The 115343-nt window shown below is 38.9% G+C and carries 118 protein-coding genes, 1 pseudogene, 1 riboswitch and 1 other annotated feature (2 of these 121 cut by a window edge); of the genes and pseudogenes, 110 read left to right on the top strand and 9 right to left on the bottom strand.

All coding sequences use genetic code 11. The features are described 5' to 3' along the window. Positions 1-1141: the 3' portion of an ATP-binding protein gene (locus ACH0CI_RS02670; protein ID WP_335707634.1), read on the top strand. 632 nt of this gene lie to the left of the window's left edge; the window shows 1141 of its 1773 coding nt (coding positions 633-1773); the start codon falls outside the window, past its left edge; it ends in the stop codon at positions 1139-1141. Positions 1142-1312: 171 nt separating this feature from the next. Beyond that, positions 1313-2002, top strand: a complete 690-nt coding sequence (locus ACH0CI_RS02675; protein WP_048019799.1) for a peptidoglycan DD-metalloendopeptidase family protein — start codon at positions 1313-1315, stop codon at positions 2000-2002. Positions 2003-2033: 31 nt separating this feature from the next. On the opposite strand, the gene serA is transcribed toward ACH0CI_RS02675, so the two are convergent. After that, complete coding sequence (gene serA / locus ACH0CI_RS02680; protein ID WP_045292938.1) at positions 2034-3608, bottom strand: phosphoglycerate dehydrogenase; 1575 nt, start codon at positions 3606-3608, stop codon at positions 2034-2036. Positions 3609-3907: 299 nt separating this feature from the next. Beyond that, a riboswitch (FMN riboswitch) is annotated at positions 3908-4051 on the top strand. Positions 4052-4205: 154 nt separating this feature from the next. On the opposite strand from serA, the gene ACH0CI_RS02685 reads away from it, so the two are divergent. Then, positions 4206-4781, top strand: a complete 576-nt coding sequence (locus ACH0CI_RS02685; RefSeq protein WP_028411530.1) for an ECF transporter S component — start codon at positions 4206-4208, stop codon at positions 4779-4781. Between the two features lie 81 nt (positions 4782-4862). On the opposite strand, the gene ACH0CI_RS02690 is transcribed toward ACH0CI_RS02685, so the two are convergent. Then, positions 4863-5111, bottom strand: a complete 249-nt coding sequence (locus ACH0CI_RS02690) for a ferredoxin (RefSeq protein WP_013059046.1) — start codon at positions 5109-5111, stop codon at positions 4863-4865. A 257-nt stretch (positions 5112-5368) separates the two neighbouring features. On the opposite strand from ACH0CI_RS02690, the gene ACH0CI_RS02695 reads away from it, so the two are divergent. From ACH0CI_RS02695 to ACH0CI_RS02740, 10 genes are all read left to right on the top strand, one after another. Then, the gene (locus ACH0CI_RS02695; protein ID WP_154973115.1) at positions 5369-6418 is read left to right on the top strand and encodes a YpbB family protein; all 1050 of its coding nucleotides are present in this window, start codon (positions 5369-5371) and stop codon (positions 6416-6418) included. A gap of 23 nt (positions 6419-6441) precedes the next feature. Continuing rightward, positions 6442-7959: a RecQ family ATP-dependent DNA helicase gene (locus ACH0CI_RS02700; RefSeq protein WP_325074956.1), complete on the top strand. Its 1518-nt coding sequence runs from the start codon at positions 6442-6444 to the stop codon at positions 7957-7959. Then, positions 7959-8564 carry a CPBP family intramembrane glutamic endopeptidase gene (locus tag ACH0CI_RS02705; RefSeq protein ID WP_406900840.1) on the top strand — a complete coding sequence of 202 codons (606 nt, stop codon included), beginning with the start codon at positions 7959-7961 and terminating at the stop codon, positions 8562-8564. Before ACH0CI_RS02700 ends, ACH0CI_RS02705 begins: the two co-directional genes overlap by 1 nt. Before the next feature lie 88 nt (positions 8565-8652). After that, positions 8653-9108, top strand: coding sequence for a DUF2663 family protein (locus ACH0CI_RS02710; RefSeq protein WP_047749869.1), 456 nt, complete (start codon positions 8653-8655; stop codon positions 9106-9108). A gap of 54 nt (positions 9109-9162) precedes the next feature. Continuing rightward, positions 9163-9537, top strand: coding sequence for a hypothetical protein (locus tag ACH0CI_RS02715; RefSeq protein ID WP_406900841.1), 375 nt, complete (start codon positions 9163-9165; stop codon positions 9535-9537). A 20-nt stretch (positions 9538-9557) separates the two neighbouring features. Beyond that, positions 9558-10325 carry a metallophosphoesterase gene (locus tag ACH0CI_RS02720; RefSeq protein ID WP_406900842.1) on the top strand — a complete coding sequence of 256 codons (768 nt, stop codon included), beginning with the start codon at positions 9558-9560 and terminating at the stop codon, positions 10323-10325. 107 nt (positions 10326-10432) lie between these two features. Then, positions 10433-11344: a MerR family transcriptional regulator gene (locus tag ACH0CI_RS02725; protein WP_028411523.1), complete on the top strand. Its 912-nt coding sequence runs from the start codon at positions 10433-10435 to the stop codon at positions 11342-11344. Between the two features lie 127 nt (positions 11345-11471). After that, positions 11472-12074, top strand: coding sequence for a genetic competence negative regulator (locus ACH0CI_RS02730; RefSeq protein ID WP_025750420.1), 603 nt, complete (start codon positions 11472-11474; stop codon positions 12072-12074). Between the two features lie 357 nt (positions 12075-12431). Beyond that, positions 12432-13697: a Glu/Leu/Phe/Val family dehydrogenase gene (locus ACH0CI_RS02735; RefSeq protein ID WP_370506064.1), complete on the top strand. Its 1266-nt coding sequence runs from the start codon at positions 12432-12434 to the stop codon at positions 13695-13697. Between the two features lie 133 nt (positions 13698-13830). Continuing rightward, entirely contained in the window at positions 13831-14802 is a 972-nt protein-coding gene (locus tag ACH0CI_RS02740; protein ID WP_098626945.1) for a YpdA family putative bacillithiol disulfide reductase, read from the top strand. A gap of 19 nt (positions 14803-14821) precedes the next feature. Here ACH0CI_RS02740 and ACH0CI_RS02745 read toward each other — a convergent pair whose 3' ends face one another. Beyond that, complete coding sequence (locus tag ACH0CI_RS02745) at positions 14822-15793, bottom strand: asparaginase (protein WP_406900844.1); 972 nt, start codon at positions 15791-15793, stop codon at positions 14822-14824. A gap of 198 nt (positions 15794-15991) precedes the next feature. Between ACH0CI_RS02745 and prsW the strand changes: the two genes are divergently transcribed. From prsW to ACH0CI_RS02795, 10 genes are all read left to right on the top strand, one after another. Beyond that, a complete protein-coding gene (gene prsW / locus ACH0CI_RS02750; RefSeq protein ID WP_028411520.1) occupies positions 15992-16642 on the top strand; it encodes a glutamic-type intramembrane protease PrsW in 651 nt (216 codons plus the stop codon). A 145-nt stretch (positions 16643-16787) separates the two neighbouring features. Next, entirely contained in the window at positions 16788-17720 is a 933-nt protein-coding gene (gene sleB / locus ACH0CI_RS02755) for a spore cortex-lytic enzyme (RefSeq protein ID WP_406900845.1), read from the top strand. Between the two features lie 17 nt (positions 17721-17737). Then, positions 17738-19087, top strand: a complete 1350-nt coding sequence (gene ypeB / locus ACH0CI_RS02760) for a germination protein YpeB (RefSeq protein ID WP_406900846.1) — start codon at positions 17738-17740, stop codon at positions 19085-19087. Positions 19088-19240: 153 nt separating this feature from the next. Further along, a complete protein-coding gene (locus tag ACH0CI_RS02765) occupies positions 19241-19906 on the top strand; it encodes a flagellar brake protein (RefSeq protein WP_406900847.1) in 666 nt (221 codons plus the stop codon). A 68-nt stretch (positions 19907-19974) separates the two neighbouring features. Further along, positions 19975-20151, top strand: a complete 177-nt coding sequence (locus ACH0CI_RS02770) for a YpfB family protein (protein WP_013059030.1) — start codon at positions 19975-19977, stop codon at positions 20149-20151. Between the two features lie 162 nt (positions 20152-20313). After that, positions 20314-20988, top strand: a complete 675-nt coding sequence (gene cmk, locus ACH0CI_RS02775) for a (d)CMP kinase (RefSeq protein WP_406900848.1) — start codon at positions 20314-20316, stop codon at positions 20986-20988. After that, on the top strand, positions 20985-21572 hold the full coding sequence (locus ACH0CI_RS02780; RefSeq protein WP_033579748.1) for a lysophospholipid acyltransferase family protein: 588 nt from the start codon (positions 20985-20987) through the stop codon (positions 21570-21572). The genes cmk and ACH0CI_RS02780 overlap by 4 nt, the downstream gene beginning before the upstream one ends. A gap of 162 nt (positions 21573-21734) precedes the next feature. Next, on the top strand, positions 21735-22871 hold the full coding sequence (gene rpsA / locus ACH0CI_RS02785; RefSeq protein WP_028410732.1) for a 30S ribosomal protein S1: 1137 nt from the start codon (positions 21735-21737) through the stop codon (positions 22869-22871). A 16-nt stretch (positions 22872-22887) separates the two neighbouring features. Then, positions 22888-23937 carry a type 2 isopentenyl-diphosphate Delta-isomerase gene (gene fni, locus ACH0CI_RS02790; protein ID WP_028411515.1) on the top strand — a complete coding sequence of 350 codons (1050 nt, stop codon included), beginning with the start codon at positions 22888-22890 and terminating at the stop codon, positions 23935-23937. 179 nt (positions 23938-24116) lie between these two features. After that, a complete protein-coding gene (locus tag ACH0CI_RS02795) occupies positions 24117-25331 on the top strand; it encodes an MFS transporter (RefSeq protein WP_028411514.1) in 1215 nt (404 codons plus the stop codon). 30 nt (positions 25332-25361) lie between these two features. On the opposite strand, the gene ACH0CI_RS02800 is transcribed toward ACH0CI_RS02795, so the two are convergent. Further along, positions 25362-25499: a YpzI family protein gene (locus tag ACH0CI_RS02800; RefSeq protein WP_013059024.1), complete on the bottom strand. Its 138-nt coding sequence runs from the start codon at positions 25497-25499 to the stop codon at positions 25362-25364. Between the two features lie 120 nt (positions 25500-25619). Between ACH0CI_RS02800 and ACH0CI_RS02805 the strand changes: the two genes are divergently transcribed. The 36 genes from ACH0CI_RS02805 (at position 25620) to ACH0CI_RS02980 (ending at position 57574) form a co-directional block, all read left to right on the top strand. Then, positions 25620-26225 (top strand): YphA family membrane protein, encoded by a 606-nt coding sequence (locus ACH0CI_RS02805; RefSeq protein WP_310877797.1) that lies wholly within the window; start codon positions 25620-25622, stop codon positions 26223-26225. A 297-nt stretch (positions 26226-26522) separates the two neighbouring features. Further along, entirely contained in the window at positions 26523-27833 is a 1311-nt protein-coding gene (der, locus tag ACH0CI_RS02810; RefSeq protein WP_014458340.1) for a ribosome biogenesis GTPase Der, read from the top strand. 17 nt (positions 27834-27850) lie between these two features. After that, a complete protein-coding gene (locus tag ACH0CI_RS02815; RefSeq protein WP_406900849.1) occupies positions 27851-28882 on the top strand; it encodes an NAD(P)H-dependent glycerol-3-phosphate dehydrogenase in 1032 nt (343 codons plus the stop codon). 314 nt (positions 28883-29196) lie between these two features. Continuing rightward, positions 29197-29400: a DUF2768 domain-containing protein gene (locus ACH0CI_RS02820; RefSeq protein WP_047749873.1), complete on the top strand. Its 204-nt coding sequence runs from the start codon at positions 29197-29199 to the stop codon at positions 29398-29400. Between the two features lie 24 nt (positions 29401-29424). Continuing rightward, positions 29425-30147 carry a hypothetical protein gene (locus tag ACH0CI_RS02825; RefSeq protein ID WP_028411510.1) on the top strand — a complete coding sequence of 241 codons (723 nt, stop codon included), beginning with the start codon at positions 29425-29427 and terminating at the stop codon, positions 30145-30147. Between the two features lie 229 nt (positions 30148-30376). Next, positions 30377-31855, top strand: coding sequence for a stage IV sporulation protein A (gene spoIVA, locus ACH0CI_RS02830; protein WP_013059017.1), 1479 nt, complete (start codon positions 30377-30379; stop codon positions 31853-31855). A 373-nt stretch (positions 31856-32228) separates the two neighbouring features. Further along, on the top strand, positions 32229-32501 hold the full coding sequence (locus ACH0CI_RS02835; RefSeq protein ID WP_013059016.1) for an HU family DNA-binding protein: 273 nt from the start codon (positions 32229-32231) through the stop codon (positions 32499-32501). Between the two features lie 148 nt (positions 32502-32649). Continuing rightward, positions 32650-33216: a GTP cyclohydrolase I FolE gene (gene folE, locus ACH0CI_RS02840; protein WP_013059015.1), complete on the top strand. Its 567-nt coding sequence runs from the start codon at positions 32650-32652 to the stop codon at positions 33214-33216. A gap of 25 nt (positions 33217-33241) precedes the next feature. Continuing rightward, the gene (gene mtrB / locus ACH0CI_RS02845; protein WP_028411509.1) at positions 33242-33472 is read left to right on the top strand and encodes a trp RNA-binding attenuation protein MtrB; all 231 of its coding nucleotides are present in this window, start codon (positions 33242-33244) and stop codon (positions 33470-33472) included. A gap of 281 nt (positions 33473-33753) precedes the next feature. Then, a complete protein-coding gene (locus tag ACH0CI_RS02850; RefSeq protein WP_230624662.1) occupies positions 33754-34545 on the top strand; it encodes a heptaprenyl diphosphate synthase component 1 in 792 nt (263 codons plus the stop codon). Positions 34546-34549: 4 nt separating this feature from the next. Further along, a complete protein-coding gene (locus ACH0CI_RS02855; RefSeq protein WP_013059012.1) occupies positions 34550-35254 on the top strand; it encodes a demethylmenaquinone methyltransferase in 705 nt (234 codons plus the stop codon). An 81-nt stretch (positions 35255-35335) separates the two neighbouring features. Beyond that, on the top strand, positions 35336-36301 hold the full coding sequence (gene hepT / locus ACH0CI_RS02860) for a heptaprenyl diphosphate synthase component II (protein ID WP_335707368.1): 966 nt from the start codon (positions 35336-35338) through the stop codon (positions 36299-36301). Between the two features lie 115 nt (positions 36302-36416). Continuing rightward, on the top strand, positions 36417-36866 hold the full coding sequence (ndk, locus tag ACH0CI_RS02865; protein ID WP_013059010.1) for a nucleoside-diphosphate kinase: 450 nt from the start codon (positions 36417-36419) through the stop codon (positions 36864-36866). Positions 36867-37077: 211 nt separating this feature from the next. Beyond that, positions 37078-37860 carry a CheR family methyltransferase gene (locus tag ACH0CI_RS02870; protein ID WP_335707369.1) on the top strand — a complete coding sequence of 261 codons (783 nt, stop codon included), beginning with the start codon at positions 37078-37080 and terminating at the stop codon, positions 37858-37860. A gap of 134 nt (positions 37861-37994) precedes the next feature. Continuing rightward, positions 37995-39167 (top strand): chorismate synthase, encoded by a 1173-nt coding sequence (gene aroC / locus ACH0CI_RS02875; RefSeq protein ID WP_028411505.1) that lies wholly within the window; start codon positions 37995-37997, stop codon positions 39165-39167. Then, positions 39167-40249 carry a 3-dehydroquinate synthase gene (gene aroB / locus ACH0CI_RS02880; RefSeq protein WP_028411504.1) on the top strand — a complete coding sequence of 361 codons (1083 nt, stop codon included), beginning with the start codon at positions 39167-39169 and terminating at the stop codon, positions 40247-40249. Before aroC ends, aroB begins: the two co-directional genes overlap by 1 nt. A 283-nt stretch (positions 40250-40532) precedes the next feature. After that, positions 40533-42047, top strand: a complete 1515-nt coding sequence (gene trpE, locus ACH0CI_RS02885) for an anthranilate synthase component I (protein ID WP_406900850.1) — start codon at positions 40533-40535, stop codon at positions 42045-42047. Beyond that, complete coding sequence (gene trpD, locus ACH0CI_RS02890; protein WP_028411502.1) at positions 42040-43065, top strand: anthranilate phosphoribosyltransferase; 1026 nt, start codon at positions 42040-42042, stop codon at positions 43063-43065. Before trpE ends, trpD begins: the two co-directional genes overlap by 8 nt. Beyond that, positions 43055-43822: an indole-3-glycerol phosphate synthase TrpC gene (gene trpC, locus ACH0CI_RS02895; protein ID WP_406900851.1), complete on the top strand. Its 768-nt coding sequence runs from the start codon at positions 43055-43057 to the stop codon at positions 43820-43822. Before trpD ends, trpC begins: the two co-directional genes overlap by 11 nt. Then, the gene (locus ACH0CI_RS02900) at positions 43812-44438 is read left to right on the top strand and encodes a phosphoribosylanthranilate isomerase (protein ID WP_406900852.1); all 627 of its coding nucleotides are present in this window, start codon (positions 43812-43814) and stop codon (positions 44436-44438) included. Before trpC ends, ACH0CI_RS02900 begins: the two co-directional genes overlap by 11 nt. Beyond that, positions 44435-45649, top strand: a complete 1215-nt coding sequence (trpB, locus tag ACH0CI_RS02905) for a tryptophan synthase subunit beta (protein WP_045292887.1) — start codon at positions 44435-44437, stop codon at positions 45647-45649. The genes ACH0CI_RS02900 and trpB overlap by 4 nt, the downstream gene beginning before the upstream one ends. Then, entirely contained in the window at positions 45636-46451 is an 816-nt protein-coding gene (gene trpA, locus ACH0CI_RS02910) for a tryptophan synthase subunit alpha (protein WP_013084883.1), read from the top strand. The genes trpB and trpA overlap by 14 nt, the downstream gene beginning before the upstream one ends. 4 nt (positions 46452-46455) lie before the next feature. Continuing rightward, complete coding sequence (gene hisC / locus ACH0CI_RS02915; protein WP_048019815.1) at positions 46456-47559, top strand: histidinol-phosphate transaminase; 1104 nt, start codon at positions 46456-46458, stop codon at positions 47557-47559. Between the two features lie 72 nt (positions 47560-47631). Further along, positions 47632-48732: a prephenate dehydrogenase gene (locus ACH0CI_RS02920; RefSeq protein ID WP_028411498.1), complete on the top strand. Its 1101-nt coding sequence runs from the start codon at positions 47632-47634 to the stop codon at positions 48730-48732. Between the two features lie 21 nt (positions 48733-48753). Continuing rightward, positions 48754-50043, top strand: a complete 1290-nt coding sequence (aroA, locus tag ACH0CI_RS02925; protein ID WP_047749880.1) for a 3-phosphoshikimate 1-carboxyvinyltransferase — start codon at positions 48754-48756, stop codon at positions 50041-50043. Positions 50044-50341: 298 nt separating this feature from the next. Further along, entirely contained in the window at positions 50342-51604 is a 1263-nt protein-coding gene (locus ACH0CI_RS02930; protein ID WP_205689540.1) for a tetratricopeptide repeat protein, read from the top strand. Positions 51605-51701: 97 nt separating this feature from the next. Then, positions 51702-52247 (top strand): ReoY family proteolytic degradation factor, encoded by a 546-nt coding sequence (locus ACH0CI_RS02935; protein WP_013058996.1) that lies wholly within the window; start codon positions 51702-51704, stop codon positions 52245-52247. A 117-nt stretch (positions 52248-52364) separates the two neighbouring features. Further along, entirely contained in the window at positions 52365-52823 is a 459-nt protein-coding gene (locus tag ACH0CI_RS02940; protein WP_028411494.1) for a YpiF family protein, read from the top strand. A 204-nt stretch (positions 52824-53027) separates the two neighbouring features. After that, positions 53028-53528, top strand: coding sequence for a QcrA and Rieske domain-containing protein (locus ACH0CI_RS02945; protein ID WP_013058993.1), 501 nt, complete (start codon positions 53028-53030; stop codon positions 53526-53528). A 3-nt stretch (positions 53529-53531) separates the two neighbouring features. Beyond that, positions 53532-54206: a menaquinol-cytochrome c reductase cytochrome b subunit gene (gene qcrB / locus ACH0CI_RS02950; protein ID WP_013058992.1), complete on the top strand. Its 675-nt coding sequence runs from the start codon at positions 53532-53534 to the stop codon at positions 54204-54206. Between the two features lie 110 nt (positions 54207-54316). Next, a complete protein-coding gene (locus tag ACH0CI_RS02955) occupies positions 54317-55084 on the top strand; it encodes a menaquinol-cytochrome c reductase cytochrome b/c subunit (RefSeq protein ID WP_028411493.1) in 768 nt (255 codons plus the stop codon). Positions 55085-55218: 134 nt separating this feature from the next. After that, the gene (lhaT, locus tag ACH0CI_RS02960) at positions 55219-55806 is read left to right on the top strand and encodes a lipoprotein heptaprenylglyceryl N-acetyltransferase LhaT (RefSeq protein ID WP_406900853.1); all 588 of its coding nucleotides are present in this window, start codon (positions 55219-55221) and stop codon (positions 55804-55806) included. An 82-nt stretch (positions 55807-55888) separates the two neighbouring features. Further along, positions 55889-56299: a YlbD family protein gene (gene ylbD, locus ACH0CI_RS02965; protein ID WP_013058989.1), complete on the top strand. Its 411-nt coding sequence runs from the start codon at positions 55889-55891 to the stop codon at positions 56297-56299. 5 nt (positions 56300-56304) lie between these two features. Beyond that, entirely contained in the window at positions 56305-56541 is a 237-nt protein-coding gene (locus ACH0CI_RS02970) for a YlbE-like family protein (protein WP_013058988.1), read from the top strand. A gap of 99 nt (positions 56542-56640) precedes the next feature. Beyond that, positions 56641-57027, top strand: a complete 387-nt coding sequence (locus ACH0CI_RS02975) for a carbohydrate-binding protein (protein ID WP_071270905.1) — start codon at positions 56641-56643, stop codon at positions 57025-57027. A gap of 100 nt (positions 57028-57127) precedes the next feature. Beyond that, on the top strand, positions 57128-57574 hold the full coding sequence (locus ACH0CI_RS02980; RefSeq protein WP_028411490.1) for a YlbF/YmcA family competence regulator: 447 nt from the start codon (positions 57128-57130) through the stop codon (positions 57572-57574). Between the two features lie 5 nt (positions 57575-57579). On the opposite strand, the gene ACH0CI_RS02985 is transcribed toward ACH0CI_RS02980, so the two are convergent. Next, positions 57580-57894 (bottom strand): hypothetical protein, encoded by a 315-nt coding sequence (locus ACH0CI_RS02985; protein ID WP_033579757.1) that lies wholly within the window; start codon positions 57892-57894, stop codon positions 57580-57582. A 77-nt stretch (positions 57895-57971) separates the two neighbouring features. Here ACH0CI_RS02985 and ACH0CI_RS02990 point away from each other — a divergent pair, with 77 nt between their 5' ends. Then, on the top strand, positions 57972-58247 hold the full coding sequence (locus tag ACH0CI_RS02990) for a YlbG family protein (protein WP_013058985.1): 276 nt from the start codon (positions 57972-57974) through the stop codon (positions 58245-58247). Positions 58248-58321: 74 nt separating this feature from the next. Here the strand turns inward: ACH0CI_RS02990 and ACH0CI_RS02995 are convergent, their stop codons facing one another. Further along, positions 58322-58708, bottom strand: a complete 387-nt coding sequence (locus ACH0CI_RS02995) for a DUF7147 family protein (protein WP_335707374.1) — start codon at positions 58706-58708, stop codon at positions 58322-58324. Between the two features lie 589 nt (positions 58709-59297). Here ACH0CI_RS02995 and rsmD point away from each other — a divergent pair. Then, complete coding sequence (gene rsmD / locus ACH0CI_RS03000) at positions 59298-59867, top strand: 16S rRNA (guanine(966)-N(2))-methyltransferase RsmD (protein WP_013084870.1); 570 nt, start codon at positions 59298-59300, stop codon at positions 59865-59867. Between the two features lie 35 nt (positions 59868-59902). After that, complete coding sequence (coaD, locus tag ACH0CI_RS03005) at positions 59903-60397, top strand: pantetheine-phosphate adenylyltransferase (protein WP_013058982.1); 495 nt, start codon at positions 59903-59905, stop codon at positions 60395-60397. Between the two features lie 58 nt (positions 60398-60455). Here the strand turns inward: coaD and ylbJ are convergent, their stop codons facing one another. Beyond that, the gene (gene ylbJ, locus ACH0CI_RS03010; protein WP_033579758.1) at positions 60456-61664 is read right to left on the bottom strand and encodes a sporulation integral membrane protein YlbJ; all 1209 of its coding nucleotides are present in this window, start codon (positions 61662-61664) and stop codon (positions 60456-60458) included. Positions 61665-62130: 466 nt separating this feature from the next. On the opposite strand from ylbJ, the gene ACH0CI_RS03015 reads away from it, so the two are divergent. Continuing rightward, on the top strand, positions 62131-62928 hold the full coding sequence (locus ACH0CI_RS03015) for a patatin-like phospholipase family protein (RefSeq protein WP_028411486.1): 798 nt from the start codon (positions 62131-62133) through the stop codon (positions 62926-62928). After that, positions 62918-63934, top strand: a complete 1017-nt coding sequence (locus tag ACH0CI_RS03020) for a SepM family pheromone-processing serine protease (protein WP_335707223.1) — start codon at positions 62918-62920, stop codon at positions 63932-63934. The genes ACH0CI_RS03015 and ACH0CI_RS03020 overlap by 11 nt, the downstream gene beginning before the upstream one ends. 27 nt (positions 63935-63961) lie before the next feature. Here ACH0CI_RS03020 and ACH0CI_RS03025 read toward each other — a convergent pair whose 3' ends face one another. After that, the gene (locus ACH0CI_RS03025; RefSeq protein ID WP_406900854.1) at positions 63962-65161 is read right to left on the bottom strand and encodes a nucleotidyltransferase; all 1200 of its coding nucleotides are present in this window, start codon (positions 65159-65161) and stop codon (positions 63962-63964) included. Positions 65162-65340: 179 nt separating this feature from the next. Here ACH0CI_RS03025 and ACH0CI_RS03030 point away from each other — a divergent pair, with 179 nt between their 5' ends. From ACH0CI_RS03030 to ACH0CI_RS03045, 4 genes and pseudogenes are all read left to right on the top strand, one after another. Then, entirely contained in the window at positions 65341-65859 is a 519-nt protein-coding gene (locus tag ACH0CI_RS03030; protein ID WP_014458367.1) for a YceD family protein, read from the top strand. Between the two features lie 65 nt (positions 65860-65924). After that, complete coding sequence (gene rpmF / locus ACH0CI_RS03035; RefSeq protein ID WP_013058976.1) at positions 65925-66098, top strand: 50S ribosomal protein L32; 174 nt, start codon at positions 65925-65927, stop codon at positions 66096-66098. Positions 66099-66267: 169 nt separating this feature from the next. Then, positions 66268-67034: pseudogene (locus ACH0CI_RS03040) on the top strand (enoyl-CoA hydratase/isomerase family protein). 178 nt (positions 67035-67212) lie between these two features. Continuing rightward, on the top strand, positions 67213-67815 hold the full coding sequence (locus tag ACH0CI_RS03045; protein WP_028411482.1) for an RsfA family transcriptional regulator: 603 nt from the start codon (positions 67213-67215) through the stop codon (positions 67813-67815). Positions 67816-67896: 81 nt separating this feature from the next. On the opposite strand, the gene ACH0CI_RS03050 is transcribed toward ACH0CI_RS03045, so the two are convergent. Continuing rightward, the gene (locus ACH0CI_RS03050; RefSeq protein WP_013058973.1) at positions 67897-68367 is read right to left on the bottom strand and encodes an N-acetyltransferase; all 471 of its coding nucleotides are present in this window, start codon (positions 68365-68367) and stop codon (positions 67897-67899) included. 313 nt (positions 68368-68680) lie between these two features. Here ACH0CI_RS03050 and ACH0CI_RS03055 point away from each other — a divergent pair, with 313 nt between their 5' ends. The 42 genes from ACH0CI_RS03055 to pyrE all read left to right on the top strand — a co-directional run. Next, positions 68681-70033: an acetyl-CoA carboxylase biotin carboxylase subunit gene (locus ACH0CI_RS03055; RefSeq protein ID WP_335707227.1), complete on the top strand. Its 1353-nt coding sequence runs from the start codon at positions 68681-68683 to the stop codon at positions 70031-70033. Then, positions 70030-70242 (top strand): biotin/lipoyl-containing protein, encoded by a 213-nt coding sequence (locus ACH0CI_RS03060; protein WP_033579761.1) that lies wholly within the window; start codon positions 70030-70032, stop codon positions 70240-70242. Before ACH0CI_RS03055 ends, ACH0CI_RS03060 begins: the two co-directional genes overlap by 4 nt. 19 nt (positions 70243-70261) lie before the next feature. Then, the gene (locus ACH0CI_RS03065) at positions 70262-71803 is read left to right on the top strand and encodes an acyl-CoA carboxylase subunit beta (protein WP_049166164.1); all 1542 of its coding nucleotides are present in this window, start codon (positions 70262-70264) and stop codon (positions 71801-71803) included. 158 nt (positions 71804-71961) lie between these two features. Beyond that, complete coding sequence (locus tag ACH0CI_RS03070; protein ID WP_034265299.1) at positions 71962-72843, top strand: 2-dehydropantoate 2-reductase; 882 nt, start codon at positions 71962-71964, stop codon at positions 72841-72843. A gap of 1 nt (position 72844) precedes the next feature. Continuing rightward, complete coding sequence (locus ACH0CI_RS03075) at positions 72845-73228, top strand: DUF3397 domain-containing protein (protein ID WP_013058968.1); 384 nt, start codon at positions 72845-72847, stop codon at positions 73226-73228. 90 nt (positions 73229-73318) lie between these two features. Then, on the top strand, positions 73319-74944 hold the full coding sequence (bshC, locus tag ACH0CI_RS03080) for a bacillithiol biosynthesis cysteine-adding enzyme BshC (RefSeq protein ID WP_406900855.1): 1626 nt from the start codon (positions 73319-73321) through the stop codon (positions 74942-74944). A gap of 334 nt (positions 74945-75278) precedes the next feature. Then, positions 75279-76214 (top strand): 16S rRNA (cytosine(1402)-N(4))-methyltransferase RsmH, encoded by a 936-nt coding sequence (gene rsmH, locus ACH0CI_RS03085; protein ID WP_028411477.1) that lies wholly within the window; start codon positions 75279-75281, stop codon positions 76212-76214. A 33-nt stretch (positions 76215-76247) separates the two neighbouring features. Then, the gene (gene ftsL / locus ACH0CI_RS03090) at positions 76248-76607 is read left to right on the top strand and encodes a cell division protein FtsL (protein ID WP_028410764.1); all 360 of its coding nucleotides are present in this window, start codon (positions 76248-76250) and stop codon (positions 76605-76607) included. A 5-nt stretch (positions 76608-76612) separates the two neighbouring features. Continuing rightward, positions 76613-78871: a penicillin-binding protein gene (locus tag ACH0CI_RS03095; RefSeq protein WP_028411476.1), complete on the top strand. Its 2259-nt coding sequence runs from the start codon at positions 76613-76615 to the stop codon at positions 78869-78871. A 69-nt stretch (positions 78872-78940) separates the two neighbouring features. After that, complete coding sequence (locus ACH0CI_RS03100) at positions 78941-80857, top strand: stage V sporulation protein D (protein ID WP_013084856.1); 1917 nt, start codon at positions 78941-78943, stop codon at positions 80855-80857. Positions 80858-81068: 211 nt separating this feature from the next. After that, complete coding sequence (locus ACH0CI_RS03105) at positions 81069-82532, top strand: UDP-N-acetylmuramoyl-L-alanyl-D-glutamate--2,6-diaminopimelate ligase (protein WP_028411475.1); 1464 nt, start codon at positions 81069-81071, stop codon at positions 82530-82532. Between the two features lie 61 nt (positions 82533-82593). Beyond that, positions 82594-83568, top strand: coding sequence for a phospho-N-acetylmuramoyl-pentapeptide-transferase (gene mraY / locus ACH0CI_RS03110; protein WP_013058961.1), 975 nt, complete (start codon positions 82594-82596; stop codon positions 83566-83568). After that, positions 83569-84918: a UDP-N-acetylmuramoyl-L-alanine--D-glutamate ligase gene (murD, locus tag ACH0CI_RS03115; RefSeq protein ID WP_028411474.1), complete on the top strand. Its 1350-nt coding sequence runs from the start codon at positions 83569-83571 to the stop codon at positions 84916-84918. Between the two features lie 61 nt (positions 84919-84979). After that, positions 84980-86080 (top strand): stage V sporulation protein E, encoded by a 1101-nt coding sequence (spoVE, locus tag ACH0CI_RS03120; protein ID WP_013058959.1) that lies wholly within the window; start codon positions 84980-84982, stop codon positions 86078-86080. 540 nt (positions 86081-86620) lie between these two features. Continuing rightward, positions 86621-87526 carry a UDP-N-acetylmuramate dehydrogenase gene (murB, locus tag ACH0CI_RS03125; RefSeq protein ID WP_335706597.1) on the top strand — a complete coding sequence of 302 codons (906 nt, stop codon included), beginning with the start codon at positions 86621-86623 and terminating at the stop codon, positions 87524-87526. Positions 87527-87679: 153 nt separating this feature from the next. Further along, positions 87680-88438 carry a cell division protein FtsQ/DivIB gene (locus ACH0CI_RS03130; RefSeq protein ID WP_406900856.1) on the top strand — a complete coding sequence of 253 codons (759 nt, stop codon included), beginning with the start codon at positions 87680-87682 and terminating at the stop codon, positions 88436-88438. Positions 88439-88863: 425 nt separating this feature from the next. Next, positions 88864-90159: a cell division protein FtsA gene (ftsA, locus tag ACH0CI_RS03135; protein ID WP_013058956.1), complete on the top strand. Its 1296-nt coding sequence runs from the start codon at positions 88864-88866 to the stop codon at positions 90157-90159. Positions 90160-90200: 41 nt separating this feature from the next. After that, positions 90201-91358, top strand: coding sequence for a cell division protein FtsZ (gene ftsZ / locus ACH0CI_RS03140; RefSeq protein WP_013058955.1), 1158 nt, complete (start codon positions 90201-90203; stop codon positions 91356-91358). 276 nt (positions 91359-91634) lie between these two features. Next, a complete protein-coding gene (spoIIGA, locus tag ACH0CI_RS03145) occupies positions 91635-92558 on the top strand; it encodes a sigma-E processing peptidase SpoIIGA (RefSeq protein WP_335706599.1) in 924 nt (307 codons plus the stop codon). Between the two features lie 30 nt (positions 92559-92588). Further along, complete coding sequence (gene sigE / locus ACH0CI_RS03150; RefSeq protein ID WP_013058953.1) at positions 92589-93308, top strand: RNA polymerase sporulation sigma factor SigE; 720 nt, start codon at positions 92589-92591, stop codon at positions 93306-93308. A 148-nt stretch (positions 93309-93456) separates the two neighbouring features. Further along, positions 93457-94236 carry an RNA polymerase sporulation sigma factor SigG gene (gene sigG, locus ACH0CI_RS03155; RefSeq protein WP_013058952.1) on the top strand — a complete coding sequence of 260 codons (780 nt, stop codon included), beginning with the start codon at positions 93457-93459 and terminating at the stop codon, positions 94234-94236. Positions 94237-94581: 345 nt separating this feature from the next. Further along, positions 94582-94836 carry a YlmC/YmxH family sporulation protein gene (locus ACH0CI_RS03160; RefSeq protein ID WP_013058951.1) on the top strand — a complete coding sequence of 85 codons (255 nt, stop codon included), beginning with the start codon at positions 94582-94584 and terminating at the stop codon, positions 94834-94836. Positions 94837-94910: 74 nt separating this feature from the next. Continuing rightward, positions 94911-95732 carry a peptidoglycan editing factor PgeF gene (gene pgeF, locus ACH0CI_RS03165; protein ID WP_028411472.1) on the top strand — a complete coding sequence of 274 codons (822 nt, stop codon included), beginning with the start codon at positions 94911-94913 and terminating at the stop codon, positions 95730-95732. Positions 95733-95739: 7 nt separating this feature from the next. Continuing rightward, positions 95740-96423: a YggS family pyridoxal phosphate-dependent enzyme gene (locus ACH0CI_RS03170; RefSeq protein ID WP_028411471.1), complete on the top strand. Its 684-nt coding sequence runs from the start codon at positions 95740-95742 to the stop codon at positions 96421-96423. Positions 96424-96439: 16 nt separating this feature from the next. Next, positions 96440-96904 carry a cell division protein SepF gene (locus ACH0CI_RS03175; RefSeq protein ID WP_028411470.1) on the top strand — a complete coding sequence of 155 codons (465 nt, stop codon included), beginning with the start codon at positions 96440-96442 and terminating at the stop codon, positions 96902-96904. A 3-nt stretch (positions 96905-96907) separates the two neighbouring features. Further along, positions 96908-97177, top strand: a complete 270-nt coding sequence (locus tag ACH0CI_RS03180; protein ID WP_406900858.1) for a YggT family protein — start codon at positions 96908-96910, stop codon at positions 97175-97177. Positions 97178-97227: 50 nt separating this feature from the next. Next, positions 97228-98010, top strand: a complete 783-nt coding sequence (locus tag ACH0CI_RS03185) for a YlmH family RNA-binding protein (protein ID WP_335706601.1) — start codon at positions 97228-97230, stop codon at positions 98008-98010. Positions 98011-98094: 84 nt separating this feature from the next. Next, complete coding sequence (locus ACH0CI_RS03190; protein WP_013058945.1) at positions 98095-98589, top strand: DivIVA domain-containing protein; 495 nt, start codon at positions 98095-98097, stop codon at positions 98587-98589. A gap of 69 nt (positions 98590-98658) precedes the next feature. Then, positions 98659-98879: a binding site (T-box leader), on the top strand. A gap of 71 nt (positions 98880-98950) precedes the next feature. Then, the gene (gene ileS / locus ACH0CI_RS03195) at positions 98951-101716 is read left to right on the top strand and encodes an isoleucine--tRNA ligase (RefSeq protein ID WP_406900859.1); all 2766 of its coding nucleotides are present in this window, start codon (positions 98951-98953) and stop codon (positions 101714-101716) included. A 170-nt stretch (positions 101717-101886) separates the two neighbouring features. Further along, positions 101887-102174, top strand: a complete 288-nt coding sequence (locus tag ACH0CI_RS03200) for a conjugal transfer protein TraR (protein WP_028411468.1) — start codon at positions 101887-101889, stop codon at positions 102172-102174. Between the two features lie 80 nt (positions 102175-102254). Further along, positions 102255-102722 (top strand): signal peptidase II, encoded by a 468-nt coding sequence (gene lspA, locus ACH0CI_RS03205; RefSeq protein ID WP_013084844.1) that lies wholly within the window; start codon positions 102255-102257, stop codon positions 102720-102722. After that, positions 102719-103633 (top strand): RluA family pseudouridine synthase, encoded by a 915-nt coding sequence (locus ACH0CI_RS03210; protein ID WP_013058941.1) that lies wholly within the window; start codon positions 102719-102721, stop codon positions 103631-103633. Before lspA ends, ACH0CI_RS03210 begins: the two co-directional genes overlap by 4 nt. A gap of 191 nt (positions 103634-103824) precedes the next feature. Beyond that, positions 103825-104367, top strand: a complete 543-nt coding sequence (gene pyrR / locus ACH0CI_RS03215) for a bifunctional pyr operon transcriptional regulator/uracil phosphoribosyltransferase PyrR (protein WP_013058940.1) — start codon at positions 103825-103827, stop codon at positions 104365-104367. Between the two features lie 156 nt (positions 104368-104523). Next, positions 104524-105831, top strand: coding sequence for a uracil-xanthine permease family protein (locus ACH0CI_RS03220; protein ID WP_025750364.1), 1308 nt, complete (start codon positions 104524-104526; stop codon positions 105829-105831). Positions 105832-105979: 148 nt separating this feature from the next. Further along, positions 105980-106918, top strand: a complete 939-nt coding sequence (locus tag ACH0CI_RS03225) for an aspartate carbamoyltransferase catalytic subunit (RefSeq protein ID WP_013058938.1) — start codon at positions 105980-105982, stop codon at positions 106916-106918. Beyond that, positions 106881-108170, top strand: a complete 1290-nt coding sequence (locus ACH0CI_RS03230; RefSeq protein WP_406900860.1) for a dihydroorotase — start codon at positions 106881-106883, stop codon at positions 108168-108170. The genes ACH0CI_RS03225 and ACH0CI_RS03230 overlap by 38 nt, the downstream gene beginning before the upstream one ends. Then, the gene (locus tag ACH0CI_RS03235) at positions 108155-109240 is read left to right on the top strand and encodes a carbamoyl phosphate synthase small subunit (protein WP_025750361.1); all 1086 of its coding nucleotides are present in this window, start codon (positions 108155-108157) and stop codon (positions 109238-109240) included. Before ACH0CI_RS03230 ends, ACH0CI_RS03235 begins: the two co-directional genes overlap by 16 nt. Then, positions 109240-112452, top strand: a complete 3213-nt coding sequence (gene carB, locus ACH0CI_RS03240) for a carbamoyl-phosphate synthase large subunit (protein WP_014458390.1) — start codon at positions 109240-109242, stop codon at positions 112450-112452. Before ACH0CI_RS03235 ends, carB begins: the two co-directional genes overlap by 1 nt. Further along, positions 112449-113222, top strand: a complete 774-nt coding sequence (locus ACH0CI_RS03245; RefSeq protein ID WP_034265289.1) for a dihydroorotate dehydrogenase electron transfer subunit — start codon at positions 112449-112451, stop codon at positions 113220-113222. The genes carB and ACH0CI_RS03245 overlap by 4 nt, the downstream gene beginning before the upstream one ends. Continuing rightward, positions 113219-114160, top strand: a complete 942-nt coding sequence (locus tag ACH0CI_RS03250) for a dihydroorotate dehydrogenase (RefSeq protein WP_013058933.1) — start codon at positions 113219-113221, stop codon at positions 114158-114160. Before ACH0CI_RS03245 ends, ACH0CI_RS03250 begins: the two co-directional genes overlap by 4 nt. Further along, positions 114132-114854, top strand: a complete 723-nt coding sequence (gene pyrF / locus ACH0CI_RS03255; protein WP_028411462.1) for an orotidine-5'-phosphate decarboxylase — start codon at positions 114132-114134, stop codon at positions 114852-114854. Before ACH0CI_RS03250 ends, pyrF begins: the two co-directional genes overlap by 29 nt. Then, a protein-coding gene (gene pyrE, locus ACH0CI_RS03260) for an orotate phosphoribosyltransferase (RefSeq protein ID WP_406900861.1) crosses the window boundary here: on the top strand, positions 114851-115343 show its 5' portion. It continues 146 nt past the right edge of the window; 493 of the gene's 639 nt are visible here — the first part of the coding sequence; it begins with the start codon at positions 114851-114853; its stop codon lies off the right edge, out of view. The genes pyrF and pyrE overlap by 4 nt, the downstream gene beginning before the upstream one ends.

Here is a 115343-nt window from a genome sequence, read left to right on the forward strand (position 1 = left end):
AGTAACCAAAGGGAACTTTGATACAAAAGTACCTATTTTAACTCACGATGAAATTGGAGAGTTAGCGATTGCTTTTAATCAAATGGGCAGGCAGTTAAAGTTTAATCTCAATGCGCTCAATCAGGAAAAAGAACAGCTTTCAAGTATTTTAAGCAGTATGGCAGACGGTGTTATTACGTTTAGTAGAGACGGATCGATTTTAATTACCAATCCCCCAGCGGAGCATTTTCTTCAGACTTGGTATTACGAGCAGGATGTGAACAACCAGCAGGTGCCTGAGCTTCCAGCAAACGTCGTGCATTTGTTTCAAACGGTAGTAGAGACTGAAACGGAGCGAAGTGCAGAGTTGAAAATTCAAGGGAAAACGTGGGTCATTTTAATGTCACCGCTCTATAATCAAACGAAAATCCGCGGTGCTGTAGCTGTACTGCGAGATATGTCTGAAGAGCGTAAACTTGATAAATCAAGAAAAGATTTTATTGCAAACGTGTCTCATGAATTGCGTACACCTATTTCTATGCTTCAAGGTTATAGTGAAGCTATTATTGACGATATTGCAAGTACGGATGAAGAAAAGAAAGAAATTGCACAGGTGATTTATGATGAATCACTCCGTATGGGCCGGCTTGTAAATGAACTTTTAGATTTAGCGCGAATGGAAGCGGGACATGTGCAGCTTCACTTAGAATCTGTAGCAATGGTTGAATTTACAGAACGTGTTTTGCGCAAGTTTCAAGGGTTAGCTAAAGAAAAACATATTAAACTGTCTCTTAATGGAAAAATAGAAGATGAATTTGAAGCGATGATTGATTCAGACCGTATGGAACAAGTGCTGACAAACTTAATTGATAATGCCATTCGTCATACGGATGACTACGGAGAAGTAAAGCTGCATCTTGATAAAAATCAATCCGAAATCCATCTTTCTGTTCAAGATACGGGAGCAGGGATTCCAAAAGAAGATCTTCCGTTTGTATTTGAGCGATTTTATAAAGCTGATAAAGCCAGAACGAGAGGAAAGTCAGGAACTGGTCTTGGGCTTGCGATCGCTAAAAATATCGTGGAGGCACACCAAGGGATTATTGCGGTTGAAAGTGAATTAAATGAAGGAACAACTTTCTTTATCAAACTGCCAAAGTAAACACATGCTAAATAACAGTTTGTCTTCGGCTGAAATAATAAGAATAGCAAAGAGATGTGATTCATTGGAGAATCACATCTCTTTATTTTTTCTATAAACAAGTCTAAAAGAGAAGGAATTGGCATATAGTATGTTTTGTGTGCAATGATCTACATAGGAGGTTCTTTCTTCATGATTGACGTGTTAAGAAGAATATTGGTTGTATTAGTGATGGGATTATGTATAGGTCTTTTATTTTTGGGCGGGCAAATGGTAAAGGCAGAAGAGAAGCAGTGGGAGTGGCCGGTTGAAGGAGTCTTAACTGATATATTTGGTTCTCGTCACGCCAAACACTTTGGAATCGATATAGCAGCACCTGTTGGTACACAGGTGTATGCTGTTGCAAAAGGAGTGGTGAGCCGCTCTTATTATTCAAATACATACGGGCAAGTTGTTTTTATCAAACAAACGAATGGATACGAAACGGTCTATGCTCATCTAGAGAAACGACTTGTTGCAGAAGGAAATTCTGTAGCCCCAGGTCAAAACATTGGATGGGTTGGCAATACAGGACGATCTTCAGGTGCACATTTGCATTTTGAAGTTCATCAAGGAAGTTGGAATCCGGATAAAACCAATGCGGTAAACCCACTCGCCAAATTGGACAAGCAAAAACTATCGGCATACGTAAAAAACGATTTAGCTGCCACGGTTTTTCAGCAGTTACATCAGGCTTCTGATAACTGTATTCTTATCCATCAAGGAGATACATTATCTGAACTTGCGGCCAAATATGAAGTTGATGTGGAGCAGCTAAGAAAGTGGAATCATTTAGAGAACACCGCTTTAAATGCAGGACAAGTGTTAAAAATAAGTCCATAAAAAAAGAGCCGCTAAGGCTCTTTTTTCAATGTCACAACTCAATGCGCTGTATGGTCACAATTTCGCTTGTTTGTTTTAATGAATTGATGACAGAATCATCTAAAAGTTTATCAAACGTGAGCATCATAATGGCTTCTCCGCCTTTTTGCTTACGGCCCACTTGCATGGTAGCAATGTTAATACGTAAATCTCCAAGTACTTTCCCTACATTTCCAATAACTCCGGGCTGATCACTGTGACGGATATAAAGAAGATGTCCTTCTGGATAAAAATCAATATCAAACGAATCAATATTAACAATTCGAGGTCCATATCCTGCTATATAAGTGCCCGTAATCGTAAATGTACGCTGTTCGCCTGTTACTGTAACGTCAATTATATTAGAATATCCTTGCGTATCTTCCGATGTTTTTTCACCAAATGTAATTCCTCGTTCTTTGGCAATCATAGAAGCATTGACTTCGTTAACAGGTGAGTCAATACGATGGGTTAAAAAGCCTGATAACAAGCTCCGTGTAATATAAGTGGTTTCTAAATCCGTCACTGTACCTCCGTAGGAGATCGAGATATGCTGAACGGGTTCTCGCATGCATTGAGATAAAATAGCTCCCATTTGTTTAGTAAGGCTCGTAAACGGCTGAATTTTTTCAAAAACTTCTTTAGAAAGCGTTGGTAAATTAATGGATGAACTTACAGGATTACCTTCTAGAAAACGCAGAACGTCATGTGCCACGTCTTCAGCAACGTTAAGCTGGGCTTCTTTTGTAGAAGCTCCTAAATGGGGAGTTGTAATAACTTGATCAAAATGTAACAAAGGGTTATCAATCGGCGGTTCAACTTCAAATACGTCAATAGCTGCACCTTGAACATGGCCAATTTCTAAATAATGAACTAAGGCTTTTTCATCAATGATCCCGCCGCGTGCGCAGTTTAATAAAAATACACCCTTCTTTGTTTTGGCTAATGTTTCATGATTGAGCAATCCCTTGGTTTCTTTCGTAAGCGGAGTGTGTACGGTAATTACATCCGCTGCTGCTAGTAATTCATCCAGGGATAATAGTTCTACGCCTAGCTTTTCAGCTCGGGAAGAGGTTAAAAAAGGATCGTAAACGTGAACGCTCATATTGAAGGCTTTTGCGCGTTTAGCAAGCTCTGAGCCAATTCGTCCAAATCCGATAATGCCCAGGTGTTTGCGATTAAGCTCTGTTCCAACAAATGCTGAGCGGTTCCATTCGCGCGCTTTTACTGAAGCATTTCCTTGGGGGATATGCCGAAACAAGCTAGCCATCATAGCAAATGTATGTTCCGCCGTTGAAATGGTATTTCCGTTCGGCGCGTTAATAACGACAACCCCTCGTTTGGTTGAGGCTTCAATATCAATATTATCGACACCTACTCCAGCGCGAGCAACAATTTTTAAATTCGGCATTTTTGCCAGCAAATCCTCTGTAACCGTCGTAGCACTCCGTACTAAAAGCGCATCGTACGTATGCAAATCATTCTCAACTTCTTCAACTTTTTTTCGCGTAAGATTCACATGAGGAGCTTCAAGTAGTGGAGCAAGACCTTCATTGCTAATTGAATCAGCTACTAATACGTTATACATGACGTGAACATCTCCCTTGGATTTTACTATCATCAAATATTTGATAATTTACCATGTTAAAAAAATTCTGTCAATTATATTTTTTAAACTTTACAATTAGTTATCAAATACACAATTGTAAACGTAAAATTGAAACTATAAATATGTCATAATGCTGTTGGTTATGCACTTATTTCCTTATTTTACATATAAAACAGTAATGAAGTTTATAAAAGACATCAATTTAATAGGAATTAAAAAAACTTCTTTATTTACTTTTAATTCGAGATAACATATAATAAATTCATAATTAAATATTGGTCTATCTTCGGGGCAGGGTGAAATTCCCGACCGGCGGTAAAAAAACAAATTGTTTTGAGCCCGCGAGCTTATATGTAATACATACGAGCAGATTTGGTGAAATTCCAAAGCCGACAGTACAGTCTGGATGGGAGAAGGTGGAGGTTCAGCGTTCAAAACCTAATGTGATGAACGTTTATTAAATATGCCTGCCATGTCTCCTCTCAACGAATCATTTGTTGAGAGGTTTTTGCGTGGGGATATGAAGTTGAACCTTTCTTCTTTGAAGAGTGGATCACAAAGAAGGAGAGAGGCAAGATGCAACAAAGTAAGAAAACTCAAAAGCTGGTTATACTAGGAATGTTAAGCAGTATTGCTTACATTTTAATGATGATTAATTTTCCGATTCCTGGATTACCTCCGTTTTTAACAATTGATTTTAGCGAAATTCCTGCACTCGTAGCAGCACTTGTATTTGGACCTATGGCTGCTGTTATAGTAGAAGGAATAAAAAATTTATTGAATTATTTAATTCAAGGAAGTGCTACAGGGGTTCCGGTTGGTCAAGTGGCGAACTTTGTAGCTGGTTTACTGTTCGTTCTTCCTGTATCATATATGTTCCGTCGATTTAAAACAGCTAAAGGCGTAACGATAGGTTTGGTTACGGGTACGGTTGTAATGACGGTACTCATGGCTGTCTTAAATTATTATGTCTTTTTACCAGCGTATACAATCTTCTTACAATCGCCAGAAATGTCTAGTGAACAAGCGCGTCAATATATCGTTGCAGGTATTTTGCCGTTTAACTTAATAAAAGGAGCAGCAACAGGGGTTATTTTTGTCTTATTGTTTTCAAAAATGAAGCAATGGATCACGCGCCGCGTTGCTGTTTAATTCAATCGCTCTCCCGGGGAGAGCGATTTTTATATATAAAAAAACCTGCAGCATGTACTATACTACAGGTTTGTTCAATACTTATTCGAATTTATTAGCATCGCCTTCGAATTTTTCATCCGCTACGCGAATTGAATCCGTAGGGCAGCCTTCCATTGCATCCATCATATCATCTTCTAGATCTTCTGGAATTTCTACTACACCTTGGTTATCATCTAATGTTACGAATGCAATACCTTCATCATCATAATCATAAATGTCTGGTGCTGCTGCTCCGCAAGCGCCGCATGCGATGCAAGTATCTTTATCAACAATTGTATATTTTGGCATAACAAGACCTCCTGTAAAGTGTTCGAAAATTTCTCATTATATAATCTCTTCGCGAATCAAGAGTGAAATTTCTCCTTATTCATTGTAAAATGATTTATAAAACTTTTCAATAGAAAAGTCACTGAGAATGCTTATCAAATCAAGGTTTCTTCACTTATCCAAACGTTTTGATACATAAAGGAAAGAGCTAAAAAGCCTTTATCTCACATGCTATTGGTCACTTTTGGTACAATGAATGAGAAAGGAAGTTGACACCTTTGAATTATATTCAAGTTAGCATTTTATTTTGTATAAAACAGTTAAAAGGTGAGCGAACCGCCTATGGTATTTATCATTTATTAACAGGTAAAAAGTCAGCGCAAACAATTCAAGACGGAAAAATTTTTGGAATCTCTTTTCTTTTTCAGTCATTTTTTTACTTAGATAAACGGTCTTTTGAAACCTGCGTTGCATATTTAAAAGAACAGCAGTATATCGAAGAAACTGAAAATCAAAAGTATGTGATGACAGATAAGGGACGAACACGCCTTGAAGATGAACTGACGGCTCGGCCCTTTCATCCAGCTTTAGACGGATGGAAATTCGCAAGCAGTACTCAATTATTTTTAGCAAGAATCACTTTGTTCATTCAGACCTTATCAAACCTACAGTATTTTCAAAAAGGGTTTTTACCCATTTCCAAAAATCCTGAGGTCATTCAATGGGTCAAAACGTATATTATGTCTCAAAAGCAAACGCGTCAAGAGTTAGCCGCCGAGCTATTCAAAGAGCTCCGAACGTGCTTGAAAGATTGTACGGAACGGGATGCGTCTCTTTTTGTTTTGCAACTGACTGGATACGAAAGAGTAGGCTTTACAAAAAATCAGTTAGCATATCAATATGAACTCGATGAGCATTATGTGCATATTCAACTTTTAGGGGTTATTCATCATATCATTGAAAAAGTGAGTCAAAATAATGAAAGCTTTCATGTACTTTCTTCTTTTTTGCATGATCTATATTTAGAATTGCCTTTGACAAGCTCGACGTTAAAAACGTATAGCTGGCTTCAAAAAGGAAAGACGCTTGAAGAAATTGCTTATATAAGGCGTTTAAAAGAAAGTACAATTGAAGATCATATTGCAGAATTAGCTCTGTTTGTTCCATCTTTTTCAATCGATGCATACGTATCGCCTAAGCAGCAGGAAGAAATTATCTCGGCTTTTGAAAGTTTGCGTACAAATAAATTAAAGGCGATAAAGGAAGAAGTAAAAGACGACGTTACCTATTTTCAGATTCGTCTCGTATTAGCAAAACATTTTACCTGATACTAAAAAAAGTGGTGTTTGATGTGAAGATAGAACAACTTCTACAGAAACAATTTGGCTATAGCCAATTTCGACTAGGACAAAAAGAGATTATTCAAGATATTTTAACAGGTCATAATGTGTTAGCGGTTCTTCCTACAGGAACAGGGAAATCACTGTGCTATCAGCTCCCCGCTTATGTGTTGAACCGACCGGTGCTGATTGTATCTCCTTTAATTTCACTGATGGAAGATCAAGTTCAACAACTAAAGGCAAGTGGAGAAAAGAGAGTTATTGCCTTAAATAGTTTCCTACAACAAGAAGAAAAAAGACGGGCGCTAAAAGATTTAGCTTTTTATCGTTTTATTTATGCATCTCCTGAAATTTTGCAAAACGCTGTTGTGGTAGAAGCATTAAAACAGGCAAAGGTAGGCCTTTTCGTTGTGGACGAGGCGCACTGTATTTCTCAGTGGGGACATGATTTCCGTTTGGATTATCTTCAGTTAGGAGATATATGGAAGGAACTTGGCAGTCCGCTATGTCTGGCACTAACAGGAACTGCGACTAAGGAAGTAGTAGAAGATATTAAGCGCTACTTATCGCTGCCTGCTGTCAACGAGCACATCTATTCCATGAATCGAAGTAATATTGCGATGAAAGTTGATTTTGTTGCAAGTATTGAAGAGAAAAAAGAGAAGTTGCTGATGTACGTTAGTGAACTGCAAAGTCCAGGAATTATCTATTGTTCCAGCCGATCTTGGACAGAAGCATTAACACAGCTTCTAAAGGAAAATGGGATACAGCGAGTGCAGTATTACCATGGGGGAATGGAACCGAATGAAAGAATGCTTGTTCAACAGCAATTTTTAGAAAACCAGCTTGATATCATTTGCTGCACAAGTGCATTTGGAATGGGGGTTAATAAATCGAATGTTCGCTTTGTTATTCATTTTCATACACCTACGCAGCTAGAAGCATACGTACAGGAAATTGGAAGAAGTGGACGCGATCAGCAAAACAGTATTGCGATTTTACTTTATGCTGAAGGAGACGATGATTTTGCTCATTCTTTACTTGAAATTGAGCTTCCTTCTTCAGATATCATCTTATACTGCCTGTCGTATTTACGAAATCATGATCAGGCCATTCCTTTAAAACAAGTAGAGTCTCATTTTCTTTATACAGTGGGTATTCAAGAAACACATTGGCGATTTATTCGTTATTATTTGTACAGAGAAAATGTAGTGGAAAATGAACATGTTGAACCTAGGAAAATCCCTGAATCGCTGCATGAAACGATTGTTGCAGCTGTAAATAAACGTCTTCGAAACAAACATGACAAGTATCGTGCGATGAAGGAGTTTATTGAGGCAAAAGAATGCCGTCGTCAGGTGCTGCTTGGCTATTTCAATGAGCTGGGAAAATCAGAGCTTCAGAATTGTTGCGATTGCTGCGGATTGGATTTAGAAGCCTATAAAAAAACAAATGGTGAGCAAGAGCAATGGACATTTCAAGGCTGGGAATTAGAATTAGCTCGTTTGCTTCGTCAAGGAGAGATATAATGGCAAAGTCACAGCAAGAGCTTATTTCATCCATGACGGATGCAGAGCTGGTTAAAAATTTATATGTAACGCAGCTGCTCATCTGCTTTATTGCTTTAGGCATCGGTTTTTTCACATTTGATTCGTGGCATTCCTTTTTACAGTTTTTTGAGCTGGATTGGGCTTCTATTTTATTGTACGGGGGAGGTACAGCTCTCTTGGTAGTAGGAGGAGATATGCTTCTAATGAAATGTGTACCCGAGCATTTATATGATGACGGAGGGATTAATGAACGTTTATTTGCTAATCGTTCCATTCCTCATCTAGCCCTTATTTGCCTAATCGTTGCATGTTCAGAAGAAATATTATTTCGAGGGGTTATACAAGTTCAGTTTGGCCTTTTTTGGGCGAGTATCGTATTTGCATTCGTTCACATTCGATATTTAAAAAAGTGGTTTCTATTTATTTCGGTTGTGGTTTTAAGCTTTTTAATAGGGTTGCTGTTTTGGTGGACTGAAAATTTGTATGTCACGATTTTTACTCATTTTCTCATTGATTTTTTATTAGGCCTGCAGATACGAAAGTCAAAAGGGAAATCTTCACAGTCAGAAGAACTCATGCAGTAAAGGTTAAGGAAACAGCCATTATTTTCAGTGTTATCCACATAATCTTTTATATTCACTCATATGTTGTACTAGCATACGAGGGGGTGGAATGTTGGAAAACAAGTTGATAGACTTTGAAAGCGATGAAACACTTCAATATATATTAGCGAGCGTTATCAAAAGAAAAGAGACGGTTAATAAGCTGAAAGCTAAAGAGAAAAGATGGAAGCTTTTGTTTTTAGCCAGCTTAACGGCTGTTATTAGCTACTTTTTTTTCATATTTCAAAGCGGTTTTTTTACGACGTTTAGCGAATTTTTCTCATTTTTGTTAGGTAACATAGGGCATTTGATGTTTCTATTGCTCACCGTCTCCCTTTATTTTTATACTGTACAGCTGCAGAAAAAAAGCGAGAAAGCGGAAAAGACTTTTCAAGACTTGCGCTGTGAGATTATTAAAAGAAGCAAAGAGCTATGGGCGACGCCTGAAACATGGGAGAACCGAAAAGAAACGTTCCGCTGGATGCAGTCCACTTATGGAATTAATTTATATCATGAAAATAAATAGAATCGCATGAAAAAGCCTCTTTTTACATAGAAGTTTAGTGAAGGGGGTTTTTTTGTGAGAGATTGGTTTAACTTGCTGGCTGCGTGGTTATGCAGTTATTATATCAGCAGTTTAACGGCTGTAGGCTCAAAAGCTTCGTTAACCTATTTACTTATTCAAATGATTTTACATCCGTTAGATGTGTTTTGTATTATAATCTTATTTTTCACGGCTCTTTTTTGTCTGTCGGCAGCAGTTCGTAAAGTGTTCCTGCAAAGTCGGTTGTTTCTAAAAGGCTATAAGGTAAAATGGCATGAATATCTTGTTTCATGTCTATGTGTGATAGGAATTTTATCGTTAAGTACAGTTGCCCTTTATCAAGTAGTAGGTTTGTTAACAATTGCGACAATTTATGCCCTTTCTTCTTTAACAGAAACACACCGTGTATAAAATGAAAAGAAGGAGAATATATGGTTATTTCTTTAATTATTTTAGCGTCAGGCATAGGCCTGCTGATTTTTATGTTTTCGGAAGCCCATCGTACATATGTAGAAGAAAGAACGATTCATTTATCAACATTTCCCGGAAATCAGCAGCCTTTACGCCTGTTTTTTATATCGGATGTACATAAGCGAACAGTTTCGTCGAAGCTGTTGGAAAAAATACCTGGTGAAGTAGATTTTGTGATCATAGGCGGTGACTTACTAGAAGGAGGAGTACCTTTATTGCGTGCTCGTCAAAATATTCAAAAGCTTAAAACGCTTGGACCGGTCTATTTTGTATGGGGAAATAATGATTACGAAGTAAGTCAAGTGCAATTGAAGCAGATGCTTAAGGATGAGGGAGTTATTACCCTTAAAAACGAGCATGTCTCTGCAGTTTCTAAACATGGTACTACATGCAATTTTGCGGGAGTAGATGATTTATCCGAAGGTGAGATGGATCTAAAGCGAGCTGTTTCTTCCATTGAACCTGACCAGCTTACCATTCTTCTAAGCCACAATCCTGATGTTATCTATTATGTAGATGAAGAATCAAAAGTAGATTTAATTTTGAGCGGACATACACACGGAGGACAGATACGCTTATTTAATTTTGGTATGTATGAATTAGGAGGGCTGAAAGAGAAAAGACAGATTCCTCTTTTTGTTAGTAATGGATATGGTACAACCTCCCTGCCTCTCCGTTTACAAGCTAGAGCACAAACGCATTATATCACTTTAAAAAGGAAAGAATAGCCTTGAACAAACTCTTTACATAGCATATACAAATTTTACACACAGGATAACTTATCCTATAATTCAATTAATAGAAACAGTTCACGAAGAGTAGTTGGAGGTTACGTATGGCTCACGAAGGGAAGTATAATATTAAAGCCATCTCAAATATGGTCGGGATCCAGCCGGGAACTTTGCGTGCATGGGAACGACGCTATCAAATTTTAAATCCTGTCCGCAATGAATCGGGGCATCGGTTATATACAGAGGAAGATTTGCGGAAATTAAAATGGCTCACGGAAAAAGTGAGCGGAGGTTTTACGATTAGTCAAGCGGTTTCGTTATTAGAAACGGAAAGTAGTACAGTAGGAGCGTTTGAAGAAGAAGGAGAAGTAGATTCCCCTCAGAAAATTAGGGATGAGCTGTTAACGATGCTTCTATCTTTTGAAGAAGGAAAAGCACAGGATTTAATTAATCATGCGTTTAGCCTGTATTCGGTAGAAAAAGTGGTTATTGATATTTTGGGTTCTCTACTCGTGACGGTTGGAGATATGTGGGAAAAAGGGCAAATCACAAGTGCTCATGAGCATTATACGACTCAAGTATTAAAAACGCGTATCAGCATGATTTTTTATTCGCTGCCTTCAAATGGCTTATTGCCTAAAGCGATTGCTGTATGTGGGCCTAATGAGACACATGAAGTTGGACTTCTAGTCTTTACGCTATTTTTACGCCGTAAAGGGTTTGAGGTTATTTATTTAGGAAGCAGCATTGAAGATAAAGATGTTGAGCTAATTGTTAAAGAAGTAGACCCAACGTTTTTATTTATGTCATGCACAATGATGGAAAATGCCGAGAAAACACTGAATTTGACGAACCAAATGATAAAGAAATTCCCGCATCTTAAAGTAGGATTAGGCGGTTATGTGTTTGATGGTTTAGATAGCAAAAGAAAAGGCGAGGCTCAGCCGTTTATTTTAGGAAATACAAAAGAAGAGTGGAACAGCTGGCTAACAAAAAAATTAGCAGAAATTGATTGAGAATAGCTTGTCTTTCCTTTCATAAACCTGTAAACTCGTAAGTAAACATCACGAACCGTTTTCCAAAAAATACATATACTGCATTATCGAACCATGTGGTTATGAGTGCAAGCGGGGAGGGACGCTAATGAGGCTTGAACGATTAAACTATAATAAGCTAAAAGTTTTTTTGACCTACGATGATTTAAAAGAAAGAGGGTTAACAAAAGAAGATCTATGGACAGATACATTCAAAGTAAAACAGCTCTTTCGTGAGATGATAGAGCAAGCTTCTCAAGAACTGAACTTTGAACCTACAAATTCTCTTTCGGTAGAAGTTTTTTCACTTCAAGCACAGGGAATGGTTGTATTTGTGACAAAGCAGTATGAAGAAGAAACCAGCTACGGTGAGTTCGATGAAGACGAGTTCGAGGACTTCATTGAAATGCAGGTCATGCTAGATGAAAGCGAAGACATGTTTTTTGAGTTTGATTCATTTGAAGATGTCATTCAGCTGACCAAGCGCATGTCAAACTTTTACGATACGGATAGCGTGCTCTATTCATTCGAAAAACGTTTTTACGTGCTGTTGGATTATCACATGCTGTCACCGGCTGAAGTTGGGAATATGATTGCGGTTTTGGCGGAGTATGGAAATCCCTCTACAATTACAAAGCACCGCGTAAATGAATATGGAAAAATATTAGTAGAAAAGAGAGCTCTGGAGTATATTAACTCTGTCTTTTCTTAACTGTTTAATTGAAATAATTACACCCGTGAAGGATAAAGCACTTTTATTAAAATAAGAGTGGCTGCACTTTCAGCTTGTACAAAGTTGTTGAAAGTGCTCTTTATCACCGGGTGTTTTTTATTTTTTTAAGACGATTAACGCATACTAGGAAAGAGGCAGACTTAAAACATTGTAGCATACCTTGTAAAGTTATTGGAAGCGTTTTCTTAGAAGAACACAAAAAATACTAAAAGTTCGATATTTTCCTTTGCAATGTAAAACTAAGGGTGTATACTATGTCATGAAAGAAGCACCATTCAATTAAAAACGAATAATTTTCGATACATTTTAGGAGGTTTACAGATGGTAGCCGACAAGATGCAAGACAGTAAAAATAGTCAAGAAGAGAAGCATGATGTTTTAAAATCTACACAAACAGTGATACATAAAGCGTTAGAAAAACTAGGCTATCCTGATGAAGTGTATGAACTATTAAAAGAGCCATTACGAATGATGACAGTAAAAATTCCTGTTCGTATGGATGACGGATCAGTTAAGATTTTTACAGGTCACCGAGCGCAGCATAACGATGCAGTTGGTCCTACGAAAGGTGGAATTCGTTTTCACCCAAACGTAACTGAAAAAGAAGTAAAAGCTCTATCTATATGGATGAGTTTAAAATGTGGAATCGTTGACCTTCCTTACGGTGGAGGAAAAGGTGGAATTGTTTGTGATCCTCGAAATATGTCTTTTGGAGAATTAGAGCGTTTAAGCCGCGGATATGTTCGTGCGATTAGCCAAATTGTTGGACCAACAAAGGATATTCCAGCGCCGGATGTGTTTACAAATTCACAAATTATGGCTTGGATGATGGATGAATACAGCCGGATTGATGAATTTAACTCGCCTGGCTTTATTACTGGAAAGCCCCTTGTCTTAGGTGGTTCGCACGGCCGTGAAACAGCGACTGCAAAAGGAGTAACTATTTGTATTCGTGAAGCAGCGAAAAAACGAGGCATTGAATTACAAGGTGCACGGGTAGTAGTACAAGGATTTGGAAATGCAGGAAGCTTTTTAGCTAAGTTCATGCATGACGCTGGTGCTAAAATTGTAGGGATATCTGATGCATACGGAGCGCTGCATGATCCTAATGGTTTAGACATTGATTATTTATTAGATCGACGCGATAGCTTTGGTACAGTAACGAAATTATTCAATAATACTATCAGCAACAAAGAGCTGCTTGAACTTGACTGTGACATCCTAGTTCCAGCTGCGATTGAAAATCAAATTACAGAAGAAAATGCCCATAACATTCAAGCGAGTATTGTGGTGGAAGCAGCAAATGGACCAACAACTCTTGAAGCAACGCGCATCTTGTCAGAGAGAGGGATTTTATTAGTTCCAGACGTTTTGGCAAGTGCGGGCGGTGTAACAGTCTCTTATTTTGAATGGGTGCAAAATAACCAAGGTTATTATTGGACGGAAGAAGAAGTAGAAGAAAAGCTTGAAAAAGTAATGGTGAAATCATTTAATAACATCTACGAAACTTCTACAACTCGAAAAGTCGACATGCGTCTAGCTGCTTATATGATAGGCGTAAGAAAAATGGCAGAAGGCTCTCGCTTCAGAGGCTGGATTTAAAAACAGAACAGCAGAACAGCAGAACAATTGCGTAAATAGAAAAAATCTCCTATCATTAATGAGGAGATTTTTTTGTTTTACACTGCGTTAAAATAAAAAAAAAGGTGCGTTTACAACTGAAGGAGTGACAGGCATGAAGAAAGAAAAAGTAATTATTGTTGGCGGAGGACCATGCGGGCTTTCAGCAGCTATTGAGCTTCAACATACAGGTATTGATGCCCTTGTAATTGAAAAAGGCAATATTGTGAATGCAATTTATAACTATCCGACCCATCAAACGTTTTTTAGTTCAAGTGAAAAACTAGAAATTGGGGATGTCCCTTTTATTACCGAAAATCGTAAGCCTGTGCGCAACCAAGCTCTTGCTTACTACCGAGAAGTGGTGAAGCGCAAGCAAGTTCGAATTCAGCCGTTTGAACGTGTCTTGCAAGTAGACAAACAAGCGGAAAACCAAATTATTGTCACAACATCCAAAGAGACATATGAAGCGGAGAATGTCATTATAGCTACGGGCTATTACGATCATCCTAATTATATGAATGTTCCTGGTGAAGATTTATCAAAGGTATTTCATTATTTCAAAGAAGCGCATCCGTATTTTGATAAAGATGTAGTCGTTATAGGCGGAAAAAACTCTAGCGTCGATGCAGCTCTGGAATTGGTGAAGTGTGATGCAAGGGTGACGGTTATTTATCGTGGCTCAGATTACTCGCCTAGCGTAAAACCTTGGATATTGCCTGAATTTGAAGCGCTGGTTCGAAATGGAACGATTGGGATGCATTTTAACGCTCATGTAACAAAGATAACGGATGAAACGGTAACATATGAGCAGGAAGGGAAAGAATTTACGATTAGTAACGATTTCGTTTTTGCCATGACTGGCTATCACCCTGATCACTCGTTTTTAACAAAAATGGGTGTGGAATTAGATGATGAAACAGGCCGCCCTTCTTTTAACGAAGAGACGATGGAAACAAACGTGGAAGGAATTTATATCGCTGGTGTGATTGCTGCAGGAAACAATGCTAATGAGATTTTTATTGAAAATGGACGTTTTCATGGGAAATCAATCGCTTCTCATATTATCAACAAAAACAACGCATAGGCTTCTATGCGTTGTTTTACTAATGATTAAATAGCTGCTGCAGCTCATCATGATTCGCTGTTACTTGGAGAGCAACCAACAGTTTAATGCGTGCTTTAGGACCATTTAAGCCATTTGAAAAAATAACGCCCATCTCTTTTAACAGCTTGCCACCGCCTTCATACCCATATACATCTTGAGCAATTCCATTAAAACAGCGAGAAACGAGCACGATGGGTATCTTTCGCTTCAAAAGCAATTGAATTCCTGGAATGGTGAGGGGAGGCAGATTTCCTTGACCGAGGGCTTCAATTACAAGTCCGTCAACATTTATTGAAGCCACTGCTTGAAATAAATGGTCGTCCATTCCTGCATAAGCTTTTAATAAAGTGATTTGTTTATCTATTTGATTAACAGGATAAAATTCATGTTCTGTAGGCATGTGGTGAAAAGATACGCCGCGTTTTGTGATTAATCCTATTGGCCCGTACTGAGGGCTTTGAAATGTCGCCACGTTGCTTGTGTGGGTCTTGGTCACATTTTCAGCGGTATGAATTTCATCGTTCATCACAACTAAGACACCTTTTCCTTTTGCCCCGTCACTAATAGCCACCCGAACCGCAGATATAAAATTATAAGGACCGTCTGAACCGATTTCATTGCTTGATCTCATAGCTCCAGTTAAGACAATTGGAATATCTGTATGCACTGTTAAATCTAAAAAATAAGCGGTTTCTTCCAGCGTGTCCGTGCCGTGGGTTAACACGACTGCATCAATTTTGCCTTCATTAATTTTATCACGTATTGTTTTTGAAAGTATAAGCATTTCCTTAGGAGTAATGTGAGGAGAAGGCAGATGAAATGCTTCTTCTACGATTACATTGGCCATACCTGAAACAGATGATGTTGAGCGATGAAGCGGGTTTTGAATATCTGGTGCTACCGCTCCAGTTGCCATGTCTTCTTTCATCGAGATTGTGCCGCCGGTGTGAAGAATATAAACAGTTTTCATAGAGAGCTCCTTTCAATTTTTCGTATAAGTATGATACATTTTTTGGTATACTTGTTTAAGGTCTTTGTTAGGCTTTGTAAATCGACAGCAAGTTATGTGAGCATTTACATATAAAGATAAGGACATTATAGACGGAGATTTTCATCCTAAAGATAACATGTTACTATTAAAAAAAATAGAGGAGATGAGGCGCTATTTATGTTGGCGATTGTATCTGCAGGCATTGCGCCAGGATTGGCATTGTTAAGTTTTTTTTATTTGAAAGATGAATATGAAACTGAGCCTATTTCAATGGTATTAAAAACATTTATTTTTGGAGCAATGCTTGTTTTGCCAATTATGTTTATTCAATATGTATTTGGTGAAGAACACGTTTTTCAATCACCTTTTCTTGAAGCATTTTTTACGACAAGCTTTTTAGAAGAATTTTTCAAATGGTTCATTTTATATTTCACGATTTATCAGCATGTGGAATTTGATGAGCATTACGATGGAATTGTTTACGGGGCAGCTGTTTCCTTAGGTTTTGCTACCGTTGAAAATATTTTATATTTATTTGCAAATGGTTTAGAATCAGCGCTAGGAAGAGCCATTTTACCCGTATCTAGTCATGCTTTATTCGGCGTCATTATGGGGTATTATTTAGGGAAAGCAAAGTTTTCTGAAGGAAAGGAAAAAACGAAGTGGACGCTGTATTCCGTATTTGCGCCGCTCATTTTACATGGAACATATGATTATATTTTAAAAACAATGGATCATTGGGTATTTATTATTATTCCATTTATGATTTATTTATGGTGGCTGGCATTAAGAAAAGTAAAAAAGGCCAAACAGCCATCGATTGTCTAGGCTCAGCTTGTAAATCTTTTTTGAGAGATTTACAAGCTGAGTTTTTTCATTTCGGTAAATTTTGCGCATCTTGTATAAAAAAACAACCTTTACAAAAAATACTCCTATCATCTTATCAGTTACATACGATGTAGGAGGTTTTGTCATGTTATCATTTCGATGTTTTAAAAAGTATGCATGTCTCATATGCATATGTTCATTTATTGCAGCGTCCGTTGTGAGTCCAAAGGCCGCTCACGCGTTTTCAAATCAAGTCATTCAACACGGAGCAGTTGGAGATGACGTTATTGAGCTGCAGTCGAGACTTCAGTATTTAGGTTATTATAACGGGAAAATTGACGGTGTATTTGGATGGAGCACATACTGGGCACTGCGCAATTTTCAATATGAATTTGGCATTAAAAAGATTGACGGTTTAGCAGGCTGGCAAACAAAGATTAAATTAGCTAACGCAACAAAATATCACGAAAGCTATGTGAAAAATCAAATTAGAAAAGGCAATAAGTTTACGCACTATGGCGGTAAGCCTCTTGATCAGCAGTCTAAAGGAAGCGGTAGCAGTGGAAAAAGCAGCGGGAACAATGGTCAGCAAAAAGCACAAAGCGGATCTTCTCAAGCAAAAAAACCTGCCAGTCAGCCGCAGCGTAATACGTCTAAAGGAAATTCTGAACAACAGAAAGAACAAGCACAAAAGCCAACAGCGGTGAATGTACCGAGCGGGTTTTCACAAAATGATATTCAGCTTATGGCAAATGCTGTGCATGGTGAAGCACGGGGTGAACCATATAATGGCCAAGTAGCCGTAGCGGCCGTTATTTTAAACCGAGTTAACAGTCCGTCATTTCCAAATACAGTCGCTGGAGTTATTTTTGAACCGCGTGCATTTACTGCCGTAGCAGATGGGCAAATTTGGCTTGAACCCAATCCAACATCTAAAAAAGCGGTTATGGATGCGATTAACGGATGGGATCCTACTGGGAATGCTATTTATTACTTTAATCCGGATACAGCAACAAGCGCATGGATTTGGTCACGTCCTCAAATTAAGCAAATCGGGAAACACATTTTCTGTCGATAAAGAGAGGTGAAGGAAACATGATTCGAACAATTTTAATTGTATTATTAGCTATTGGTGTTGTAGGTGTAGGGTATTGGGGGTACAGCGAACATCAAGAAAAAGATGCTGTGCTGCTTCAAGCGGAGAATACGTATCAACGAGCATTTCATGATTTGTCATATCAGCTAGATTTATTAAATGATAAAATCGGTGGCACGCTTGCCATGAGTTCGAGAGATCAGCTTTCGCCCGCGCTTGCAGAAGTATGGCGTTTAACTTCTGAAGCTCATAACAACGTAGGACAGCTGCCTTTATCGCTTTTACCGTTCAATAAAACAGAAGAGTTTCTTTCAGATGTTGGGGACTTTACGTACAAAGTGGCGGTAAGGGATTTAAGCAAATCCCCCTTAACAGATAAAGAGTATAAAACGTTAAATTCGCTTTATGATCAGTCAGCCGAAATTCAAAATGAAATGCGCCAAGTACAGCATCTAGTCATTGATAATAACTTGCGCTGGATGGATGTTGAGCTAGCTCTAGCCACAAAAGAAAAGCAAGGGGACAATACGATTATTGACGGATTAAAAACCGTTGAAAAAAGTATGGATTCTTTTGCTGAAACAGATTTAGGCGTTATGAATGCAACGAATGAACAGGAAAAAAACGCTTTTCATCAATTAAAAGGTAGAGAAGTTAGTGAAGATGTTGCCAAACAAGTGGCGCGTTCGTTTTTGAATTTAAAAGGAAATGAACAAATTCATATTGTAAAGAGCGGAAAAGATGCCGATTATGAGGTGTACAGCTTAACCATTACAGATCCAAAGACTAAACAAGAGACGTATATGGATATTACCCAAAAAGGTGGATATCCGCTTTGGGTGCTCGAAGATCGAGATATTAAAAAACAAAATATTAGTTTAAACGATGCTATGAACAAAGCGACTAAGTTTTTAAAAGATCATCGTTTTGAAAGCCTAGTGATGGCTGAAAGCGCTCAATACGATAACATGGGAGTCTTTACATTCGTAGAGCAAACGGAAAGTGGAGTTCGGATTTATCCGGATTCAGTTAAAATGAAAATGTCTTTAGAAGATGGATCTGTGATTGGCTTCTCAGCTAAAGACTTCTTATTAAAACATCGTACAAGAGATATTCCAAAACCTAAAATTTCGAAAGAACAGGCAAAAACCAAGCTAAACTCGAATGTAAAAGTGATGGAAGACCGCTTGGCAATTATTACAAATGATTTAAACGAAGAAGTGCTATGCTATGAGTTTTTAGGGACAATTAAAAATGATACGTATCGTATTTTTATCAATGCCGATACGGGTTTTGAAGAGAAAGTCGAAAAACTGCAAAACTCAGAACCTTTATATGATGAAGTATAAAGCTGAGAAACCGGTGTCTATAGACACCGGTTTTTTTGTGTTGTATAAGTTTTTTGAGTCTAAATGACTAATTTTTATTTACAAAATAAATATATTTGACTATGTTTAAATAAAGGGAAAAAGTGTATATAGTGGAACTGAAGGAGAGAGAAGATGATAAAAGCGGGAATGAGGTTGACGTTAGGGAGCGGGCACAGAGAGTCTACCTTACAACAAACGTATCGATGTAAGGTAGTTGAGTTTACGGAAGACGTGATTTATATTAGCTATCCGCTAAATGAAGAAACGCAGCGAAGTGCTTTTTTACTAAAAGGTACAAAATTGCTGGCTACGTTTATTGGATATAATCAAAATGTATATACCTTTCCAACTGAAGTAACAGGACGCGAAATAAAAGGCATGCCTGTTGTAAAACTCTTTTACCCGGGCGATAAAAAGTTAAAGTCCATCCAAAGAAGAAATTTTTTCCGTGTGCCGCTTACAGTGAAGGCGGTGATAAAAAGTGAACAAGAACAGCAGGCCGTAATGGAAATCATGACTAAAAACATCAGTGCAGGTGGAGTAGCCGGCTCCTTCCATCATTCGCTGCTTTTTAATGAGAAAGATTCCGTTGTTGTACGATTAAGTCTTCCTAATCGTGAGGGAACTTTGCAGCATCTTGAATTAAAAGGGGAAGTTGTACGAATTACCGCCCCGACTTCCTGTAAAGTAGGTCAGCTATCTATTAAATTTATGGACATGGAAAAACAAACGAAAGAAATGATGATTCGTTATACCTTAAAGCGTCAGCTCGACCTAAGGAGAAAAGGTCTTCTTTAGCGTATAAAAAAAACTTCTCTTTCCTAAACTGTAAGCAAAGGTATCACTTCTTACAAAAGGAGAAAAAGATGAATCGAATAGAACGAATTTTAATTAAATTAGTGGTTATTCAATTTGTGTTTTTAATAATTGCCCAATGTATTTTACTATCTAGCAGTCACAGTACATATTTCTCAAAGGTCATTCAGTATGAGGGAGTTAGCAAAAATAATTTTAATAAAATTATTGAAACATTCGACCAGTAGTCGGACGTATGGTAGAATAACTAGGAAAGAAACATGCAGTGAACACCAGGCAGGAGAAGACCCCCTGCTCTTTTTTTCGTTTATAAACGTTTCATATAAAATGGCTCATTGTATAAAAGATGAAAGTGGTTTGTTCCTGTTTTGAAATTAAGGGAGGCACTTATGAAAAAACAAATTTCAATCGCGATTGACGGCCCTGCAGCTGCTGGGAAAAGTACAGTGGCAAAGATTATAGCAGAAACCTTATCATATATTTATGTTGATACAGGAGCGATGTATCGTGCTCTAACGTATCAAGCGCAGAAAAACCAGGTAGATTTGCAAAATGAAGAAGAGCTATTGCATTTGCTTAACGAAACAGTAATCGATTTAAAACCGTCTGAATCTGGACAGATAGTCATTTTAAATGGACAGGATGTTACAAGTGAAATTCGTTCCGCAGAAGTAACTAACTCTGTATCCATCGTCGCGAAACATCGTGCAGTTCGTGAAGAGATGGTAGCGAGACAGCAGAGTCTTGCTAAAGATGGAGGCGTTGTAATGGATGGACGTGATATCGGTACACACGTGCTTCCTCAGGCAGAAGTTAAAATCTTTTTATTAGCGTCTGTGGATGAAAGAGCACAGCGACGCCATGATGAAAACATAAAAAAAGGTTTTGAATCAAATTTAGAGCGTTTAAAAGAAGAAATTGCCCGCAGAGACAAGCTGGATTCTGAGCGTGAAGTAGCACCTCTTAAAAAAGCTGAAGATGCAATTGAAATCGATACAACTTCCTTATCGATTGAAGGAGTTGTAGAAAAAATACTTTCTATTACAAACGAAAGGATTGGATGATTTTGAGCTTTTATATGTTTGCACGTGGCATTGTAAAAGGTATTTTAACACCAGTTTATCGTTATGAAGTAATCGGTGCAGAAAATATCCCTTCAGAAGGCGGAGTTTTGCTTTGTTCAAATCATATTGACAACTTAGATCCGCCTACGGTAGGTGTGACATGTCCAAGGCCTATTTCGTTTATGGCAAAAGCAGAGCTGTTTAAAGCACCTTTTCTGAAGACGGTTCTGCCAAAGTTAGAAACGTTCCCTGTAAAGCGGGGGATGGCAGATCGTGAAGCTTTGCGCCAAGGGTTAAAGATTTTAAAAGAAGGAAAAGTGCTTGGATTATTTCCAGAAGGAACAAGAAGTAAAGATGGAAAATTAGGAAAAGGAATGGCTGGAGTAGGCTTTTTTGCTTTGCGTTCAAAAGCAGCTGTTGTTCCTTGTGCTGTTATTGGTCCATATAAGCGTTTTGCAAGGTTAAAAGTAGTGTACGGACCGCCAATTCAGATGGATGAACTTCGTGAACGAAAGGCATCAGCCGAGGAAGTAACCGAAGTTATTATGAAAAGCATTGGTGAATTAATTGAAAAATATCAATAGTTTGTAACCTTATGACTTGACAAAAGATTCTATTTATTAGAAGTTAGTAACAAAGAGAGTTTTTTCTATACAGAGCTATATACAATAATGATGAGCTAAAAGAGTGAAGAACTCTTACAAGGGAATACATATTGTAGATGGATATTGGAGGAGGAAAAGACGATGACAGAAGATATGAATCAAGTAGAGGTAACGTCATTAGAAGTAGGAGAAACAGTAAAAGGTACTATTACAAAAGTAGAAGAAAAGCAAGTGTATGTAGATGTGCCTAACAGCAAACTAGACGGTATTATTCCAATTAGTGAATTAGCGAGCTTACATATTGAAAAAGCAGGGGATGTAATCCAAGAAGGTGCCGAAGTCGAAGCGAAAGTAATTAAAGTGGAAGACGATGTGCTTGTGTTATCTAAACGGGCTGTAGATGCTGAAAAAGCATGGGACGGTTTAGAAGCAAAACTTTCTTCAGGTGAAGTGTTTGAAGCGGTAGTCAAAGAAATTGTCAAAGGCGGATTAGTAGTAGATATTGGTGTAAGAGGGTTCATTCCAGCTTCTCTTGTTGAAACTCATTTCGTTGATGATTTCGCAGAATATCAAGATCAAACTCTTACAGTCAAAGTAGTGGAATTAGATAAAGAAAAAAATCGCGTGATCCTTTCGCATCGTGCAGTTGTAGAAGAAGAACTTGTACAACAAAAAGAAAATGTTCTTGAGTCATTAAAAGAAGGTCAGGTTTTAGAAGGAACCGTTCAGCGCTTAACAGACTTTGGTGCGTTTGTAGATGTAGGCGGAGTAGATGGGCTAGTGCATATCTCTCAGCTTTCACATACGCGTGTAGAAAAGCCTTCAGACGTAGTAGCTGAGGGAGATACTGTGAAAGTCAAAGTATTATCTGTTGACAAATCAACGGGTCGTGTTTCATTATCTATTAAAGATACGTTAGAAGGTCCATGGTCCAACATTTCTACGAAGCTTCGCCAAGGTGATGTAGTAGATGGAACTGTTAAAAGACTTGTATCTTTTGGAGCTTTTGTGGAAGTTCTACCTGGAGTAGAAGGACTTGTACACATTTCTCAAATTTCACATAAGCATATCGGGACACCGCATGAAGTGCTTTCTGAAGGCGAAAAAGTGACGGTAAAAGTACTTGATGTGAATGAACAAGAACGACGCGTTTCGTTAAGCATTCGTGACCTTGAGGAAGAAGAGCAAGAAGATTACGGTGACTATGAATTACAAGAAGAGTCAAAAGGCTTCCAATTAGGTGATATGATTGGGGATCAATTAAAAAAATTAAGATAAGTAATGGTGATGATTTGTGAGCAGAGCAAAACGTAAAATTGATCACATTCATCATGCGATTCAAACGGGACAGCATCGGCTGCACGGGCTAGATGATATTCGCTTCGTTCATAATAGCTTACCAAATACAGGCGTGCACGATGTTCATATTGATACAAAAATTGGCGAACTTTTGTTAAGTTCGCCAATTTTTATAAATGCTATGACGGGTGGAGGCGGACAAGAAACGGAACGGATTAACCGTTCGTTTGCTCAAATTGCTCATCATGGTCAATTAGCAATGGCCGTTGGATCGCAGATGGCTGCGATTAAAGATGAAAAGGAAGAACAATCATACAGAGTAGTGCGTCAAGAAAACCCTAACGGAATTATTTTTGCCAACCTAGGCAGTGAAGCTACAGTTGAACAAGCTAAAAAAGCGGTTGATATGCTTGAAGCAAATGGACTTCAAATTCATTTAAATGTTATACAAGAACTGGTCATGCCAGAGGGAGATCGTGATTTTACCGATGCATTACGTCGTATTGAACGAATTGTCCGAGAAGTAACCGTTCCTGTAATTGTCAAAGAAGTAGGTTTTGGGATGAGCGCTCAAGCAGTGCAAAAACTTAAAGATGTCGGTGTTGAAATCGTTGATATTGGTGGGTACGGTGGTACCAATTTTTCGAAAATCGAAAATGAAAGACGAGCAAAACATTTTCACTTCTTTAATGATTGGGGAATTTCCACAGCAGCTTCTTTAGCGGAAGTATCTCAGCACGTAGAAGGTATATCCATTATTGGTTCAGGAGGTATTCAAACCTCTATGGATGTTGCTAAGTCCATTGCGTTAGGAGCTTCTGCAACGGGAATGGCAGGATATTTTCTATCCATTTTAATGAAGTCTGGTTTAGAAGCAGTCGTAGAAGAGATAGCCGAGCTGCATGAGGAGTTAACGTTTATCATGGCTGCATTAGGAGCAACTTCTATTGCTAAGCTTCAGCAAATGCCTCTAGTTATTACAGGGGATACCCATAGCTGGCTGACTCAGCGAAATGTATCTATAGAAACATTTAATAACAGATGATAAAAAAGCAAGCAGTTAACTGCTTGCTTTTTTATTTCCTTAGAAGATGAATGATCGCGTTTTCATTAAAAAAAACAAAAAATATTGGCAGAAGAAGTGACAAAAAGCATGAAATCCCAAACGTTAGCCACTTATAATAAGTTAAATAAACAGAAAAATCAGAAAAAAGAGGTGGCGTAATGAAAAAGGGACATCCTATATTTACAATTTTTCTTTTCTTTTTAGGCTGGGTTTTCATGTATGCAGATCGTAATATTTTATCTCCAGTTATGGGAGATATCGGTGCGCAGTGGGATCTTAATAAAGCTGAACTTGGTCTAATGTCTACCGTATTTTTTGCAGCGTATGCAGCTATGCAGATTCCAACGGGTTTTTTGGCAGATCGATTTGGTCGCGTTAAGATCTTAGTGGCTGGATACATTTTGTTTGGAGTTGCCACATTCTTTACAGGACTTACGACTACTTTCGGTATGTTCTTGCTCATGCGGGCGCTGACAGGACTTGGAGAAGGAACGTATTATGGTTCACAATACGGAATTTCTTCAAGCATCACGTCTGAACGATACCGAGGTCTAGTGTCTGCGCTCATCAATAGTGGAATGGCTTTTGGTATATCGCTTGGTTTTATCGGTTCTACATACATTACATATACGTTAGAAAAAGACTGGCAGTTTACTTTTTACTTATTTGCTATTCCGACTATAGTAATAGCTATTTTAATAGCTTTCTTTGTAAAAGATAAGCAAAGGGATCAAGAAAAAAATTCGCTAAATAAAGAAACAAAGCAGTCGCTAAAAGTATTATTTACAAAAAATCATATTTTCGTATACATTTTAATCTTCTGCTCTCTTTACGGATTTTTTGGGATGCTGACGTGGCTTCCTTATTATTTGCAGCACTCGCGCGGCTTAGAAGGGTCTCAAACAGGCATCATAGCATCTTTAGTACCGTGGGCGTCTATTCCAGGAGCAATCTTCTTTGGATATATATCGGATCGAATTGCAAATAAAAAAGCATTAATTGTGAGTTTGTCAGTAGCGGGCGCTTTATGTCAATTTTTTATTCCCTATACAGAGAGTTATTCTTGGCTATTAATCGGCTTAATTGTGTACGGTCTGATAGGGAAATTAGCATTAGATCCGATTTTAATTTCGTATATGGCGGATATTACTCCCTCTTCCATGTACTCTAAAGTGTACGGTTTTTTTAACTTCAGCGGCATGCTGTCATCGATCTTTGCACCTTACATTACCGGATATTTTGCAGATAAACTTGGAAGTATGGAATTCGGATTTTATTTGTCAGGAGCACTATTGTTAGTGGGAGGAGTTCTCTTTTTGTTTACAGGAAAGAAAGAACGTTCCTATCCTGTTTCACATCCAGTTTTAAAATAAAAAATGCGCTGACTTAGTCAGCGCATTTTTTTATTTATGCTCATTTAACTCGCGCGCTTCTTCAGGACTTTGCAAGCTAGTTGCTCCCGGATAGTGAAGTCCTTGATCACGGTCAGATTCAACTCGTTTTGATTCCTTTAATTTTTTCTCTTGACGATCTTTTCCCATTTTATATTCCCTCCTTTTTTCTGATAGGTTGTCCAAAATAAGCGGTTCTATTCTAAAACTCCGATTAAGTTTTCCAAAATTGATACATACTGATGACAGATAGGGGAGGTGCCATATTCAGTGGACGGAATTTTCTTTTATTGGCTTTCGTGGATGGGATGGATTGTTGCGACTTTTCTTATGCCCAAAACAGCTAGGCGTTGGAAGGTAGCAGCCATTATATTAATCAGTATACTCCTAAGCGGAATGAACATGCATATGACTCAGTTTTCATGTAGCTACACCGCTTTGTTTTTAGTGGGAGTAGCGTGTGTGTATGCTTCAGGCTACAGCCGATTTCAGCAGTTATATTATGTTATTGTATGCGGCATTATAATAATTGCCTATGCTGGTTTTTGTTTACTTGAGCTCTATGATCCTGTCTGGATTTTTATTGATCGTAAGTGGATTTTGACTGGACTTATCTTATATATTTGCTTTATGGTGGTTAAAGATGCTGAAAAAAGATTCGCAGCAATCATTTTAGGTGTAGTTGGAGGAGACTTTTTATACGCAGTTGTCATTCGGGATATCGCATCTTATGAAATAGGGTCTCTTCGTACACTCGACGTTTTAGCCACAGCAGTAGGAGCGATGTTTATTTGGGAGATGCTGGTTTATTTCTCTGCTTATTTAGATTTGTACGTGCTGAAGTCTCACAGGCAAAAGCAAAGTACTTACAAATAGAAGAAGAGATTTCGTAAAATTATATTGTTGTTACCGGTGATTTTTGATAAAATTGTTTGATTGAAAGAGTAATGCTTATTCAGCGGATAGGCAGTTAATCAGTTCAGTATAAGAAAGAGCTGATAAAAATCCTGCTTTATCGCTTATGATCGATTAGTAGAGGTCATGCCACGCTGCATGGCCTCAATTTTTGAAAAACGAATGATCTTATTTATTTGTACATGTAGATAAATACCTTTAGTCGATTAAAGACTGGTTGCCGATACATAAAAAAGATCAAGGAAAGGGAAGAATCGTATGCCAAAACCAATTATTGCGATTGTTGGTCGTCCCAACGTAGGAAAATCAACAATTTTCAACCGAATTGTAGGAGAGCGAGTATCTATTGTAGAAGATATTCCGGGTGTAACTCGTGATCGTATCTATAGTTCAGGTGAGTGGCTGAATTTGGACTTTAACATTATTGATACTGGCGGTATTGATATTGGAGATGAGCCATTTTTAGAACAGATCAAACAGCAGGCAGAAATTGCAATTGATGAAGCGGACGTAATCATTTTTCTAGTGAATGGACGCGATGGAATTACTGCAGCTGATGAAGAAGTGGCGAAAATTTTATACAAATCCAAAAAGCCCGTCGTCCTAGCCGTTAATAAAGTAGATAATCCTGAAATGAGAGAATTAATCTATGATTTCTACGCACTAGGATATGGAGAACCGTTCCCAATCTCAGGAACGCATGGTTTAGGTTTAGGTGACCTGTTAGACGAGGCAGCTAAGCATTTTCCAAAAGAAAAAGACGAAGACTACGGAGAAGAAGTCATTAAATTTTCATTGATTGGTCGTCCTAACGTAGGGAAATCTTCATTAGTTAATGCTCTTCTAGGTGAAGATCGTGTTATTGTCAGTGATCTCGCCGGCACGACACGCGATGCCATCGATACGAAGTTTACAAAAGAAGATCAAGAATATGTTGTTATTGATACAGCTGGAATGAGAAAGCGTGGAAAAGTGTACGAGAGTACTGAAAAATACAGCGTACTTCGCGCATTAAAGGCAATTGAACGCTCAGACGTTGTCTTAATTGTATTAAATGCTGAAGAGGGTATTATTGAACAAGATAAGAAAATTGCTGGCTATGCACAAGAAGCTGGAAAAGCTGTTGTCATCGTAGTGAACAAATGGGATACAGTAGAAAAAGATGAAAAAACAATGAAAAAATTTGAAGAAAATATACGCGAGCATTTTCAGTTCTTAACATATGCTCCAATTGTATTCCTTTCAGCTAAAACGAAAAAACGTACGCATACGCTATTGCCAATGATTGATCTTGCAAGCGAAAGCCATGCGGTACGTGTAGAAACAAGCATCTTAAACGATGTAATTATGGATGCAGTAGCAATGAACCCTACGCCTACTCATAACGGCAACCGCTTAAAAATCTATTACACAACTCAAGTAGCAATCAAGCCGCCAACTTTTGTTGTGTTTGTAAATGATCCTGAGCTAATGCATTTTTCATATAAACGTTTCTTAGAAAATAAGCTTCGTGAAGCTTTTGGATTCGAAGGAACTCCAATTAAAATTATTGCAAGACCAAGAAAATAACAGAGGATGTGATCGGCGTGGAAAGAATAGCTGTACTAGGAGCAGGGAGTTGGGGAACTGCATTAGCTTTCGTATTGGCGGAAAATGGACACGATGTTCGCATTTGGGGACATAGACAACAAGTCATTGATCAAATCAACGAGAAGCATCAGAATGAAAAATATCTGCCTGGTGTAGAGCTTCCTCATCAGATTAAAGGTTTTACGTCATTAGAAAAGGCAATAGAGGGTGTTGAAACCCTTATTTTAGCTGTTCCAACGAAGGCCATTCGTGAAGTGTTGCAACAGCTAAAATCCCTTACCGATGAACTGTTTACAATTGTTCACGTAAGTAAAGGAATTGAACCGGATTCTCTTTTACGTATATCTCAAATGATTCAACAAGAAATTGATACAAAAGACATCGTTGTCTTATCAGGTCCGAGTCATGCTGAAGAAGTAAGTAGAAGGCAGCCGACAACCGTGACGTCAGCTTCAACAAATATACAAGCAGCAGAAAAAGTGCAGGATTTATTTAATAATCAACAGTACTTCCGTGTTTATACAAATCCTGATGTGATTGGTGTGGAAATTGGGGGAGCGTTAAAAAATATTATTGCTCTTGCTGCTGGTATCACGGATGGACTTGGATATGGTGACAATGCGAAGGCCGCTCTTATGACTCGTGGCTTAGCTGAAATCGCTCGTTTAGGTACGGTGCTTGGCGCCAATCCTCTGACGTTCTCAGGTTTAACCGGGATTGGAGACTTGATTGTAACGTGTACAAGCGTTCATTCTCGAAATTGGCGCGCTGGTAATCTTCTTGGAAAAGGCAAAAATTTAGACGAAGTATTAGAAAATATGGGAATGGTTGTAGAAGGTGTACGCACGACGAAAGCAGCTTACCAGCTATCTCAAAAATACGACGTGAAAATGCCGATTGCTGATGCTTTATATAACGTACTGTTTAATGATGTGAAGGCAAAAGATGCAGTAGACGCGCTTATGTCTCGTACTAAAACACATGAAATGGAAGATTTAGCGAATGTTTTAGGAGAAAAATTAAATTAAGTGCAAAGAAATATGAAAAAATAGGCAATTGGTGATACCCAAAATCATTTACTTGCATAAAATAACGTGTAAATAAAGATGAGTAGAACTGTTAGTATGGGAATATTTAGTTACGGTCGAAGCGAAGAGCCCCCTTCGCTTCGATTTTTTTATGTGAAAAAGCAGGAATTTGTCAATTTAATAGGAAAGTAATTACTATAGAGCGTAAATCAATGGAAGGTAAATAAATATTAAATTTAGAATGTTCTATTAATATCCGTCTTAACTATAAGTCCTTATGTTATAATAACGGTGAAAAAAGGAGTGGATGCAATTTGTCGCCAGGTTTGTTAAAGATGTGGATTTCATTGGGTTCCATTGTATTTATGTTTATTGCGGTATTTTCTATTTACTTTAGTCGTTATAAAATCACGAACCGCGTTGGTAAAATTGTACTCGCTTTCATTGCCTATTCGCTCATGGTTGTAGCAGGTCTTATTATGGTAATTGTTGTATTCAGCGGTCCGACAGATGCTTAATGTACATATGGTAGGGTGAGGAAAATGAAAAAATTCATGTTAACGTCTATTGTTGGGTTAACCATTTTTGTATTATCCGGTTGTTTATACCCGACGGAAAGAATGTCTCAAAATCAAGTTCCTTATAAAGATCAAGTTGCTTCCGTACAAACAGCCGTTGATCAATTTAAAGAAGAAAGCGGAGGCTTATTGCCGATAAAAACGAAAGATATGGACACGCCGATTTATCAAAAATATCCGATTGACTTTACGAAAATTGTTCCTAGATACATGCAAGACGCACCTGGGAATTCGTATGAAAGCGGAGGGATATTTGCGTACGTGCTTGTGGATGCAGAAACAAAGCCCACGGTTAAATTATTAGACTTACGGATGGCGGATACGATTCAAGATGTTAATGTACATTTGAATATATACCGTCAAAACCATAAAGGGTACGTACCGTTTAAAGACGTCATCGCTCCCGGCGTATTCTCTATTAACTATAAGAAATTGAATATGAAAGAACCCCCTGTCGTTACTAGCCCGTATACAGGGAATAGTCTTTCTTTAATTGTTAATGGGCAGGGAGATGTATTTGTAGATTATCGTCCTGATTTGTATGATGCCATTCAAAAGCATAAAAGCTCCTACAAACCGGGTGAAGATATCCGAAAGCTCCTTGTGGAAAACAGTGATTTTGTACCTGCTTATTCTCTTCCTTATACAGTTAACGATAAGAATGAACCAATATTTTTTAAAAAATAAGTCATGAACCCCTTCTCCTTGAATAATATTCAGAGAGAAGGGGTTTTCTCTTTCTTGTACACCAATAATAAAAATCAGAATGACTAAGTCAGCATGTGCATGAAAAAAATCATAAATTTTTCTATCAAAAGTCATATTTTAATAGGACAACGTCATAACTATATAGTGTCCTAATTTACTCTCGCAATGGATGTCATATTCCATGAACTCATAGATCGGAGGGGATCTTTTGGAAAAGGTGGATGTATTTAAAGATATCGCTGAACGTACAGGAGGCGATATATATTTAGGTGTGGTGGGAGCAGTTCGAACAGGAAAATCTACATTTATTAAAAAGTTTATGGAGCTGGTGGTCCTGCCTCACATCGAGAACGAGGCAGAAAGAGCTCGCACACAAGATGAACTACCACAAAGTGCAGCTGGAAAAACGATTATGACAACTGAGCCAAAATTCGTACCGAATCAAGCAGTCAATGTTTTGGTAGATGACGGGCTAGAAGTTAACATACGGTTAGTAGATTGTGTAGGATATACAGTGCCAGGCGCTAAAGGGTACGAAGATGAAAATGGACCTCGAATGATCAATACACCTTGGTATGAAGAACCAATTCCATTTCACGAAGCGGCTGAAATTGGAACGAGAAAGGTCATTCAAGAACACTCAACGATTGGTGTCGTCATTACAACAGATGGCTCAATTGGAGATATACCTCGTCAAGATTACGTGGAAGCAGAAGAGCGCGTCATTAATGAGCTAAAAGAAGTAGGCAAACCCTTTATCATGGTTATTAATACCGTACAGCCATATCATCCCGATACAGAAAAGCTTCGTGCAAAGCTTAATGAAAAATATGATATCCCAGTATTAGCGATGAGTGTGGAAAGCATGCGCGATACTGATGTGATGAACGTATTAAGAGAAGCACTATACGAGTTCCCTGTATTAGAAGTCAACGTTAATCTACCAAGCTGGGTAATGGTTTTAAAAGATAAACATTGGCTGCGTGAAAGCTATCAAGAAGCCGTTAAAGAAACGGTAAAAGATATTAAGAGACTGAGAGACGTTGAACGGGTAGTAGAGCAATTTAGCCAGTTTGAGTTTATCGATCAGGCTCGATTAGCCGGAATTGAGATGGGGCAGGGGATTGCCGAAATTGACTTATACGCTCCAGATGACTTATATGATCAGATTTTGAAAGAAATCGTGGGAGTAGAAATTCGCGGAAGAGATCATTTGCTGCAGTTAATGCAAGACTTTGTGCATGCAAAAACCGAGTATGATCAAGTCTCTGATGCACTTCGCATGGTTAAGCAAACGGGTTATGGTGTAGCTGCACCTTCGCTTTCAGATATGAGCCTTGATGAACCTGAAATTATTCGCCAAGGATCGCGTTTTGGAGTTCGTTTAAAAGCAGTGGCACCTTCTATACACATGATTAAAGTGGATGTAGAATCAGAATTTGCGCCGATTATCGGAACGGAGAAGCAAAGCGAAGAATTAGTTCGTTATTTGATGCAAGACTTTGAAGATGATCCGCTTTCAATTTGGAATTCAGATATATTTGGCCGCTCTCTAAGTTCAATCGTAAGAGAAGGGATTCAAGGAAAGCTGTCGCTGATGCCTGAAAATGCGCGATATAAGTTAAAAGAAACGCTAGAACGGATTATTAACGAAGGATCTGGAGGTTTAATCGCGATTATTTTATAAGAATATAAGGTTAGGCTCCTCATAAAGGAGCCTCTTCTTTTTGGATAGATCATACAAAACTTTACATATATTGTGATAGATCGCGTGGTTATCCTATTCCTGCGTTATTTTCTGCTTGCTATGCCTTGTTCAATATGTTAATCTTTTAACAGAAATCGATCGATCATACTGTTTTCACTACATACATACGGCAGATGAATGAAAAACATTGAATTATTTAGTTCAATCGTTTATGATTAGGCTTGTCGATACATAGGTTATGTATAATATCCATTTGTTTTGTTAAAGAATGAGATATAACGAATTACTAGATTCCTTTTCTAACAAGGTTTTTAGTTATTATATGATCCGATTTTGGGAGGAGGTGAATGGCATGAACAAGACAGAATTAATTAATGCTGTTGCAGAAGCAAGTGAGCTTTCAAAAAAGGATGCTACAAAAGCAGTTGATGCTGTTTTCGATACAATTTTAGAAGCTTTAAAAGCTGAGGACAAAGTTCAACTTATCGGTTTTGGTAACTTCGAAGTACGTGAACGTGCTGCTCGTAAAGGACGCAATCCACAAACTGGCGAAGAAATCGAAATTCCTGCTAGCAAAGTTCCTGCATTCAAACCAGGTAAAGCTCTTAAAGATGCTGTAAAATAATATCTACATAAAATGGCTTTATTCATAGCCGTTGATGAAGAGCTTTGAAAGGTCGCACATTTGCGACCTTTCTTTTTTGCCTTTGGTATATACATATGCTAGAATTTTTTTCATAAAGTCGTAATGCAACGAATTGGAGGGCAACAACATGTCATCTGTAAATAAACCACAGATCGAACAAGCTGTGAGACTAATTTTAGAAGCAATTGGCGAAGATCCAAACCGTGAAGGATTATTAGATACACCAAAGCGAGTAGCTAAAATGTATGAGGAAGTCTTTTCCGGGTTGAATGAAGATCCAAAAGAGCATTTTAAAACAGTTTTTGGAGAAGATCATGAAGAGCTAGTGCTTGTAAAAGATATTCCTTTTTACTCTATGTGTGAACACCACTTAGTGCCTTTTTACGGAAAAGCTCATGTTGCGTATATTCCAAAAGGCGGACGAGTGACCGGTTTAAGTAAGCTGGCAAGAGCGGTAGAAGCTGTTGCGAAACGTCCTCAGCTTCAGGAGAGAATTACATCTACAGTGGCGGATTCTATTGTAGAAACATTAGAGCCGCACGGGGTAATGGTAGTAGTGGAAGCAGAGCACATGTGTATGACCATGCGAGGCATTAAAAAGCCTGGAGCTATGACAATCACTTCTGCTGTGCGTGGAGTGTTAGAACACGATGCAAGTTCTAGAGCTGAAGTTTTATCATTGATTAAATCATAATGTGGATGATGAAGGAGAAGAGAATATGACACAAAAAGGAACGCCAGAGTATATTGTCATTAAAGCGGTCGAAGATGGAGTTAACGTAATTGGCTTAACGCGAGGAGCAGATACGCGATTTCATCATTCAGAAAAACTAGATAAAGGCGAAGTGATGATTGCGCAGTTTACTGAGCATACATCCGCAATTAAAATTCGTGGCAAAGCCGTCGTTCAGACTGTTCACGGAGAAATTGAATCCGATACGAAAAAATAAGCAGGGATTTTCCTGCTTTTATTTATATTTAAAATAAATGAATAAGAACAGGAAAAACATGGTGAAACTAAAAGCAATATCTTAAATTACTGTCTAAGAAATCAAGATGGTATGTAGATGAACGGTGTTCAAGCGGATGAGCAGCTAAAGGATTTAAACCGTGAAAAAGCTTCAAAAGAATTTAAAGGATATTTTATAATGTAATTATGTTATAATTGACACTATCGATTTGGAGTTAAAAGAACTTTAAACAAATAGTGATGGAAAGGGAGACAAGGATGATGAGCGTAAAAACCATCTATGATATTGTGGCCAACATGAAAGAACAGCTTCATGTTGAATTAAGTCATCCATATGTAAAAAAATATATTCATCATCCGCGTATTGATGAAAATAGATTACTGTACATGTGTTCGTTCTTAGATACTCTTTCAATGGAAGAAGAAAAAAAGAACAGCTCTGTGCTATCTGTGATGCTCGTTCAAACCGCACTTGATACCCACGATCTAGTCTCCACTCAAAATGTTAGCGGAAATGAAGGGAAGCTGCATGAGAGGCAGCTGGTAGTTTTGGCCGGAGATTATTACAGCGGCCTGTACTATTACTATTTAGCTCAAAGCAGCCAGCTGAATTTAATGAAAGTTATAGCATCTGCTATTAAAGAAATTAATATCGCTAAGATACACATTTATAACAATCGCTCTACTAATCCACACGACGTTATGAATAGTTTTTTAGCAGCAGAATCATCGTTTGTAAGATGCTTATGTGACTATTTTGAACGTGAAGAGTGGAAAGAACTTTTAAAACATGCAGCGTATTTGAATGGGATATTAAAGCAATTAAAGTCATTACAGCATAAAGAGCCTACTCTCTTGCTAAACTATTGCAAACAAATTGGCATGAATCAAGAACAAATAAAAGAATACCTTTATTCGTATACTCAACAGTCTGTAAATATTGTTAGAGGGTACTTACGAAGTGAATTTGCGATGAATGAGTTTTTAAGAGAGCACTTAGATGAACTTACATCTAGCTTAGAAGTGTTGAAAAATGTCGTAGGAGAAGGATAGAGATATGCAGCAATCAAAAGAACAGCGTGTCCATGGCGTATTTGAAAAAATATACAAAAATTATGATCAAATGAATTCTGTTATTAGTTTTCAGCGTCATAAGGCATGGCGCAAAGATACGATGAAGCGAATGAATGTTCAAAAAGGAACAAAAGCTTTAGATGTTTGTTGCGGAACTGCGGATTGGACGCTAGCTATGGCTGAAGCAGTTGGAGAAACAGGAGAGGCAGTTGGCCTGGATTTTAGTCAAAATATGCTAAAGATTGGTGAAGAGAAAGTAAAAAACTCACCTTTTTCAAATATTACTTTATTACATGGCAATGCAATGGAGCTTCCTTTTGAAGATAATTCATTTGACTATGTAACGATTGGATTCGGACTGCGCAACGTGCCCGATTACCTTCAAGTTTTAAAGGAAATGCAGCGCGTCGTGAAACCTGGCGGAAAAGTGGTTTGCCTTGAAACGTCTCAGCCAACGATGATTGGTTACCGACAAATGTACTTGCTTTATTTTAAGTATATTATGCCTGCGCTTGGAAAGATGGTCGCTAAAAGCTATGATGAATATTCATGGCTTCAAGAGTCAGCTAGGGACTTTCCAGGTCAAAAGCAATTGGCTGATATGTTCCGTGAAGCCGGTTTGACAGATGTTGAAGTGAAATCTTACACAGGTGGAGTAGCGGCGATGCATCTAGGGTACAAACGATAAAAGAGAAAAAGCTTGTCCTACAGGTGCTACAGCCTGTAGGATAAGGAGTAAAGAATGAATATATAATGCAAGGTGAGTCCAATGAAACTAAAAATGATGTACGCTTTTTTGAATACGGATATTACCCTTATTGAGAAAGAACTTGAACAAACTGTTCATACCGATGAAACACTTATCACAGATGCTTCTCTTCACCTTTTACAAGCAGGGGGGAAACGAATTCGCCCTGTATTTGTTTTGTTGGCAGCTAAATTTGGGCATTACAATATCGACCAAATCAAACATGTGGCAGTAGCGCTTGAGCTGATTCATATGGCGTCTCTTGTTCATGATGATGTTATTGATGACGCTGATAAGCGACGGGGAAAACAAACAATTAAGGCAAAATGGGACAATCGTATTGCTATGTATACAGGGGATTACATCTTTGCTCGTGCACTTGAAGTTATGAGTGAGGTTAAAGATGTGGAAGCACATAAAATTTTATCTAATACGATGGTGGAATTAACGCTCGGTGAAATTGAACAGATTAAGGACAAATACAACCTAAACCAAAACTTACGCGTGTATCTGCGTAGAATTAAACGTAAAACGGCACTGCTAATTGCTGCAAGCTGTCAGTTAGGCGCAATTGCAGCGGGAGCTCCTGAAGATATACATAAACGTTTATTTTGGTTTGGATATTACGTGGGAATGTCATTTCAAATTACCGATGACATTTTAGATTTTATCTCATCAGAAGAACAGCTTGGGAAACCAGTTGGCAGCGACTTACTGCAAGGAAATATTACGCTGCCAGTTTTGTATGCCATTGAAAATGCTGAGTTTCGAGATAAAGTAGAACAGCTTTTCGAGAGGGAATATGAGCAAGAGCTGATCGATGAAATTATTTCTGATATTAAATCTTCTAACGCCATTGAACGTTCATTTGAGATGAGCGATCGTTATCTGCAAAAAGCGATGAGCATTTTAGAAGAACTGCCGCCAAACAAGGCGAAAAAAACGCTGCATCAAATTGCGAAGTACATTGGAAAACGGAAATTTTGATTTATTTACTTTCATAAGTTGTAAACTGCTCGAAACAATGTTAATATCTTCATGAGGTGTGATTGCGCTTTCAAAACTTGTTTACATATCATGAACTTCAGGGGTGGAGAGTAAAATGATACAAAAAACGTTTTTAATGGTCAAACCAGACGGGGTACAAAGAAGCATTATTGGTGAGGTTATTTCTCGCTTTGAGAAAAAAGGTTTTCAATTAGTTGGAGCTAAGCTTATGCATATTTCGCAGGAATTAGCTGAAACACACTATGGTGAACATAAAGAGAAACCTTTCTTCGGTGAGTTAGTGAAATTTATCACATCAGGTCCAGTTTTTGCTATGGTATGGGAAGGTGAAAACGTGATTTCAGTATCACGTCAAATGGTGGGGAAAACTAACCCTCAAGAAGCGCTTCCTGGAACTATTCGAGGTGATTATGGACTGATTGTGGATAAGAATATTATTCACGGCTCAGATTCACCAGAAAGTGCGGAGCGTGAAATCAGCTTATTCTTTGAAAGTGAAGAGTTGACTTTCTATAAAAAAGACGCAGACGCTTGGATTTACTAATTTAGATAGCGCAAAAAGACGAATGAATTTTCATTCGTCTTTTTTATTGTGTGTATAAATAGGCTTCTAGGCTATTAAGTGCAAAGATTTCCCCGCATAAACATTTTCATAATGTATTCCGATATATTAATAAGAAGATAAGCGTATATAAAGGTTTTATTTCTTTATACGTCTAACATAAACGTATAGGAATGAGAAAGGAGAGTCAAAAATGATAGATGAATACGACGCGTTTGTGGAAAAAATAAAAACAAAAACAGGCATTGATTTATCACTATATAAGCAGTCTCAAATGCACCGCCGCCTCACCTCGCTGTATGAAAAAAAAGGTTTTTCTAGTTTTTTTGAATATTATCGAGCAATGAACAGTAACAACGAACTGCTTGAGGAGTTTTTAGATCGGATGACGATTAACGTGTCAGAGTTTTATCGCAACTATCAGCGGTGGGATATATTGGAGCAAAAAATTTTACCGACTCTTTTAAAAGGAAAATCAGATCTGAAAGTGTGGAGCGCTGCCTGTTCAACAGGGGAAGAGCCGTATACACTAGCGATGGTTTTATCAACATTTTTTCCGCTTTGGCGTATTTCTATATTGGCGACCGATCTGGATGAAAAAGTGATAGAAAAAGCAAAAATAGGCTTTTATGATGAACGTTCACTTCAGGAAATGCCTGTTTCGATGAAAAACAAGTACTTTCAACAAAGAGGAACCGGGTACTTATTAGATGAAAAAATCAAAAAAACAGTTATTTTTCAAAAACATAACTTACTGTCAGACTCTTTTCCTAAAAACGTTGACTTGATTGTTTGTCGAAACGTGCTTATTTATTTTACCGATGAAGCAAAGCATGCTTTATATGAAAAGTTTAGCAGAGCTTTAGCACCTGGAGGCATCTTATTTGTAGGGAGCACAGAGCAGATTTTCACTCCGCAAAAGTATGGGTTTGAAACGGCTGATACGTTTTTTTACAGAAAAGTAAAGACCATTTAATTGAGATAACCTGAAGCGATTTCTTACAAGCTGAGGTGAAACTTTTTATATATTCTTATGTTATAGTATGGTATAGTCATATTTAAAAATGGAAAAATTCTGACGAATAATACATATTAAGCGGAGGTACGATTATGCGATATTTAACAGCAGGAGAATCACATGGTCCACAGTTGACTACTATTTTAGAGGGTGTTCCCGCAGGGCTTCCTTTAACAGCCGAAGACATCAATACAGATTTAGCGCGAAGACAAAAAGGTCATGGGCGCGGAAGACGTATGCAAATTGAAAAAGATCAAGCGGAAATTTTAAGCGGTGTTCGCCACGGCTATACGCTAGGATCTCCTATTACGTTAGCGGTAGAAAATAACGACTGGAAACACTGGACAAAAATTATGGGCATCGAGCCAATTTCTGAAGAAGAATCAGAAGAAGTAAAGCGTAAAATCTCAAGACCAAGACCAGGGCATGCCGATTTAAACGGCGCTATTAAATATGGTCATCGCGATATGAGAAATGTATTAGAACGCTCTTCAGCTCGTGAAACAACTGTAAGGGTAGCAGCAGGTGCTGTGGCTCGTCAAATCCTTGCTCAGTTCGGGATTTCTGTAGCTGGACATGTATTAGAAATTGGCGGCGTACAGGCAAATCCTCCTCAATACAAAAGCTTAGAGGAACTTCAAGAAGTCACTGAAGCTTCTCCAGTAAGATGTTTTGACTCAGCTGTTGAGAAAGACATGATGCAAGCAATCGATGATGCTAAGAAAAACGGCGATTCGATCGGAGGCGTAGTAGAAGTTATTATTGAAGGCGTGCCAGCAGGAGTGGGCAGCTATGTCCATTACGATCGTAAATTAGATGCGAAGATTGCTGCAGCTGTTATGAGCATTAATGCATTTAAAGGCGTTGAGTTTGGGATTGGATTTGAAGCGGCTCGCAGACCAGGAAGCGAAGTTCATGACGAAATTCTATGGGATGAAGAGAATGGATATACCCGTAAAACAAACAACTTAGGCGGCTTTGAAGGTGGCATGACAACAGGTATGCCAATTGTAGTACGCGGTGTAATGAAACCTATTCCAACGCTTTACAAGCCGTTAAAAAGTGTTGATATTGAAACAAAAGAAGCCTTCGAGGCAAGCATCGAACGTTCAGACAGCTGTGCTGTGCCGGCAGCAAGCGTTGTAGCAGAAGCCGTTGTAGCTTGGGAATTGGCTGATGCGCTAATCGAACAGTTTGGACAAGACCGAATTGATTTAATTGCTGAAAATATTGAGAAAATGCGTGTACATGCGAGGGAGTTTTAATGTTGCAAATTGATATTCAAACTTTATCCAAAACATATCCTCTTTATTTAGGAAATGGATTAATTGAAAAGCTGCCTTCTATTATTGAGAGTGTAAAACCTAATCTGTCGTCGGTGTTAATCATCACTGATTCAGCTGTAGATTCATATTATGGAGAAGCGGTTGTAAAAGCGATTGAGACGCAGTTTAAAGTGGCTAAATACGTAGTACCAAGCGGTGAACACGCAAAGTCATTTCAACATTACTACGATTGTCAGACTTTTGCACTCGAGCAGCAGCTTGACCGCAATGCGCTCGTTATTGCTTTCGGCGGAGGGGTAGTTGGCGATTTAGCTGGATTTGTAGCCGCTACATACATGAGAGGGGTTTCGTTTATTCAAGTGCCAACGACGCTTCTTGCTCACGATAGTGCTGTAGGCGGTAAAGTAGCCATTAATCATGAGCTTGGAAAAAATATGATTGGCGCTTTTTATCAGCCTGAAGCGGTTGTTTATGACATTGATCTTCTTAAAACGCTTCCTGAAAGAGAGTGGCGTTCTGGTTTTGCAGAAGTGATTAAACATGCTTTTATTCACGATGAAGCATTTTATGAATGGCTTCAGCAAAATATACAATCGCTGACTGATTTACAAGATGAAAAATTAATTTATGCTATTCAAAGCGGTATTTTAGTCAAAGCATCTGTTGTAAAAGAAGATGAGACAGAAGCTGGCGTTCGCGCCCACTTGAACTTTGGACATACGTTAGGTCATGCGATCGAAGCAGAGTGCGGCTATGGACAAATCAGTCACGGAGAAGGCGTAGCCATTGGGATGCTGTTTGCTATGAAAGTCAGCAATACGCTTGGGAAAAGCGAGTTCCCTGTAGCTGAAATTGCGAAATGGTTTGAAAAATTTGGCTATGAGACGTCTGTTCCAAACCACCTTTCAGCTGAAAAGCTGCTCGTGAGAATGAAAGCAGACAAGAAGTCCAAATCAAGCAATGTTCATATGGTACTGCTTGAAGGCGTAGGAAAACCTTTTGTTCAACAAGTAGAAGATGAAGTGATTCTTAAGCTGCTGAATGAAGAGCTTCAAGCGTAGTTTCTTCAAAAGCCAAGTAGATAGTAGTTGACAAATGAATTTGAAACGTACTACAATTGGTAACAAGTTAGTTTAGAGATTTTAGTTATGAGAAAAAAATAGACAGTTTAGTTGAGATTAGGGTAGACGAGAATGAGACAGTTGAGCAGAGTTTAGTTGAGTGAATTTTACCATTCGTATACCCAAAGGCCCATTTTTGATGTGTCTTTGGGTTTATTTATTATATCCTCTTTTATATAACCTCATCTATTCTCATTCTCCATGAAATGGAGGATTGAAAGATATGACGAACACGTATACTTCTTTTTTAGAAGACTCTACAAAGTATTTAACCATTCCAATCATAAAAAAAATATTTATCGATAGCATGACACCTGTTGATCTTTTTCAGCAAGTAAAAGATGAAGCTGTATATTTGCTTGAAAGCAATGATGAATCATCACCATGGTCCAATTATTCTTTTATTGGCTTGAATCCGTTTTTGTATGTAGAAGAAGAGAACGGAACCTATCTAGCAAAAAACAAGCAGCTTCAACCTGTGCTCCAAGGAGACAGCTTTAAAGAGGTATTTTGTAAAATTCAGCAAGAGCTGAAAGTGAAAGTACCAGATCTTGCACTTCCTTTTAAAGGAGGAGCAGTAGGGTTTATCAGCTACGACGCAGTATCGCAAATTGAAAAAGTAAACGTACATGCCCAAAACGATTTGAACATGCCTACTTTTCACTTTATCTATTGTCAAACGATGCTCGCTTATAATCACCAAACAAAAGAGCTTATGGTGATTCACTACATTCAGCTTGATGAGCAAGATAAAGAACAGCAGAAAAAAGAAAAACATGATGAAGCTCTAGCAGAGATCAATCGATATGTTGAAAGAATAGCGCAGACGGTGAAAGAAAAGCCAATGATGTTTGAAAGCGAGCAGCGCGAAGTTAGCTTTGAAGGCGTGACATCGTCATACCAAAAAGATAAATTTGTGCAAGATGTGGAAAAAATTAAGGAATACATTAAAAGCGGAGATGTTTTTCAAGCCGTATTGTCGCAGAGATTTCAAATTGATACGACCGTAGCTGGATTTGATATTTACAGAGTATTGCGATTAATTAATCCATCTCCTTATTTATTTTACGTGAAAGTAAAGGGAGTGGAATTGATTGGAAGTTCCCCTGAGCGGTTGATTCAAATTGAAAACGGCCATTTAGAAATTCATCCAATTGCAGGAACGAGAAGACGCGGCAGAGATGCAGAAGAAGATGCGCGCCTGTATGAAGACTTAATTAACGATGAAAAAGAGCGGGCAGAACACTATATGCTCGTGGACTTAGCAAGAAATGACATCGGCCGAGTTGCACAGTATGGAAGTGTCCAAACGCCTGTATTAATGCAGCAGGTTAACTTTTCGCACGTCATGCACTTGATTTCTAAAGTGACAGGACGCCTAGATGAAAAAGTACATCCTATTGATGCGCTGCTTTCTGCATTTCCAGCGGGTACCGTATCTGGCGCTCCAAAAGTGCGGGCGATGCAAATCTTAAATGAAATTGAACCAGTTGCGCGAAATGTATATGCAGGAACCGTAGCATATCTCGGATTTGATGGAAACATTGATTCGTGCATTGCAATTCGTACCATTCTTTTGAAAGACCAAACCGCTTATATACAGGCTGGAGCAGGAGTGGTTGCTGACTCAAAACCGGAGCTTGAGTGGAAAGAAACCCGCAATAAAGCTAGCGCTTTAATTAAAACAATTCAATTAGCTCAAGACATCTACGATAAAAAGGAGGATGTATATGTTTAAAGAATTGTTGAAAAAGTGTTTGCGCGGCGAGTCACTTTCAGCAGAAGAAGCAGAAAAAATTATGAATGATATTATGAACGGTAAAGTCCCGGCAGCTCAAATTGCTAGCGTGCTAACCATTTTAACGTACCGAGGAGAAACCGTCGATGAAATTGTTGGTTTTGTCCGGGGTATGAAAAACAACATGAATGCTATTTCTCTAGAAGAATTAAACGTAGTAGATACGTGCGGTACGGGAGGAGACGGCGCCTCTACGTTTAATATTTCGACGGCTAGTGCGATTGTGGCATCTGCTGCTGGAGTAAAGGTTGCGAAACATGGGAATCGCGCGGTGTCTTCTAAAAGCGGAAGTGCAGACGTGTTAGAACATCTGGATATATGGATTCAAGGAAATGAAAAAGAAGTGAAAAATGCGGTGTCTGACCTCAACATGTCCTTTTTATTTGCGCCGCTTTATCACCCTGCTATGAAGCACGTTGCTGCTACTCGAAAGGAATTAGGGTTTAGAACCGTTTTTAATGCATTAGGTCCGTTAGCAAACCCTACTAATTGCACAAAGCAAGTAATTGGCGTTTACTCTATTGAGCTTGCACGGAAATTAGCAGAAGCGCTTGTTGTACTGGGAGCTAACCACGTTCTTCTCGTTGCGGGCAGGGACGGTTTGGATGAAATTAGTGCCACGGATGTAACGGATATTGTAGAAGTGCAAGACAATGTTATTACAGAATATACGCTTGCACCAGAGGATGTACACTTACAGAGAGGTAAGCTTGAAGACTTGGTGGTAGAAGACGCGAAATCGAGTGCAGAGCTCATTGAATCGCTATTTTTAAATAAAAGTAATGTAACTGCTAAAAATGCAGTCGTGTTGAACTCTGCTGCAGCTATTTACGTTAGCGGAAACGTTTCTACTTTTGAAGAAGGAGTAGCTGTAGCTTTAGAAACAATTGAATCAGGTGCTGCATACACGCAATTACAACGATTGAAATCGAAAAAGGTGGTTGAACATGCTCAATAAAATTATTGAAACAAAAAAAGAAGAAATTCAAAACCTACAGTTACCCGAACAGCAAAATGTTACAAAACGATCATTTTTAGAAGCTTTATCAAATCCAAATCGAGAGCTGGCTCTTATTGCAGAAGTAAAAAAAGCCTCTCCTTCCAAAGGATTAATAAAGGAGAATTTTCAGCCTGTGGAAATTGCTAAAGCCTACGAGGAAGGAAAAGCAGATGCTTTGTCTGTGTTAACGGATCAGCACTATTTTCAAGGACACCGAACGTTTTTAAGTGATATTAAACAGCATGTCTCTATTCCTGTGCTTCGTAAGGATTTCATCATTGATTCCATTCAAGTGGAAGAAAGTGCAAGAATCGGTGCCGATGCTATTTTACTCATCGGAGAAGCACTTGAACCATTAAAATTGCAAGAGCTTTATCTTCAAGCTGCTAAAAAAGAGTTAGATTGTTTAGTAGAAGTGCATTCTTTAGAAACGCTTGAACAGCTGTTAGCTGTATTTACACCGAAGATTATCGGGATTAATAATCGAAATCTTCATACGTTTGAAACCAGCGTGCAGCAGACAAAAGAAATCGCTAAGCACGTGCCGAAAGATCAGCTTTTAGTAAGTGAAAGCGGGATTTACTTATACGATGATGTTTCCTACGTAAAAGAAGCCGGAGCAAAAGCTATTTTAGTAGGAGAATCGCTTATGAGACAGGATAATCAAACCAAAGCGATTAAAAAGCTGTTTGGGGAAAGTGAATATGCTTATTAAGTACTGCGGTATTCGATCAAAACAAGATATAGCTTTAATCGAAAAGTCGGCTGCTACTCACATTGGCTTTATTTTCTACCCTAAAAGTAAACGATATGTAAAGCCTGAACGAGTAAATGAGTTTGTAACGGATGAAATAAAAAAACAAGTCGCGTTAGTAGGGGTATTTGTTAATACACCGGTGGATCAAATACTTGAAATTGCCTCCGTGACAAATTTAGATGTGATTCAGTGCCACGGGCAAGAAACAGCTGCTGAAGTACGTGAGTTAAAGCAGCGTGGATATGAAGTATGGAAAGCACTCCCGCACAATAAAGATACGCTGCAGCAAATGCATGTATATGAAGAAGCTGACGGTTATGTAATTGACAGCAAGGTTAAAGAACAATTCGGAGGAACGGGCGTCGCTTTTGATTGGAGCTTCGTTCCTCAGTATGAATCAGCTGCACGAAAGTTAGGTAAAAAATGCTTTATTGCTGGAGGAATCAATGCTTTTAACATTGAGAACTTGTTACCCTACAAGCCTGGGGCGATTGATATTTCTGGCGGTATTGAAACAAATGGAACGAAGGACTATACAAAAATTATAGAGATTGAAAGGAAGATCATACTATGACATACAATCACCCTGATGAATTTGGCCGCTTTGGTGAATTTGGCGGAAAATACGTACCTGAAACATTAATGAAACCACTTGAAGAAGTAGAAGCAGCTTTGAATGAAGCAATGAAAGATCCGGCATTTAAAGATGAGTATCTATCCTTACTCGTCAATTACTCAGGACGACCAACGGCTTTAACATATGCTGATAATATTACCGAAACACTCGGCGGGGCAAAAATTTATTTAAAACGTGAAGACTTAAATCATACGGGTGCTCACAAAATCAACAATGCCATTGGACAGATTTTACTTGCTAAACGGATGGGCAAAACAAAAATTATTGCTGAAACAGGAGCGGGTCAGCACGGGGTAGCCACAGCTACAGTAGCTGCAAAGTTCGGAATGGAATGTAAAGTATTCATGGGAGAAGAAGATATTGAACGTCAGGCGTTGAACGTCTTTCGCATGAAGCTTCTAGGCGCGGAAGTCATTCCTGCAACTTCTGGAACAAAAACGCTAAAAGATGCAACAAATGAAGCAATCCGCTACTGGGTTCAACACTGTGAAGATCATTTTTACTTAATTGGTTCGGCAATTGGACCGCATCCTTATCCTAAAATGGTTCGAGATTTCCAAAAAATTATTGGAGAAGAAGCAAAAGAACAGTTTACAGCGGTAGAAGGAAAACTTCCGAATGCTGTCGTGGCATGCGTCGGAGGCGGAAGTAATGCAATCGGTATGTTTTATGATTTTATTAAAGAAGAAAATGTACGCTTGATTGGAGTAGAAGCAGGGGGGAAAGGACTAAATACAGCTCTTCATGCTGCTAAAATGGCTAAAGGCACAAAAGGTGTTATTCATGGAACGCTCACGTATTTACTTCAAGATGAAAATGGTCAAATTACAGAGCCTTATTCTATTTCAGCAGGTTTGGATTATCCGGGTATCGGTCCAGAGCATTCTCACCTTTCATCTATTGGACGAGTAGAATATGAAAGTGTAACGGATGATGAATCAATCGAAGCTCTTCAGCTCCTGGCGAAAACGGAGGGAATCATCCCGGCTATCGAATCCGCCCATGCGCTGGCAAAAGCATTTGAACTGGCTAAAAGCATGACGAAAGAAGAAACCATTTTAATTTGCTTATCAGGTCGAGGAGATAAGGACGTTCATACATTAGTAAACTTGCTAGAAGGGAAGGAAGAAGAACATGAATACGTTTGAAGCGAGACTACCTAAACATGAAACATTATTTATTCCATTTATTACAGCAGGAGATCCTCATGAAGATGCAACGGTGGAGATTGCTTTGTCTTTGCAAAAGCAAGGTGCTTCTATTTTAGAGCTGGGCGTACCGTATTCCGATCCTTTAGCAGATGGTCCAATTATTCAAGAGGCGTCCAAAAGAGCTTTATCTGGCGGCATGTCTATTTCAAAAGCTATTAAGCTTGTATCGGTGATGAGAAAAAAAGGTGTGAAAATACCGGTAATTCTCTTTACCTATTTTAATCCTGTGTTACAATTAGGTTTAGAATCCTTTTTCGCGTTAATGCGAGAAAATGAAATAGATGGAGTGCTAATTCCGGATTTACCGTACGAAGAGAGTGGCCGTATCCGGGAGCTTGCCGCTGAAAATGAAGTTGCGTACATTTCAATGGTTGCTCCTACATCTAAAGAGCGTATTCAAAAAATTGCTGCAGATGCAACGGGCTTCTTATACTGCGTGTCGTCTTTAGGCGTTACTGGGGTTCGCTCTACGCTGCCGGCTGATATTGGCACCTTTTTAGAAGATGTGAAAGCAGCAGCTTCTATACCGGTTGCCGTCGGTTTTGGGATTTCAACAAGCGAACAAGTAGAGGTATTAAAAGAACACAGCGACGGCATTGTAATCGGAAGTGCAATTGTTAATAAAATTGGCCAGCTTGAACAAGTTCTTTTAAATAAGGATACACGCCGAGACGGATTAAATCAAATTGAGGAGTATGTTGCATCCATCGTTTCGCCTATACAAAAATGCGAGGTGTAACACGGTGAAAGTAAAAGAACAATTACTAACTTTATCTCCATATAAACCAGGTAAGCCAATTGAAGAAGTGAAGCGTGAATTTAATTTAGATCGCGTTGTAAAATTAGCATCCAATGAAAATCCTTACGGCAGCTCTGCTTTAGTAAAAGAGGCGATTGCTGCAGAAATTGAAAATATGGCGCTTTATCCAGACGGTTATGCAGCTGAACTGCGTGCAGCAGTAGCAAAACACGTAGGTGTAGATCAAGATCAGCTGATTTTTGGAAATGGGTCTGATGAAGTCATTCAAATTATTTGCCGAGCTTTACTATCGGCTGATACAAACACTGTCATGCCAACGCCATCATTTCCTCAATATAAGCACAATGCCGTAATTGAAGGTGCAGAAATTCGTGAAGTACCGCTGCGCGGGGGAGATCATGATTTAAATGCTATGCTTCGTGCAATTGATGAAAATACGACAATTGTATGGGTATGCAGTCCTAATAACCCAACGGGAACGTATGTGAAGGGCGATGAGTTAATTTCCTTTATGAAGCAAGTTCCTAAGCATACGTTAATCGTTATGGATGAAGCGTATTTTGAGTATGCAGCAGATCAAGCCGACTATCCGAATACGGTAGAGCTTTTGAATGAATACGAAAACTTAATTGTACTTCGCACATTTTCAAAAGCATACGGCTTAGCTTCTTTGCGTATTGGTTACGGTATTTCAAACGAATCATTGCTACAAAAAATTGAGCCGGCTCGCGAACCTTTTAATACAAGCCGCATGGCTCAAAAAGCAGCAATCGTTGCTCTTGAAGACCAAGCGTTCATTGAAGAGTGCAAAAAGAAAAATGAAGCAGGTTTGCAGCAGTACTATGCTTTCTGTGATAAGAATGGCTTAAACTATTATCCTTCTTTCACTAATTTTGTTCTAATTGATTTTGGCCGTCAAGGCGATGAAGTGTTTCAATTCTTATTGCAGCGCGGATTTATCGTTCGTTCAGGGAATGCACTAGGATTCCCAACTTCCGTTCGTATTACGGTGGGAACAAAAGAACAAAATGAACAAATCATTGAATTGCTTCAGCAGTTTGTTAACCAAGAAACGGCGAAAGCTTAATACCTAATATAGTAAAAGATGAGAGTGTGATTTCACACTCTCATCTTCATATGCACAATGAGGTGAAGGAAAGTGAAAGAAAATGTTTTTGTTATAGGCCTAGGATTAATTGGAGGATCTCTTGCACTTAATATAAAAAAGACGCATCATCATCTTGATGTAATAGGTTTTGACATTAATCAAGAGCAGCTGGAGCTCGCTAAAACTCTAGGCGTAATTGACCAAGCGGCTTCTTCTTTGCAACAAGGCGCTGAGCAAGCGGATTATATTGTTATTGCCATTCCAGTCACCCAAGCAGCGGAAGTGCTAAAACAGTTCGAACATTTTACGCTCAAACAGTCTGTCATCGTAACAGACGTAGGAAGTACAAAAGAAGAAGTAGTGAAGACAGCCGAGGCTCTTATTTCTAAAGGCATTGAGTTTATCGGGGGTCATCCAATGGCGGGGTCTCATAAAAGCGGAGTAGCTGCTTCTAAAGCTCATTTATTTGAAAATGCAATGTATGTATTAACACCTTCATCTTCTACTTCTTCGGAGGCTTTAAACAGCTTAAAGGAATTGCTAAGTGGTACAAAAGCTAAAATTATTGTAATGTCACCAAAAGAACATGATAAATTAGCAGGTGTCATTAGCCATTTTCCACATATTATTGCTGCAAGCCTTGTTCATCAAGCAGAATATTACCAACAAGACAATCAGCTAGTTTCGCAGCTTGCGGCTGGAGGGTTTCGTGATATTACACGTATTGCTTCAAGCAGTCCAGCGATGTGGAGAGATATTTTGCTTCATAACCAGGATGCGCTTCTTTCAATGTTTGACCACTGGCTTGAAGAAATGAACGACGTGCGAAATATGATCGAACGAAAAGATGCGAATGATATCTATACATATTTTTCACAAGCGAAACAATTTAGAGATCAGCTTCCTGTACGAACCAAAGGAGCGATTCCATCCTTTTATGATCTCTATGTGGATGTTCCTGACTATCCGGGTATTATCTCAGAAGTAACCGGTTATTTAGCAGAAGATGAAATCAGTATTACAAACATTCGAATTTTAGAAACACGAGAAGATATATACGGAGTATTACGTTTGAGCTTTCAAACAGAGGAAGATAGAAAGCGGGCAAGAGCGTGTCTCCATCAGCATCAATATCAGACGTTTATTTCTTAATGTACGAAAGGTGTGAATGAAATGAGTGGAAAACCATTAAAAACGAATCTTTCATCTCTTCAAGGAGAAATTTCTATTCCTGGGGATAAGTCGATTTCTCACAGAGCTGTGATGTTCGGAGCGATGGCAGAAGGGAAAACTACGATTAATCATTTTTTAGCAGGTGAAGATTGCTTAAGTACCATCTCTTGTTTTGAAAAGATGGGCGTATCGATTAAAAGAGAAGGCGAGTATGTTGAAGTGGAAGGTAAAGGTATCGAAGGATTAAGTGAACCTACTTCCATCTTAGATGTAGGAAATTCAGGAACAACTACTCGTTTAATGTTGGGGATTCTTGCCGGTGTGCCATTTCATACGTCTCTAATTGGAGATGAGTCGATTGCCAAGCGTCCAATGAGCCGTGTTACGGTGCCGCTGCGCTCTATGGGTGCAAAGATTGATGGGCGTGAGCATGGCCAATATACGCCTTTATCTACTAGAGGAGGAGCATTAAAAGCAATTCATTACCATTCTCCTGTAGCAAGTGCACAAGTAAAATCGGCGATTTTACTAGCGGGACTTCATGCCGAAGGCACAACAAAAGTAACCGAGCCTTTTACATCACGCGACCATACCGAGCGTATGCTTCGCGCATTTGGAGTAGACGTAGAGGTAGATGGAACGACTGTAAGTATTGAAGGGGGACAATCCCTGCGCGGAACGGATGTGTACGTCCCTGGAGACATTTCTTCAGCTGCATTCTTTCTTGTTGCAGGAGCCATTGTTCCAAACAGCCGAATCGTTTTGAAAAACGTCGGACTCAATCCTACAAGAACAGGTATTATTGATGTGCTTCAGCAAATGGGTGCACGCCTTACAATTTCCAATGAACGTATTCAAAATGGAGAGCCTATTGGCGATTTGACGATTGAAACGTCTCAGTTGAAAGGGATTGAAATTGGGGGCGATTTAATTCCTCGTTTAATTGATGAAATTCCGGTAATCGCTCTTTTGGCGACTCAGGCAACTGGGAAAACGGTGATTAAAGATGCGGAAGAACTAAAAGTAAAAGAAACGAACCGCATCGATACGGTTGCAACCGAGCTAAGCAAGCTGGGTGCCTCTGTTACGCCAACAGCTGATGGCCTCATCATTGAAGGCAAGACGGCCCTGCGAAGCGGTGAAGTAGACAGCTACGGAGATCATCGAATTGGAATGATGCTTGCGGTCGCAGCAGCCATTGCAACGGGAGAGGTAACGCTAAATAGAAGTGATGCCATTCACGTCTCCTACCCTACTTTTTTTGAAGATCTTGATGAGCTAAGCCAATAAGGAAGAGGCTGGAACAAACGTATTTTGGTTGAAGGGAAATCCGAACGAGGAATTGATATTGTTGATGAAAAATCAAACTCGTTCGGATTTTTTATTGAGATGGTGAACGAAGGTTTCATGTCTCAATCTCGTTTTTACCTAAAAAAATGTAAGCGTATTCAAATTGATTTGTTGAACAAACGCTCAAACTATTTTATCATTGTGTATAGAAGCATGTGTTCTTGCTTCGAGTTTGGAAAAATAGAAAATTAATTCGTTTTATTTTTATATAAAAAGTGAATGTAATAATAAAGGAGAATTGTGTGTGAAAGAACTAGACCGCGCGATAGGTTACGTAGAATCCAATGAAATTGAAAAAGGTCTTGCCCTTATTCATGAATTGAAAGATAAAGCTACAGACGAAGAAAAGTTTTTAATGGCTGAACAGCTGCAGGAGTGGGGACTAGTAAATGATGCGCTGCCTTTAATAGACGAGCTCATCGCTAAATACCCAGAAGAAGGCGAGCTGTATTTATTAAAAGCTGAAATGCTCATTGATTTAGAAGAAGAAGAAGAAGCCATTCATATTTTAAATCAAATTAGCAGCGAAGACGATAATTATGTGCCAGCTCTGCTTCTTGTAGCTGACTTATATCAAATGCAAGGCCTTAGTGAAGTAAGTGAGCAAAAGTTAATGGAAGCGAAAAAAATGCTTCCAAATGAGCCGGTTATCGATTTTGGGCTCGGTGAATTTTACAGCAGTCAAGGAATTTATCAAAAGGCAATTCCTTTTTATCAAACGCTGCTAAAAACAGAAAAAGAATTTAACGGTACGGATCTTCGTCAGCGATTAGCTGAAAGTCTAGCAGGTATCGGCCAGTTCGAAGAAGCGCTTCCTTACTTTGATCAAGCGTTAAAAGATAAGCTTGAGATTAACACACTATTTGAATATGCGATTTCAGCGTATCAAGCAGGTCATTATCAGACCGCTATTGAAAAGTTTACAGAACTAAAAGAGTTAGACCGTGAGTACCATTCTCTTTATTTATATTTAGCAAAGTCATATGAACATGAAGAGATGCTAGAAGAGGCTGCGGTGGCTGTCAACGAAGGTATTGCGCAGGATGAATTTCAAAAAGAACTTTACTTTTTTAAAGGTAAAATAGCATTAAAGCGCGGTCTAGAAGAAGAGGCTGAATCGGCGTTTCAACAAGCGATTGCACTAGATCCAGGGTACATTGAAGCTATTTTAACTCTCTCTAAACTTTATATGAGTCAAGAGAGATATGAAGATGTAGTAGAGAATATCGAGCATGCCAAAGAATATAATGAGCATGATCCTCATTTTGAATGGGATTTAGCAAAAGCTTATCAGGAATTAGAAAATTATGAAGAAGCGCTAAAATACTACGAATCTGCATATACTGTTTTTAAAGAAGAGTATGCGTTTTTAGAAGAGTATGGCTATTTCTTATTAGAAGAAGGACAGCGCTCGAAAGCGAAGGGGATTTTCCAAGCGTTATTAGCCATGGATCCAACAGTAGATGAAATTCAAGACATATTATTTCAATTAGAAGAATAAATAATAGTTCAGAGGATTTTATTGCTGCCGTGTGGAATAAATAACTGTAAAAGGTGTTTTAACTGAGAGTTTAAACACAGAGGAGGGAAGTGAGAATATGACGACCCCTGTTACTGTCAACGAGAAAAAAGAATTTGTTCGCTGGTTTTTAACGAATTATCAGCTGAAGCGCAGAGAATGTGTATGGATTTTAAATTATTTGATGAGCCATGATCAATTGATGAAACGAGTTCACTTCGTTGAGCAAGCACAGTTTTGTCCTCGCGGGATGGTGATGTCTACGCACTGTGTGGAAGACCCTCCATTTCGTTTTTATAAAGAAAATATCATGACAACCGATGCAGAAAAATCATTTCATGATATTCGTTTGAATCGAGAAGAAGACATTTATATTCAATTAAACTTCCGATCGTTGTATTCATCGCCTCAATATGTGGCTGTACTGGAAGACAATCCGTATATGCCAAAAGCTAATCAAACAAATGAAAAAGACAGAGTATTAGCTGAGCAAATATTGGAAGAATCTATTCAGAAATTTCAACGATCAAAAATCATGGAACTAATTGATAAAGCATTAGATGAAAATGATAAAGAGGAATTTCAGCGCTTAAGCGAATATTTAAATAACCATTATGTACAGTAGATAAACGAGAGATTGGCTAGCTTCTTAGAAAAAGGTCAATCTCTTTTTTTATCTCCTTATTCAGTTTGAAAAATAAATAAGACAAGCCTTAGCAAGCTTGCTGAGAGGAGAAGAAAGTTGAAGCTGCAGGCGAAGGAAATGGATGTGTATTTACAATCCAAAAGTTATGTTGATACTGTATTGGTTCCACTCATTCCTATTGATTTCGGAGAAGATTTAAAGCTTACTGCATCTATGAGTGAATATACGACTGCTCTTACTGAAGAGTTAGAGAGACAATTTAAAGGAAGAGTGATTTTAACACCTAGTTTTACATACTTAAAAAAAGATGGAGTAGCTGCTGTTTATGAAACATTACTTCGTTGGAATGAGCATATAAATGACAATGAAGTCAAACATCTTTTTGTGCTTACTAGCGACCGAGATTGGCTGCAGTATGAGAAAGAAATAGGGGCTCACTGCATTTGGATACCTGCTTTACCGCTTGAGCATATAGACGACTCGCATAAGTATACGCTCATACATGAACAAGTCCAACAGCTCCTGCCGATTTTTGTAGAGAAATGGAGTGTTTAAAAAGGCTGTAGAATAAGCAATGGAAGCGCAAACAAAATAATGACGAAAAATTTAGAAAAATAAAGATTATTTCCATGTTTTAGGTTTTTATTGTATTGACCTTCCAGAAATATTAATATATCATGATTATGTCCTAGTTTAATAGAATGGTCCATCATGTGTCCAAAATTCTCTGGACTGAACTTTTTTAAAGGGGGGAAAAGCATGGGTGATCGGGTATCAAGACGACAGTTTTTAAACTATACGCTCACTGGTGTAGGGGGATTTATGGCTGCTGGAATGTTAATGCCAATGGTGCGCTTTGCAGTAGATCCAATTTTGGAAAAAGAAGCGGGTCAGGATTTAGTAGCTGTAGCGCAGGTTAAAGACATTACAAAAGAGCCGAAACGTGTCGATTTTAAAATCAAGCAAGTGGATGCGTGGCATAAATCAGAAGAACCAAGATCGGCTTGGGTGTACAAAACTGATAAAGGTGAAATCGTCGCGCTGTCACCAATTTGTAAGCATTTAGGCTGTACGGTTAACTGGGCTGGTGACAAAAACTATCCACATCGTTTCTACTGCCCTTGTCATGGGGGAATGTATGAAAAAAGCGGTAAAAATGTACCGGGGACACCACCGATGGGACCGTTAGATGTATACGTTCAAAAGGTAAAAGGCGGTACGTTATATCTAGGAAAAGCCAAACCACAAGGAGGGGCATAGAAAATGTTGAATAAAATCTATGACTGGGTGGATGAACGGCTAGATATTACTCCTTTATGGCGAGATGTGGCCGATCATGAAGTGCCAGAACACGTAAATCCTGCACATCACTTTTCAGCATTTGTGTATTGTTTTGGTGGATTGACGTTTTTTGTTACCGTTATTCAAATTTTATCAGGCATGTTTTTGACCATGTATTATGTACCAGATATAAAAAATGCATGGGAATCCGTTTATTATCTGCAAAATGAAGTCGCTTTCGGACAAATTGTTCGAGGTATGCATCACTGGGGAGCAAGTTTGGTTATCGTCATGATGTTTTTACATACACTTCGTGTTTTCTTCCAAGGAGCATACAAAAAACCCCGCGAGTTAAACTGGATTGTGGGTGTGTTAATTTTCTTTGTTATGTTAGGTTTAGGTTTTACAGGTTATTTGTTGCCGTGGGATATGAAAGCGCTATTTGCAACGAAAGTAGGTTTGCAAATTGCTGAATCCACACCAATTATAGGCCAGCAAGTGAAGACATTACTCTCAGGACATCCAGACATCGTTGGTGCTCAAACACTAACTCGCTTTTTCGCCATTCACGTATTCTTTTTACCCGGAGCCCTGCTTGGCTTAATGGGTGCCCACTTCTTAATGATTCGTAAACAAGGAATTTCAGGACCACTATAAAAGTTTATACGCTTTATTCAATTAGTCAATCACACTAGTCATCATATGCATCAAGCACATACTCCGTTGTTAGTACTTTCACTAGAACAGTGAGAAAAAGGAGGGAGAACATGCATCGTGGTAAAGGGATGAAGTTTGTTGGAGATTCACGTGTTCCTGCAGAACGAAAACCCAATATTCCAAAAGATTACTCTGAATTTCCAGGGAAAACAGAAGCATTCTGGCCAAACTTTTTACTAAAAGAATGGATGGTAGGAGCAGTTTTTTTAATTGGTTATTTATGTTTAACCATCGCTCATCCATCTCCGCTTGAACGTATTGCCGATCCGACTGATACGGGGTACTTGCCTCTTCCCGACTGGTATTTTTTGTTCCTATATCAATTGCTTAAATATTCATTTGCTTCTGGTCCATATAATATTATAGGTGCATTTATTATTCCTGGGATTGCATTTGGCGCATTAATGCTTGCTCCTTTCATTGATCGCGGACCAGAAAGAAGACCGGCTAAGAGACCGTTTGCGACAGGATTCATGCTTCTGGCTATAGCAGCAGTCTTTTTCCTAACGTGGCAGTCAGCGACACAGGTAGATTGGAAAGCACGTGAAGAGCAAGGGAAAATTAGAGAAGAAGTAGCGATTGACAAAAATTCAGAAGGCTACAAAATTATGCAAAAGCAAACGTGCTTGACCTGTCATGGTGATAATTTACAGGGAGGCCCTGCGGCTCCGGCTTTAACAGGAATTGATTTATCTCCTGAAGAAATCGCCAATATCGCAAAAAATGGTAAAGGCAATATGCCAAAAGGTGTTTTCAAAGGTTCAGATAAAGAATTGAAAACGCTCTCGGAGTTTGTCGGAAACTTAGGAAAAGAATAATGAAAACCAGCCAAAAGGCTGGTTTTTTTTGAATTTATTTAATGTTGTGGTTTATATCAATGAGATAGGTGCTTGCTATTGTCCAAAAACTGTACATAATAAAGAAGAGATTAAATGTAAAGGAGACTTTCTGAATGGCTTGGTTATGGTATACCTTAAAAGATAAGCGTTTTTTAACGCTTTTGCTGATTGTAAATATACTAGGAACAATCTACGGATATATTTGGTATGGGAGTCAATTAGCGGAAACACCTAAGAAGTTTTTATTATTTGTACCTGATAGTCCAACGGCAAGCTTGTTTTTTGTTATCGTACTTATCGGTCTTTTACTCGGAAAACATTTTTCACTATTTGAAGCTTTAGCCATGGTCACGCTGTTTAAATACGGGATTTGGGCCGTTATAATGAATGTATTGGTCTATGTGTTAACAGGATATATTGATTGGATGATGCTTATGTTAATGGCTTCTCATGCAGCAATGGCTTTTCAAGGGCTTTTATACGTACCGTTTTATCGGATTAAATTATGGCATTTAGCTGTTGCCGCTGTATGGACCGTACATAATGATATCATTGATTACGTTTTTTCTATGATGCCAAGATACAGTATGCTTAATGCGTATATGTCTGAAATTGGTTATTTTACATTTTGGCTAAGCATTTTATCTATTTTCATTACATACTGGTTCACAGTTCGTGCTTCTTCAAAAAAACAGCTATAAAAAAATTTTGAAATAGGCGCACGAAACGAGCTCTCTTTTTCTAAGATATAGTAGGCTATATTTAAGTATGAGGTGAGTGACTGTGAAGGAAACCAAACGAGAGCTTCATCCGTCCGTTGTGGAATTTAAACAATTTGTAAAATCACATCCTAAATTAGTAGAACAGGTTCGAAAGCAGCAAAAAACGTGGAAAGAGCTTTATGAAGATTGGTATTTATTCGGTGCAGAAGATCCAATGTGGGAGGCATATCGTTCAGAAGAAAGTGCAAAGGCTGAACCAGCTGCTGCAACAGAGGAGAAAAAAGATATTATGGGTACAATTGTATCCTCGCTGAAAAACATGGACTTGAATCAAATGCAAAATCATATCACAAATGTAAATTCCGCTATTTCGAATATTCAACAAGTGTTGCAGCAATTTCAACCATCTAAGCCATCAGGTGGAGGAGCAGCTTCCGGGCCAGGGAATCCATTTGGCTTTAGGAAAGATTAAGCGCAATGAGAAAGGATATATACGAGTATATGCAGTCTCGTCCTAAGCTCAACGACTTCGTTCGTGAACAGCCAATGTGGTACCGGCGTTTATCTAGAAATCCTGAAGAACTGGAGAAATTTGAATTAGAATCCAAGCATTACTACAAACAAACGATTCCTCATAAAGTCGAAAAATTTTCGAATTCGATTCAAATGGCAAATATGATGTTTCATATGTTTCAATCCATGAAAAACCAATGATCTCTGCATACATAGCGATGCAGAGATTTTTGCACGTCATGAGTAAAAACAAAGAGTTTGTAAACACTATGGAGAAACGAATGATAAAGGAATGGTATGATGCGCTTACTATTAACGACGGCCTTATGTGTAGTTTCTCTGCTAGGATGCAACCATGATAAACCAAAACCTGAAACTAAAATTTCCTCTCAACCGCGGGCAGCTGAAACGTTTGGTGAAACGAATGTAAAACCTTCACTGATGGTCCACCAGCATGTGAAAGGACAGAACGTATACGTTGAATGTATTCTAAGCGGGTTTTCATTTTCAACAGAGAGTGGATTTCTTCAAATAACAGTAGATGGAAAACCATTTAAAGAAATGAAGCAAGCAGCCTTTGTTTTAAGTGATCTTCCAAAAGGATCTCATACTGTTACGATTGAACTGATGAAATCTAAAGAAGAAAGTTATCAAGTGAGGAATACCTTTACGGTTGAAATTATATAGTTAAAAAGTAGAACTTGTAGTAAATCAGTGTAAGCTGTTTTAGCAAGTTCTTTTTCTTTAGATCCAAAACGTGATAAGATAAAAACGGAGGTGCACAGCCATGCTGACAACAATGAGAACTGTTGAATTACTCGACGAGTCTGATCACGTAGCGAACATGGTGTTACAATCAGACGTAGCCGAGAACTATCGTCAATGTTTATATAGATTAAATAAAGATTCACATGCACAGGCATTAATTGCTCAATTTGTGAAAATAAAGGAACAGTATGAGGATGTTCAGCGATTTGGAAAATATCATCCTGACTATAAAACCATTACGAGACAAGTACGTGATGTAAAGCGTCAAGTTGATTTACATGCGACAATCGCTGCGTTCAAAAAAGCAGAAAATGAATTGCAAAAACTGCTTGATGAAATTAGCGTTATCCTTGGTCAAGCTGTTTCAGAGCATGTTAAAGTACCGACGGGAAATCCGTTTTTTGATACGGGAAGCAGCTGCGGCGGTGGCTGCGGATCTGGTGGAAGCTGCGGGTGCAGCGCATAAGCCGTTCACTGTATAAATCGAACGCAATCAGCACAGGAATTTCCGCAGCAGGCCATTTTACGCTGTGGAACGTAAAACCTGTGCTGATAGACATAAGTAAGATGCTGACTTCTGACAAAACTTGAGCGCCACGTAGCATTTGTATTGGATGTAGCAAAAATAGATGAAGCTTCTAGAAGCTCATCTATTTTTCTACGCTCAATTGATGTGTTTATATACAAAAAGGGTATATTTGTGATTTTTTTGAAAATGACTTGTTCAATAGCTCTGTGCTCGTTAAAATGAGTAAGAAAGAGCATCCAGATATCATCTAAATTCATACATAAAGCACCTACTTCATATAAAAGAATTTATGATAAAGAAAACCAATATAACGTATGCAAAAGGGGAACTAAATATGTTTGTTGAACGTCAAGGAATTGTGGCGTATGTGCATTCTGTTAAGCAAGCAAAAGCATTGCGAAAGTACGGAAATGTACATTACGTATCTAAAGAATTAAAGTATGTTGTCTTATATTGCAACCAAGATGGCATTGAAAAAACAATCCATAAACTTCAGTCTCTACCTTTTGTGAAGAAAGTAGATCCTTCTTATCGGCCGTTTTTAAAAACAGAATTCGAAAATTCAAAGCCGGATAAAGCGAAGGAATATGACTATAAGATAGGAATTTAAACAAAAAAGGAATGTAATGTACATTCCTTTTTTTATTTTACTTGGCCTTAGCAAACGAATAGGCAGGGATGAGGTTATTGCATTGGCGGAATAAAGCGGTTCATTCGCAAAATGCCAATAAGGTGCTGATAGTATAGTGCTGTTTCTGGAAAGGTAGTAGATGGTTTGACATCGAGTACCACAATTTCTTTTCCCGCTTCCTCAGCTGCTCGTTTAAATAACTCAACGCGCTTGCTGTCGTTTTGTTTTAAAACAATTCCTTCTCGGCAAACGTAAAGCGGTTGGAAATTCCCTTCAGCTGTTGGATGCAAGACAGCGATAAAAGAAGCTACTTGTCGATCTTCTTTTACTGTTCGCAGCATAATAAGATGGGCAAGACGATGTTTGTTGCTTTTGACAATCTCTAACAGCTCATAAATATCTGAATACCCTTCTCCGAGCTCAATAAAACGCTGAATCATATGTATTTCCCCCTCTATGTATTAAAAAAGCAAACTCACGTAGTTTAATGTATCACTGAATATTTTAGGAGTAAATAAAAAAATCCCTACAACTACTCATTGTAGGGCCCTTCAATAAAGGGATGTAATCACCTCTGCGATTACAAGCACCTTGATGAAGGCAAAGGGAGAGGAGAAACCGGAGGAAGAACTTATGGGGAAACGTAAGTCTTCTCCGCGGTTGGCAACAACATCGGTTAGATGATGTTGTTACTAGTCAGTATGTCCGTTTTAAACGTTCATATACCTGTTTCGTGAAATTTACTTTTTAAAATATAAAAGACTGATAACATGACAGAGAAAAAGGGTAAATTTACGTTTATGATGACATATTAAAGTAAAGGAAATCTTTTATGAACGAAATGCCGAATGATCTGCATAGGTGTATCTAAGGAGACGGTCGTAAAAGTCCAGCATAAAAGCAAGCTGCTGGGTTATTGCACAGAATGCATACAGCATTGAATAAATTGAGGATTTTTGCTAGTCTTTGTAATTCAAAATATGTTAGGATAATGAAGAATAAGGAAGTAAAAGTAAGGTAGTGATAAGGATGAGAGTAGTAGCAGGTTTATATAAAGGCCATGCGTTAAAGGCGGTTCCAGGATACTCAACCCGCCCTACAACAGATAAGGTGAAAGAAGCTATTTTTAATATGATTGGACCGTTTTTTGAAGGTGGAACAGCTCTTGATTTGTTCGGTGGAAGCGGTGGCTTGGGAATTGAAGCTCTAAGTCGAGGAATAGATAAAGTCATTTTTGTGGATCGGGATGGCAAAGCGATTCAGACGATTAAAGCAAACTTAGCATCCTGTCGGTTAGAAGACCGCGCTGAAGTGTATCGAAATGATGCAGAGCGTGCACTGAAAGCGATAAAGAAAAGGGAGCTGACTGTCGATTTACTTTTGCTTGACCCACCGTATAAAGCACAAAAGTTGAAAGCGCTTATCGAAACGGTAAGTGAAGAAAACCTTCTGGCAAAAACAGGAATTATTGTAGCGGAGCATTCTCATGATGTACATTTAGATAATGAGATTGGTTTATTTGAAAAAATAAAAAGCGAAACGTACGGTATCATTGGTGTTTCTATTTATACATACAAGAAAGAAGAATCAGTTGAATAAATCAATGAGCTGTTAGATGTAGAAAGGGGATACGTATGGGCAGTATAGCTGTTTGTCCAGGAAGCTTTGATCCAGTTACGAATGGACATTTTGATATTATTAAACGAGGCGCAAATGTATTTGATACGATTTATGTGGTTGTTTTAAATAACTCCTCAAAAAGTCCTCTATTTACAGGGGAAGAGCGAGTAGCTTTGCTGAAAGAAGTAACAAAATCACTTCCTAATGTGGTAGTAGAGTCGTACAGCGGATTATTAATGGAGTATGCAAAAGAAAAGCAGGCAAAGACCATTTTAAGAGGTTTGCGTGCAGTATCAGATTTTGAGTACGAGATGCAAATCACATCTGTAAATCGCGTATTAGATAAAGAAATCGAAACGTTATTTATGATGACAAATAATCAATACTCGTTTTTAAGTTCTAGTATTGTAAAAGAGGTAGCTAAATATGGCGGGAATATTTCTGAATTAGTTCCTCCCCCTGTTAGAGAAGCGCTTGCAGAAAAATTTGAACAGCTGTCTCAAAAATAAGATAAAAAAGAACGTGACGTTTTCTTTGCCGATAAGAAAACGTCACGTTCTTTTTTTACTAGGAACGATGAAGAAACGCTCGTTTTGAATATAGATAAATATAGCAGCACAGCGTAAAAATCGTTAGGAGCGGGCCGTACACGTTTAGCCACTGCGATAGAATCGTAACGGACTCCAAGTGAGAAAAAACCGGCAGTGCTCCTTCAGATGCTTGAAAAGTAGTAATGGATTCCCGAAGAGGACCCCATAGAAAGATAGTGAATACTACCGCAAAGCAGCCGTGAAAAATTCGGGCAATAAAAAACGGGAAAAATCGAATATCTGTTTCGGCGAGTATGCTAGCTACTTGTGCTTGAACAGAGAAACCGCTAAAGCCTAATACAAAGCTAACGATGATAATTTGATGAAACAGCAGCGTGTCCGGTGCTTCGCTTGCTAGGCGGCTTCCTAACGTAATTTCAAAAAGCCCCGAAATAAAGGGAAGGCTCAGCTCAGTCCCTATATGACAAAGGGAAAATAAATAAGCTAGACCGCTGCTTAAAACGGCCGTGATATGAGTCACATATAAAAGTTTGTTTAATACAGAAAATAAAATGATAAAACCGCCAATCATTAAGAGAGATTGAACTGCAGAAGTAACCGCATCTCCTAAAAGCTTCCCGATAGGACGCTTATCTTTTAATCGCGTTTTATGCATTTCGTGAAAAGCTAACGATAAAGAAGGTTTTTGAATTACTTGTCCTTTAGGTTTTGCTGATCCATAAAACCGCATCACCAGTCCTACACAAATATTCCCTATGTAATGAGAGAGAGCTAATATGATACCGACAGCTGGATTGTGAAAAAAGCCAACTGCCACAGCTCCAAAAATAAAAATAGGGTTAGATGAGTTAGTAAATGATACGAGTCTTTCAGCTTCAATAGCTGTTAGCTGTTTTTCTTGGCGCAGCCGGGAAGTGATTTTTGCACCTGAAGGAAATCCAGAAGCCATGCCCATTGCTAAAGCAAAACCCCCTACTCCAGGTACTCGGAATAAAGGCCTCATAAACGGCTCTAATAAGATCCCAATGAACTTCACTACGCCAAACCCAATAAGCATTTCTGAAACAATAAAAAAGGGCAGCAGAGAAGGAAAGACGACCTTCCACCATGTGTTGAGACCTCTTACTGAACCTTCTAGCGCTTCTTTTGGATATACAATAAGCGCAATAGCGAGAAGTGTTACGCTCGTCCCGAGCAGAAGTGTTTTCACCATCGATTTATTCAACGAACGATTCATCTCCTTTTCTAAGCTCACGTCATTTTGATAGGAATGAAATGAGGAGTTTTAGGCAAATGTACAAGTTCTTCTATATATCAATATACGAAGCTATGCATCGACTTTATGCCTATGTGTAAGGAGAAAATAAATTCATACTGAATAAAAAGGCGTCTTGTCACATTTGGAAATACAATTCATATACATAAATCAATGCACTTCTAGAATAGTCAAGGAGTAAAAAAACGTATACGCAGCAAGAGAAGAGTAAGAATTTCTTAAAACAACCTTCAGTATAGTATAATGCTTAATAACCACCGTTGATTGAGCAAAACATATCTTTAGCTTCATACAAAATGAACAAATAGAAAATGAAGAATAGTCCTATTGAAGACAGGGCAACAATGATAGAGAAGCTCATCAAAAGTTTTTACATTTTTAGAAGTCTATAAGGTAAAACGAGGGGGCAGGTAAAGTGGAAAGCCCAAAAATAGGAGTTGCGTTAGGCTCAGGTGGAGCTAGAGGTTTTGCACATTTAGGAGTAATCAAAGCGCTAACAGAAAATAACATTCCTATTGATTTTCTAGCTGGCAGCAGCATGGGAGCTTTAGTTGGTGCACTATATGCGTCAGGTATTGAACTGGCAACTCTTTATAAAATGGCGCTAACGTTCAAACGAAAGTATTATTTGGATTTTACCGTGCCAAAAATGGGATTTATTACGGGCAACAGAGTAAAGTCGTTGGTTCGCACTTTTACGCAAAATAGAAACATTGAACAGTTATCTATACCGTTTGCCATTGTAGCGACAGATTTGAAAACAGGAGAGAAAGTGGTATTTAAAAAAGGACCTATCGCTGAAGCGGTGAGAGCAAGTATTTCAATTCCAGGAATTTTTGCTCCCGAAGTAATTGATGGGCGATTGCTTGTAGACGGCGGGGTAGTGGACCGTATTCCTGTATCGGTTGTAAAAGAGATGGGATCTGATATTGTCATTGGAGTCGATGTATCAAAAGCGAAAGTGAATGCAGAAATCAGCTCCATTTTTGATGTCATTATGCAAAGTTTAGATATTTTGCAAGATGAGCTAGTAGCTCACCGAACTATTGCTTCAGACGTTATGATTCGTCCTAATCTCGATACTTTTAGTTCCAGAGCATTTACAAACATTCAAGAAATGATGTCAATTGGTGAACAAGCAGCACATGAGCAGTTGCCTTCTATTCTACAAGCAATTGATCATTGGAAGGAGAACAAAAAAAGTGAAATCTAGAATTAGAATTTTGGTATATTTGGCTGTTATTGCAGTGGTGGCAATGCTTTGTTTTTATCCATTACCGTACTACATTACAAAGCCTGGAATGGCAGAAGAACTTGCGCCTATTATTAAGGTGGAAGATGGATACCATGAAAAAGGGACGTTTATGCTTACAACTGTAAGAATGGGCAGAGCAACTCCTCTTTCATATGGTCTTGCGAAAATACAGGACTTTCATGAAATTTTCCCTACAAAGCAAATTTTGCAGCAGGGTGAAAGCGATGAAGATTACTCGACAAGGCAATTACATATGATGGATACGTCAAAAAATGCCGCTATTTCAGTAGCATATGAAGCAGCTGGAAAGAGCGTTTCCTACCACAATAAAGGCGTATATGTTACATATGTTGTAGAAAATATGCCTGCACATGGAAAACTTCATGTTGGAGATGTCGTGACAAAAGTAGATGAGAAAAAAATTCAAACTGCTGAGGACTTAATCAACTACGTATCGACTAAAAAAGCAGGAGATTCAGTATCAATTTATGTAAAAAGAGATGGCAAAGAAAGCAAACATACTCTAAAAGTTAAAGCATTTCCTGATGAGTCGAAACGAGTAGGCCTAGGAATTGCCTTAGAAACGAACCAAGAATTAAAAGTCAAGCCCGATATACATATTGATACTGAAAAAATAGGAGGGCCTTCAGCGGGACTGATGTTCTCACTTGAAATCTATAATCAGCTTGTTAAAGAGGACATGACAAAAGGCCACCGCGTTGCAGGTACAGGGACTATCAATGATAAAGGAGAGGTAGGACCAATCGGAGGTATTTCACAAAAGATTGTAGCCGCAGATAAAGAAGGAGCAGAGATTTTCTTTGCACCAAATGAAAAAGGGGCTGCTGGCTCTAACTACCGAGAAGCAGTGAAGACAGCCAAAAAAATAAACAGTGATATGAAAATTGTACCCGTAGATTCATTTTCGGATGCCGTAACCTATTTAGAAAAGCTGAAACCATAAAAAAATCGTCTCTTGCAGACGATTTTTTTATGGCCAAATGATAGGAGGCTGCGCATATTCTTGTTTCATAAACTGAGAGCGCAGAGGCTCCTGAAACGGCGTACTATAAACATGTGTCGCTTTAATATCGGTATCAATTTCTTTTAGTTTACATTGCGATACAGTGGATACAATAGGAAGGGACAGCTTTTTCTTAATTGTTTTTAAATAGGCTTGTCCGGTCTTTGACATTCCCAATAAGCGAATATAAGGATCAGCTTGTTGCATCTCACTTTTTGTTGTATTGGTTAAAAGGTGAACGCACATGCGCTGTAAACGGGTTCTCGTATATCGCTTCGTTTTAACATTTGTTAAAAAATCTTCAAATGAAGTAGATGAAGAAATATAAGATAGCAGTCGATGTTCAATACCTTCTTCTATTTCATAAATACGCTGTAAGTCATAAAGTGGAGTAGTTAATAATTTGTATTTCAAAAATGGGAAATAGTGCTCCCAATGATGAAACTGTCCGTGTGCTTGTTTGTAAGCTGCTAATTCGTTTGCTGTACTAACTGGCATATGCTTGCCCAGGTCCCCATTGCTGCTGCTGTCAAAAATAGCTTTACGTATGCTTGTAGCGCTTGAAATAAAAGAGGAAGACAGGGAATCATCGTGATAATGTGATTGAATTCGAGTGATTGTATATGGTTTAATAGATGCATGCTGTTTTTTTATGGCAGCTACATAGCTCATTCCAAGCACATTATTTGGCTGAGATAGATCAATAGGAGCCTCCGTGAAAAGCTGTAAGAAAGCATTGGAAGCTGATTTTGGATAACTGTTTCCTTTTTTCATCTCTTGTTGAATTAAGGCAGATAGTTCTGATTCATGAGCTTCGAGCAAATCAGCGGTGCGGGTAAATGAGTCAATATTGCCATTTTCGCTGCCAAAGCATACAAAGTCAGCGTGAAGGGATTCCAAAATAGAAATAGCGCCGCTTGCGAATGTTTCAGCTTTTTGAGTAGAAAAAGCATAGGGTAATTCAACGACTAAGTCTGCACCAGCGGCTAAAGCCATTCTTGTGCGGGACCATTTCGATACAAGAGCAGGCTCTCCGCGCTGCAAAAAGTGCCCGCTCATCACAGCAATCACACAATCTGCTCCGGTTTGTTGTTTGGCTTGCTGCAAATGATAAGCGTGTCCGTTATGAAAAGGATTATATTCGACAATTATTCCAACTGCTTGCATAATGTCTCCTTTTAATTTATTATTTTTAGTCTAGCTCTTTGTTTTAAAAACGTTTTTTTATGAAAGTAAGAAATTTTTACAAAAAAGCATATTTAAGTACATTATAGTGTAAAGAAAAAATATTGACAAATAATCTTGTGAAAGCTATAATAACCTTTGTTGCCTTGAGGTGATTAACAATGAAATGGACAATACATCAATTGTATCAGTTGCAAAATAAAGGTCTAACATTTGACGAAGTGATTGACGGCAAAGAGTTTATGAATGCTGATCCTCAAATTCGTAGAATGTCAGATGTAAACGTGAAAGGAAGAGCCGACATTAGCTCTTCGAAAGTAACGTTTCACCTTAAAATTTCAGGAGAAATGACGTTGCCTTGTGCTCGTACATTAGTTGACGTTCCGTATCCGTTTGAAATTAACGCAACTGAAACGTTTTTATTGAATGTGAATGCTGATTATGAAGAAGATGCTGAAGTACGCATTGTAGAGGGAGAAACGGTTGATTTACAACCTTTGATTCAAGAGTTAATTATTGTTGAAATTCCTCTGCAGGTATTTAGTGAAAATCAGCAAGCGGCAGGAGCAGCTCCACAGTCAGGAAAAGACTGGGAAGTTGTTACCGAAGAAGAACAGCAGGAAAAAGTAGATCCCCGCTTAGCCGTACTCGAAAATTTCTTTAAAGACAAAAAGAAATAAAAATGCGAAGATCCGGCTTTCGGGCCTTCATATGATTTTAAAATTCTTTTAAGGAGGTGGGAATAATGGCTGTACCTTTTAGAAGAACATCTAAAATGAAGAAAAGAACGCGTCGTACGCACTTTAAATTACAAGTTCCTGGTATGGTAGAGTGCCCAAATTGTGGTGAAATGAAACTATCACACCGCGTATGTAAAGCTTGTGGTACTTACAAAGGAAATGACGTAGTAAGCAAATAATTGCTTATTTAAATAAAAGACCCTCTTAAAGGGTCTTTTATTTTTTTTGCCTTTTTTCCTTCTCTGCCCTTTGGAAGAGAAGGATTTTTCTTATAGAACAAGAACTCTTTTTAAATAAACAATTACTGTTGTAAAAGGATTCATACCTTGTCCATAAGGAGGAAAAAGCATGAAAAAAAGCGAGCTGTTTACTACAAGCCAAGGCATTGCTACATTTGTGATTAATCGCCCTGAAAAGCGTAATGCCATTGATTATGATGTGATGAATGAACTGCAGCAAGCTGTAGATTATGTGAAACATAATCAGTTAGTAAAAGCTTTTGTAATTACAGGTGCTGGTTCAGACGCATTTTGCAGTGGAGGAGATTTAAGCGTATTTCATGAGCTAAAGACTTCGAAAGAGGCGTCTCAAATGTTAACGAAAATGGGGAGAATTCTTTATGAAATTTTAACGCTCCCAAAACCAACAGTTGCCCTTTTGAATGGAACATCGGTTGGGGGGGGTGTGAGCTTGCGATTGCATGTGACTTCCGTATAAGTGCAACACATAGCGAAATGGGCTTTATTCAAGGGAATTTAGGAATTACAACAGGCTGGGGAGGAGGAACCATTCTTCTTGAAAAGCTGCGGTATCAAGAAGCGATGGAAATGATCTACAGTGCTCAGCTGTATGGAGTAGAACGAGCAAAGCAAATTGGATTTCTTTCCTATGTTACGTCGTTTAAAGAGCTAACTATGAGGTGTGAGGAGTGGTTAGCTCCTATTACTCATAAATCGACCCAAGTATTGCAAGCTTACAAAGAAATCGCTATTGAGAAATGGGAGCAAAGCCGGGTTTGGAATCGAATGGAACAAGAAATTCATCGCTGTTCGATATTGTGGGAATCGCCTGAGCATGAAGAAGCGGTTCAAAAGGTCATCGTTAAAAAAACATAGTTATGAACTGCATTTCCATAGCAATATAGTTAATAAGCAAAAGATGAAAGAATCACGGATTTCCCATTTTGCTTCAAAGTATATGAAAGATTTTCTTGATTGAGAAGAGGAACAATAGTCTATCTTATCTAGTAGGTGCATATTCATTTAATAAGTACGGATAAGGAGGGATAGAAAAATGACTTCTTCTCGTCAAGATGCATGGACTCATGATGAAGATTTATTACTCGCAGAAATTGTACTGCGTCATATACGTGAAGGTGGCACTCAGCTAGCTGCATTTGAAGAAGTGGGGAAGAAACTTACACGAACATCAGCAGCTTGTGGCTTCCGCTGGAATTCTTTTGTGCGCAAACAATACAAGACTGGTATTGACCTTGCGAAAAAACAGAGAAAAGAATTAAAAGCAAGAACTGTTTCAAAAGACGACGAGCAGCCTGCACGCTTATCATATATGGAAGCAGAGAAACATATTTCGCTTAATGAGGTAATTAAGTATTTAGAAAATGTAGATCAAGGGCAAAAACACTCGTCGGAGCTTCTCGAAGCTAATGAAGAACTGCAGCAAAAGATTGAACGTTTACAAGAGAAAGTAACGATTTTGGAAAAAGAAAAAAAAGCTTTGCAAAACAATTTGTTAATTGTGGAAGATGACTATAAAGCTCTTATTGAAATTATGGAGAGGGCTCGTAAAATGGTTGTATTAAAAGAGGATGAAAAAAGTAGAAAAGTGAAATTTCAAGTGGATAAAAATTTAAATTTAGAAAAAGTTCAAAAGTAAAGCGAAAGCTTGAATGCTCCCTACTTCATGTTAATCATATATACCACATAGATATAAAATAAACAGCTGGAAATCAGCTGTTTATTTTTGTTCGCTTACACCGTTTGGTAGCCAAATAAGAGGGTTTTCTCCCAAATCACGATCGATATCATACGTTACAGGTACGAACCCCATTTTTGACCAAAAATCACTCGATTTTACTCGCGGGCTTGTTTTGATAGGTAATTGAAAGGATTTGGCATATTCAACGAGCGTTTGACCTAATCCTTTGCGCTGAAAATCGCTGAGCACTTCAAGTTTCCACACTTCAATATACGTTTGAGGCGGCTCGAAATATTGATCGTACTGTTTGTTTCGTTTATAGAGACTCATGCGAGCCACTAAGCTATTTCCAAAATAAATGCCGTAAAACGGAGAATTTATTTCATTATCGGAAATCTTGGCATGTAATTCTTCTAGCATTGAAAGTTCTTGAATGCCATATTCTTTGAATTTCTTGAACTCTTCTAGCGTTTTAAAATTAATTTTTAAATGCTTCACTTCGTAATTCATCCCATATCCCCCTTGTTATGTCTCCTTGCTAGATGAACGAACTGGATTGGTTCGTTCATCTAATATTATATAACAAAAATACAAAATATTCTGTTTTCGTGATTGGTGAACGAATATTCAATGCGCACAAAGAAAAATGAATTCTTTCGGTTAAATACGAAGAATACATTACTATAAACATCACTTTTTAGAAAGGAGGCAAAAGGGAAACAGAATTCAAATAGAAAGCGTTTTCAAAAATTGTAGAGGAGTTTTAAAATTATTGTAGAATTATATGGGGGAAAGTAGAAATTTGAGGAAAGGGGAGAGAAAGGTGAAAAAAATACTGATTGCAAATCGAGGAGAAATTGCTCTTCGTATTATTCATACATGCAAACAAATGGGCATTGAAACGGTGGCTGTCTATTCCGATGCAGATGCAGAACTTCCTTATGTTCAAGCGGCTACAAAAGCACGTCGAATTGGAGAGCCTCCTGTGCAAAAGTCATATTTGAATGTGGAAGAGCTGCTTAGAATTAGTCATGAAGAAAAAGTAGACGCCATTCATCCTGGATATGGATTTTTATCGGAAAATAGTGCATTTGCTAAAAGAGCGATTGATGAAGGTTTTTGTTTTATCGGTCCTTCTCCCGAAATCATTTCGATGATGGGCGACAAAATTGCTGCCCGCGCTGCGATGAAAGAAGCGGGTGTACCTGTTGTCCCCGGCAGCGAAGGTGATGTGACGTCGGTTGAAGAGGCTTGTAAAGTAGCGGGGGTAATTGGATATCCCGTTATGTTAAAAGCAAGCGGAGGCGGCGGAGGAATTGGGATGGTGCGCTGCGATAACGAAGAAGCAGTAAAACAAGTATATGCCTCAACAAAAGCAAGAGCAAAAGCATATTTTGGTCATGAAGGAATGTTTATTGAAAAGCTTATCACAAACGCAAAACATATCGAGGTACAGGTCTTTGGAGATCAGCATGGTAATGTCGTTCATCTTTTTGAACGCGATTGTTCTGTACAAAGAAGAAATCAAAAAGTGATTGAAGAAGCCCCTGCGCTTTCTTTAAAAGAAAGTACGCGACAAGCCATGCAAAACCAAGCCGTTCAAGCGGCTAAAGCAATCGGCTATTTTAATGCGGGTACGGTGGAGTTTATCGTGGATGAAGACGAAAAATTTTATTTTCTTGAAATGAACACGCGGCTGCAAGTTGAGCATCCGATCACCGAGCAAATTGCAGGGGTCGATTTAGTTAAGTGGCAGATTTTAGCTGCGCGCGGTGAAAAGCTTCCTCGTATGCAAGAGGAAATAGCAGCAAATAACTACGCCATTGAATTTCGAATTTATGCAGAAGATCCGTTTACTTTTTTACCGGCTCCGGGGAAAATTACGGGTTATCACTTGCCGGAGCGAACCTACGCGCGCGTAGATAGCGGCTACAGTGATATGAATGCGGTTACACCTTTTTATGATCCAATGATTGCAAAGGTTATCATTACTGGTCGTACGCGTTCAAATGCAATTGAACTAGCTAAATCATATTTTACAGAAGCTGTTGTAGAGGGAATCAAAACAAATATTCCTCTATTTAAGCAGTTGTTAAATGAAGAGTTATATGAAAAGGGCACCTATAACACATCGTTATTATCAACAGTATTAAATAAAGGAGGAGCACCACAATGAGTGAAATCAAAGCGACAATGGCAGGCATGGTATTTAATGTGTTTGTTCAGCAAGGAGCAAGTGTAACTAAAGGAGAAGTTGTTGTTGTATTAGAATCTATGAAAATGGAAATTCCTATTGAAAGCGATCAAGCTGGTATTGCAGAGACTGTCCATATAGCCGTGGGGGATTTTGTGAACGAAGGCGACGTTTTGGTGACTATTTCATAACTCATAAAGGGGAGATATCATGATACATACAGGTGAATCTCAGAAAAAATATGATGAAAATCGTCAAAAAGTAGAGCGTGGCAACGCCGAGAAGTATAAAGAGAAACTTGCAAAACAACAGAAGCTTTTTGTAAGAGATCGTTTAGCCCTTTTATTCGATGACGGGAAATATGAAGAAGACGGCATGTTTGCAAATAATAAAGCCGAAGGGTTGCCGGCAGACGGTGTTGTAACTGCGATTGGAAAAGTAAACGGTGAAACGGTTTGTGTAATGGCTAATGACTCTACTGTAAAAGCAGGGTCTTGGGGAGCTAGAACAGTAGAAAAAATTATTCGGATTCAAGAAGTTGCAGAAAAACTGCATGTGCCTTTACTGTACCTAGTGGATTCTGCTGGAGCGCGTATTACGGATCAATTAGATATGTTTCCAAACCGCCGAGGAGCTGGAAGGATCTTTCACAATCAAGTAAAACTTTCCGGCGTCATTCCTCAAATTTGTTTGCTTTTCGGTCCGTCAGCAGCTGGAGGGGCTTATATCCCTGCATTTTGTGATATTGTTGTGATGGTAGATGGGAACGCTTCTATGTACTTAGGGTCGCCGCGTATGGCCGAAGCCGTTATTGGAGAAAAGGTTACGCTAGAAGAAATGGGAGGAGCACATATGCACTGCAGCGTTAGCGGGTGCGGGGATGTGCTGGCTTATTCTGAAGAAGAAGCTATTTCGTATGCCAAATCTTATTTAACGTACTTTCCACAAAACTATCAAGAGAAGCCTAAAGTACAAAAAGCTAAAGAGCCTAAGCAGACAAAAGATTTAATAGAACTAATTCCGGAGAATCAAAATGTTCCATTTGATATCTATGAAGCAATTGATACCCTTATTGACGAGGGGAGCTTTTTTGAAATAAAAAAACTGTTTGCTGCCGAATTGGTAACAGGGCTTGCACGAATAGATGGAAAAGTAGTAGGGATTGTTGCTAATCAGCCAAAAGTTAAAGGGGGAGTACTGTTTGTAGATTCAGCAGATAAAGGCGCAAAATTTATTCAATTGTGCGATGCATTCCATATTCCTTTGCTGTTTTTAGCTGACGTGCCTGGATTTATGATTGGAACCAAAGTAGAAAGAGCTGGCATCATTAGACATGGAGCCAAATTAATTGCAGCGATGAGTTCAGCTACAGTTCCTAAAATTTCCGTAGTCATGCGTAAAGCTTATGGCGCAGGGCTTTACGCTATGGCTGGTCCGGCTTTTGAACCAGATTGCTGCATTGCATTGCCTACTGCTCAAATTGCCGTAATGGGTCCTGAAGCTGCAGTAAATGCCGTCTATTCTAATAAAATTAATGAAATTGAAGATCCGAAAGAGCGGTTCATGTTTGTTAAACAGAAACAGCAAGAGTATAAAGAACACATCGATATCTATACGCTGGCATCTGAACTTATTATTGACGACATCGTTCCTGCTAACGAACTGCGTCGAACGTTAATTGACCGCTTTCGCTTATATGAAACAAAGAATGTGACCTTTAGCCGTCGTAAACATCCGGTGTATCCCGTATAATAGAAAAAAACGGGATCACTCTAAATAATTTACAATAAGCCCGGTGATTTTTAATCACACGGGCTATATGAATAGGTAAAATTTAAAGAATGCATTTAATTCAAAGCATTTTTTTGCTAAAATGAAACTCAATAATAGAAAGAGGAACAAAAAATACGATGAAAACTATAGGTATTATTGGAGGCGGATCATTAGGTCTGTTGTTTAGCGCGTATTTATCAGATTGTTATGATGTAACCTTGTACACGAAAACACCAACTCAAGCAAAGTGTATTAACGAAAATGGAATTACCTTACATAGACAAGGGGAACATCACACGAAAAAAGTCAGTGCTATCCCTCTGGAAAAAAACATAAAAGAAGCAGATTTAATCATTATTACTGTAAAACAGTATCATTTAAAAGAGATTATTCCTTTTATTAAAACCCTTACTATACATACTCCCCTTTTGTTTATCCAAAACGGTATGAGCCATATTGAAATTCTCAAAAACCTCCCGCAGCGCACTCTCTATTTGGGTACAGTTGAACATGGGGCAATGCGTACAAATATGGATAGCGTCCATCATACAGGAATAGGAACAACCCGTATTGCTTCGTACAGAGGAGAAATGGAGTCTATCTTACCAATTGTGAATTTTCCTTGGGTAATTGAAAAAGATTGGTATGCGATGCTGGTGAAGAAATTAGTTGTAAATGCGCTCATTAATCCTCTTACGGCGCTGTATCGCGTGAAAAATGGGCAGCTGATTCACAACAGCTATTTTTATAAAACGATGCGCCTATTGTTTGAAGAGATTGCAGATGTATTAAAACTAGATTCAGCTTTTAATTATTGGGAAAATGCGCTGGGGGTTTGTTCGCGCACGAGTACCAATCAATCTTCTATGCTAAAAGATATACAGGAGGGGCGGCAAACCGAGATTGATGCTATCTTAGGTTATATCCAAACACAAGCTGCTGAAAAAAGAACGTCGACGCCTATTGTTGACTTTTTATATAGGTCAATAAAAGGAATCGAAGAAGAAAAGGGTGAGTAACATGGGAAGTTTTATTGCTGGCGTTTTTGCGACGTTTGTCACTCTGCCGCTCGTCGGTTTTTTTATTCTATACATGCTTTTACGCAAACTGACGAAAAATAAAAGGAAATCTGTCCACATAGCAACGTACATTACTACGGTTTTTCTTATTTTGTCCGTGCATTATGCAGCTGTGGAAATTTTCGGGCACTCTTTTTTGTGGTTGATTGCGTTAGTCCTTTTAGTTGTGGCAATGATTATGATGTTTGTACATTGGAAAGTCAAACATGACTTAGAAATGAAGCTTATTGCGAAAGGGTTCTTTCGGATGAATTTCGTTTTGTTTCTTATTGCACATATTGTGTTAAATATAGGTGGAATCGCTTTTCGTATTTCCTCTCTGTAAAGCATGTTACTAGACGTGAGCAGTTACATTATGGATAATGAAGCTATATGTAGAGAATATAAGTATTAGGAAAAGAAAGGAAGTTCTTTCATGGAGATTACAGACGTCTCTTTAAAGGCGGGAAACAAACTAACGAACGATTACATAAAAGGTGAAAAGCAAGCACTTTCCTTTTTTCATTATAATATACAAGAAAAAGACGTATATGAAAAACGTTTAGCGGACGTTCAAAAGCAGTCTTATCCAAGAGAACAGCTTGCTGAGTATCTGCTTGATTTTAATAAGCGCTACGGAGCATCTTCTAAGACGATTGAAAATATTGAAAAGCTAAAAGATCCTAACAGCGTAGTGGTCGTTGGAGGTCAGCAAGCGGGGCTGCTTACGGGTCCTTTGTACACCATTCATAAAGTGATTTCAATTGTGCTGCTAGCTAAACAACAAGAGGCAGCTCTAAACGTGCCCGTGCTTCCGGTATTTTGGATTGCTGGAGAAGATCATGATTTTGCTGAGATCAACCATGTATACACAGAGCATAAAAACCAGCTTTTAAAGAAAACGTTAAAGCATTCTTTAAAGAAAAAGCAAATGGTTTCTCAAATCGAATTAGATCATGAAGCCTGTAGAAGCTGGGTTCGTGATGTTTTTCAAACGTTTAACGAAACGGTGCATACAAATCAGGTGTTACACTTTGTTTTAGAGGCGTTAGATAAATCACGTACCTATGTCGATTTCTTTGCTCATTTGGTTACCACATTGTTTGCAGAGTCAGGTCTTATTTTAATGGATGCAGCTTCTAGAGAAGTGCGCAGCATTGAATCTTCTTTCTTTGTGACGTTAATTGAACAAAATGACAAATTATCGTCAGCCGTTATGGAACAGCAAACAGAGATTCAAAAACAATACGGACGAATGATTGAAGTGGGAGAAGAAACGGCCCATCTCTTTTATTCACACAACGAAAACAGAGTACTTTTAGAAAGAGACGCAGAGCAAGAGCAGTTTGTTGGAAAGCAAAATGAACTCGCGCTGTCTAAAGAAGAGCTGGTTCAAATTGCTAAACAAACGCCAGAGCTTCTTAGTAATAACGTTGTGACTAGACCCCTTATGCAGGAGTACTTACTTCCTACCCTTGCGTTTATTGCAGGTCCAGGGGAAGTAGCGTATTGGGCAGAGCTTGAAAAAGCATTTTCTTTATTTAGCTTTAAAATGCCTCCCGTGGTTCCGAGGTTATCCTATGCAATCGTAGAAAGACATATCGAGAAGTATATGGATGAACTTCAGTTAGACCTTTCGAATGTCATTAACAAAGGCGTAGATGCAGAGAGGGAGCACTGGCTTAAGACAGAAGTTCACAACCCGTACGAAATGTATTTTGAAAAAGCGAAAGAAGATTTTGAAAAAATCCATAAAACTCTTCGTGAAAATATTCAAAAAGAAGACAAAACATTTGATGAAGTCATGCTTAAAAATCGAGCGATTATTCAAAAGCAGTTTGAAACCATTCAAAAGATTGTCGAATCCAAACAGCTCATTAAGCACGATGTGAAGCATTCAAAATATGCTCAAATTGAACTTGCTCTTCGTCCCTACAATGCTCCACAAGAACGCATGTGGAATATTATGTATTATTTAAACGGCTATGGTATGCAATTTGTGTCAGATTTACTAAGTGCTGAAGTCGAATTAAATCACCAGTTAAAAGTCTATTATGTCTAATAAAATCCTGCTGAAAAGCAGGATTTTTATTTTGAAAAAGAGAACAAGTTTACAAGGTGAATGTCAGCCAATTGAATCCTTATAAGGTATTTATTTCTAATTACACAAAAAAACCTTATATTCCTTACATTTTATTCTACGAATATGTCCTACTTTTAACAAAATGACACTATTTGTGACAAAAAGACAAAATTCTACTTAATTCTTATATAAATAGCTGAAATAATGTTGAACTTTGATATATAATATAAACGTGTATATATATCAAAGAAAAACACCGTTTTTTGCTTTTTGTATACATAACTAAGTAGTTTAGAAAGAAGTAGGTGTCATAATGTTTAATCACACAACTGTTTTGCTTAAAGAAGCAGCGGAAGGCTTAAATATTAAGCCGGATGGAGTATATGTCGACTGCACGCTTGGCGGAGCAGGTCATAGTGAATATATCGTAAAACAGCTATCAGAAAAAGGGAAATTAATTGCGTTTGATCAAGACGATGTTGCTCTTGAAAATGCAAAAGAAAAATTAGCCCCGTATCTAGACAGAGTTATTCTAATCAAAAGTAATTTTCGCTATTTAAAAGAGCAGCTAATGAAACATGGAATTGAAGAAGTAGATGGAGTATTGTTTGACCTAGGCGTCTCGTCTCCTCAGTTGGATACACCAGAGCGAGGGTTCAGCTTTCATCATGAGGCCCCGCTTGATATGCGCATGGATCAAAACTCAAAGTTTTCTGCGTACAACGTAGTAAATGAATGGCCTTATGAAAAACTTGTAAAAATCTTTTTCCAATACGGAGAAGAAAAGTTTTCGAAACAAATTGCCCGCAAGATTGAAGCATATCGAGAGTCTAAACCAATTGAAACAACGCTAGAGCTGGTTGATCTTATTAAAGATGGTATTCCAGCACCAGCTAGACGAACGGGCGGACATCCGGCAAAACGGATTTTCCAGGCTATTCGCATTGCTGTAAATGATGAGCTTCAAGTATTTGAAGATGCAATTGAACAGGCCATGGATGTAATCAAAAAAGGTGGACGTGTAAGTGTTATTACCTTCCATTCACTTGAAGACCGAATTTGTAAAGTAGCGTTTAAAAATGCAAGCACGGTTCCGCAGCTTCCTCATGGACTGCCGGTTATTCCAGAAGAATTTAAACCTAAAATGAAAGTCATCACAAGAAAACCTATTTTACCTTCAGAAGAAGAGGTAGAAGAAAATAAGCGCGCGCGTTCGGCAAAGCTTCGAATTGTTGAGAAATTAGTCTAATAAAAGGGTTTAATCAAAGAGGAGGGGACGAGAATGAACAATGCAGCATACAAAGTAAGAGAGCAAGACCAGCAGCAGAAGCAGCAAAAGACGGTACGTCAAGTTGTTCGAAAGACAAAAAGAAAAATCACGGTTGGTGAAAAAATTGTGTATTCTGGGTTTGTCGCACTCATGCTGTTTGGGTCTGTGCAAATCATTTCAAATCAATCTTCGCTTTATAGCATCAGTGAAGAAGTGCAATCACTCGATGGAAAGATTGACAAGCAAGAAGCAAAAAACAATGAGTTAAAATTACAGGTAACAGAGTTAAGTGCATACGATCGTATTTGGACAAAAGCAAAAGAACTTGGACTAAAATTGAATGAAAATAACGTAAAAGTCGTTAACGATTAATTGCGATGACTACGCCAAGAAAAAATAGCAATATTAGTACAGGAGCAGCAATATTAATTTTAATATTTGCATTGCTCTTTTTTGTATTAGCCATCAGGTTCTTTTACATCCAAGCGACGGGCAAAGCAGACGGAGAAGCTTTAGCCGAAATTGCACAAAAACAGCATACGCGAACGTCTAAAATTGAAGGACAGCGCGGTACGATTTACGATCGAAATGGAGAAGCAATCGCCCAAGACACGGGTGCTTATACGGTTGTGGCGATTTTAGATAAAAAACAAACAAAAGATAAAGATCACCCGCAACATGTGGTAGACCCAGAAAAGACGGCTCAAAAATTAGCCCCATTGTTGAAGATGGACGAATCGAAAATTGAAAGCATGTTAACGAGAGGAATTAAACGTGGTACCTTCCAAGTAGAACTTGGCCCAGGCGGACGTGATATTGATAACGTGCTAAAGCAAAAAATTGAGAAGCTAAATCTCCCGGGCATCACGTTTTTACGCGATTCGAAGCGCTTCTATCCAAACGGTGTATTTGCCTCAAGTATTTTAGGATATGCACAAAAAGATGATACGGGTAAAATCGTAGGGAAAATGGGAATTGAAAAAGTATTTGATAAGCAGCTTTCTGAAGAAGATGGATATGTGAAATACGAAGCTGCTAAAAACGGAATTAAGCTTCCGGATCCAAAAGAGTCAATTGTAGCTCCGAAAAATGGAGACAGTGTCACGCTTACAATTGATGAAAAAATTCAAACGTTTTTAGAGGATGCAATGACAGCTGCTGCTAAAGAATATAAACCAGAAGAGCTAATGGCAACGGTAGTAAATCCGAAAACCGGTGAAATTTTGGCGATGTCAAATCGTCCTTCATTTGACCCAAATATTCGTGATATCACGTCTTATCGTAATCCGTTTGTTGAAAACAGCTATGAACTTGGTTCAACGATGAAAATCTTTACGCTAGCAGCCGCGATTGATGCAGGCGTTTATAACGGCGAAGACCGCTATCAGTCGGGATCTTATAAAGTAACGAAAAACAGCGTTCCGATTAACGATCACAACGGCGGAGTCGGCTGGGGAGCTATTACATTTAATGAAGGAATTCAAAGGTCTTCAAATGTAGCGGTTGCCATTTTAGCCAACGAAAAATTAGGTACCGACCGTTTGTATAAATACTTGGACAAGTTTGGCTTTATGGATAAGACGGGAATTGACTTGCCAAATGAAGCTTCTAGTAAGTTAGTGACGAAGTACCCGAGAGACCGCGTAACCACTGCGTTTGGACAGGCGTCTGCTTTTACGCCTATTCAAGAAATTCAAGCGGCTACTGCGATTGCAAATGACGGGAAAATGATGAAGCCTTACGTGATTAAACAAGTAGTCGATGAAACAAATAAGAAAACAATTAAGAAAACAAAACCTACCGTAGTAGGCCAGCCTATTTCTAAAAAAGCAGCGAACGAAACGCTAGGTATTTTAGAAACCGTTGTTTCTTCTGATGATGGAACAGGTAAACCTTACGCGATTGAAGGATACGATGTCGCTGGAAAGACGGGAACAGCTCAAATTCCTGGGCCTACCGGAGGTTACCTGCATGGACACGGGAAAAATTTCATTTCCTTTATGGGCTTTGCACCAGCAAAGGATCCAAAGCTCCTTGTCTATGTAGCCGTTAAAAATCCAACTCTCACGCCTCAAGAAACGGGTACTGCGCCGCTTACAGCTGTATTTAATCCGGTGATGAAAAATAGTCTGCAGTATTTAGGAGTGGAGCCTCAAAAAACGGATGAAGACGGAAAAGAAACGAAAGAAAAGAAAGTGGATTCAGAAATCAAGCTTAAATCTTACGTTAATGAATCAGTTGATAGTACCGTGAAAGACTTAAAACAAAAAGGGCTTGTTCCTGTTGTAATAGGTAAAGGAGATACGGTAGAAAGCCAATCACCGACTTCTGATACCATTGTCACTGGTCAACGCGTGTTCATTAAGACAAACGGAAAAGCCACAATGCCTGATTTAACAGGTTTTTCACATCGTGACGTTATTCGCTTTAGTGAATTTGTCAACGTTCGACCTAGCGCACTTGAAAATGGTTATGTTGTAAGTCAAAGTATTAAAGCAGGAGATCCGCTAAAAGCAGGAACATACCTGAAAGTGGAACTTGAAACGCCTAAAGAATTTTCAAGCACGTTAAATAAGCTAAAAGAAACGGAAAAAAGTGAATCTGACAGTAAAAAAGACGATAAGCAACTTGACTAGAAAATAAGTTCTAGTGAATCCTGTACAAGCATATATTGGAACGAGCCGATTCAGAGGAGGTTCTAATATATGCGGGTATCAGGAGTCACAGTTCGTAAAAGGCTAGCCATTGTTTTGTTTGTCGGTTTTATTGTGTTTTTGATTATTGATACAAGGCTTGGATATGTACAGTTGCTGACTGGGGATACGCTAACTGAAAAAGCCAAAGACTTATGGAGTCGGAATATTCCTTTTGAACCTGAAAGAGGAAAGATACTAGATCGCAATGATGTGGCACTTGCTACAAATAAAAGTGCACCGACCGTTTTAGTTATGCCAAGACAAGTTGAAAATCCAGCTGTTACGGCTGAAAAGTTAGCAAAAGTGCTGGGAGCATCAAAAGAAAAAGTATATGAACAAATAACAAAAGCTTCTTCTAGCGTATATTTGCGTCCTGAAGGAAGAAAAATTTCACATGCGAAAGCAAATGAAGTGCGAAATTTAAATTTAAAAGGCGTATATATAGCTGAGGATTCGAAGCGGTACTATCCGTTTGGAAGTTATTTGTCGCATGTATTAGGCTTTGCGGGAGTAGATAATCAAGGGTTAACGGGCCTTGAATTATATTATGATAAAGAGCTAAAAGGACAAAAAGGTTCAGTTAAATTGTATTCTGATGCTAAAGGTAAAAAGATGCCCAATATAGCCGATGACTACACAGCGCCTGTGGACGGGCTCGATTTGAGATTGACCATTGATTCACGTGTGCAAACAATCATGGAGCGTGAGTTGGATAATGCTCAGACAGCTTATAATCCAGATGGTATGATTGCCATTGCCATGAATCCTAAAAACGGTGAAATTTTAGGTATGTCAAGTCGTCCGGGCTTTGATCCGACGGATTTTAAAAATGTGAAGCCTGAGGTGTATAATCGCAATCTTCCAATCTGGAGCGTATATGAGCCCGGATCAACGTTTAAGATTATTACACTGGCAGCTGCTCTTGAAGAAAAGAAAGTGGATTTACTAAAAGATCAATTCTACGATGATGGAGCCGCGGAAGTTGGAGGAGCGAGACTTCGCTGCTGGAAAAAAGGCGGACACGGACAGCAGTCTTTTTTAGAAGTTGTACAGAACTCATGTAACCCTGGTTTTGTGGAGCTTGGGGAACGTTTGGGAAAAGAGAAATTGTTCAAATACATTAAAGAATTTGGCTTTGGTCAAAAAACAGGTATTGATTTACAAGGGGAAGCAAAAGGAATTTTGTTCCCGCTTGAGCGCGTGGGTCCGGTTGAACAAGCTACAACAGCTTTTGGGCAAGGGGTTGCTGTTACGCCTATTCAACAAGTAGCTGCTGTTTCAGCAGCCGTAAACGGTGGAACGCTTTATGAACCTTATATTGCAAAAGAGTGGGTGGATCCAACTACCGGAAAAGTTGTAAGCAGTCATAAACCGGTTGCTAAGCGAAAAGTTATTTCCGAGGAAACGTCTAAGCAAGTGCGTTTTGCTCTTGAAAGTGTAGTCGCACAAGGAAGCGGAAAAGGAGCTTTTGTGGAAGGGTACCGCGTTGGAGGAAAGACGGGTACGGCGCAGAAAGCTCAAAATGGAAAGTATTTAAAAAATAATCACATCGTTTCTTTTATCGGTGTTGCACCAGCAGATAACCCTGAAATTGTCGTGTATGTTGCGGTTGATAATCCAAAGGGCACCATTCAGTTTGGTGGAGTGGTAGCAGCTCCGATTGTAGGTAAAATGATTGAAGACAGTTTGCGTGTGATGGACGTTAAACCGCGTAAAGGACAAATTGAAAAAGAGTTAACGTGGCTGGACACACCAATGATAAAAGTACCAAATGTCGTAGGAATGTCAAAAAAAGAGTTACAAGAACAGCTACTTAATTTAAAATTAGATGTGAGTGGCGAAGGAGATAAAGTGGTCAAGCAGTCTCCTGCAGCCGGAACGAAAGTTAAAGAAGGCGAAACGGTTAGAATTTATATGGGAAAATAAAAATCTCTATAAACTATTATTCTTCCTTGCATGATAATCAGCAGGTTACGCTGCGTGTGAACATGAAATCAACAAATAAGCCTTGGGGGTGTTCCCTCCGGGCTTCTTTTTCTGTAAAATGTAATAGGTTAGGTGCTAGAAAAAGAAGAATAGTTGCCATAGCGTCTTATAACAAACGTTTCACTTTACAAATAGAGAGGACATGGTAGGAATGGATTTACGAGAACTACTAACACATTTACATGATTTTGTTCAGCTTCCTGAACAGAATATTGATATTACGTCAATTGAAATGGATTCAAGAGAAGTTAAGCCCGGAGCATTGTTCATTTGTATAGACGGCTATACGGTTGATGGTCATAGCTTTGCACAGATGGCTGTGGAAAAAGGGGCAGTAGCAATCTTAGCAGAAAAGCCTGTGGATGTAGAAGTGCCCGTTGTACGCGTGAAGAGTACAAAGCGAGCAATGGCAGTGCTGGCGGATGCTTTCTACAATCAGCCCACACAAAAAATGCATTTAATTGGTGTAACAGGCACAAATGGAAAAACAACGATTACACATTTAATTGAGCATATCTTTAAATCACAGCATAAAAAGACGGGTCTCATTGGAACGATTGAAATTCGTATTGGTGATACGTCTTATGATGTGAAAAACACAACGCCTGAATCGCTGACTCTTCAAAAAACATTTAATCAAATGGTGGAAGAGAATGTAGAAGTAGCGATGATGGAAGTATCATCTCACGCGCTTGACTTAGGACGCGTACACGGGTGCGACTTTGACGTGGCGGTATTTAGTAACTTAACGCAAGATCACCTCGACTATCATCATACAATGGAAGATTATCGTCGTGCGAAAGGGTTGCTATTTGCACAGTTAGGAAATGCTTATAACCATACTCGTCCTAAATTTGCTGTTCTTAATGTCGATGATGCGGCAACCGAGGAATATATTAAAAACACGGCTGCTACAGTGATTACGTACGGTATTGACCGTGAAAGTGATATTCGTGCAACGAATATTCAAATTACAAACAGCGGCACAACGTTCGATTTGACAACACCGACAGAAACGGTTTCTGTAGAAATGAAGCTTATTGGGAAATTTAGCGTCTACAACGTATTAGCGGCTACGGCTGCATGTTTAGTATCTGGTCTCCCTCTGTCAGTTATTGTCGAGGAAATAAAAGTGTTAGAAGGTGTGTCTGGGCGTTTTGAAGTGGTTGATGCGCAGCAAGATTTTACGGTTATCGTGGATTATGCCCACACGCCGGACAGCTTAGAGAACGTGTTAAAAACTGTAAAAGAATTCGCAAAACGCAATATATATGTTATTGTTGGTTGTGGCGGAGATCGAGATCGTACAAAACGACCAATCATGGCTCGGATTGCAGCTGAATACAGTACACAAGCTATTTTGACATCTGATAATCCACGAAGTGAAGATCCATTGGCTATTTTAAAAGATATGGAAGAAGGTTTGGATACAGATAACTATGTGACGATTGCTGATCGTGCAGAAGCTATTCGCTATGCAGTGGAAACAGCGCATGCAGATGATGTTATTGTCATTGCTGGAAAAGGGCACGAGACCTATCAAATTATTGGTAAAAAAGTATTCGATTTTGACGATCGAGAAGTAGCACGCAAAATGATTGAGGAGCGAAAGTAGTAATGAAATGGGTAGAGAACAAAATGAGTCGGAATGAGTTAGAAGTTAAGGAGGGGACATCGTGCTAGAACAATCAATTTTATTGACAATCGGCGTAGCCTTTTTGATTACGGTTGTATTGTCGCCGATTTTTATTCCCTTCTTAAGAAGATTAAAGTTTGGTCAAAGTATTCGTGATGAAGGCCCGAAATCTCACCAGAAAAAATCAGGTACACCTACAATGGGCGGTATCATGATTTTATTATCTATTATTGTGGCAACTCTTATTATGGTCAATCAATATGCAGAACTTACATATAAGACGTTTCTATTATTATTTGTCACAATCGGATTTGGTTTATTAGGATTTTTAGATGATTTTATAAAAGTAGTGTTAAAGCGTAACCTTGGATTAACATCTAAACAAAAGTTTTTAGGTCAGGTTGTCATTTCAATTATTTTTTACTTTATTGCAAGACAGTTTGAGTTTTCAACTGAAGTGACGATTCCAGGAATTAAAGACCCAATCGATTTAGGTTGGTTTTATGTTGTTTTCCTCATCATCTGGCTTGTTGGTTTTTCAAACGCGGTCAACTTAACGGATGGATTAGACGGACTTGTATCTGGTACAAGTGCGATTGCTTTTGGTGCATTTGCAGTTCTCGCCTGGAATGCAGAGCAGTTTGAACTATCTATTTTTTCAGTTGCTGTAGTAGGAGCTGTGTTAGGATTTTTAGTTTTTAATGCCCATCCTGCAAAAGTATTTATGGGAGATACGGGTTCTTTAGCGCTAGGAGGAGCTATCGCTACGGTGGCTGTCTTAATGAAAATGGAATTCTTGCTTGTTATTATCGGTGGTGTGTTTGTTATTGAAACATTATCTGTTATTATTCAAGTCGCATCTTTCAAAACAACAGGAAAACGTGTGTTTAAAATGAGCCCGCTTCATCACCATTACGAGCTAAGCGGCTGGTCGGAATGGCGCGTAGTTATGACTTTTTGGGCTGTAGGACTATTATTTGCAATGCTTGGAATTTATATCGAGGTGTGGATTTAAATGAAATCAGTCAATACGTATCAAGGTAAACAAGTACTTATTTTAGGATTAGCCAAGAGCGGTTTAGCAGCCGCTCAGTTAGTTAAACAGCTTGGTGCTAAAGTAGTCGTTAATGATCAAAAACCGTACGAAGAGAACGCAGCAGCACAGGAATTAGAAAAAACGGGCATTGAAGTTGTCTGTGGACATCATCCGCTTGAGCTTTTAGACAAAGCGGATGTTATTGTAAAAAACCCTGGGATTCCGTATTCAAATGTTCTATTGCAAGAAGCATTAAAGCGACATATTCCGATTTTAACAGAGGTAGAATTAGCTTATGAAATTAGCGAAGCTCCTTTTATCGGAATTACGGGAAGCAATGGGAAGACAACAACAACAACGCTCATTTATAAAATGTTAGAAGAAGATCAAAAGCAGCCGTTGATTGCTGGAAATATTGGAACAGTAGCTTGTGAAGTGGCGCAAAAAGCAACAAAGGACAATGTAATTGTAACGGAGCTTTCTTCTTTTCAGCTGATGGGAATTGAAAAATTCCGTCCGAAAATCTCTTTATTATTGAATTTGTTTGATGCTCACTTAGACTATCATGGTACAAAAGAGGAATATATCAAAGCGAAAGCAAATCTCTTTAACAATCAAACAAGTGAAGACTTTGCCGTTATTAATGCGGATGATGAGCTAGTGATGAAAGCTAGTGCAAATATTAAAGCGACAAAAGTACCTTTTTCTGTTACAGCTCAAACGACAGAAGGAGCGTATATTAAAAACGAAACGATTTTCTTTAAAGATGAAGAAGTGATGTCGTTAAAAGATGTGGTGCTGCCAGGCAAACATAATCAAGAAAATATTTTAGCGGCTGTATCCGTTGTGAAGCTGTACGGCTGTTCAAATGAAGCTATCTACTCCGTGCTCACAACGTTTGCTGGTGTTAAACACCGCGTTCAATATGTCACGACAATCAACAAACGTAAGTTTTATAATGACTCTAAAGCTACAAATATGCTTGCTACAAAAGTAGCTCTTTCCGCTTTTTCACAGCCGACGATTCTACTTGCAGGCGGACTCGATCGCGGCAATGAGTTTGATGATTTAAAAGAAGAGTTTAAAAATGTGAAAGCTGTTATTACGTTTGGTGAAACGGCTCCTAAAATTGAACGCGTAGCCAAAGAAGAGGGAATACAAATTGTAAAACGTGTCGATAATGTTAAACAAGCAGTTTCAGAAGCATATGCTTGTTCAGATGAAGAAGATGTTATTTTATTATCTCCTGCTTGTGCAAGCTGGGATCAATTTAAAACTTTTGAAGAACGTGGTGACATCTTTATTGAATCTGTGCATAAACTGAAATAAGGGCTTGTCTAAACACCTAGAAAATACACTAGCCCTAATCTATTTTTAGAGGTGTGTGACAGTGTCGACAAAAAGGTCTACCCCAGATTTTTTTCTCATAATCGTTACGCTTTCCTTGCTAACCATCGGCCTTATCATGGTATACAGTGCAAGTGCGGTATGGGCTACATACAAGTTTAATGATTCTTTTTTCTTTGCTAAACGCCAGCTCTTATTTGCAGGGCTTGGAGTATGCGCGATGTTTGTCATCATGAATATTGATTATTGGATGTGGCGTACGTGGGCAAAGCCAATTGTAATCATTTGCTTTGTTATGCTGGTACTTGTATTGATTCCGGGAGTAGGGCTAGTACGGAATGGGTCGCAAAGTTGGATAGGAGTTGGAGCGTTTTCGATTCAGCCTTCAGAATTTATGAAGTTTGCTATGATTATATTTTTAGCGAAATATTTATCAGAAAACCAGAAGAAAATTACATCCTTTAGAAAAGGAATGTTACCGGCGTTATTACTGGTTTTCTTACCGTTTGGCATTATTATGATGCAGCCGGATTTAGGAACTGGAACGGTGCTTGTTGGAACTTGTTTAGTCATGATTTTTGTTTCAGGAGCAAAGGTAAGTCACTTTGCAGGTCTTGGGTTGCTTGGCGTTGCCGGTTTTGTAGGGCTTGTTTTATCAGCTCCTTATCGGATTAAACGCATCACCTCATTTTTAAATCCTTGGGAAGATCCGCTTGGAAGCGGGTTTCAAATCATTCAATCTCTTTATGCAATTGGGCCGGGGGGATTGCTTGGATTAGGGTTAGGGCAAAGTAGACAAAAGTTCTTTTATCTGCCGGAGCCTCAAACTGATTTTATTTTTGCTATTCTGGCAGAAGAGCTCGGTTTCATCGGCGGAACGCTTGTTCTTCTTTTGTTTAGCTTATTGCTTTGGAGAGGAATTAAAGTAGCGCTGGGAGCACCTGATCTTTACGGAACGTTCTTAGCCTTAGGAATTATTTCAATGGTTGCGATTCAAGTCATGATTAATATAGGCGTGGTAACAGGTCTTATGCCTGTTACGGGAATTACGCTTCCATTTTTAAGTTACGGCGGATCGTCGCTGACGCTCATGCTGGCAGCAGTTGGAGTTTTGTTAAATGTTAGTAGATATTCTCGCTATTAATTGAAAAAAATTGTATAATGTCAAGTAGGCAATGGTCTACTGAAGTAAACCGTCATCTTAAATCCAAGTGCACGCCGGATTTTGTTGGCGGTTTATTTTCGATTTTTTACAGGTAGATGATATTTTTGTATGAAATGTTTTTAAAATGTAATGTTGTGATAACCAATTTTGAGTCCAACTATGGTATGATGTGTAAGGTTAAATGTTTTATCTTAGTGAGTAGGTGAACGTATGTGCACTTATGAGCGTAGCGTTTTTTTATGACTGTCAGCATGTGTTTAACTTCTAAATGAAAAACGATAAAAAAACAATCAAAATTACTTTATATAGCAGATGAACGTACATTCTATGGGTGAATGTCATACGATAAATAAAAATGATGAAATTGACAACAGAATAGAGTGCCTTCGTAGAAAAAAGGTATCTTACAAGGTGCTGCTGCTTAGTTATGAATCTGTTCTTATTATTCTTATGCATTAGAAGTAAGGGCGCATTGACATGAAAGTTTTATAACAGCAAAGAGGGTTTTAGGAGGTTCTTATGGAAGCGTTAGTAAAAGAGTTAGTCGAAGCGAATATTGGAAAGGTTCGTGAAAATGAACCGCTAGCAAAACATACAACAATGAAAATTGGTGGTCCAGCAGATGTGCTTGTAGAACCTGATTCTGTTGATCACTTAAAAGTTACAATGGATATTATTAAAAAACATGGCGTGAAATGGAGAGCGATTGGTCGAGGATCTAATCTTCTTGTCTCTGATAAGGGAATTGAAGGCGTGGTCATTAAGCTCGGAGCCGGATTAGATGATTTAACAGTAGATGGAGAGACGGTTACTGTAGGTGGGGGATACCCTAGCATCAAGCTTGCAACAGTTATTACAAAACAAGGTCTGTCTGGACTGGAGTTTTCAAGTGGAATTCCTGGATCTGTGGGAGGCGCTGTTTATATGAACGCAGGTGCCCATGGTTCTGATATGTCTCATGTAGTCGAAAAAGCGCTGATTTTATTTGAAGATGGCACTCTGGAGTGGCTGACAAATGAAGAGCTTCAATTTTCGTACCGTCATTCAATTCTACAAAAAGACCGTCCTGGAGTATGTGTAGAAGCCGTGCTGCGTTTGAAAAAGGGAACGAAAGATGATATTGTGGCGGTCATGCAGAAAAATAAAGACTATCGCCGCGAAACACAGCCTTGGAATTTCCCTTGTGCAGGAAGTATTTTTAGAAATCCGCTTCCAAATTATGCAGGAGACTTAATTGAAAAGTCCAACTTAAAAGGTTTTTCAGTAGGCGGTGCGCAAATTAGTGAGCAGCATGCGAACTTCATTGTCAATACAGGAGAGGCAACGGCTTCAGACGTGCTGAATTTAATTGCTCATGTTAAGAAAACAATTAAAGAGAAATTCGATATTGATATTCATACAGAAGTTGAGATTATCGGCCGCTAATTACTCAGCCCGTCGCTGTATGGTTATGCGTGAAAAGGTAGCTTTTATGTGTTTATTCTATGCTATAATGGGGATATTCTCATGAAGCAAAGATTGGAAATAAATAGATGGTGATTCTTCTTTTATTTTCTCAAATGGATAAGGGTGAAAAAAATGGAAAAAGGTAAGTTAATTGTTTTAGAAGATCGGGTACCGAAGCTGCAAGAACAGCGAAAGCAAAAAGCAAATAGACGGCTTATTTTGTATTTATCACTCTTTTTCATCCTTATTTTATTTATTGTATATTCTCAATCTTCTCTGAGTAATGTTTCTAACATTGAAGTACAAGGGAATAAACATGTAAGTGATAAGGATATTGTCAAAGCGAGTGGTCTGTCCAAAAAAACTAGCTACTGGAAAGCTGATGCTGATCAAATTCAAGAAAAAGTCGAAAAAAACCCTGAGGTAAAGGAAGCTGTCATTCACAAAACATTTCCTAATAAGGTCGTAATCGACGTAAAAGAGTACGTAAGAATTGCATATGTAACCTCGGGGAATAAATATTTCCCTGTGAATGAAAATGGAAAAGTTTTAAATGAAGTAAGTGCTAAGAAAGTGTCATCCGACGCTCCGCTGTTAATTGACTGGAAAGACGGAGACGCTATACAAAGCATGGTTCAAGAATTAGCTAAAACGCCTAAGAGCATAAAAGGGGCTATTTCTGAGATTTACTACGCGCCGACAAAATCAGAACCTCTTCACATCGAGGTGTTTATGAACGATACGCGTGAAGTAAGCGGGAAAATTAGCAACTTCTCTGATAAAATTGTTCATTACCCAGCTATTGCAAGTAAATTGAGTGATGATCAAAAAGGCATTATTGATTTAGAAGAAGGATATGCATTTAAACCTTATAAAAAGAGCAAGCAGTAATTATTTTTTATAAGTGTTAATTAAAGGAAATAGATGAGTTGAGACTGGCAAACTAGCCCTCGTACATTGTATAATCACATGCAAGTATTCTGCATACATATGATTTTCTTCTCCGTTGCTGTGAAATGGAAATGTAATATTTGTTCTAGGTAAGTTTCGCTTTTCTCAGTGTACATCTTAGTGTAGACTTGTAGTTAAATAGCTTTTTTCAGTGAATTTTAGACTTAAATCTAAAAAAAAGTCAAAACCAGAACGTTTTGTTCTTTGAAAGAGATAAAGTCTGTGAAAAACTTGAAAAAAATTGATTTTACAAAAGGGAAACAGATGTATTTGTTGAATATTTTCATATAATAAAAAATTAATATTGTTGTTCTTCTTAATTTATTAAGATGACATGTGCAGAAAGAAAAAGGAGGTGCCAAAGAATGAACAGCAATGAAATATACGTTAGTTTAGACATCGGTACATCCAGTGTGAAAGTAATCATCGGAGAGATGAGTAACGATTCATTGAATATCATTGGTGTAGGGAATGTTAAATCACACGGACTAAAAAAAGGTTCTATCGTTGATATAGATGCAACAGTTCAATCTATTAGAAAAGCAGTAGAACAAGCTGAACGAATGGTAGGCATTACAATTAAAAAGGTTGTAGTGGGCATAAGCGGAAATCATGTATTTTTACAGGATTGTCACGGAGTAGTAGCCGTGTCAAGCGAGAATCGTGAAATTACAAACGAAGATATTCATCGAGTAATTGATGCTGCTCAAGTCATGTCTATCCCGCCAGATCGTGAAATCATTGATGTTATTCCAAAGCAATTTATTGTAGATGGCTTAGAAGGTATTAATGATCCTAGAGGTATGATTGGGGTACGTTTAGAAATGGAAGGCACAATCATAACGGGATCTAGAACGGTTTTACATAACTTATTACGCTGTGTAGAAAGAGCTGGTTTAGAAATCAGTGATATTTGTTTACAGCCTCTAGCCGCTGGTTCAATTGCATTATCTCGTGATGAAAAAAACTTAGGTGTCGCACTGGTAGATATCGGTGGAGGTTCAACAACGGTTGCGATCTTTGACCAAGGACATTTGAAAGTAACAAATGTACTAGCTGTTGGCGGAGAGCACATTACCAAGGATTTATCGATTGGCCTTCGCACATCGACTGAAGATGCGGAAAATATTAAGATAAAGCATGGACATGCTTTCTACGATCATGCTTCTGAAGAAGAAGTATTTAGTGTACCGATCATTGGAAGCGATCAGCATCAGCAGTTTAATCAGCTCGAAATCTCTGATATTATTGAAGCTAGATTAGAAGAGATTTTAGATATGATTACGCAGGAGGTAAATCGCCTAGGATACAAAGATATTCCAGGAGGATTTGTTTTAACAGGCGGAGTAGTAGCGATGCCTGGTATCCTTGAGCTAGCTCAAGTAATTTTAAAGAATAACGTGCGCATAGCAGTGCCTGATTATATTGGAGTACGTGAGCCGCATTATACAACAGGTGTAGGATTAATAAAATTTGCATACAAAAATGCTAAAATACAAGGCCGAGAAATTGGAGCGCCAGTTGTGGAAGAAGAGCCGATTGAGCAAGAAATGATCAAACCTAGCCCGAAACCACAGCAGCCGCAACAATCAGCTGAGCAGCCGAAAAAGAAAAATGACCAAAATTTAATGAAGAAGTTTTTTGGATACTTCTTTGATTAACGTTACGGATTGGTAATTTCGAAGAATTAGGAGGAACTATCATGTTGGAGTTTGATACAAGTGTAGACCAATTAGCGACGATTAAAGTAATCGGTGTCGGAGGCGGCGGTAACAACGCGGTTAACCGAATGATTGAACATGGCGTCCAAGGTGTAGAATTTATTGCAGTTAATACAGATGCACAGGCATTAAATTTATCAAAAGCTGAAACAAAAATGCAAATCGGCGCTAAATTAACAAGAGGATTAGGTGCAGGTGCTAATCCAGAAGTTGGTAAAAAAGCAGCTGAAGAAAGTAAGGAACAAATCCAAGAAGCACTAAAAGGTGCAGACATGGTTTTCGTAACAGCTGGTATGGGTGGAGGAACTGGAACTGGTGCAGCTCCAGTCATTGCCCAAATTGCTCGTGAGCTAGGAGCACTAACGGTAGGCGTTGTTACTCGTCCATTTACGTTTGAAGGCCGTAAGCGTTCTACTCAAGCGGCAGGCGGCATTGCGTCAATGAAAGAAGCAGTGGATACGCTGATTGTTATTCCAAATGATCGCTTATTAGAAATCGTTGATAAAAATACGCCAATGCTAGAAGCGTTCCGTGAAGCGGATAACGTATTACGACAAGGTGTGCAAGGTATTTCAGATTTAATCGCAGTTCCTGGATTAATTAACTTAGACTTCGCGGACGTGAAAACAATTATGTCTAACAAAGGATCTGCACTTATGGGTATCGGTATTGCGACTGGTGAAAACCGCGCTGCTGAAGCAGCTAAAAAAGCTATTTCAAGTCCACTTCTTGAAACATCTATCGATGGAGCTCAAGGTGTATTAATGAATATCACAGGCGGTACAAACCTAAGTCTTTACGAAGTACAAGAAGCTGCAGATATCGTTGCTTCGGCTTCTGACCAAGAAGTGAACATGATCTTTGGATCTGTTATTAACGAAAACCTAAAAGATGAGATTGTTGTTACAGTTATTGCAACTGGCTTTAGTGACCAAGATTTATCACAGCCAAAACCAGGTCGTCCTTCGTTATCGGCGAATCGCATGCAGCAATCGACACAGCAACCGGCTCCACAGCCGAAGCGTGAAGTAAAGCGTGAAGAACCTGTACAGCAAGAATATACGCGTCCATCTCAGCCACAATCTGAAGATGCGCTAGATATTCCAACATTCTTACGAAACCGTAATCGTAGACGCTAAGAAAATAAAAAGCCAAGACCTCTGTTTTATACAGAGGTCTTTTTTTATGCAATGAATCTAGAAAACTCAAAAAGAGTATAAAAAACATTCGACATGGTCAATATGACGCCTTCAAAGGGTTTGTGTTTTCTTTCTAAAAGTAGTGTGACAAATATCGAATGATTTCCTCAAAAATACTGCTTGTTTCTCGGCATGAACTGACAGACTTTCTAATAGGATGTACTATATACTAATTTTTAACAGAAAAATTCAGAAAGAATGGAGAGGTTATAAACATTGCCAATCTATTTAGATTTAATATGGATGCTGAATTTTGGGTTAGATACGATCTTACTAATGTTATGTGCTGTTGTACTTAAACGGAATTACAAGTGGTGGCGGCTTTTGCTTGGCGGCTTTATCGGTTCATTGATTGTCCTTCTTATGTTTACACCTTTTTCTCATCTTATGGTTCACCCTGCTATTAAAATTTTATTCTCGTTTTTTATGGTATTGATGGCGTTTGGTTATAAACGACTGCGCTTTTTCTTTGAGAATTTATTAACGTTTTATTTTGCAACCTTTGTTGTGGGTGGAGGGTTAATGGGCGTTCACTTTTTATTTCAAGATCAGTTCCTTGTTCTTAATCAAATGGTTGATACGAAATCTCCACAGTTTGGTGATCCTATTAGCTGGATATTTGTTCTTATTGGTTTTCCGCTATTATCTTATTTTTCAAAAGCACGAGTTGATGATTTGCGAATGAAAAATATTACATTTGATCAGCTGGTAGATGTAGAAGTTATTTTAAACGAACAGACGCTGTCGATGAAAGGACTTATTGATAGTGGGAATCAGCTTGTAGATCCGCTGACGAAAACCCCGGTTATGATTGTTACAGCAGATTCTTTAAAAGAAATATTGCCTGAAGGCTTAATGGAATTAAGCAAAAATGTTCAATCCTTTTCACACAGCGAAGATATTGATCAAGAGTGGTATTCAAAAGTCCGCTTTGTCCCTTATCGAAGCGTAGGCCAAGCCAATCAGCTGCTGCTTGCTCTAAAGCCAGACATCGTAAGGCTGGTGCATCAGTCCAACACGATTGAAGTCACTAAAGTATTAGTAGGTATTAGTCATACAACGCTTTCAGTGGAGAAGCAATATGAATGTATTGTTCATCCGAAGCTCATTGTTATTGGAGAAGTAAGTTCCGCATCGTAAAAGGTGTGAACAAATAAAGGAGGATACAGAATGGCTACATATCGAATTCGATTTCAATTATGGTGGTACAAATTATTAATTAAACTTAAGCTAAAAACAGATGAAGTGTACTATATAGGAGGAAGTGAAGCTCTTCCACCGCCTTTAACAAAAGATGAAGAAGAAGTACTTCTGAAAAAACTCCCATCAGGAGATGAAGCAGCACGTTCACTATTGATTGAGCGTAATTTGCGACTGGTTGTTTATATTGCCCGCAAGTTTGAAAATACGGGAATCAATATTGAGGATTTAATTAGTATCGGCACCATCGGTTTAATTAAAGCAGTAAACACGTTTAATCCTGAAAAGAAAATTAAGCTAGCGACGTACGCCTCTCGCTGTATTGAAAATGAAATCTTAATGTATTTGCGCCGCAACAATAAAATTCGATCTGAAGTTTCATTTGATGAGCCGTTAAATATTGATTGGGATGGAAACGAACTGTTATTGTCTGACGTGATGGGAACCGAAGAAGATATCATCACAAAAGACCTGGAAGCGAATGTAGATCGAAAACTTTTGTTGAAAGCACTGCACCAATTAAATGATCGTGAAAAGCAAATTATGGAGCTGCGCTTTGGGCTAGCCGGCGGAGAAGAAAAAACGCAAAAAGATGTAGCTGATATGCTAGGCATTTCTCAGTCTTATATTTCAAGGCTCGAAAAACGAATTATTAAACGGCTGCGAAAAGAATTTAATAAAATGGTTTAAGTAAAAAAGCTGATTGTATAAGGGCTGAGAAGCATCTTATGCAATCAGCTTTTTTAGCGTAGAATTGTCAGAATTGTAAAAGTGCATATTTTTTCCTTCGGAGGAGATACTGAATTCAGAACATCATCTCCTGTTAGGAGGGAAAGAGTTGACAAGAAATAAAGTAGAAATTTGTGGAGTAGATACTTCGAAACTTCCCGTATTAAAAAATGAAGAAATGCGAAAGTTGTTTAAACAAATGCAGGCTGGAGATGGAACAGCAAGAGAAAAGCTAGTAAGCGGAAATTTACGTCTCGTACTCAGCGTGATTCAACGTTTTAACAATCGTGGAGAATTTGTTGATGACTTATTTCAGGTTGGGTGTATTGGATTAATGAAATCCATTGACAATTTTGATTTAAGTCAAAACGTGAAGTTTTCTACATATGCTGTCCCAATGATTATAGGGGAAATTCGCCGCTATTTACGTGACAATAATCCAATCCGTGTTTCTCGTTCCCTTCGTGATATTGCTTATAAAGCTCTTCAAGTTCGTGAAAGGCTTATGAGTGAAACATCCAAGGAACCTACAGCTGAGGAAATTTCAAAAGTCCTAGAAGTACCGCATGAAGAAATTGTGTTTGCTTTAGATGCTATCCAAGATCCGGTTTCTCTATTTGAACCTATTTACAATGATGGTGGAGACCCAATCTATGTTATGGATCAGCTAAGCGATGAACGCAATCGTGATTCAACTTGGATTGAAGAAATTGCTTTGCAAGAAGGTATGAGAAGATTGAACGAGCGAGAAAAACTAATTTTACGAAAGCGCTTCTTCCAAGGTAAAACACAGATGGAAGTGGCTGAAGAAATTGGTATTTCTCAAGCGCAGGTTTCTCGTTTAGAAAAAGCTGCTATTAAACAGATGAATAAAAATATTCAAAGTTAACAAAAGCTATCTAAACTGGCAGCTGCTCACGTTCATATAATTAATACCATTCACTTTATTTGATGTTCAACTTAATAAGCATCGTGTCTATAAAAACAGACGCGGTGCTTATTTTGTATGTATCAATGAATACATAACCAAAAGATATTCATGTTAGATGTCCTATTGCTATGAGGACTTCTCGCTGCTTGTTGAGAATATCTATTGATGAAAAACTGTGTAATTAGTGAACAAAATGCTTATAGAAAGAGAATGACAGAGAAAAAATAAGCTTTTCCTTCATGAAATGAAAATTTGAAAATATATATAGGCTAAGGAATAAAGTTGGCTATAGGAGGAGAGAGCATGTTAAAGATTTCAGAGTTTCAGCTGAAAGATGTAGTGAATGTAGCTGATGGCAAAAAACTTGGAAATGTAGGGGATATTGATATTGACTTAACAACGGGAAAAATACAGGCCGTCATTATCGGAGGCTCTCGTGTATTGGGCTTCTTTGGAAAAGATGATGAAATTGTGATTCCGTGGAAAAATATTGTGAAAATTGGTTCCGATGTCATTTTAGTACGTTATAAAGACGCATTTCAGCCTGAAGAGAATTAGTTTTTTGTCAACAGCACCTAGCAATCTGTGGTACAATATGTGAGAACAAATGAAACAAGGGATGTGTCACATACATGAATCCTGAGCCATTAAAAAAAAGCCATCACGAGTCGTTTATGTGGCTGAGCCCTTGGGTAGAAAAGAATGATATGCTTGTTGCTGGTTTCACCACAAAAAATGGTGGCGTGAGTAAACCTCCATTTGCTTCTTTTAACCTAGGGCTTCACGTAAACGATAACGTAGAAGATGTTATTACAAATAGAAAAATTTTAGCAGCCGAACTAGACATGTCTTTTGAAAGCTTTGTATGTGCTGAACAAGTACATGAAGCAACTGTTCAAAAAGTAACAAAAGCCGACTGTGCAAAAGGACTCTACAAGTATGAAGAGGGCATAAAAGCAGCGGATGGCATTTATACAAATGAATCTGATATTTTGTTAGCTTTATGTTATGCAGATTGTGTTCCGCTGTACTTCTATGCGCCTGATCACCATTTAGTTGGTCTTGCTCATGCCGGGTGGAAGGGAACAGTAAAAGATATTGCAGGAAATATGATTCGACGTTGGGTAGAGCAAGAAAATGTTCCGGTTGAAGATATTTACGTGGCGATTGGCCCTTCGATTGAAGATTGCTGTTATGTTGTCGATAACCGCGTCATTACACAGGTAAACGAAGTAGTTGGCCAAAATGGATATCAAGAAGTAAGCCCTGGACAATACGCGCTTAATTTAAAAAAAGTCAATAAGCTGCTGATTCAAAACGCAGGCGTATTGCCGGAACGAATTTTAACATCGTCGTATTGTACAAGCTGTGAAGATGACCTGTTCTTCTCACATCGCCGCGACCAAGGGAAAACAGGACGCATGTTTAACTTCATAGGCTTTAAGGAGGAGTAATTACATAGTGACAGCTAGCGTAAGTGAAAATCTAGAAGCAGTTCAACAAACAATTGCTGAAGCATGTAAAAAAGTTAATCGAAATCGAGAAGATGTAGAGCTGATTGCTGTAACAAAATACGTTTCCACAAAACGAGCAGCAGAAGCAGTGGATGCAGGCATTTTACATCTTGGAGAAAACAGGGATGAAGGTCTTCTAGAAAAGTATGAATCAATCGGTGAGAAAGCGACCTGGCATTTTATCGGAAGCTTACAAACAAGAAAAGTAAAAAATGTGATTGATAAAGTTGACTATATTCATTCACTAGACCGATTATCTTTAGCAAAAGAAATTGATAAACGTGCAGGACATCGTATAAAATGTTTTGTACAAGTTAATGTTGCCGAAGAACAATCAAAGCATGGCCTTGCTGTAGAAGAGGTAATTCCATTTATTCAATCTCTTGAAACATTTACAAATATCCAAGTAGTTGGATTAATGACCATGGCTCCTCACACAGATGACGAGTCCTTGCTTCGCAGCTGTTTTCAAGGTCTAAAGAAATTGCAGGATCGTATACAAGAACTAAACCTCCCGTATGCACCTTGTACGGAGCTATCAATGGGAATGTCAAACGATTATGCAATTGCAATTGAAGAAGGAGCAACATTCATTCGACTAGGAACCACGCTAGTTGGGAATGAACGTTAAGGAGGTGTAATTCAAGATGAGTATGAAAAATCGCTTTAGAAGTTTTTTTGCTCTTGATGACGATACTGAATATGTAGAAGAACATTACGAACAAGAAGAGTCGGTAGAAGAGCCTGTACAGCAGTCGAGACCAGTGAAAGCTAGTCAGCAGCCGAATCAGCAGCAAAACGTGATTAGCTTACAAAGCGTTCAAAAATCATCAAAAATGATGCTTTGTGAACCTCGCGTCTATGCCGAAGCACAAGAAATTACGGATCATTTAAAAAATCGTAAAGTCGTAGTTGTTAATTTACAGCGCATTCAACGAGATCAAGCAGTGAGAATTGTCGACTTTTTAAGTGGTACAGTTTATGCTTTAGGCGGGGACATTCAAAAAATTGGAACCGACATCTTTTTATGTACACCTGATAATGTAGACGTAAGCGGAAGCATTTCAGATATGATGGGAGAACACGATACAACTAACGTAAAGAGGTGGTAGTTTTTGGACATCGTTTTTGAGATTCTTGGGCAATTGATTGGTCTTTACTCATGGGCACTGATTATTTACATTTTGATGTCTTGGGTACCCGATGTAAGGGCGTCTAAATTTGGTCAGCTGCTTGGCAGCATTTGCGAGCCTTACTTAGAGCCTTTTCGTAAAATCATTCCGCCTATTGGCATGATTGATATTTCACCTCTTGTTGCAATCTTTTTACTACGATTTGCGCAAGCAGGTGTACGTTCACTTCACAGTATGGTTGGATTTATTTAAAAAGGAATCGCTGGATTCCTTTTTTACATACCAATAGCAGGAGTAATAATATGTCTATTTATGAACATTTTAGGCAAGAAGAACATGGATTTATTGACCAGGTTCTTCAGTGGAAAGAAGATGTCCTACATCAATACAGCCCAAAATTAACGGATTTTTTAGATCCAAGAGAGCAGCAGATTGTGACGGCTATTGTTGGGACTGAAGGAGAGGTTCAAGTTTCATTTGATGGTGGACAACCGTTTGCTGAACGCAAGCGTGCGCTGCTATATCCGGATTACTATGTGCCTGAAAGCGAAGATTTTCAGTTGCATATGTACGAATTGAATTATCCTAAAAAGTTTGTGACGATTGAACATCCTCAAGTTCTTGGTTCGGCGATGTCTTTAGGACTGCGCCGTTCAAAATTTGGCGATATTTTGGTCGCGGGAGACGATATTCAGCTTGTAGCCGCAGAGGAAATTTCTTCTTATATTGAGATGAATTTAACATCAATTGGAAAAGCCAAAGTTTCACTTTCTTCTATTCAAAGAGAGCAGCTGCATGTGGTAAAAGAAGAGCTGATTGAACACGTTTATACAGTTTCTTCAATGAGGCTTGATGTTTTGCTGTCGACCATTCACAATTTATCAAGACAAAAAGTCCAGCCGTTTATTGCAAATGGAGCGGTAAAAGTAAATTTTAAAGTCATTGAACAGCCTTCTTTTGAATGTCATGAAGGTGATATTTTGTCGCTTCGTGGCCACGGCAGAAGTCGTATTGTTTCACTTGAAGGCAAAACCAAAAAAGAAAAATGGCGAATTGTTGTAGGTGTTGTAGGAAAGCAGAAATAAAGAAATCTACTAGCAGGAAATTTTAAAAATATGTCGAATAAACCATTATTAATGATGTAATGAGACAACACGGAGGTGGCCTAGATGCCTTTAACCCCTTTGGATATTCATAACAAAGAGTTTAATCGCGGGTTTCGCGGATATGATGAAGATGAAGTAAATGAGTTTCTTGACCAAGTAATTAAAGACTATGAGCTGGTAATGCGTGATAAAAAGGAGTTAGAAGGAAGAGTATCTGAATTAACAGATCGTCTTGGACATTTTACTAACATCGAAGAAACGTTAAATAAATCAATTTTAATTGCTCAAGAAGCAGCGGAAGATGTAAAGCGAAACGCTGAAAAAGAAGCGAAGCTCATTATAAAAGAAGCAGAAAAAAATGCGGACCGTATTATTAATGAAGCACTGTCTAAGTCTCGTAAAATTGCGATGGACATTGAGGAGACGAAAAAGCAGTCTAAAGTATTTAGAACTCGTTTCAAAATGTTAATTGAAGCACAGCTTGAAATGTTAAACAGCGATGACTGGGATCAGTTGATGGATTATGAGATGCCAGCGCTAGAAGAAAAAATTGACTAGTCAAGACATCATCTTGACTTCTCACGTTTTGTTGTCATATAATTTGGTAACAGATGAAATTTCATATCAAACAGTACGGAGACAGGGACAGTAGCTTTTTTAGTTTGTCAAAGCGAATCGAGGATGGTGCGAGCTCGATAACAAACAAAAAAGTGAAAATCACCCTAGAGTACCATTGCTGAAATGATGATAGTAAGCAGTGGCGGTTTATTCACGTTACGAATGCAAAGAGGATTTGCGTGCAGCAAATCTACTAGGGTGGTACCGCGGGAGGCCTTCTCGTCCCTTTTTTGGGATGAGGAGGTCTTTTTGTTATGGTGCAAAAAGATATGAAATTTACGTTTTTTTTGGAGGGTAAAACATGGAATATAAAGATACATTATTGATGCCAAAAACTGAATTTCCGATGCGTGGAAATTTACCGAACCGCGAGCCTAAAATGCAAGAACTGTGGGCTGAAATGAATATTTATGAAAAAGTACAAAAACGTACGGAAGGCCGTCCGCTATTCGTCCTGCATGATGGACCTCCATATGCCAATGGCGATATTCACATGGGACATGCCTTAAATAAAATTTTAAAAGATTTTATCGTTCGCTATAAGTCGATGTCAGGCTTCTGCGCACCTTATGTGCCAGGCTGGGATACACACGGCTTGCCAATTGAAACGGCTTTAACAAAAAATAAAAAAGTAAACCGCAAAGAAATGACAGTAGCTGAATTCCGTAAGCTTTGCGAACAGTATGCTTGGGAACAAGTAAACGGCCAGCGTGAGCAGTTCAAGCGTTTAGGCGTACGCGGAGATTGGGATAATCCATATGTAACGCTTCAGCCACAGTACGAAGCGCAGCAAATCAAAGTATTTGGCGATATGGCGAAAAAAGGCTATATCTACAAAGGATTAAAACCTGTATACTGGTCCCCTTCAAGTGAATCTGCTTTAGCAGAAGCGGAAATTGAATACTATGACAAGCGTTCAGCTTCTATTTACGTAGCGTTTAATGTGAAAGATGGTAAAGGCGTGCTTGAACAAGATGAAAAATTCATCATTTGGACGACAACACCATGGACAATGCCAGCTAACCAAGGGATTGCTGTCAATCCCGAGCTTCAGTACAGCGTAGTTGAAGCAGATGGAGCAAAATATGTAGTAGCAACTGAACTTATTGAAACAGTTGCTAAAGAAATTGAATGGGCTGACTATAAGACACTTCGTACAGTAAAAGGTTCAGAACTTGAACGCGTGGTAGCTGAACATCCAATCTACAAGCGTGATTCTTTAGTTGTTCTTGGCGATCACGTAACGACTGATGCTGGTACTGGCTGTGTTCATACAGCACCGGGACACGGGGAAGACGACTTTATCGTTGGTCAAAAATACGGTTTGGAAGTTCTTTGTCCAGTTGATAGTAAGGGTCATATGACGAATGAAGCACCAGGATTTGAAGGATTATTCTATGATAAAGCGAATAAGCCGATTACAGACAAACTAGAAGAAGAAGGCGCGCTGTTAAAATTAAGTTTCATTACCCACTCATATCCACATGACTGGCGTACGAAGAAACCAACAATTTTCCGTGCAACAGCACAGTGGTTTGCGTCTATTAAAGATTTCCGTGAAGATTTATTAAAAGCAGTAGAAAAAACAGAATGGGTGCCTACTTGGGGTGAAACGCGACTTTATAACATGGTGCGTGACCGCGGAGACTGGTGTATTTCTCGTCAACGTGCATGGGGCGTTCCGATTCCAGTATTTTATGCTGAAAATGATGAGCCAATCATTACAGACGAGACAATTGAGCACGTATCAAATCTATTTAGAGAACATGGATCAAACGTATGGTTTGAGCGTGAAGCAAAAGACTTGCTTCCAGAAGGCTTTACTCATGAAGGAAGCCCAAATGGCCGTTTCACAAAAGAAACAGACATTATGGACGTATGGTTTGACTCTGGTTCTTCACATCAAGCTGTTCTTGAAGAGCGTGAAGACTTACAGCGTCCGGCTGATTTGTATTTAGAAGGTTCTGACCAATACCGCGGCTGGTTTAATTCAAGTCTTTCTACAAGTGTAGCTGTAACAGGTGAAGCACCTTATAAAGGCGTACTTAGCCACGGATTTGCTTTAGACGGTGAAGGTCGCAAAATGAGTAAGTCATTAGGGAATGTTGTAATTCCAGAAAAAGTAATGAAACAACTAGGTGCGGATATTTTACGTCTATGGGTAGCTTCTGTAGATTACCAAGCGGATGTTCGTGTATCTGATAACATTTTAAAACAAGTAGCAGAAGTATACCGTAAAATCCGCAACACGTTCCGTTTCTTACTAGGAAACCTAGCGGACTTTAATCCAACAACTGACGCTGTAGCCGTTGAAGACCTTCGTGAAGTAGACCGCTACATGCTTGTGAAGCTGAACAAATTAATTGATAAAGTGAAAAAATCTTATGATTCATATGAATTCTCAAGCATTTATCACGCAGTGCATAATTTCTGTACAATTGATATGAGTTCATTCTACTTAGACTTTGCAAAAGATGTATTGTACATTGAAGCAGAAAATAATGTAGAGCGTCGCAGCATTCAAACGGTTCTTTATGAAACGTTATTATCGTTAACGAAATTAGTGTCTCCAATTCTTTCTCATACAGCAGACGAAGTATGGGTTCACATTCCGAACGTAACGGAAGAAAGCGCGCAGCTAGTTGATATGCCAGAGGTTCAAGAAATTGAAGGAGCAGATCAATTAGTAGAGAAATGGGATGCGTTCATGGAGCTTCGCGATGAAGTATTAAAAGCGCTAGAACAAGCTCGTAATGAAAAAGTAATCGGTAAGTCTTTAGAAGCAAAATTAACGCTGTATCCAACAGCAGATACGAAAGAGCTGTTAGCCTCTATTTCTGAAAATGTAGGTCAACTCTTCATCGTTTCAGATCTCGAGGTAGCAGAAGGTGAAGCGCCTGCTGAAGCACAAAAATTCAGCTATGCTTCAATTGTTGTAAGTAAAGCAGAAGGTGAGAAGTGTGAGCGCTGCTGGGTAGTATCACCAACAGTTGGCGAAGATCAAGATCACCCAACTTTATGTACACGCTGTGCGGATGTTGTGAAAAATCACTACGTTCAGCAGTAATGAACAAAAGCACGTCCTTTTTGGGCGTGTTTTTTGCTGTACGAAATTCCCAAATACAATGGTATAAAGCATTCAAAGCCTTAGGAAAAACTTGTGTTGTAGATTCGATGGAAAACTCGGTAAACCTAACATCATTAATACTTCATCTTATCAGCACAGGAGGCGTTTGCATGTATGAAAATTATCTTTCCATTGGACAGGAATTAGCTCTTATCAAAGAAGAATTACAAGATCGCCTATTGAGATATGCTACAGAACAATCTGGTTATATAGATGAAAAGGAACGTTACGTAATAGAAATGATTAAAGCCGATTTAAAAGATGTAGAACACGCGCTAGCAAAGCTTGACGTTGGTGCGTTCGGAATTGATGAACTAACTGGCGAAGTGATGTCTATTCATAAATTAAAAGTAATGCCGACGGCCCGCACAAACGAAGATTTATTTGTTTTCTGGTGAGAAGCGAGAAAAAAAATGAATTATGTGCTAAAATGCTTTAGTATGGATTCGTTTGATTTTATTGCGGGAGGAAAACGTTTGTGTTTTATTATCTTATCGCTTTAGCTGTTATACTTATTGATCAGGTAACAAAATGGATGATTGTAAAAGAAATGTATTATGGACAAAGCATTACCGTAATTGAAAACTTTCTTTACATTACCTCTCATCGTAACAGAGGAGCTGCGTGGGGTATTCTACAAGGACAGATGTGGTTCTTTTATCTCATTACGGTGGTTGTGGTAGTCGGTTTAATAATTTATATTCAAAAGCTCAAAAAACAAGATAAATGGTTCGGTATTGCGCTAGCATTAATGTTAGGCGGCGCCATTGGAAACTTTATTGATCGAGTGGTCCGTAAAGAAGTAGTTGATTTCGTAAATACATACATCTTTACGTATGATTTTCCGATTTTTAACGTAGCTGATTCGGCACTTGTCGTCGGAGTAATCATCATGTTTATTATGACGCTGTTTGAAGGGAAAATGAAGAAGGAGCACAAAGAATGAATGTAATTGAAACAGTTATAAATGAAGAACAAGCGGGAGAACGTATTGATAAAGTACTTTCGACTGTAAATGCAGAATGGTCACGTTCACAAGTGCAGCAATGGATCAAAGAAGGTCATGCAAAAGTGAATGATAAAACCGTTAAAGGAAACTATAAATGTAAAACAGGAGACGCTATTATTATTGAAGTGCCAGAACTAGAGGAGCTTGATGTGGTAGCGGAAGAAATGGATTTAGATATTTATTATGAAGATCAAGATGTGCTTGTTGTAAATAAACCTCGCGGCATGGTTGTACACCCAGCTCCAGGTCATCATAGCGGCACGCTTGTAAACGGCTTAATGGCTCACTGTAAAGATTTATCCGGTATTAACGGCGTTATGCGCCCTGGTATCGTTCATCGAATTGATAAAGATACGTCAGGTTTACTTATGGTTGCAAAAAATGATTTAGCCCATGAATCACTAGTTAGTCAGCTTGTAGCTAAAACAGTGACGCGTCGCTATAAAGCTATCGTTCACGGAGTAATTGCGCACGATCACGGTACAATTGATGCGCCAATCGGCCGAGATAAGCAAGATCGTCAAAGCATGACGGTCACTGATGAAAACAGTCGTGATGCAGTGACGCACTTTACTGTATTGCAGCGTTTTAAAGATTTTTCACTTGTCGAATGTAAGCTAGAAACGGGGCGAACACACCAAATTCGCGTTCACATGAAGTATATTGGCTTTCCGCTTGCTGGAGATCCGAAGTACGGACCGAAAAAAACGCTTCCGATTGACGGACAAGCACTTCATGCAGGTGTATTAGGCTTTATTCACCCTCGTACAAATGAATATATGGAATTTGAAGCACCGGCTCCAAAAGAGTTTAATGAGATGCTAGAGCTTATTGAAAAAAGAAGTTGACAACTGTCATAAGTGATGGCATACTTGTATTAACTTAATAAGAACCTTTAAGAACAGTCCAGAGAGGCTGAGAAGGAAACGGTGCAGAAAAGGCATACTTATAGCCTTTTTGAAGAAATATATCTAAAACCAAATCCTCTTGCCTCAAGGCAAGAGGATTTTTTTATGTCAACAACTTGAGGTGAAAAACAGTGAACGTAAAAGCTACCGTACTTGACGAACAGGCTATTCGCCGCGCTTTAACTCGAATTGCACATGAGATTATTGAAAAGAATAAAGGAATCGAAAATTGTGTGCTAGTGGGGATTAAAACGCGAGGTATTTATATCGCAAAACGTTTAGCAGAACGAATTGCACAAATTGAAGGAAATACATTGCCAGTCGGAGAACTAGACATCACGCTTTACCGAGATGATTTATCGAAAGTAACAAGCAATGATGAGCCTCTCGTAAAAGGATCAGATATTCCGACAGATATTGCAAATAAGAACGTCATCTTAGTAGACGATGTGTTATATACGGGCCGTACGGTTCGAGCAGCACTTGATGCACTGATTGATATCGGTCGACCTGAACTCATTCAGCTGGCTGTTTTAGTGGATAGAGGGCACCGCGAGCTGCCGATTCGAGCAGACTATGTTGGCAAAAATGTACCGACAGCTAAAAGTGAAAAAATTGCGGTGCATTTAATGGAAGTAGACGAAAAAGACCACGTGTCTATTTACGAAAAATAAATTATATACCCTTTTAAATGGTAGTCCCGTGAGGCTGCAAAAGGGGGGTCACTATACAAGGAAAACTATACTGCGGTATAGCGTCTTCCTTGTATGCTGAAAACCTCTTTGCCTCTGCGTAAAGAGGTTTTTTAATAGTGATAGGAGGAAAAACATATGAGTCAACAACGAGATTTTGTACTTGATATACATGATAAACCAAAAGCAGTAAATTGGTTAACATTGAGTCTACAGCATTTGTTTGCAATGTTTGGGTCGACGGTGTTAGTGCCGTTCCTAGTCGGGTTCAGCCCGGCAATTGCTTTGATTTCAAGCGGGGTAGGAACGCTTGCTTTCCTGCTCATTACAAGAGGTCAAATTCCTTCTTATCTTGGTTCATCGTTCGCGTTCATCACGCCAATCATTTTCGCAAAAGCTTCGTTTGGACCTGAAGAAACGATGGTTGGCTGTTTCTTAGCTGGACTTGTTTATGGAATCGTTGCTTTGATTATAAAAGGAACAGGAATCAATTGGATTATGAAGCTGCTTCCTCCGGTTGTAGTAGGGCCAGTTATTATGGTTATAGGCTTAGGACTAGCTAATACAGCAGTAGGCATGGCTATGAACGATGCAAAAGGAAATTACAGCTTAACTTACCTGATGGTTGCGCTTGTGACACTAGCGATAACAGTTGCTTGCTCAATCTTCTTTAAAAACATTATCAGCCTGATTCCGGTACTGATGGGAATTATCGGCGGATACATCTTTGCTTATACACAAGGATTGGTAGACTTTTCAAAGGTAGTGAAAGCAGAGTGGATTGAAGTACCTCACTTCTACGTGCCGTTCGTCACATACACGCCGTCCATTTCACTGGGGATTGTGCTTATCATGGTACCTGTAGCAGTCGTAACACTTTCAGAACATATCGGACACATTCTCGTCTTAAATAAGATTGTGGATCGAAACTATATTGAAAAGCCAGGGCTGCACAGATCGATTTTAGGAGACGGAGTAGCAACTATGCTTGCTGCACTGATCGGCGGACCGCCAAATACAACATACGGTGAGAACATCGGAGTGTTAGCCATCACAAAGGTGCTTAGCGTATTTGTGATAGCAGGAGCAGCAGTCTTCGCGATTTTGTTCGGGTTTGTCGGAAAAATCAACGCTCTTATTTCAAGTATACCAACCCCGGTCATGGGCGGGATTTCAATTCTCTTATTCGGAATCATTGCTTCATCAGGCTTGCGCATGATGGTGGATGCAAAGGTAGATCTTGGATCAAAACGAAACTTAATGATTGCTTCGATTATCTTAGTGTTAGGAATCGGAGGAGCACACTTAGATATCTCAGAACATGTAAAGATTGATAGCATGGCACTGTCTGCCATCATGGGAGTTCTGCTGAATCTAGTTCTGCCGAAAGAGAAGATAAAAGAAGCAGAAAATGTTCAACAAACGTCAGCACGAAAAATTTCATAGAACGCCTTTTAATTGAAATCCAGAGAGGTTTCTAAGGGTGTGTGAAAAGCGCGTTATAGACGAAGCTTGTTTTCTTACACCCTTTCTAAGTTAGAAAGGGTGTTTTTTATAAAGAAATGCGAGGAAAGCAAAAATGGAGGGAATCGATATGAAACATTTAGTGACAGTCTCAACACTAGAAACAAATGAAATTCTAGAGATTTTAGACAGCGCTGAAAACTATCGAACGAATAAACAAGGATGGAAACCGGAAGAGAAAATGTTTGTTGCCAACTTATTTTTCGAAGCGAGCACGCGTACTCGATGCAGCTTTGAAATGGCAGAACAGCAGCTAGGATTAACAACAATTCCGTTTGAAGTAACAACTTCAAGCGTCCAAAAAGGAGAAACGCTTTATGACACGATTGAAACATTAGCTTCAATCGGCGTTCAGTCAGTTGTTATTCGCCACCCGCAAGATCGTTATTATGAAGCACTGCAGGAAAAAGTATCGATTCCCATCATTAATGCAGGAGACGGATGCGGTCAGCATCCAACTCAGTGTCTGCTTGATCTACTGACGATTCGCCAAGAGTTCGGCTCGTTTAAAGGATTAAAAGTCGCAATAGTCGGAGATTTGCGACATAGCCGCGTAGCGAGATCGAATGCTGAAATGCTGACAAAACTAGGGGCGACCGTATATTTTGCGGGACCTGAAGAATGGAAAGATGAAGAGAACAGACACGGTACATATCTTGATATCGATGAAGCAATCGAAACGGTCGATGTTGTGATGCTGCTGCGTATTCAATTTGAAAGGCATGAAGAGAACACTTCAGAGCTTGCACAGAACTACCACAGCCGCTTCGGATTAACCGTTGAACGAGAGCGGAAAATGAAATCACATAGCATTATCCTTCATCCAGCTCCTGTAAACAGAGGAGTCGAAATTGCAGATGAGCTCGTTGAATGTGAACGCTCAAGAATTTTTAAACAAATGCAAAATGGCGTGTACATTCGCATGGCAGTATTAGCAAGAGCGCTACAACCAATTGAAAGGGGACTTAATAATGACAACAATTATCAAAAATGCTACATGGTTAAATAAAGGGAAAATTGAAAAAGTCGAACTGAAAATTGAAAATGGTGTAATTGCTGAAATAGCTTCACACATCGACGTACAGAATGAAGAAGTCATTGATGCAGGCGGGAACTTCTTATCACCGGGTTTAATCGATGTCCACGTTCACTTGCGCGAGCCAGGGGGAGAAAAGAAAGAAACGATTGAAACGGGTACTTTAGCAGCGGCAAAGGGCGGTTTTACAGCAATTGCTGCAATGCCAAACACGCGTCCAGTTCCGGATACGGTTGAACAAATGGAGTGGGTAAACAAGCGTATTGAAGAAACAGCACATGTTCGCGTATTGCCATACGCATCGATTACCACTCGCCAATTAGGAAAAGAACTAACGGACTTTGAAGGCTTAAAAGAAGCAGGCGCATTTGCTTTTACAGATGATGGAGTAGGCGTTCAGTCAACAGGAATGATGCTGGAAGCGATGAAGAAAGCCGCTTCATTAAATAAAGCAATCGTTGCACACTGTGAAGATAATGATTTAATCAACAAAGGCTGCGTCCACGACGGAAAATTTGCAAAAGAACATGGATTAAACGGTATTCCTTCTATCTGCGAAGCCGTTCAAATTGCACGAGATGTCCTGCTTGCTGAAGCAGCAAACTGTCACTACCATGTGTGTCACGTAAGTACAAAAGAATCCATTCGCGCCATTCGGGATGCGAAAAAAGCAGGCATTCGCGTAACCGCAGAAGTAACGCCTCATCATTTACTGCTAAATGAGGAAGACATCCCTGGGCTTGATTCAAACTTTAAAATGAATCCGCCGCTTCGAGGAAAAGATGATCAACAGGCATTAATTGAAGCTTTATTAGACGGAACGCTTAATTTTATCGCCACTGATCATGCACCGCATACAGCGGACGAAAAAGCAGAAGGCATGGAGCTTGCGCCGTTTGGAATTGTAGGACTTGAAACAGCTTTCCCGCTTCTTTATACAAACTTGGTATTAAAAGAAGTAATAACGCTAGAGCAGCTAGTATCATATTTAACAAACAAGCCTGCTGACACGTTCAACCTTCCTTATGGCACCATCGAAGTAGGGAAACCAGCAGATTTAACTATCATTGATCTTGAAACAGAAAAAACAATTAATCCAGAAGAATTTGTATCAAAAGGTAAAAATACGCCGTTTGCTAACTGGGTATGCAAAGGTTGGCCGGTAATGACATTAGTAGAAGGTAAACGAGTATGGGAGGATGTTAAAGCATGCAACGTCAACTAATTTTAGAAGATGGAACAGTATTTATCGGAAAAGGATTCGGCAGCGACAAAGAAATGACAGGAGAAGTTGTTTTCAACACGGGAATGACAGGATATCAAGAAATTCTATCTGATCCATCATACTGTGCACAAATTGTGACATTAACATATCCTTTAATCGGAAACTACGGTATTAACCGCGATGACTTTGAGTCGATTGAACCAGCTGTACACGGTTTGATTGTAAAAGAAGTTTGTGATGCTCCTTCAAACTTCAGAAGCGAACTATCAGTAGATGAATTTTTAAAACAAAAAGATATTCCAGGATTAGCTGGAATCGACACGAGAAAATTAACGCGAAAAATTCGTCAGCACGGTGCGCTTCGCGGACGCGTGTGCAACATGGAAGTCAATGTAGAAGAAGTGGTAGCACAGCTTCAAAATCATGAACTTCCGACTGATTCAGTTAAAAAAGTATCAACAGTGAAGCCTTACCCAAGCCCAGGCAGAGGTAAAAAAGTGGTACTCGTTGACTTTGGAATGAAACACGGAATTTTACGTGAATTAACAGCTCGTCAATGCGACGTGATTGTGGTTCCTTATAACGTAACTGCGCAAGAAATTCTTCAATTAAATCCAGATGGTATCATGTTGAGCAACGGACCTGGAGACCCAAAAGACGTACCTGAAGCAATCGAGATGATTCAAGGGGTTTTAGGAAAGGTTCCTCTTTTCGGAATTTGTTTAGGACATCAGCTGTTTGCGCTAGCATGCGGAGCAGATACAGAAAAAATGAAATTTGGTCATCGTGGATCCAACCATCCTGTAAAGGATCTAAAAACCAATAAAGTAGCTCTTACATCTCAAAACCACGGCTATACAGTATGTGAGCCATCTCTTGTCAACACGCCATTAGAAGTGACGCACGTTGCGCTTAACGATGGAACAGTTGAAGGAGTAAAGCATAAAGAATATCCGGCATTTACGGTTCAATATCACCCTGAAGCATCACCGGGACCTGAAGATGCAAACGGATTGTTCAACGAATTTATGGATCTTATGAAAAACAATCAGAAAGTAGGTAATTGCTAATGCCAAAACGTCAAGATATTAACACAATTCTCGTAATCGGATCAGGACCAATCGTCATTGGACAGGCGGCAGAGTTTGACTATGCAGGAGCGCAAGCGTGTATTGCGTTAAAAGAAGAAGGATACAAAGTTATTCTTGTGAACTCCAATCCTGCAACAATCATGACAGATTCAGAAATGGCAGACAAAGTATATATTGAACCTCTAACGGTTGAATTTGTAAGCTCAATTATTCGTAAAGAACGCCCGGATGCACTGCTTCCAACGCTTGGCGGTCAAACGGGACTGAACTTAGCGGTAGAATTACACGAAACGGGCATTTTAGAAGAATTTAACGTAGAAATTCTCGGGACAAAATTATCGGCGATTGAACAAGCTGAAGACCGTGAGCAGTTCCGTTCATTAATGAATGAACTAAATCAGCCTGTCCCAGCAAGTGAAATCATTCATTCACTAGACGAAGCGTATGCGTTTGTTGAACAAGTAAACTATCCGGTAATCGTGCGTCCTGCTTATACGCTTGGCGGTACGGGAGGCGGAATTTGTAACAACGAGCAAGAGCTGATTGAAATTGTAACAAGTGGGTTAAAACACAGTCCTGTAACACAGTGCTTACTTGAGAAAAGCATTGCAGGCTTTAAAGAAATTGAATATGAAGTAATGCGCGATGCAAACGATAATGCGATTGTAGTATGTAATATGGAAAACTTTGACCCGGTCGGTATTCATACGGGAGATTCAATTGTTGTAGCACCAAGCCAAACGCTAAGCGACCGTGAGTATCAGCTGCTTAGAAATGCGTCACTAACAATTATCCGAGCGCTTAAAATCGAAGGCGGATGTAACGTTCAGCTAGCACTAGACCCAGAAAGCTTCCAGTATTACGTAATTGAAGTAAACCCTCGTGTAAGCCGTTCGTCGGCCTTAGCATCAAAAGCAACAGGGTATCCAATTGCAAAATTAGCCGCAAAAATTGCGGTAGGGTTAACATTAGATGAAATGATGAACCCGGTAACTGGGAAGACATACGCATGTTTCGAACCTGCACTAGATTACATCGTATCTAAAATTCCACGCTGGCCGTTTGATAAATTTGAATCAGCTAACCGTAAACTAGGTACACAGATGAAGGCAACAGGGGAAGTAATGGCAATTGGCCGCACGTTCGAAGAGTCAATTTTAAAAGCCGTACGCTCACTTGAGTCAAACGTTCATCACTTAGAGCTAAAAGATGCGCATGAATTTGATGATGCCATTATTGAAAAACGTATTCGCAAAGCTGGCGATGAGCGATTATTCTACGTCGCAGAAGCCATTCGCCGCGGCGTAACAATTCAGCAAATTCACGAGTGGAGCAAAATCGATCTTTTCTTCTTAGTAAAACTTGAAAAAGTGATTGCTTTTGAAAATGTGTTAAAAGAAGAGATTCATAATGTAGAAGTTTTACAGGAAGCAAAAGAAATGGGATTTGCAGACTGCACGATTGCTAAGCTATGGAATCAAACAGAGCGTGAAGTATACGACTTCCGCAAACAAAACGGCGTGATGCCAGTATACAAAACGGTAGATACATGTGCAGCAGAATTTGAATCTACAACACCATATTTCTACGGTACGTTTGAAGATGAAAATGAATCGATTGTTACAGATCGTAAAAGCGTTGTAGTGTTAGGGTCAGGTCCGATCCGCATCGGGCAAGGAATTGAGTTTGACTATGCAACGGTTCACTCGGTGTGGGCGATTAAAGAAGCTGGATACGAAGCGATTATTGTCAATAACAATCCAGAAACAGTGTCAACTGACTTCAGTATTTCAGATAAATTATACTTCGAGCCGCTGACGATTGAAGATGTGATGCATATCATCGATTTAGAAAAACCAGAAGGTGTGGTTGTACAGTTCGGTGGTCAAACAGCAATCAACTTAGCGGATGAGCTAGAAGCAAGAGGGGTCAAGATCTTAGGTACGTCGCTTGAAAGCTTAGATGCAGCGGAAGACCGTAAAAAATTCGAAGCGACGCTAGCGCGTTTAGAAGTACCTCAGCCGCTTGGAAAGACGGTTACTTCAGTTGAAGAAGCAGTGGTTGTGGCGAAAGAAATTGGTTATCCGGTGCTTGTACGTCCTTCATATGTACTGGGCGGACGCGCGATGGAAATTGTGTACAAAGAAGAAGAGCTGCTTCACTATATGAAACACGCGGTAAAAGTACACGCTGATCACCCTGTATTAATCGACCGCTACTTAACGGGAAAAGAAATTGAAGTCGATGCCATTTCAGACGGTGAAACAGTGGTTATTCCAGGGATCATGGAGCATGTAGAGCGCGCGGGTGTCCACTCAGGCGACTCCATCGCTGTATATCCACCGCAAACTCTGTCACAGGACGTAAAAGATACAATCATTGATTACACAACACGAATTGCAAAAGGCTTAAACATTATTGGCCTGCTTAACATTCAGTTCGTCTTGTCAAAAGGAGAAGTGTTTGTTCTTGAAGTAAATCCTCGTTCAAGCCGTACGGTGCCGTTCTTAAGTAAAATCACGCGTATTCCGATGGCGAATGTGGCAACAAAAGTTATTTTAGGAACAAGTTTAAAAGATCTTGGGTATGAATCAGGCATGCATCCTGAAGAAGAAGGCGTCTACGTAAAAGTGCCGGTCTTCTCATTTGCAAAACTGCGCCGCGTAGATATTACGCTTGGACCTGAAATGAAATCTACTGGAGAAGTAATGGGGCAAGATTCAACGTACGAAAAAGCATTATATAAAGGACTAATTGCGTCAGGTATGTCCATTAAGCCGTACGGTTCAGTACTTATGACAGTAGCGGATAAAGATAAAGAAGAGGCAACAGCGTTAGCAAAGCGCTTTGCTAATATTGGCTACCAGGTGATTGCAACGGAAGGAACAGCTTCAACGTTTACAAAAGAAGACATTCGCGTAAAAATAGTAAATAAAATTCATCATGAAGATCACAATCTTTTAGATGTGATACGAAAAGGTGAAGCCCAGCTGGTCATCAACACGCTAACAAAAGGAAAACAGCCTGCGCGTGACGGATTTAAAATTCGCCGTGAAGCAGTTGAAAATGGCGTACCTTGCTTAACATCACTTGATACAGCAGAAGCGATTTTACGAGTGCTTGAAACGATCAGCTTCCATACAACGCCAATGAAAAAAGTTCGTCCAACCAAAGAGGTGACAACCGTATGATCAAACATGAAATGATGCAAGTCGTCAGTCAGCGACCGTTAACACACAATGTATATGAATTAACCCTTCAAGGCGAGCTTGTTCGTTTCATGAATGAGCCGGGGCAGTTTGTGCATATCCGCGTCAACAACGACTATTTGCCACTGCTTCGCAGACCAATCAGTATTGCAGAAATTGATCAAACGCACGAACAATTTACGATGATTTACCGTGCAGAAGGGGCGGGAACATCGCTGCTGGCCGAAAAACAAGCCGGACAGTCGATTGACGTGTTAGGTCCCCTTGGCCACGGTTTTCCATTAGATGCAATAGAGTCAGGTCAAACGGCTTTATTAGTAGGGGGAGGCATTGGAGTGCCTCCGCTCTATGAGCTTTCAAAAAGACTTCGTGAAAAAGGCGTGCAGGTTATCCACGTCCTGGGTTTTCAATCAAAAGCAGACGTATTTTATGAACGAGAGTTTTTAGCTTTAGGAGAAACATATATTGCAACGGTAGACGGCTCTTACGGAACAAAAGGTTTTGTCACAACGGTGATTGACGAGCATCAGTTTTCATATGACGTTATGTTTTCATGCGGTCCAACTCCGATGTTAAAAGCACTAGAAAATAATTATACAAACAAGCCGCTTTACATTTCTTTAGAAGAAAGAATGGGCTGTGGAATCGGCGCTTGCTTTGCATGTGTATGCAGGGAAAGTGAAGATTCTACGGCGTATAAAAAAATCTGCAGCGACGGTCCCGTCTTTCAAGCAGGGGAGGTGCTTCTATGAGTATGCTAAAAACGACATTGCCAGGGTTAGATTTGAAAAATCCAATTATGCCAGCATCCGGCTGCTTTGGATTTGGGCGTGAGTATGCTCAATTTTATTCACTTGATGCACTTGGAGCCATTATGATTAAAGCGACTACTGCTGAAACTCGTTTTGGCAATCCAACTCCTCGCGTAGCGGAAACATCTGCAGGAATGTTAAATGCGATTGGATTACAAAATCCTGGGCTAGAAAAAGTAATGAATGAAGAGCTCGTTTGGCTTCAGCAATATGATGTGCCGATTATCGCGAACGTAGCCGGTGCTTCAATTGAAGAATATGTGCACGTGGCAAAAGAAATTTCAACCGTATCAAATGTGAAAGCACTTGAATTGAATATTTCATGTCCTAACGTAAAGGAAGGCGGAATTGCGTTTGGCGTAGATCCTGTCATCGCTGCTCGTTTAACAAAAGCGGTAAAAGATGTTTCAAATGTTCCAGTTTATGTTAAACTATCACCAAACGTATCCAATATTGTAGACATGGCAATGGCTGTTGAAGAAGCTGGCGCGGATGGCTTAACGATGATCAATACGCTTCTCGGGATGCGTCTGGATTTGAAAACAGCTCAGCCGGTTTTAGCGAACGGCACAGGCGGACTGTCAGGACCTTCAATTAAACCGGTAGCGATTCGAATGGTGTATGAAGTGAGCCAAAAAGTAAACATTCCAATTATCGGTATGGGCGGAGTGACGACTGCTGAAGATGCACTTGAATTTTTATATGCAGGTGCAAGTGCCGTAGCGGTTGGTACAGCAAACTTTGTCGATCCGTATGTATGCCCAACCATCATTGACGAACTGCCAAGGCTATTAACATCATTAGGATACGAGCATGTTTCAGAATGTATCGGAAGGAGCTGGAAAAAGCGTGAAGCAACCGTTAATCATTGCTCTTGATTTTTCATCAATTAACGATGTACAGCAGTTTTTAATGCCTTTTCAACAAGAATCATTATTTGTGAAAGTAGGCATGGAACTGTTTTATAAAGAAGGGCTATCCATTATTTCTGCATTAAAAGAGCAAAACCACCAGATTTTCTTAGACTTAAAGCTTCATGATATTCCCAATACGGTAAAGCAAGGAATGAAGTCTTTGGCTTCTCTTGAAGTGGATTTGGTTAACGTTCACGCAGCCGGCGGAACGAATATGATGCAAGCAGCCGTTGAAGGACTTGACTTAGGAACCGCTGCTGGCAAAAAACGTCCGGATTGTATTGCGGTTACTCAGCTAACAAGTACATCGGATGAAATGCTAAAAGAGCAGCAGCTGATTACGCACTCGATGCAAGAAGTGGTTACGCATTATGCAGCGCTTGCTAAAAAAAGCGGACTAGACGGCGTTGTATGTTCTACTCATGAAGTGCCTTCGATTCGAAAAGCAGCAGGAGAGGACTTTTTGACCGTAACGCCGGGTATTCGTATGGGGGCAGATTCAGTAGATGACCAAGTCCGCGTAGCAACGCCTCAGCTAGCGAGAGAATATGGCTCAAGTGCCATTGTGGTTGGCCGTTCTATTACTAAAGCAAAAGACCCGCTTAAAGCATATTATGAGATGTTACAGCAGTGGAAAGGGGAGCGTATTACGCGATGACAAAACTACGAAAAGAAATTGCAAAACAATTAATTGATATTGAGGCAGTAAGCCTTCAACCGAACGATCCGTTTACGTGGGCCTCTGGAATTAAGTCGCCTATTTATTGTGACAACCGTCTAACGCTTAGCTACCCAAAAGTGCGAAAAGAAATTGCAAAAGGTCTGCAGCATTTAATTAAAACGTATTTTGCCAATGCAGAAGTGATTGCTGGTACAGCTACAGCTGGTATTCCTCATGCAGCATGGGTAAGTGAAGCGCTAGAGCTTCCAATGTGCTATGTGCGAAGCAAAGCAAAAGAACATGGACAAGGAAATCAAATTGAAGGAAAAGTAACAAAAGGTCAAAAAGTAGTTGTGATTGAAGATTTGATTTCAACTGGCGGAAGTGTATTTACCGCAGTCGATGCATTAAAAGCGCAGGGTTGTGAAGTACTGGGAGTTGTTTCTATCTTTACATATGAGCTGGAAAAAGCGCGTCAGCTGTTTA

Origin of the sequence: Priestia sp. 179-F W1.4 NHS, from assembly GCF_045369295.1 — a bacterium.
Taxonomy (GTDB): Bacteria; Bacillota; Bacilli; order Bacillales; family Bacillaceae_H; genus Priestia; species Priestia zanthoxyli.

Bases quoted from the DNA above. Each gene is read 5' to 3' on its own strand.
- ACH0CI_RS02675 (WP_048019799.1), top strand. From the start codon at position 1,313: ATGATTGACGTGTTAAGAAGAATATTGGTTGTATTAGTGATGGGATTA.
- serA (WP_045292938.1), bottom strand. From the start codon at position 3,608: ATGTATAACGTATTAGTAGCTGATTCAATTAGCAATGAAGGTCTTGCT.
- ACH0CI_RS02685 (WP_028411530.1), top strand. From the start codon at position 4,206: ATGCAACAAAGTAAGAAAACTCAAAAGCTGGTTATACTAGGAATGTTA.
- ACH0CI_RS02690 (WP_013059046.1), bottom strand. From the start codon at position 5,111: ATGCCAAAATATACAATTGTTGATAAAGATACTTGCATCGCATGCGGC.
- ACH0CI_RS02705 (WP_406900840.1), top strand. From the start codon at position 7,959: ATGGCAAAGTCACAGCAAGAGCTTATTTCATCCATGACGGATGCAGAG.
- ACH0CI_RS02710 (WP_047749869.1), top strand. From the start codon at position 8,653: ATGTTGGAAAACAAGTTGATAGACTTTGAAAGCGATGAAACACTTCAA.
- ACH0CI_RS02720 (WP_406900842.1), top strand. From the start codon at position 9,558: ATGGTTATTTCTTTAATTATTTTAGCGTCAGGCATAGGCCTGCTGATT.
- ACH0CI_RS02725 (WP_028411523.1), top strand. From the start codon at position 10,433: ATGGCTCACGAAGGGAAGTATAATATTAAAGCCATCTCAAATATGGTC.
- ACH0CI_RS02730 (WP_025750420.1), top strand. From the start codon at position 11,472: ATGAGGCTTGAACGATTAAACTATAATAAGCTAAAAGTTTTTTTGACC.
- ACH0CI_RS02735 (WP_370506064.1), top strand. From the start codon at position 12,432: ATGCAAGACAGTAAAAATAGTCAAGAAGAGAAGCATGATGTTTTAAAA.
- ACH0CI_RS02740 (WP_098626945.1), top strand. From the start codon at position 13,831: ATGAAGAAAGAAAAAGTAATTATTGTTGGCGGAGGACCATGCGGGCTT.
- ACH0CI_RS02745 (WP_406900844.1), bottom strand. From the start codon at position 15,793: ATGAAAACTGTTTATATTCTTCACACCGGCGGCACAATCTCGATGAAA.
- prsW (WP_028411520.1), top strand. From the start codon at position 15,992: ATGTTGGCGATTGTATCTGCAGGCATTGCGCCAGGATTGGCATTGTTA.
- sleB (WP_406900845.1), top strand. From the start codon at position 16,788: ATGTTATCATTTCGATGTTTTAAAAAGTATGCATGTCTCATATGCATA.
- ypeB (WP_406900846.1), top strand. From the start codon at position 17,738: ATGATTCGAACAATTTTAATTGTATTATTAGCTATTGGTGTTGTAGGT.
- ACH0CI_RS02765 (WP_406900847.1), top strand. From the start codon at position 19,241: ATGATAAAAGCGGGAATGAGGTTGACGTTAGGGAGCGGGCACAGAGAG.
- ACH0CI_RS02770 (WP_013059030.1), top strand. From the start codon at position 19,975: ATGAATCGAATAGAACGAATTTTAATTAAATTAGTGGTTATTCAATTT.
- cmk (WP_406900848.1), top strand. From the start codon at position 20,314: ATGAAAAAACAAATTTCAATCGCGATTGACGGCCCTGCAGCTGCTGGG.
- ACH0CI_RS02780 (WP_033579748.1), top strand. From the start codon at position 20,985: ATGATTTTGAGCTTTTATATGTTTGCACGTGGCATTGTAAAAGGTATT.
- rpsA (WP_028410732.1), top strand. From the start codon at position 21,735: ATGACAGAAGATATGAATCAAGTAGAGGTAACGTCATTAGAAGTAGGA.
- ACH0CI_RS02795 (WP_028411514.1), top strand. From the start codon at position 24,117: ATGAAAAAGGGACATCCTATATTTACAATTTTTCTTTTCTTTTTAGGC.
- ACH0CI_RS02800 (WP_013059024.1), bottom strand. From the start codon at position 25,499: ATGGGAAAAGATCGTCAAGAGAAAAAATTAAAGGAATCAAAACGAGTT.
- der (WP_014458340.1), top strand. From the start codon at position 26,523: ATGCCAAAACCAATTATTGCGATTGTTGGTCGTCCCAACGTAGGAAAA.
- ACH0CI_RS02825 (WP_028411510.1), top strand. From the start codon at position 29,425: ATGAAAAAATTCATGTTAACGTCTATTGTTGGGTTAACCATTTTTGTA.
- ACH0CI_RS02835 (WP_013059016.1), top strand. From the start codon at position 32,229: ATGAACAAGACAGAATTAATTAATGCTGTTGCAGAAGCAAGTGAGCTT.
- folE (WP_013059015.1), top strand. From the start codon at position 32,650: ATGTCATCTGTAAATAAACCACAGATCGAACAAGCTGTGAGACTAATT.
- mtrB (WP_028411509.1), top strand. From the start codon at position 33,242: ATGACACAAAAAGGAACGCCAGAGTATATTGTCATTAAAGCGGTCGAA.
- ACH0CI_RS02850 (WP_230624662.1), top strand. From the start codon at position 33,754: ATGAGCGTAAAAACCATCTATGATATTGTGGCCAACATGAAAGAACAG.
- ACH0CI_RS02855 (WP_013059012.1), top strand. From the start codon at position 34,550: ATGCAGCAATCAAAAGAACAGCGTGTCCATGGCGTATTTGAAAAAATA.
- hepT (WP_335707368.1), top strand. From the start codon at position 35,336: ATGAAACTAAAAATGATGTACGCTTTTTTGAATACGGATATTACCCTT.
- ndk (WP_013059010.1), top strand. From the start codon at position 36,417: ATGATACAAAAAACGTTTTTAATGGTCAAACCAGACGGGGTACAAAGA.
- ACH0CI_RS02870 (WP_335707369.1), top strand. From the start codon at position 37,078: ATGATAGATGAATACGACGCGTTTGTGGAAAAAATAAAAACAAAAACA.
- aroC (WP_028411505.1), top strand. From the start codon at position 37,995: ATGCGATATTTAACAGCAGGAGAATCACATGGTCCACAGTTGACTACT.
- aroB (WP_028411504.1), top strand. From the start codon at position 39,167: ATGTTGCAAATTGATATTCAAACTTTATCCAAAACATATCCTCTTTAT.
- trpE (WP_406900850.1), top strand. From the start codon at position 40,533: ATGACGAACACGTATACTTCTTTTTTAGAAGACTCTACAAAGTATTTA.
- trpD (WP_028411502.1), top strand. From the start codon at position 42,040: ATGTTTAAAGAATTGTTGAAAAAGTGTTTGCGCGGCGAGTCACTTTCA.
- trpC (WP_406900851.1), top strand. From the start codon at position 43,055: ATGCTCAATAAAATTATTGAAACAAAAAAAGAAGAAATTCAAAACCTA.
- ACH0CI_RS02900 (WP_406900852.1), top strand. From the start codon at position 43,812: ATGCTTATTAAGTACTGCGGTATTCGATCAAAACAAGATATAGCTTTA.
- trpB (WP_045292887.1), top strand. From the start codon at position 44,435: ATGACATACAATCACCCTGATGAATTTGGCCGCTTTGGTGAATTTGGC.
- trpA (WP_013084883.1), top strand. From the start codon at position 45,636: ATGAATACGTTTGAAGCGAGACTACCTAAACATGAAACATTATTTATT.
- aroA (WP_047749880.1), top strand. From the start codon at position 48,754: ATGAGTGGAAAACCATTAAAAACGAATCTTTCATCTCTTCAAGGAGAA.
- ACH0CI_RS02935 (WP_013058996.1), top strand. From the start codon at position 51,702: ATGACGACCCCTGTTACTGTCAACGAGAAAAAAGAATTTGTTCGCTGG.
- ACH0CI_RS02945 (WP_013058993.1), top strand. From the start codon at position 53,028: ATGGGTGATCGGGTATCAAGACGACAGTTTTTAAACTATACGCTCACT.
- qcrB (WP_013058992.1), top strand. From the start codon at position 53,532: ATGTTGAATAAAATCTATGACTGGGTGGATGAACGGCTAGATATTACT.
- ACH0CI_RS02955 (WP_028411493.1), top strand. From the start codon at position 54,317: ATGCATCGTGGTAAAGGGATGAAGTTTGTTGGAGATTCACGTGTTCCT.
- lhaT (WP_406900853.1), top strand. From the start codon at position 55,219: ATGGCTTGGTTATGGTATACCTTAAAAGATAAGCGTTTTTTAACGCTT.
- ACH0CI_RS02970 (WP_013058988.1), top strand. From the start codon at position 56,305: ATGAGAAAGGATATATACGAGTATATGCAGTCTCGTCCTAAGCTCAAC.
- ACH0CI_RS02975 (WP_071270905.1), top strand. From the start codon at position 56,641: ATGCGCTTACTATTAACGACGGCCTTATGTGTAGTTTCTCTGCTAGGA.
- ACH0CI_RS02980 (WP_028411490.1), top strand. From the start codon at position 57,128: ATGCTGACAACAATGAGAACTGTTGAATTACTCGACGAGTCTGATCAC.
- ACH0CI_RS02985 (WP_033579757.1), bottom strand. From the start codon at position 57,894: ATGAATTTAGATGATATCTGGATGCTCTTTCTTACTCATTTTAACGAG.
- ACH0CI_RS02990 (WP_013058985.1), top strand. From the start codon at position 57,972: ATGTTTGTTGAACGTCAAGGAATTGTGGCGTATGTGCATTCTGTTAAG.
- ACH0CI_RS02995 (WP_335707374.1), bottom strand. From the start codon at position 58,708: ATGATTCAGCGTTTTATTGAGCTCGGAGAAGGGTATTCAGATATTTAT.
- rsmD (WP_013084870.1), top strand. From the start codon at position 59,298: ATGAGAGTAGTAGCAGGTTTATATAAAGGCCATGCGTTAAAGGCGGTT.
- coaD (WP_013058982.1), top strand. From the start codon at position 59,903: ATGGGCAGTATAGCTGTTTGTCCAGGAAGCTTTGATCCAGTTACGAAT.
- ACH0CI_RS03025 (WP_406900854.1), bottom strand. From the start codon at position 65,161: ATGCAAGCAGTTGGAATAATTGTCGAATATAATCCTTTTCATAACGGA.
- ACH0CI_RS03030 (WP_014458367.1), top strand. From the start codon at position 65,341: ATGAAATGGACAATACATCAATTGTATCAGTTGCAAAATAAAGGTCTA.
- rpmF (WP_013058976.1), top strand. From the start codon at position 65,925: ATGGCTGTACCTTTTAGAAGAACATCTAAAATGAAGAAAAGAACGCGT.
- ACH0CI_RS03045 (WP_028411482.1), top strand. From the start codon at position 67,213: ATGACTTCTTCTCGTCAAGATGCATGGACTCATGATGAAGATTTATTA.
- ACH0CI_RS03050 (WP_013058973.1), bottom strand. From the start codon at position 68,367: ATGAATTACGAAGTGAAGCATTTAAAAATTAATTTTAAAACGCTAGAA.
- ACH0CI_RS03060 (WP_033579761.1), top strand. From the start codon at position 70,030: ATGAGTGAAATCAAAGCGACAATGGCAGGCATGGTATTTAATGTGTTT.
- ACH0CI_RS03065 (WP_049166164.1), top strand. From the start codon at position 70,262: ATGATACATACAGGTGAATCTCAGAAAAAATATGATGAAAATCGTCAA.
- ACH0CI_RS03070 (WP_034265299.1), top strand. From the start codon at position 71,962: ATGAAAACTATAGGTATTATTGGAGGCGGATCATTAGGTCTGTTGTTT.
- ACH0CI_RS03075 (WP_013058968.1), top strand. From the start codon at position 72,845: ATGGGAAGTTTTATTGCTGGCGTTTTTGCGACGTTTGTCACTCTGCCG.
- bshC (WP_406900855.1), top strand. From the start codon at position 73,319: ATGGAGATTACAGACGTCTCTTTAAAGGCGGGAAACAAACTAACGAAC.
- rsmH (WP_028411477.1), top strand. From the start codon at position 75,279: ATGTTTAATCACACAACTGTTTTGCTTAAAGAAGCAGCGGAAGGCTTA.
- ftsL (WP_028410764.1), top strand. From the start codon at position 76,248: ATGAACAATGCAGCATACAAAGTAAGAGAGCAAGACCAGCAGCAGAAG.
- ACH0CI_RS03095 (WP_028411476.1), top strand. From the start codon at position 76,613: ATGACTACGCCAAGAAAAAATAGCAATATTAGTACAGGAGCAGCAATA.
- ACH0CI_RS03100 (WP_013084856.1), top strand. From the start codon at position 78,941: ATGCGGGTATCAGGAGTCACAGTTCGTAAAAGGCTAGCCATTGTTTTG.
- ACH0CI_RS03105 (WP_028411475.1), top strand. From the start codon at position 81,069: ATGGATTTACGAGAACTACTAACACATTTACATGATTTTGTTCAGCTT.
- murD (WP_028411474.1), top strand. From the start codon at position 83,569: ATGAAATCAGTCAATACGTATCAAGGTAAACAAGTACTTATTTTAGGA.
- murB (WP_335706597.1), top strand. From the start codon at position 86,621: ATGGAAGCGTTAGTAAAAGAGTTAGTCGAAGCGAATATTGGAAAGGTT.
- ACH0CI_RS03130 (WP_406900856.1), top strand. From the start codon at position 87,680: ATGGAAAAAGGTAAGTTAATTGTTTTAGAAGATCGGGTACCGAAGCTG.
- ftsA (WP_013058956.1), top strand. From the start codon at position 88,864: ATGAACAGCAATGAAATATACGTTAGTTTAGACATCGGTACATCCAGT.
- ftsZ (WP_013058955.1), top strand. From the start codon at position 90,201: ATGTTGGAGTTTGATACAAGTGTAGACCAATTAGCGACGATTAAAGTA.
- sigE (WP_013058953.1), top strand. From the start codon at position 92,589: ATGGCTACATATCGAATTCGATTTCAATTATGGTGGTACAAATTATTA.
- ACH0CI_RS03160 (WP_013058951.1), top strand. From the start codon at position 94,582: ATGTTAAAGATTTCAGAGTTTCAGCTGAAAGATGTAGTGAATGTAGCT.
- pgeF (WP_028411472.1), top strand. From the start codon at position 94,911: ATGAATCCTGAGCCATTAAAAAAAAGCCATCACGAGTCGTTTATGTGG.
- ACH0CI_RS03175 (WP_028411470.1), top strand. From the start codon at position 96,440: ATGAGTATGAAAAATCGCTTTAGAAGTTTTTTTGCTCTTGATGACGAT.
- ACH0CI_RS03185 (WP_335706601.1), top strand. From the start codon at position 97,228: ATGTCTATTTATGAACATTTTAGGCAAGAAGAACATGGATTTATTGAC.
- ACH0CI_RS03190 (WP_013058945.1), top strand. From the start codon at position 98,095: ATGCCTTTAACCCCTTTGGATATTCATAACAAAGAGTTTAATCGCGGG.
- ileS (WP_406900859.1), top strand. From the start codon at position 98,951: ATGGAATATAAAGATACATTATTGATGCCAAAAACTGAATTTCCGATG.
- ACH0CI_RS03200 (WP_028411468.1), top strand. From the start codon at position 101,887: ATGTATGAAAATTATCTTTCCATTGGACAGGAATTAGCTCTTATCAAA.
- ACH0CI_RS03210 (WP_013058941.1), top strand. From the start codon at position 102,719: ATGAATGTAATTGAAACAGTTATAAATGAAGAACAAGCGGGAGAACGT.
- ACH0CI_RS03220 (WP_025750364.1), top strand. From the start codon at position 104,524: ATGAGTCAACAACGAGATTTTGTACTTGATATACATGATAAACCAAAA.
- ACH0CI_RS03225 (WP_013058938.1), top strand. From the start codon at position 105,980: ATGAAACATTTAGTGACAGTCTCAACACTAGAAACAAATGAAATTCTA.
- ACH0CI_RS03230 (WP_406900860.1), top strand. From the start codon at position 106,881: ATGACAACAATTATCAAAAATGCTACATGGTTAAATAAAGGGAAAATT.
- ACH0CI_RS03235 (WP_025750361.1), top strand. From the start codon at position 108,155: ATGCAACGTCAACTAATTTTAGAAGATGGAACAGTATTTATCGGAAAA.
- carB (WP_014458390.1), top strand. From the start codon at position 109,240: ATGCCAAAACGTCAAGATATTAACACAATTCTCGTAATCGGATCAGGA.
- ACH0CI_RS03245 (WP_034265289.1), top strand. From the start codon at position 112,449: ATGATCAAACATGAAATGATGCAAGTCGTCAGTCAGCGACCGTTAACA.
- ACH0CI_RS03250 (WP_013058933.1), top strand. From the start codon at position 113,219: ATGAGTATGCTAAAAACGACATTGCCAGGGTTAGATTTGAAAAATCCA.